The 115,071-nt window shown below is 72.3% G+C and carries 95 protein-coding genes and 2 pseudogenes (1 of these 97 cut by a window edge); 43 read left to right on the top strand and 54 right to left on the bottom strand.

The annotated features are described in order from the left end of the window. Window positions 1–1,069: the 3' portion of a serine hydrolase gene (locus tag OG556_RS36215; protein ID WP_331743963.1), read on the top strand. The gene continues 194 nt to the left of window position 1, outside the view; only the last 1,069 of its 1,263 coding nucleotides appear in the window; its start codon lies off the left edge, out of view; it ends in the stop codon at window positions 1,067–1,069. 63 nt (window positions 1,070–1,132) lie between these two features. On the opposite strand, the gene OG556_RS36210 is transcribed toward OG556_RS36215, so the two are convergent. After that, on the bottom strand, window positions 1,133–2,779 hold the full coding sequence (locus OG556_RS36210) for an FAD-dependent oxidoreductase (RefSeq protein WP_331743960.1): 1,647 nt from the start codon (window positions 2,777–2,779) through the stop codon (window positions 1,133–1,135). Window positions 2,780–2,838: 59 nt separating this feature from the next. Here OG556_RS36210 and OG556_RS36205 point away from each other — a divergent pair, with 59 nt between their 5' ends. Further along, window positions 2,839–3,495 (top strand): TetR/AcrR family transcriptional regulator, encoded by a 657-nt coding sequence (locus OG556_RS36205; protein ID WP_371523092.1) that lies wholly within the window; start codon window positions 2,839–2,841, stop codon window positions 3,493–3,495. Between the two features lie 134 nt (window positions 3,496–3,629). Here OG556_RS36205 and OG556_RS36200 read toward each other — a convergent pair whose 3' ends face one another. Continuing rightward, complete coding sequence (locus OG556_RS36200; RefSeq protein WP_331743954.1) at window positions 3,630–3,977, bottom strand: hypothetical protein; 348 nt, start codon at window positions 3,975–3,977, stop codon at window positions 3,630–3,632. A gap of 240 nt (window positions 3,978–4,217) precedes the next feature. On the opposite strand from OG556_RS36200, the gene OG556_RS36195 reads away from it, so the two are divergent. Both OG556_RS36195 and OG556_RS36190 read left to right on the top strand, forming a co-directional pair. Then, entirely contained in the window at window positions 4,218–4,673 is a 456-nt protein-coding gene (locus tag OG556_RS36195; protein ID WP_331743951.1) for a transposase family protein, read from the top strand. A gap of 239 nt (window positions 4,674–4,912) precedes the next feature. After that, complete coding sequence (locus OG556_RS36190; protein WP_331743948.1) at window positions 4,913–5,254, top strand: hypothetical protein; 342 nt, start codon at window positions 4,913–4,915, stop codon at window positions 5,252–5,254. Window positions 5,255–5,646: 392 nt separating this feature from the next. Here the strand turns inward: OG556_RS36190 and OG556_RS36185 are convergent, their stop codons facing one another. From OG556_RS36185 to OG556_RS36165, 5 genes are read right to left on the bottom strand one after another with little or no spacing between them, the layout of a single operon-like run. After that, window positions 5,647–6,684, bottom strand: coding sequence for an ABC transporter ATP-binding protein (locus OG556_RS36185; RefSeq protein ID WP_331743945.1), 1,038 nt, complete (start codon window positions 6,682–6,684; stop codon window positions 5,647–5,649). Next, on the bottom strand, window positions 6,681–7,784 hold the full coding sequence (locus tag OG556_RS36180) for an ABC transporter ATP-binding protein (protein WP_331743942.1): 1,104 nt from the start codon (window positions 7,782–7,784) through the stop codon (window positions 6,681–6,683). The genes OG556_RS36185 and OG556_RS36180 overlap by 4 nt, the downstream gene beginning before the upstream one ends. Then, window positions 7,781–8,662 carry an ABC transporter permease gene (locus OG556_RS36175; RefSeq protein WP_331743940.1) on the bottom strand — a complete coding sequence of 294 codons (882 nt, stop codon included), beginning with the start codon at window positions 8,660–8,662 and terminating at the stop codon, window positions 7,781–7,783. Before OG556_RS36175 ends, OG556_RS36180 begins: the two co-directional genes overlap by 4 nt. Next, complete coding sequence (locus OG556_RS36170) at window positions 8,649–9,617, bottom strand: ABC transporter permease (RefSeq protein WP_331743937.1); 969 nt, start codon at window positions 9,615–9,617, stop codon at window positions 8,649–8,651. The genes OG556_RS36175 and OG556_RS36170 overlap by 14 nt, the downstream gene beginning before the upstream one ends. Beyond that, a complete protein-coding gene (locus OG556_RS36165; protein ID WP_331743934.1) occupies window positions 9,614–11,164 on the bottom strand; it encodes an ABC transporter substrate-binding protein in 1,551 nt (516 codons plus the stop codon). Before OG556_RS36165 ends, OG556_RS36170 begins: the two co-directional genes overlap by 4 nt. Window positions 11,165–11,413: 249 nt before the next feature. Here OG556_RS36165 and OG556_RS36160 point away from each other — a divergent pair, with 249 nt between their 5' ends. From OG556_RS36160 to OG556_RS36125, 8 genes and pseudogenes are all read left to right on the top strand, one after another. Then, the gene (locus OG556_RS36160) at window positions 11,414–12,016 is read left to right on the top strand and encodes a TetR family transcriptional regulator (RefSeq protein WP_331743931.1); all 603 of its coding nucleotides are present in this window, start codon (window positions 11,414–11,416) and stop codon (window positions 12,014–12,016) included. A gap of 178 nt (window positions 12,017–12,194) precedes the next feature. Further along, window positions 12,195–12,986 (top strand): tyrosine-protein phosphatase, encoded by a 792-nt coding sequence (locus OG556_RS36155; protein ID WP_331743928.1) that lies wholly within the window; start codon window positions 12,195–12,197, stop codon window positions 12,984–12,986. Further along, window positions 12,980–14,773 carry a glycoside hydrolase family 3 N-terminal domain-containing protein gene (locus OG556_RS36150; protein WP_331743925.1) on the top strand — a complete coding sequence of 598 codons (1,794 nt, stop codon included), beginning with the start codon at window positions 12,980–12,982 and terminating at the stop codon, window positions 14,771–14,773. The genes OG556_RS36155 and OG556_RS36150 overlap by 7 nt, the downstream gene beginning before the upstream one ends. Before the next feature lie 192 nt (window positions 14,774–14,965). Next, complete coding sequence (locus OG556_RS36145; protein WP_331743922.1) at window positions 14,966–16,171, top strand: cytochrome P450; 1,206 nt, start codon at window positions 14,966–14,968, stop codon at window positions 16,169–16,171. Between the two features lie 295 nt (window positions 16,172–16,466). Then, a pseudogene (locus OG556_RS36140) lies at window positions 16,467–17,531 on the top strand (type III polyketide synthase); the annotation flags it as partial. 299 nt (window positions 17,532–17,830) lie between these two features. Next, window positions 17,831–19,516, top strand: coding sequence for a multicopper oxidase family protein (locus tag OG556_RS36135; protein ID WP_331743920.1), 1,686 nt, complete (start codon window positions 17,831–17,833; stop codon window positions 19,514–19,516). A 264-nt stretch (window positions 19,517–19,780) separates the two neighbouring features. Then, window positions 19,781–21,181, top strand: coding sequence for an alpha/beta fold hydrolase (locus OG556_RS36130; RefSeq protein ID WP_331743917.1), 1,401 nt, complete (start codon window positions 19,781–19,783; stop codon window positions 21,179–21,181). A 199-nt stretch (window positions 21,182–21,380) separates the two neighbouring features. Next, window positions 21,381–22,571 (top strand): alpha/beta hydrolase, encoded by a 1,191-nt coding sequence (locus tag OG556_RS36125; protein WP_331743914.1) that lies wholly within the window; start codon window positions 21,381–21,383, stop codon window positions 22,569–22,571. A 66-nt stretch (window positions 22,572–22,637) separates the two neighbouring features. On the opposite strand, the gene OG556_RS36120 is transcribed toward OG556_RS36125, so the two are convergent. The 3 genes from OG556_RS36120 to OG556_RS36110 all read right to left on the bottom strand — a co-directional run bounded on the left by OG556_RS36120 (window position 22,638) and on the right by OG556_RS36110 (window position 25,955). After that, on the bottom strand, window positions 22,638–23,873 hold the full coding sequence (locus OG556_RS36120) for an epoxide hydrolase (protein WP_331743911.1): 1,236 nt from the start codon (window positions 23,871–23,873) through the stop codon (window positions 22,638–22,640). 78 nt (window positions 23,874–23,951) lie between these two features. Beyond that, on the bottom strand, window positions 23,952–24,986 hold the full coding sequence (locus OG556_RS36115) for an SMI1/KNR4 family protein (protein WP_331743908.1): 1,035 nt from the start codon (window positions 24,984–24,986) through the stop codon (window positions 23,952–23,954). 90 nt (window positions 24,987–25,076) lie between these two features. Continuing rightward, on the bottom strand, window positions 25,077–25,955 hold the full coding sequence (locus OG556_RS36110) for an oxidoreductase (RefSeq protein WP_331743904.1): 879 nt from the start codon (window positions 25,953–25,955) through the stop codon (window positions 25,077–25,079). A gap of 459 nt (window positions 25,956–26,414) precedes the next feature. Here OG556_RS36110 and OG556_RS36105 point away from each other — a divergent pair, with 459 nt between their 5' ends. Beyond that, window positions 26,415–27,170 carry an SDR family oxidoreductase gene (locus OG556_RS36105; RefSeq protein ID WP_331743901.1) on the top strand — a complete coding sequence of 252 codons (756 nt, stop codon included), beginning with the start codon at window positions 26,415–26,417 and terminating at the stop codon, window positions 27,168–27,170. A 113-nt stretch (window positions 27,171–27,283) separates the two neighbouring features. Here the strand turns inward: OG556_RS36105 and OG556_RS36100 are convergent, their stop codons facing one another. The 3 genes from OG556_RS36100 to OG556_RS36090 form a co-directional block, all read right to left on the bottom strand. Next, window positions 27,284–28,147, bottom strand: a complete 864-nt coding sequence (locus OG556_RS36100) for a PIG-L family deacetylase (protein WP_331743898.1) — start codon at window positions 28,145–28,147, stop codon at window positions 27,284–27,286. A gap of 116 nt (window positions 28,148–28,263) precedes the next feature. Next, complete coding sequence (locus tag OG556_RS36095; protein WP_331743896.1) at window positions 28,264–29,106, bottom strand: hypothetical protein; 843 nt, start codon at window positions 29,104–29,106, stop codon at window positions 28,264–28,266. Between the two features lie 204 nt (window positions 29,107–29,310). After that, the gene (locus tag OG556_RS36090) at window positions 29,311–30,402 is read right to left on the bottom strand and encodes an Lrp/AsnC family transcriptional regulator (protein WP_331743893.1); all 1,092 of its coding nucleotides are present in this window, start codon (window positions 30,400–30,402) and stop codon (window positions 29,311–29,313) included. A 176-nt stretch (window positions 30,403–30,578) separates the two neighbouring features. On the opposite strand from OG556_RS36090, the gene OG556_RS36085 reads away from it, so the two are divergent. Next, window positions 30,579–31,763, top strand: a complete 1,185-nt coding sequence (locus tag OG556_RS36085) for a M20 family metallopeptidase (RefSeq protein ID WP_331743891.1) — start codon at window positions 30,579–30,581, stop codon at window positions 31,761–31,763. A 33-nt stretch (window positions 31,764–31,796) separates the two neighbouring features. Then, window positions 31,797–32,123: a nuclear transport factor 2 family protein gene (locus OG556_RS36080; protein WP_331743888.1), complete on the top strand. Its 327-nt coding sequence runs from the start codon at window positions 31,797–31,799 to the stop codon at window positions 32,121–32,123. Window positions 32,124–32,199: 76 nt separating this feature from the next. Here the strand turns inward: OG556_RS36080 and OG556_RS36075 are convergent, their stop codons facing one another. After that, on the bottom strand, window positions 32,200–32,886 hold the full coding sequence (locus tag OG556_RS36075; protein ID WP_331743885.1) for a hypothetical protein: 687 nt from the start codon (window positions 32,884–32,886) through the stop codon (window positions 32,200–32,202). Window positions 32,887–33,170: 284 nt separating this feature from the next. Here OG556_RS36075 and OG556_RS36070 point away from each other — a divergent pair, with 284 nt between their 5' ends. Beyond that, window positions 33,171–34,919, top strand: coding sequence for a GDSL-type esterase/lipase family protein (locus OG556_RS36070; RefSeq protein ID WP_331743882.1), 1,749 nt, complete (start codon window positions 33,171–33,173; stop codon window positions 34,917–34,919). 41 nt (window positions 34,920–34,960) lie between these two features. On the opposite strand, the gene OG556_RS36065 is transcribed toward OG556_RS36070, so the two are convergent. Next, a complete protein-coding gene (locus OG556_RS36065; protein WP_331743879.1) occupies window positions 34,961–35,884 on the bottom strand; it encodes a hypothetical protein in 924 nt (307 codons plus the stop codon). Between the two features lie 269 nt (window positions 35,885–36,153). Between OG556_RS36065 and OG556_RS36060 the strand changes: the two genes are divergently transcribed. Continuing rightward, window positions 36,154–36,579 carry a hypothetical protein gene (locus OG556_RS36060; protein WP_331743876.1) on the top strand — a complete coding sequence of 142 codons (426 nt, stop codon included), beginning with the start codon at window positions 36,154–36,156 and terminating at the stop codon, window positions 36,577–36,579. Between the two features lie 386 nt (window positions 36,580–36,965). Here the strand turns inward: OG556_RS36060 and OG556_RS36055 are convergent, their stop codons facing one another. From OG556_RS36055 to OG556_RS36045, 3 genes are all read right to left on the bottom strand, one after another. Continuing rightward, entirely contained in the window at window positions 36,966–38,318 is a 1,353-nt protein-coding gene (locus tag OG556_RS36055; protein WP_331743873.1) for a cytochrome P450, read from the bottom strand. Beyond that, window positions 38,318–39,313: a hypothetical protein gene (locus OG556_RS36050; protein WP_331743871.1), complete on the bottom strand. Its 996-nt coding sequence runs from the start codon at window positions 39,311–39,313 to the stop codon at window positions 38,318–38,320. The genes OG556_RS36055 and OG556_RS36050 overlap by 1 nt, the downstream gene beginning before the upstream one ends. A 301-nt stretch (window positions 39,314–39,614) precedes the next feature. Continuing rightward, the gene (locus tag OG556_RS36045) at window positions 39,615–40,250 is read right to left on the bottom strand and encodes a TetR/AcrR family transcriptional regulator (protein ID WP_331743868.1); all 636 of its coding nucleotides are present in this window, start codon (window positions 40,248–40,250) and stop codon (window positions 39,615–39,617) included. A 147-nt stretch (window positions 40,251–40,397) separates the two neighbouring features. Here OG556_RS36045 and OG556_RS36040 point away from each other — a divergent pair, with 147 nt between their 5' ends. After that, window positions 40,398–41,156, top strand: a complete 759-nt coding sequence (locus OG556_RS36040) for an SDR family oxidoreductase (RefSeq protein ID WP_331743865.1) — start codon at window positions 40,398–40,400, stop codon at window positions 41,154–41,156. A 66-nt stretch (window positions 41,157–41,222) separates the two neighbouring features. On the opposite strand, the gene OG556_RS36035 is transcribed toward OG556_RS36040, so the two are convergent. From OG556_RS36035 to OG556_RS36025, 3 genes are read right to left on the bottom strand one after another with little or no spacing between them, the layout of a single operon-like run. Then, window positions 41,223–41,753 carry a (2Fe-2S)-binding protein gene (locus OG556_RS36035; protein ID WP_331743863.1) on the bottom strand — a complete coding sequence of 177 codons (531 nt, stop codon included), beginning with the start codon at window positions 41,751–41,753 and terminating at the stop codon, window positions 41,223–41,225. Beyond that, a complete protein-coding gene (locus tag OG556_RS36030) occupies window positions 41,750–42,682 on the bottom strand; it encodes an FAD binding domain-containing protein (RefSeq protein ID WP_331743860.1) in 933 nt (310 codons plus the stop codon). Before OG556_RS36030 ends, OG556_RS36035 begins: the two co-directional genes overlap by 4 nt. Beyond that, entirely contained in the window at window positions 42,679–44,994 is a 2,316-nt protein-coding gene (locus OG556_RS36025) for a xanthine dehydrogenase family protein molybdopterin-binding subunit (RefSeq protein ID WP_331743857.1), read from the bottom strand. The genes OG556_RS36030 and OG556_RS36025 overlap by 4 nt, the downstream gene beginning before the upstream one ends. A 396-nt stretch (window positions 44,995–45,390) precedes the next feature. Between OG556_RS36025 and OG556_RS36020 the strand changes: the two genes are divergently transcribed. Next, window positions 45,391–46,056, top strand: coding sequence for a maleylpyruvate isomerase family mycothiol-dependent enzyme (locus OG556_RS36020; protein ID WP_331743855.1), 666 nt, complete (start codon window positions 45,391–45,393; stop codon window positions 46,054–46,056). A 78-nt stretch (window positions 46,057–46,134) separates the two neighbouring features. On the opposite strand, the pseudogene OG556_RS36015 reads toward OG556_RS36020, so the two are convergent. The 5 genes and pseudogenes from OG556_RS36015 to OG556_RS35995 all read right to left on the bottom strand — a co-directional run. After that, a pseudogene (locus OG556_RS36015) lies at window positions 46,135–46,464 on the bottom strand (zinc-ribbon domain-containing protein); the annotation flags it as partial. Window positions 46,465–46,590: 126 nt separating this feature from the next. After that, window positions 46,591–48,114, bottom strand: a complete 1,524-nt coding sequence (locus OG556_RS36010; protein ID WP_331743852.1) for a YncE family protein — start codon at window positions 48,112–48,114, stop codon at window positions 46,591–46,593. 982 nt (window positions 48,115–49,096) lie between these two features. Next, window positions 49,097–50,497 carry a HAMP domain-containing sensor histidine kinase gene (locus OG556_RS36005; protein ID WP_331743846.1) on the bottom strand — a complete coding sequence of 467 codons (1,401 nt, stop codon included), beginning with the start codon at window positions 50,495–50,497 and terminating at the stop codon, window positions 49,097–49,099. Then, on the bottom strand, window positions 50,494–51,180 hold the full coding sequence (locus OG556_RS36000; RefSeq protein WP_331743843.1) for a response regulator transcription factor: 687 nt from the start codon (window positions 51,178–51,180) through the stop codon (window positions 50,494–50,496). The genes OG556_RS36005 and OG556_RS36000 overlap by 4 nt, the downstream gene beginning before the upstream one ends. 156 nt (window positions 51,181–51,336) lie before the next feature. Continuing rightward, window positions 51,337–52,878 carry a Na+/H+ antiporter gene (locus OG556_RS35995; RefSeq protein ID WP_331743840.1) on the bottom strand — a complete coding sequence of 514 codons (1,542 nt, stop codon included), beginning with the start codon at window positions 52,876–52,878 and terminating at the stop codon, window positions 51,337–51,339. A gap of 362 nt (window positions 52,879–53,240) precedes the next feature. On the opposite strand from OG556_RS35995, the gene OG556_RS35990 reads away from it, so the two are divergent. From OG556_RS35990 to OG556_RS35980, 3 genes are all read left to right on the top strand, one after another. Beyond that, a complete protein-coding gene (locus OG556_RS35990) occupies window positions 53,241–54,458 on the top strand; it encodes a UDP-N-acetylglucosamine--N-acetylmuramyl-(pentapeptide) pyrophosphoryl-undecaprenol N-acetylglucosamine transferase (RefSeq protein WP_331743837.1) in 1,218 nt (405 codons plus the stop codon). Between the two features lie 30 nt (window positions 54,459–54,488). Further along, window positions 54,489–55,529, top strand: a complete 1,041-nt coding sequence (locus tag OG556_RS35985; RefSeq protein WP_331743834.1) for an SDR family NAD(P)-dependent oxidoreductase — start codon at window positions 54,489–54,491, stop codon at window positions 55,527–55,529. Between the two features lie 205 nt (window positions 55,530–55,734). Beyond that, window positions 55,735–56,526: a nucleotidyltransferase domain-containing protein gene (locus OG556_RS35980; protein WP_331745401.1), complete on the top strand. Its 792-nt coding sequence runs from the start codon at window positions 55,735–55,737 to the stop codon at window positions 56,524–56,526. A 25-nt stretch (window positions 56,527–56,551) separates the two neighbouring features. Here OG556_RS35980 and OG556_RS35975 read toward each other — a convergent pair whose 3' ends face one another. The 3 genes from OG556_RS35975 to OG556_RS35965 form a co-directional block, all read right to left on the bottom strand. Next, window positions 56,552–56,785: a hypothetical protein gene (locus OG556_RS35975; RefSeq protein ID WP_331743832.1), complete on the bottom strand. Its 234-nt coding sequence runs from the start codon at window positions 56,783–56,785 to the stop codon at window positions 56,552–56,554. A gap of 7 nt (window positions 56,786–56,792) precedes the next feature. Beyond that, window positions 56,793–57,173 carry a VOC family protein gene (locus OG556_RS35970; RefSeq protein ID WP_063352049.1) on the bottom strand — a complete coding sequence of 127 codons (381 nt, stop codon included), beginning with the start codon at window positions 57,171–57,173 and terminating at the stop codon, window positions 56,793–56,795. Window positions 57,174–57,373: 200 nt separating this feature from the next. Next, window positions 57,374–58,507: a DUF4185 domain-containing protein gene (locus OG556_RS35965; protein ID WP_331743827.1), complete on the bottom strand. Its 1,134-nt coding sequence runs from the start codon at window positions 58,505–58,507 to the stop codon at window positions 57,374–57,376. A gap of 381 nt (window positions 58,508–58,888) precedes the next feature. On the opposite strand from OG556_RS35965, the gene OG556_RS35960 reads away from it, so the two are divergent. Beyond that, complete coding sequence (locus OG556_RS35960; RefSeq protein ID WP_371523091.1) at window positions 58,889–59,521, top strand: peptidase inhibitor family I36 protein; 633 nt, start codon at window positions 58,889–58,891, stop codon at window positions 59,519–59,521. A gap of 284 nt (window positions 59,522–59,805) precedes the next feature. Here the strand turns inward: OG556_RS35960 and tnpA are convergent, their stop codons facing one another. Beyond that, complete coding sequence (gene tnpA, locus OG556_RS35955) at window positions 59,806–60,204, bottom strand: IS200/IS605 family transposase (RefSeq protein WP_331745398.1); 399 nt, start codon at window positions 60,202–60,204, stop codon at window positions 59,806–59,808. 80 nt (window positions 60,205–60,284) lie between these two features. On the opposite strand from tnpA, the gene OG556_RS35950 reads away from it, so the two are divergent. After that, window positions 60,285–61,484, top strand: coding sequence for a transposase (locus OG556_RS35950; protein WP_331743821.1), 1,200 nt, complete (start codon window positions 60,285–60,287; stop codon window positions 61,482–61,484). On the opposite strand, the gene OG556_RS35945 is transcribed toward OG556_RS35950, so the two are convergent. From OG556_RS35945 to OG556_RS35925, 5 genes are all read right to left on the bottom strand, one after another. Further along, window positions 61,443–62,309: a PIG-L family deacetylase gene (locus OG556_RS35945; RefSeq protein ID WP_331743818.1), complete on the bottom strand. Its 867-nt coding sequence runs from the start codon at window positions 62,307–62,309 to the stop codon at window positions 61,443–61,445. The two genes, OG556_RS35950 and OG556_RS35945, sit on opposite strands and share 42 nt — an antisense overlap. 210 nt (window positions 62,310–62,519) lie before the next feature. Beyond that, complete coding sequence (locus OG556_RS35940) at window positions 62,520–62,702, bottom strand: hypothetical protein (protein WP_331743815.1); 183 nt, start codon at window positions 62,700–62,702, stop codon at window positions 62,520–62,522. A gap of 167 nt (window positions 62,703–62,869) precedes the next feature. Next, a complete protein-coding gene (locus tag OG556_RS35935; protein WP_331743812.1) occupies window positions 62,870–64,153 on the bottom strand; it encodes a glycosyltransferase 87 family protein in 1,284 nt (427 codons plus the stop codon). A gap of 356 nt (window positions 64,154–64,509) precedes the next feature. After that, window positions 64,510–64,905, bottom strand: a complete 396-nt coding sequence (locus tag OG556_RS35930) for a hypothetical protein (protein WP_331743810.1) — start codon at window positions 64,903–64,905, stop codon at window positions 64,510–64,512. Between the two features lie 264 nt (window positions 64,906–65,169). Continuing rightward, the gene (locus OG556_RS35925) at window positions 65,170–66,483 is read right to left on the bottom strand and encodes a UDP-glucose/GDP-mannose dehydrogenase family protein (protein WP_331743807.1); all 1,314 of its coding nucleotides are present in this window, start codon (window positions 66,481–66,483) and stop codon (window positions 65,170–65,172) included. Window positions 66,484–66,815: 332 nt separating this feature from the next. Here OG556_RS35925 and OG556_RS35920 point away from each other — a divergent pair, with 332 nt between their 5' ends. Further along, entirely contained in the window at window positions 66,816–68,207 is a 1,392-nt protein-coding gene (locus OG556_RS35920; RefSeq protein WP_331743804.1) for a sporulation protein, read from the top strand. A gap of 23 nt (window positions 68,208–68,230) precedes the next feature. Here OG556_RS35920 and OG556_RS35915 read toward each other — a convergent pair whose 3' ends face one another. Beyond that, window positions 68,231–68,824 (bottom strand): helix-turn-helix domain-containing protein, encoded by a 594-nt coding sequence (locus tag OG556_RS35915; protein ID WP_331743801.1) that lies wholly within the window; start codon window positions 68,822–68,824, stop codon window positions 68,231–68,233. 125 nt (window positions 68,825–68,949) lie between these two features. Between OG556_RS35915 and OG556_RS35910 the strand changes: the two genes are divergently transcribed. Then, complete coding sequence (locus OG556_RS35910) at window positions 68,950–70,107, top strand: NAD(P)/FAD-dependent oxidoreductase (protein WP_331743799.1); 1,158 nt, start codon at window positions 68,950–68,952, stop codon at window positions 70,105–70,107. Between the two features lie 289 nt (window positions 70,108–70,396). Here the strand turns inward: OG556_RS35910 and OG556_RS35905 are convergent, their stop codons facing one another. The 4 genes from OG556_RS35905 to OG556_RS35890 all read right to left on the bottom strand — a co-directional run bounded on the left by OG556_RS35905 (window position 70,397) and on the right by OG556_RS35890 (window position 76,619). Further along, the gene (locus OG556_RS35905; RefSeq protein ID WP_331743796.1) at window positions 70,397–71,686 is read right to left on the bottom strand and encodes a cytochrome P450; all 1,290 of its coding nucleotides are present in this window, start codon (window positions 71,684–71,686) and stop codon (window positions 70,397–70,399) included. Between the two features lie 102 nt (window positions 71,687–71,788). Then, window positions 71,789–73,027, bottom strand: coding sequence for a cytochrome P450 (locus tag OG556_RS35900; protein WP_331743793.1), 1,239 nt, complete (start codon window positions 73,025–73,027; stop codon window positions 71,789–71,791). Next, entirely contained in the window at window positions 73,024–76,131 is a 3,108-nt protein-coding gene (locus OG556_RS35895; protein ID WP_331743790.1) for an amino acid adenylation domain-containing protein, read from the bottom strand. Before OG556_RS35895 ends, OG556_RS35900 begins: the two co-directional genes overlap by 4 nt. Window positions 76,132–76,175: 44 nt before the next feature. Continuing rightward, a complete protein-coding gene (locus OG556_RS35890; protein WP_331743787.1) occupies window positions 76,176–76,619 on the bottom strand; it encodes a pyridoxamine 5'-phosphate oxidase family protein in 444 nt (147 codons plus the stop codon). A gap of 355 nt (window positions 76,620–76,974) precedes the next feature. Between OG556_RS35890 and OG556_RS35885 the strand changes: the two genes are divergently transcribed. The 9 genes from OG556_RS35885 to OG556_RS35845 all read left to right on the top strand — a co-directional run bounded on the left by OG556_RS35885 (window position 76,975) and on the right by OG556_RS35845 (window position 86,716). Beyond that, complete coding sequence (locus tag OG556_RS35885; RefSeq protein WP_331743784.1) at window positions 76,975–78,030, top strand: ATP-binding cassette domain-containing protein; 1,056 nt, start codon at window positions 76,975–76,977, stop codon at window positions 78,028–78,030. A 44-nt stretch (window positions 78,031–78,074) separates the two neighbouring features. Continuing rightward, window positions 78,075–78,815: an SDR family oxidoreductase gene (locus tag OG556_RS35880; protein WP_331743781.1), complete on the top strand. Its 741-nt coding sequence runs from the start codon at window positions 78,075–78,077 to the stop codon at window positions 78,813–78,815. A 446-nt stretch (window positions 78,816–79,261) separates the two neighbouring features. Further along, window positions 79,262–80,098 (top strand): DUF4190 domain-containing protein, encoded by an 837-nt coding sequence (locus OG556_RS35875; RefSeq protein ID WP_371523090.1) that lies wholly within the window; start codon window positions 79,262–79,264, stop codon window positions 80,096–80,098. Between the two features lie 456 nt (window positions 80,099–80,554). Next, complete coding sequence (locus OG556_RS35870; protein WP_331743776.1) at window positions 80,555–81,487, top strand: alpha/beta fold hydrolase; 933 nt, start codon at window positions 80,555–80,557, stop codon at window positions 81,485–81,487. A 53-nt stretch (window positions 81,488–81,540) separates the two neighbouring features. After that, on the top strand, window positions 81,541–82,506 hold the full coding sequence (locus OG556_RS35865; RefSeq protein WP_371523089.1) for a 3-oxoacyl-ACP synthase III family protein: 966 nt from the start codon (window positions 81,541–81,543) through the stop codon (window positions 82,504–82,506). Continuing rightward, window positions 82,503–84,197, top strand: coding sequence for an AMP-binding protein (locus tag OG556_RS35860; protein WP_331743769.1), 1,695 nt, complete (start codon window positions 82,503–82,505; stop codon window positions 84,195–84,197). The genes OG556_RS35865 and OG556_RS35860 overlap by 4 nt, the downstream gene beginning before the upstream one ends. After that, a complete protein-coding gene (locus tag OG556_RS35855; RefSeq protein ID WP_331743766.1) occupies window positions 84,194–85,189 on the top strand; it encodes an NAD-dependent epimerase/dehydratase family protein in 996 nt (331 codons plus the stop codon). The genes OG556_RS35860 and OG556_RS35855 overlap by 4 nt, the downstream gene beginning before the upstream one ends. A 34-nt stretch (window positions 85,190–85,223) precedes the next feature. Continuing rightward, the gene (locus OG556_RS35850) at window positions 85,224–85,496 is read left to right on the top strand and encodes a phosphopantetheine-binding protein (protein WP_331743763.1); all 273 of its coding nucleotides are present in this window, start codon (window positions 85,224–85,226) and stop codon (window positions 85,494–85,496) included. Beyond that, entirely contained in the window at window positions 85,493–86,716 is a 1,224-nt protein-coding gene (locus OG556_RS35845) for a beta-ketoacyl-[acyl-carrier-protein] synthase family protein (protein ID WP_331743760.1), read from the top strand. Before OG556_RS35850 ends, OG556_RS35845 begins: the two co-directional genes overlap by 4 nt. Before the next feature lie 94 nt (window positions 86,717–86,810). Here the strand turns inward: OG556_RS35845 and OG556_RS35840 are convergent, their stop codons facing one another. Continuing rightward, the gene (locus OG556_RS35840) at window positions 86,811–87,371 is read right to left on the bottom strand and encodes a hypothetical protein (protein WP_331743757.1); all 561 of its coding nucleotides are present in this window, start codon (window positions 87,369–87,371) and stop codon (window positions 86,811–86,813) included. A gap of 223 nt (window positions 87,372–87,594) precedes the next feature. Here OG556_RS35840 and OG556_RS35835 point away from each other — a divergent pair, with 223 nt between their 5' ends. The 3 genes from OG556_RS35835 to OG556_RS35825 all read left to right on the top strand — a co-directional run bounded on the left by OG556_RS35835 (window position 87,595) and on the right by OG556_RS35825 (window position 89,950). After that, window positions 87,595–88,569, top strand: coding sequence for a hypothetical protein (locus OG556_RS35835; protein ID WP_331743754.1), 975 nt, complete (start codon window positions 87,595–87,597; stop codon window positions 88,567–88,569). An 81-nt stretch (window positions 88,570–88,650) separates the two neighbouring features. Further along, the gene (locus tag OG556_RS35830; RefSeq protein ID WP_331743751.1) at window positions 88,651–89,004 is read left to right on the top strand and encodes an antibiotic biosynthesis monooxygenase; all 354 of its coding nucleotides are present in this window, start codon (window positions 88,651–88,653) and stop codon (window positions 89,002–89,004) included. Between the two features lie 127 nt (window positions 89,005–89,131). Further along, window positions 89,132–89,950, top strand: coding sequence for a maleylpyruvate isomerase family mycothiol-dependent enzyme (locus OG556_RS35825; RefSeq protein ID WP_331743748.1), 819 nt, complete (start codon window positions 89,132–89,134; stop codon window positions 89,948–89,950). A gap of 90 nt (window positions 89,951–90,040) precedes the next feature. On the opposite strand, the gene OG556_RS35820 is transcribed toward OG556_RS35825, so the two are convergent. Beyond that, on the bottom strand, window positions 90,041–90,460 hold the full coding sequence (locus OG556_RS35820) for a hypothetical protein (RefSeq protein WP_331743745.1): 420 nt from the start codon (window positions 90,458–90,460) through the stop codon (window positions 90,041–90,043). 320 nt (window positions 90,461–90,780) lie between these two features. On the opposite strand from OG556_RS35820, the gene OG556_RS35815 reads away from it, so the two are divergent. Further along, on the top strand, window positions 90,781–91,842 hold the full coding sequence (locus OG556_RS35815) for a hypothetical protein (protein WP_331743742.1): 1,062 nt from the start codon (window positions 90,781–90,783) through the stop codon (window positions 91,840–91,842). Window positions 91,843–91,927: 85 nt separating this feature from the next. Here OG556_RS35815 and OG556_RS35810 read toward each other — a convergent pair whose 3' ends face one another. From OG556_RS35810 to OG556_RS35775, 8 genes are all read right to left on the bottom strand, one after another. Beyond that, complete coding sequence (locus tag OG556_RS35810; RefSeq protein WP_331743739.1) at window positions 91,928–92,365, bottom strand: CBS domain-containing protein; 438 nt, start codon at window positions 92,363–92,365, stop codon at window positions 91,928–91,930. Window positions 92,366–92,588: 223 nt separating this feature from the next. Continuing rightward, the gene (locus OG556_RS35805; protein WP_331743736.1) at window positions 92,589–96,920 is read right to left on the bottom strand and encodes a serine protease; all 4,332 of its coding nucleotides are present in this window, start codon (window positions 96,918–96,920) and stop codon (window positions 92,589–92,591) included. Beyond that, the gene (locus OG556_RS35800; RefSeq protein ID WP_331743734.1) at window positions 96,910–97,737 is read right to left on the bottom strand and encodes an IS982 family transposase; all 828 of its coding nucleotides are present in this window, start codon (window positions 97,735–97,737) and stop codon (window positions 96,910–96,912) included. The genes OG556_RS35805 and OG556_RS35800 overlap by 11 nt, the downstream gene beginning before the upstream one ends. A gap of 51 nt (window positions 97,738–97,788) precedes the next feature. Continuing rightward, a complete protein-coding gene (locus OG556_RS35795) occupies window positions 97,789–98,637 on the bottom strand; it encodes an IS5 family transposase (protein WP_331743597.1) in 849 nt (282 codons plus the stop codon). 202 nt (window positions 98,638–98,839) lie between these two features. Beyond that, complete coding sequence (locus OG556_RS35790) at window positions 98,840–99,211, bottom strand: CU044_2847 family protein (RefSeq protein ID WP_331743731.1); 372 nt, start codon at window positions 99,209–99,211, stop codon at window positions 98,840–98,842. A 250-nt stretch (window positions 99,212–99,461) separates the two neighbouring features. Next, the gene (locus tag OG556_RS35785) at window positions 99,462–100,631 is read right to left on the bottom strand and encodes a pyridoxal-phosphate dependent enzyme (RefSeq protein WP_331743728.1); all 1,170 of its coding nucleotides are present in this window, start codon (window positions 100,629–100,631) and stop codon (window positions 99,462–99,464) included. Window positions 100,632–101,022: 391 nt separating this feature from the next. Further along, on the bottom strand, window positions 101,023–102,759 hold the full coding sequence (locus OG556_RS35780) for an amidase (RefSeq protein ID WP_331743725.1): 1,737 nt from the start codon (window positions 102,757–102,759) through the stop codon (window positions 101,023–101,025). Window positions 102,760–102,912: 153 nt separating this feature from the next. Continuing rightward, window positions 102,913–104,409: an APC family permease gene (locus OG556_RS35775; protein ID WP_331743722.1), complete on the bottom strand. Its 1,497-nt coding sequence runs from the start codon at window positions 104,407–104,409 to the stop codon at window positions 102,913–102,915. Window positions 104,410–104,506: 97 nt separating this feature from the next. Here OG556_RS35775 and OG556_RS35770 point away from each other — a divergent pair, with 97 nt between their 5' ends. Further along, on the top strand, window positions 104,507–105,136 hold the full coding sequence (locus tag OG556_RS35770) for a TetR/AcrR family transcriptional regulator C-terminal domain-containing protein (protein WP_331743719.1): 630 nt from the start codon (window positions 104,507–104,509) through the stop codon (window positions 105,134–105,136). 199 nt (window positions 105,137–105,335) lie between these two features. Beyond that, on the top strand, window positions 105,336–107,660 hold the full coding sequence (locus OG556_RS35765) for a DUF11 domain-containing protein (protein WP_331743716.1): 2,325 nt from the start codon (window positions 105,336–105,338) through the stop codon (window positions 107,658–107,660). A 118-nt stretch (window positions 107,661–107,778) separates the two neighbouring features. On the opposite strand, the gene OG556_RS35760 is transcribed toward OG556_RS35765, so the two are convergent. Then, window positions 107,779–108,306, bottom strand: a complete 528-nt coding sequence (locus OG556_RS35760; RefSeq protein ID WP_331743714.1) for a GNAT family N-acetyltransferase — start codon at window positions 108,304–108,306, stop codon at window positions 107,779–107,781. 181 nt (window positions 108,307–108,487) lie between these two features. Here OG556_RS35760 and OG556_RS35755 point away from each other — a divergent pair, with 181 nt between their 5' ends. Further along, window positions 108,488–108,886: a metalloregulator ArsR/SmtB family transcription factor gene (locus tag OG556_RS35755; protein ID WP_331743712.1), complete on the top strand. Its 399-nt coding sequence runs from the start codon at window positions 108,488–108,490 to the stop codon at window positions 108,884–108,886. Continuing rightward, on the top strand, window positions 108,883–110,871 hold the full coding sequence (locus OG556_RS35750; RefSeq protein WP_331743710.1) for a cation-translocating P-type ATPase: 1,989 nt from the start codon (window positions 108,883–108,885) through the stop codon (window positions 110,869–110,871). The genes OG556_RS35755 and OG556_RS35750 overlap by 4 nt, the downstream gene beginning before the upstream one ends. Window positions 110,872–111,110: 239 nt before the next feature. On the opposite strand, the gene OG556_RS35745 is transcribed toward OG556_RS35750, so the two are convergent. From OG556_RS35745 to OG556_RS35735, 3 genes are read right to left on the bottom strand one after another with little or no spacing between them, the layout of a single operon-like run. Continuing rightward, window positions 111,111–112,475, bottom strand: a complete 1,365-nt coding sequence (locus tag OG556_RS35745) for a nitrate/sulfonate/bicarbonate ABC transporter ATP-binding protein (RefSeq protein WP_371523088.1) — start codon at window positions 112,473–112,475, stop codon at window positions 111,111–111,113. 30 nt (window positions 112,476–112,505) lie between these two features. Then, on the bottom strand, window positions 112,506–114,242 hold the full coding sequence (locus tag OG556_RS35740; RefSeq protein WP_331743708.1) for an ABC transporter permease subunit: 1,737 nt from the start codon (window positions 114,240–114,242) through the stop codon (window positions 112,506–112,508). After that, complete coding sequence (locus OG556_RS35735) at window positions 114,155–114,790, bottom strand: hypothetical protein (protein ID WP_331743705.1); 636 nt, start codon at window positions 114,788–114,790, stop codon at window positions 114,155–114,157. Before OG556_RS35735 ends, OG556_RS35740 begins: the two co-directional genes overlap by 88 nt. Between the last annotated feature and the right edge of the window lie 281 nt (window positions 114,791–115,071).

Below are 115,071 nucleotides of genomic sequence, written 5' to 3'. Positions count from 1 at the left end.
CACCCTGCGCAGGATCGTCGAGTCGGGTCAGGATCACGCGCAGGCGGCGGTCAGTGGCGGTGACGGCGACTACCTTCTGCGGGTGCGCGTGGATCCCTCGGGTCTGGTGAACGATGTGAGCCTCACTCCCGACGAGGCGCCGCTCTCGTCGTGGACCCAAGTCGACGACATGCTGGGCGACTTGGGCGCCCGCGTGTCGTTCGCCGCATCGCGGATCGGCCCGGACGGGCGCTGCGAGCTGGTGCACGGCGTACGCGCCGACACCCAGCGGCCGATCGGCTCGGCGTTCAAACTGTACGTGCTGGGCGCGCTCGCACAGGCCGTCAGCGAACAACGGGCCTCCTGGGACGAGTCGTTGGCCATCCGCGACGACTTCAAGAGCCTGCCCTCGGGCCGACTGCAGGACTGCCCGGCCGGCACCACCGTCACGATGGCCGAGTTCGCCGACTGCATGATCTCTCTCAGTGACAACACCGCAACCGACCACCTCATCCACCGGCTCGGCCGTGACGCGGTGGTGCACCAGATGGACCTGTTCGGCCACCAACAGCCCCGGGCGAACATTCCGTGTCTGACCACCAAGGCGTTCTTCCAGCTCAAGGCCAACCAGTACCCGGCCCGCGCGGACGAGTACCTGGCACTGCCCGAACACCACCGCTCCGCCGCGCTGCGGGAGCTCGAACGACTCCCCCTGCCCGAGGTTCGCGAGACCTGGCCCCAGCCGAGGAAGATCGACCAGATCGAATGGTTCGCCTCGCCGATCGACATCTGCAACGCCTACGCGGCGCTGTGGCGGTTCGACCAACCCGAGATCGGGCACGCACTCACCCTCAACGACGACGGACTGAACCTGGCCCCGTCCCGGTTCCCGACCGTCTGGTACAAGGGCGGCAGCGAACCCGGGGTCATCACGCTGAACTACCTCGCACGCACGAGCGACGACCGCACGCTGGTCACCAGCCTGATGGTCTCGGACGCCGGTACGGCCCCTGACAAGGCCGGCACGGCGCTGAAAGGCCAGGCCGTCATCCGAGGCGCGTTCGACTTGCTGACCGCAGAGGGCGTGTGAAGCAGGAGAACTGTTCCTTGTGTTCCGGTAGGTCCCTCGCCGGTCGTGAGATCAGCCCTGAGATCAGCCCTGGGCCGCGCCGAGCCACCTGCCGAGCGCTGCGTCGAGCGCCTCGCCGAGCCCGTCCGGGGCGGCCTCGCCGCTGCCACCCGCCCAGGCGACGAAGCCGTCCGGGCGGACCAGCAGGGCGGCCAGCTCGGGCTGTTCGGGGCAGTGGGAGGTCACGATCCGCAACCGGTCGCGGTGGCCGTCGGCGCGGGCGCGCAGCTCGGGGTCGTCGGTGAGGTCCAGCAGCAGTGCGCGGCCGTCGTGCAGGTGGTCGGCCAGTGTGCTGCCGTCGGCGAGGACGAGGTCCGGCGCGCTGCGGCCCACCAGCGGGTGTTCGCCGGGCAGGTCGTAGCGCTGCCACACACCGGAGAGCTGCTTGACGAAGTAGGTGGTCCCGGCCGTGGTGTCGGCCAGTTGGGCGACGACGTTGCGCAGCGCGCCGCTGCGCGGCTCGGGCCGCATCAGCGCGACCTGCGCCCTCGTCCAGTCCAGGACCCAGGCGCCGATCGGGTGCCGCTCGGCGGTGTAGCTGTCCAGCAGGCCCTCTGGCGCCCAGCCCTGCACGGTGGCGGCGAGCTTCCAGCCGAGGTTGATCGCGTCGCCGATGCCGAGGTTGAGTCCCTGGCCGCCGAACGGGGAGTGCACGTGCGCCGCGTCGCCGGCCAGCAGCACCCGGCCCGCGCGGTAGGTGCTCGCCTGGCGGGCGTTGTCCGTGAAGCGGGTCGCGCTGTGCACCTTGGTGATCGTCACGTCCACGCCGCTGACGTTGCGCAGGCTGGCCTGCAACTCCTCGGCGGTGACCGGCGACTGGCGGTCCGCGGGCGGACCGTCGAACTCCACGGTGAGGATCCGGCCCGGCACCGGCCCGTGCACGTACGTCCCGACCGTGGTCCGGTTCCAGCCGGTGTTCAGGGCCTCGGAGCCGGTCATCTCCACCATCGCCTGGTGACCGGTGATCTCCGGGGCCGTGCCGGGGAAGTCGAACCCGGCGAGCCGGCGTACCGTGCTGCGGCCGCCGTCGCACCCGACCAGCCAGCCGGTTCGGATCGGCGCACCGCCGTCGGTGTGCACGGTCACCCCGTGCTCGTCGGTGTCGAAGCCGGTCAACTCCACGCCCCGGCGCAGCTCGACGCCCAGCTCGGCCGCGCGCTCGCCGAGCACGTGCTCCAGGGCGGCCTGCGGGACGAGGGCGGCCTTGTCGACGGGGCCGCGGTCGGCGAAGTCGGGGTCGTCGGCGGGGTCGAAGCGGTCGAGGCTCAGCATGATCCCGGCGAAGTGCCCGGCGATCCGCAGCGGCGTCCGCGCGGGCGCCGCGCTGTCGGCGGGCGCTTTGCCGTTGGTGGGCACTTCGCCGTTGGTGGGCGGCCCGCCCGGGCGGCGCTGCCGGGTGAACTGGGCGAACTTCTCCATCGCCTGCGCGTGGATGTCTTCGAGCGCCGGCAGCAGCCCGCGCCGGTAGAAGGCCTCCACGCTGGGCGTGTTGATGGAGCCCGCTTTGACCGTCTGGTCCACCTCGGTGAGCCGTTCGATGACCAGCACCGAGGTTCCGGCGAGCCGGAGCTCGCAGGCCAGCATCAGCCCGACCGGCCCGCCGCCCGCCACCACCACGTCGTAGTCCGTGCCTGCGTTCGGGCCTACGTCGGTGCCTGCGTCTGTGCGCATGTCCGTGTTCATGACTTCACTGTAGTCACTAAAAATATGTGGTGGATATAATTTCGGCCATGGATGCAGCCAGGACCCCAGACGCCGGCGACGAACCGCAGTCCCGGAACCTCACGATGCGTCAGCGCAAGAAGGCGCAGACCCGGCAGCGGATCTCCGGCGTGGCCACCACCCTGTTCCTGGCGCGCGGGTTCGACCAGATCACCGTCGCGGAGGTGGCCGAGGCGGCGGAGGTCTCGACCATGACGGTCTTCAACTACTTCCCGCGCAAGGAGGACCTCCTCCTGGACCGGATCCCGGAGGCCGTCGAGCTGTTCACGAGTGCGGTGCGCGAGCGCCCGGCCGCCGAGACCCCACTCGCCGCGCTGCATCGCCTGATTCTCGAACTCATCGACGAGGGATACCCGTTGGCGGCGCTGCGGGATCGCTTCACGGCCTTCTGGCAGGTCGTGGTGGACTCCCCGTCGCTGCGGGCGCGGGCCCGCGAGGGCGTCGAGGAACTGGAGGACGCGCTGGCCGAGGTGATCGCGCAGACCTCGCCGGACCCGCAGCCCCGGCTGACCGCCGCGCTCGCCGTCGCCGCCTATCGCACCGGCTGCCTCTCCTCCGCGGGCCGGATGCTGGCGGGGGAGAGCGCGGCGGCGGTCGACCCCGATCACCGGGCCCTGCTGGACGAGGCCTTCGGTGCGCTCAGGCGGGTGCTGCCGCTGTCGTAGCGCCATCGCCGTCGTAACGCCGCCGTGAGCACGAACCCGGACGGCGGACGGTAGACGCCGGGCGGCCGACAGGCCGAAGTGGCCTGCGGTCGCCCGGCCACCTGGGGTCGGTATGGCTGCTTTCGGGTCTGCGGTCAGCTCTCGACCAGGAAGGAGCGCGGGTGCGAGTTGAACCTGACCGAACGGCCGGCCGACACGCTGAACAGCGACCCGCCGGTGCAGTCCTCGCCCCAGTAGAAGCGGACCGTGCTGTCCGTCGCGTTGTTCACGCCTGACAGGGGCCCGTGTGCCTCCCCCGGTACTTCGTAGCAGCCGGGGGCCGGGTCGAGGTACGGCACGCCCGGGCCGACGCCCGATCCGTCGGGGAAGATCACGTTGTAGAACGTCAGGGTGCCCGTGGCGGCCTGGGCGGAGGTGGGGACGGCCACGGCCAGCGTCCCTGCGGCGATGAGGGTACCGATCGTCGTGACGAGGCGTCGCATGATGGGACCTCCGGTACGCCGGGTCGCCAGGTGCGACCCGTGATCGCAGCCAACGGTAAGGCTGTGTACGCGAATCGTCACCGGCGTGAAGGGGTGCGAACGGCGCGCGAAGGCCGTGCCCCTGCCGGGTGAAAGCCCGACAGGGGCGCCGTCCCGTCGGGCCTCCGTGTTGCCGATGACCTGCCAGGGCTTCGGCGTAGTTGGCTGACACCCGGTTTGTGGTGATCTGCTGGCTGGTGGGTGCCCTGGAGGCAGGACGGGCACGGCTTCCAAGATCATGGAGTTCTCGACGCCCCGCGACCTGCCTGGAAGACCGTGCCTGCCGGCGCGGCATCCCCGATCCCGCCTGCCCTTGACCAGCTACGCGAGCAGTCCGACGCCGCTCCCGGGGAGGTCCCCGGCCTGCTGGCGCGACTGGCCCAGTTACCGAACCCACGCGATCCGCGCGGTGTGCGGTGCACGCTGGCCGTCGTCGTCACCCTGACGGCGTGCGCGGTACTGGCCGGGGCGACCTCGCTGCCGGCGGTCGGCGAGTGGGTCACGGACGCGCCGCCGCACCGACCGCAAGACCGGCAAGACCACCATCGCGACCATCTACGCAGTCACCGGCCTGACCGCCGAACAGGCCACTCCCGCCCAGCTCGCGCAACTGATCCGGAACCACTGGAAGATCGAGGCCCTGCGTCACGTCCGTGACACGACCTTCGCCGAGGACGCCTCCCAACTGCGGACCGGGAAAGCCCCCGCGCCATGGCGACCTGGCGCAACCTCGCTGTCGGAGCCCTACGGCTGAGCGGCGTCAGGAACATTGCGGCCGGCCTCCGCCGCAACGCGCGCGGCACACGCCGCCCCCTCGCGCTCCTCGGCCTTGCGTGATCAGCTCTGGGCCAAACCCGGTGACACGTGTGTGCCGTACAGGGAGACTGGCGACAGACATGTACGAGCAGTCGAAGGCCGAAGGGCAAAGAGTGGCACTGGCGAAGAAGGGGTCCCGCCGCATTGCCGTCGACGGCGTCGAGTACCGCTGGCGAGTGAGCAGGAAACCGTGCTGCGACTACGACGGCATCACCTTGGGTTACATGGTGGAGGACGCGGTCCGTCCCGGAACGACGCTCGTTGTGGAGACCGGTCGGCCGGCCGTGCTCGAACCGAACATGCTGCCGGCTGAGGTCATCCTGCCGCGCGAAGTCGCCGCAGGTATTCGGGCCGGGCGGTCGAACGGCTGGCAGCCCAGCTCCAACGGTTCGCCGTTCAAGCTGCACCTCTCCGCTGTCTGACCGGGACGTACCGAAAGAGGCGCGGTAGCGCGGGCGGGCAACCGGTCTCCCACGGGATCCGAGTGTGGCGGGGCCTGGCCACGTGCTACGACGAGACGCCCGACAACTACATGGTGAGGCTCCAGCCGCGCGGATCGCGTGGGTTCGGTCCCTGGGCCAGTCGCTCCAGCAGGCCGGGGACCTCCCCGGGAGCGGCGTCGGACTGCTCGCGTAGCTGGTCAAGGGCAGGCGGGATCGGGGATGCCGCGTCGGCAGGCACGGTCTTCCGACAGCGGGGCCGACCGGCCGGCCGGCGGGAGGCGGGACGCGGGCCTGTCCGTGGTCGGAACGGGACGGGCCCTGGGCCGGGAGTAGGGCTCCCGGCCCAGGGGGCCCGTGCTGCGCCCGGCTGGTCAGATGCCTGCGGCAGTGCCGACCAGCGGCCGGTGGCAGGCCACCGTGCGGCCTGGTGCCACCTCCCGCAGCTGCGGCTCCTCGGTGGCGCAGCGAGCGTCGGCCAGGGGGCAGCGGGTGCGGAAGCGGCAGCCGCTGGGCGGGGCGAGGGGGGAGGGCGGGTCGGTGGGGAGGAGGCCGGTGTCGCGCAGTGGGCGGCCGGGTTCGGGGACGGCGGCGAGCAGGGCGGCGGTGTAGGGGTGGGCCGGGGCGGCGAGGACGGCCTCGGTGGGGCCGCGTTCGCAGATGCGGCCGAGTTGGAGCACGGCCACGTCGTCGCTCACCGCGCGGACCACGCCGAGGTCGTGGGAGATGAAGAGGCCGGCCAGTCCGCGTTCCTCGGTGAGCCCGCGCAGCAGGTTGAGCACGGTGGCCTGGGCCGAGACGTCGAGGGCGGAGACCGCCTCGTCGGCGATCAGGACGCGCGGTCCGGCGGCCAGGGCCCGGGCGATGGCGACCCGTTGGGCCTGCCCGCCGGAGAGCTGGTGGGGGCGGCGGTCGCCGAACAGGGCGGGCGGCAGGCCGACGGCCGCCAGCTGCTCGGTGACGACCTGCTCGCGGTCGCGGGCCGGGTCGGGGTGGGCGTCGAGGGGTTCGGCGACCAGGTCGCGGACCCGGCGGTGCGGGTTGAGGGAGGAGAGCGGGTCCTGGAAGACCATCTGGAGGCGGGGCCGGACGGCCCGCAGGGCGCGGGGGGAGAGGGTGGCGAGGTCGGTGCCGTCGAGGGTGACGGTGCCGGTGGTGGGCGGGGGCAGCCGCAGCAGGGCCTTGGCGATGCTGCTCTTGCCGGAGCCGGACTCGCCGACCAGGGCGAGGGTGCGGCGCGGGTGGAGGGCCAGGTCGACGCCGCTGACGGCGTGTAGTGGGCCGGAGCGGGTGCGGTGGACGACGCTGAGGCCGGTGGCCTCCAGGACGGGCGTTCCGGGAGGGGCGGCGTCTGGGGAGACGACATCGGGGGAGACGGCTTCGGGGTCAGCGGCGTCAGGGGCGATGGTCATGCCGCGGGCTCCAGTTCGTCGGACGAGGGGGAGGGCGAGGGCGACGGCGCGTCAGGCGGCGCGGTGAGCGGGAAGTGGCAGGCGGCGGTGTGGCCGTCCGCAGTGGTGTGGGTGGGCGGCGCGGTCGTGGTGCAGAGGTCCGTCGCCAGTTCGCAGCGCGGGGCGAAGGGGCAGCCGGGGGTGGGCCGGGTGAGGTCGGGCGGCGAGCCGGGGATCGCGGGCAGGGTGCGGCGCAGCGGGCCGGTGACCCGGGGTACGGAGCGCAGCAGGGCCGCGGTGTAGGGGTGCCGGGGGTGGCGGGTGACGGCCTCGGTGGGGCCGGTCTCCACGATCCGGCCGCCGTACATGACGGCGATCCGGCGGGCCCGCCCGTACAGCAGGCCGATGTCGTGGGTGATCAGCAGGGTGGCGAGGCCGCGGCTGCGCCGGTGGTGGTCGAGCAGGTCGAGGACGGTGCGCTGGACGGTGACGTCGAGGGCGGTGGTGGGTTCGTCGGCGAGCAGCAGGGCGGGTTCGCCGGCCAGGGCGGCGGCGATGCCGACGCGCTGGCGCAGGCCGCCGGAGAGCTCGTGCGGGTGGGCGCGGGCCCGTCGGGCGGGGTCGGGGACGTCGACGGCGGCGAGCAACTCGGTGGCGGTGCGCAGCCGTTCGCGTCGGGAGAGTCGGCGCCGATTGGTGAGGGACTCGGTGACCTGGTCGGCGATCCGGACCACCGGGTTGAGCGAGGTCATCGGGTCCTGGTGGACCATGGCGATGCCGGTGCCGAGCAGTTCGGCGCGGCGGGTGCGGGAGGCGGCGAGCAGGTTCTCGCCGTTCAGCCGGATTTCGCCGGTGGCGACGGCCCTGGTGGTGCGGGACTCGACGCCGAGGACGGCGCGGGCGAGCACGGACTTGCCGGAGCCGGACTCGCCGACCACGCCGAGGCACTCGCCGGCCGCGATGGTGAGGCTGACGCCGTGCAGGACGTGCAGGGTGCGGCCGTCGGGGGTGTGCAGGACGGTGTCCAGCGAGCGGACGTCGAGCACCGGGACGCCGAGGTCGGGTTCGTCGAGGGCAGGAGAGTCGAGAGCGGGGGAGTCGAGGTCGGGGGCGGAGGTCATCCGCGCGCTCCCTTCGGGCCGGCGGGACCACCCGAACGCAGGTGCTCCCCGAGGTAGTTGAGGGCGAGGACGGTCAGGCAGAGCACGGCCGCGGGCGCCAGCGAGATCCACGGCGCGCTGCCGAGGGCCGTGCGCCCCTCGGCGATGATGCCGCCCCAGGAGGGCTCCGGCGGGCGCAGCCCGAAGCCGAGGAAGCTGAGCGAGCCCTCGGCGACGATGGCGACGGTGGTGGCGGTGAAGGCGAAGGTGAGGGCGACCGGCACGACGTGCGGGACGATCTCGCGGCGCAGGATGCGCAGCGGGGCGGTGCCGAGCATGCGGGCGGCCTGGACGAAGCCGCGTTCGCTGAGCGAGAGCACGACGGCGCGCACCACCCGGGTGAAGTGGGGGACGGTGAACAGCCCGATCAGCGTGCCGATCACGGTGAGGCTGGGGCCGCGCAGCGAGACCACGATCATCACCAGGATCAGGCTGGGCACGGACATCAGCAGGTCGGTCGCGAAGCCGATCGCCTTGTCGAGCGGGCCGCGGAACCAGCCGGCGGCGAGGCCGAGCGTTCCGCCGCCGAGCAGGCCGACCAGGATGGTGAGGGCGGCGACGGTGAAGGAGGCGCGGGCGCCGGCGACGGTGCGCTGCAGGACGTCCCGTCCGGCGCTGTCGGTGCCCAGCCAGTGGCCGGGGCCGGGGGCGGCGGCGGGGTGGGCGAAGTCGCCGTGCAGCGGGTCGAAGCCGGGCAGCAGGGGCAGCAGCAGCGCGGCGAGGGCGACGACGGCCAGCCAGGCCCCGGCGGCGAGCACGCCGGCGGGGGGCCGCCGGCGGCGGGTGGAGCGCGCCGGGACCGTCTCGACGGTTACGACGGTGGTCTCAGCGGTGCTCATGGGCGATCCTCGGGTCGATCGTGCGGTACAGCAGGTCGACCGCGAAGGTGGCCGCGACCACGCCGAGGGCGCTGACCACCACCACGGCCTGGACGACGGGGAAGTCCCGGCCGGAGATGGCCCCGGCGGCCAGGCTGCCGACGCCGGGCACCGCGAACAGCGACTCGACCAGCACCGAGCCGCCCAGCGAGGTGCCGATGCCGATGCCGACCAGGGTGACCAGCGGCAGGCTGGAGGGCCGCAGGGCGCGGCGCAGCAGCAGCCGGGTGGTGCCCATGCCGCGGCTGCGGGCGGCGGCGATGTACGGCTGGTCGAGGGTGTCGAGCAGTTGTCCGCGCAGGGTGCGGGTGAACACGGCGGCCTCGGTGAGGCCGAGGGTGAGGGCGGGCAGCACCAGGTGGCGCAGGTTCTCGGCCGGGTTCTCGGTGAACGGGGTCCAGCCGGTGGCGGGCAGGATGCGCAGCTGGACGGCGGCGAGCCAGATGAGCAGCAGGCCGAGGGCGAAGCCGGGGACGGCGAGCCAGCCGAAGGTGCCGGCGGTGGCGATCCGGTCGAAGGTGCCGCCGGGGCGCCAGGCGGAGAGCAGGGCGACGGGCACGGCCAGGGCGAGTGCCACCACCTGGGCGGCGAGGAAGAGTTCGAGGGTGACGGGGATGCGGTCGGCGAGTTCGGTGGTGACGGCGGCTCCGGTGGACAGCGAGTGGCCGAGGTCGCCGTGCAGGGCGTCGGCGATCCACTGCCAGGTGGCGGCGAACACGTTGCGGTCCAGGCCGAGCCCGGCCTCGTAGGCGGAGATCTGCTCGGGGGTGGCGGTGGGGCCGAGGGCGGCGACGGCGGGGGAGCCCGGCATCAGGTGGGGCAGGTACAGGGCGGCGACGGTGACCAGCAGCAGTACGGCCGCGGCGCGGCCGAGCCGCCCGCCGTGGCGCAGCGCGGTGCGGGTGCGGGGGGTCACCGCTTCACCCACAGGGGGGCGGGGGAGACGTTGAGGACGGTGCGCTTGGACAGGTCGGGCAGTCCGCCGACCTTGGCGCCGGCGAGGAAGCCGACGGTGTTCTCGGTGAGGAAGGCCATCGGCACCTCGCCGATGACCCGTCGGGCGGCCTGCTGGTAGGCGGCCGCACGCTGGGCGGGGTCGGTGGAGGAGCGGCCCTCGGCGATCGCCTTCGAGGTCTCCGGGTCGGACCAACCCATGAAGTTGTAGGGCGAGTTGGGCAGGTAGAGGCTGGTGAGCGCGGTGTCGGTGTCGCCGAACATGCTGGTGGGGAAGTCGATCACCTGGAACTTGCGCTGGAGCATCGCGGTGCCCAGGCCCGCGGCGTCGAGCGGCTTGATGGTCACCTTGATCCCGGCCTCGCCGAGCATCTGCTGGAGCACGGTGGCGCGCTGCTGGCCCTCGGGGCGGCTGTCGACGAGGTAGTCGAAGGCGAGGTCGGGGTGGCCGGCTTCGGCGAGCAGGGCCCGGGCCTTGGCCGCGTCGTGGGCCGGGTACTCGGGGGCGGTGCGGTACGGGGAGCGGGAGCCGATCGGGCCGTCCGAGACGGCGCCCTGGTCGAGGGAGACGACCTTCTCCACGGCCTCGCGGTCGATCGCGTACTGCACGGCCCGGCGGACCCGCACGTCGTCGAAGGGCGCCGACGTGGTGTTGAAGACCATGGTGGTGGTGGCGCCGGGCCCGGTGGCGCGGCGCAGCCCGTCGGCGGAGGCCTGCTTGAACTGGCTGGGCGTCTCGGTCCAGATCAGGTCGGTGTCGCCGGAGCGCAGCGACTGGTAGCGGCTGTCGGTGTCGGTGAGCACCCGGTAGACGAGCTTGTCGGCGTGGCCCTTGGTGCCCCAGTACGCGGGGTTGCGGGCGAGGGTGACGGAGACTCCGGGCTGCACGCTCTCCACGGTGTACGGGCCGGAGCCGACGGCGGGGGAGTCGCCGGCCGGGGCCTCGGAGACGTAGCCGAGGGAGCGGGTGAACAGGTTGGGGAAGGCGGCGTCGGGCGCCTTGAGGGTGAAGGTGAGGGTGGTCGGGCCGGAGACGGTGGTGGCGCCGATGGCGGCCGCGTCGATGGCGCAGGCGCACTTGCTCTCCGGCTTGGCGAGCCGGGTGACGTGGTCGGCGACGGCCTGGGCGTCCAGCGGCTTGCCGTCGCTGAACTTCACGCCCTCGTGCAGGTCGAGGGTCCAGACCGTGGCGTCCGCGTTGGGGGTGAAGGACTTGGCGAGGTAGGGCTGGACGGCGCCGTTGTCGCCGTTGACCATCAGCGGGTCGTACAGGGCGTTGGCGAGGACCATCATCGGCATCGAGGTCAGGGTGCCGTCGGCCGGGTCGAGCTTGGCGAACGGCCGGTCCAGGCCGATTTTGAGCGTGCCGCCGTCCACGGCCGGGCCGTCGTTCGCCGCGCCGGTGTTCCCGGCGCCGGCGCCGGAGACCGCGTCGTCGGAGGCGGAGCAGGCGGTGAGGGTGAGCGCGGTGGCGAGGGCCGCCGATGCCAGGAGGTAGTGCCGCTTCATGGTTCCTCGGTTCGGGGGAGGGAGGAGGGGGGAGTGGGGGGCAGCCAGAGGAAGTGCGGCCGCCGACGCCCCACACCATTCCGGAAGTGGCAGTACTGCCAAAAGGCAGTTGTGCAAATTCCAGATGACGGAACCCGGAAGAGTCGGCGCTCGCCTTGAGCGAGCCCGGTCGGCCGTGATTCTGTACAGACAGCCGCCCCCTCGGCGGCCCCATCCACACTCAACTCACCGAGAGGAAACGGAAGAACCATGCAGGGGACGGACACCGCGGCGGAGCAGGGCATGCGCGACCGCAAGAAGGCGCGCACCCGCGACAGCATCCGCACCGCGGCGCTCGACCTCTTCGAGGAGCAGGGCTTCGAGCGCACCACCGTGGACCAGATCTGCCGCCGCGCCGACATCGCCCACCGCACGTTCTTCCGCTACTACCCGGCGAAGGAGGCCCTGCTGTTCGGCTGGGACTTCGGCCAGGCCATCCTCGACGCCTTCGCCGCCGCCCCCGCCGAACTCCCGCTCTGGGCCGCGCTCGACCACGCGCTGACCGCCACCGGCGGCCGGCTGGAAGAGCCCGTCGAGCACACCGAGCGCCGCCGCCGGCTGCGCCGGAGCCTGATCGAGGTGAAGGGCTCCGTGCACAACTACGCCGTGGTCGTGATCGACGGCTTCACCGAACGCACCGTCACCATCGCGGCCGAGCGGCTCGGCGTCGACCCGGCCACCGACCTGCGTCCGACCGCGCTCGGCGCGCAGTTCGGCGGCATGGTGCGCCACCACGTCCTGATCGCGTCCGAGACCGGCACGGTGGCCGACTGGCACAAGGCCTACCGGGACGTGCTCGACACCGCCGGCTGACCCGAGCCGACAGCCCTACTCCCTCGTAGACCCCCAGACCCTGACACCCCGACACCACCGGGCGATGCCGCCGGCCGTCCGGACGGCACCGCACGCCCTCTTCAGCCCCCTCCCCCCCCCTCGCGCGGCCCGCCGCGCACCTTCACCACCTGCTCCGCACTTCCTGAAAGGCCCCCGCATGTCCCTGGTCAACTTCCGCGACCCCTCAGCGCTCGCCGACCCCGCGAGCCGGTGGATCCGTCCCGGCACCCTGTTCCGCTCCGCCCAGCCCTTCCCCGCCGCCGACGAGGCCGTCGTCGCCCAGCTGCGCGAGCACGGCATCACCACCGTCGTCGACCTCCGGGGCGCGTCCGAGAGCCGCCCCGAGGACTGGGCCGCCGCCGAGGCCGCCGGCATCGCCGTCGTCCCCGCCCGGGTCGAGCCGACCAACGACGAACTGGCGCGGGCCATGCGGGCCATGACCACCGCCGAGGACCTCGGCGCCTTCTACCTGCTGATGGCCGAGTCCGCGCCGCAGGGGCTGGCCGCCGCCGTCGAGGCCACCGTCCGCCCGGGCGCCGTGCTGGTGCACTGCGCGGCCGGCAAGGACCGCACCGGGCTGCTCACCGCGCTGCTGCTGGAACTGCTCGGGGTGCCCGCCGAGGAGATCGTCGCCGACTACGCCCGCACCAACGAGGCGATCGAGCAGATCTGGGCCGGCCTCGCCGACCGCAACCGCGCCGCCCTCAACGAGGTCGAGGCCGGCCGGATGGTCGTCCCCGCCCCGCTGCTGGAGGCCCCCGCCGGGGCGATGAGCACCTTCCTCGACCTGGTCCGCGCCGAGCACGGCGGCGCCGAGGGCTTCCTGACCGCCTGCGGGGTCCCCGCCGAGACCCTGGACGCCTTCCGCGCCAAGGCCGCCGCCCGTACCGAGGCCGGCACCGGCGCCCGTACGGCCGCGTCGAACACCGCCGAGGTGACGGCATGCTGACCCTGCTGCGGCACACCGACGGCACACCCTTCCGCGACCTCAACCACAACGGCACCATGGAGCCCTACGAGGACCCGCGGCTGCCCGTCGAGGAGCGGGTCGAGGACCTCCTCACCCGGATGACCTTGCAGGAGAAGGCCGCGCTGATGCTGCACGGCCGGATGCTCCCCGGCGACCAGGGCCCGTTCCCCTCCGGCGCCCGCCTGATCGCCGAGCGCGGCCTCACCCACTTCGCCATGATGGCCGTCCCCGACCCGCGCGCGATGGCCGAGTGGAACAACCACGTCCAGGACCTCGCCGCGGCCGGCCGGCTGGGCATCCCCGTCACCCTCTCCTCCGACCCCCGGCACGGCTTCACCGCCAACCCGGCCACCGCCCACACCGGCGGCGGCTTCAGCACCGGCCCCGAGCCGATCGGCCTCGCCGCCACCGACGACCCCGACCTGGTGCGCCGCTACGCCGACCTGATCCGCCGCGAGCTGTGCGCCGTCGGCATCCGGGTCGCCATCCACCCGATGGCCGACCTCGCCACCGAGCCCCGCTGGGCCCGGATCAGCGGCACCTTCGGCGAGGACCCGGAGCGTGCCTCGCGGATGATCACCGCCTACATCGAGGGCCTCCAGGGCGGGCCGATCGGCCCGGACAGCGTCGCCTGCATGACCAAGCACTTCCCCGGCGGCGGCCCGCAGGCCGGCGGCGAGGACTCGCACTTCGCCGCCGGACGCCGACTGGTCTACCCCGGCGGCGAGTTGGAGACCCACCTGCGCCCCTTCGAGGCGGCCTTCGCCGCGGGCACCGCGCAGATCATGCCCGCCTACGCGATCCCCTCCGGCAGCGGCCTCGCCGAGGTCGGCGCCAACTTCAACCGGGACGTCATCACCGGCCTGCTGCGCGGGCGCTACGGCTTCGACGGCGTGGTCTGCACCGACTTCAACGCCATCACCGGCATGGACGTCCCCGGAGTGGTCACGCTGCCCCCGCGGCACTGGGGCGTCGAGGAGCTGTCCGTCGCCGAGCAGGTCGTGCTCACCCTGGACGCGGGCGCCGACCAGCTCGGCGGCGAGACGGACCCGGAGCTGATCCTGGCCGCCGTCCGCTCCGGCGCGGTCACCGAGGCCCGGCTCGACGAGTCGGTCCGCCGCATCCTGCGCGACAAGTTCCGCCTCGGCCTCTTCGCCGACCCGTACGTCGACCCGGAGGCCGCCGCCGACCTGGTCGGCGCCCCGGAGGGCCGGGCGCTGGGCCGCGAGGTCCAGCGCCGCTCGGTCGTCCACCTGGCCGGCGAGCCGCGCACTGCCACCCGGCTGTACGTCGAGGGCATCGACCCCGCCGCCGCCGCCGGGTACGGCACCCTGGTCGAGGACCCGGAGCGGGCCGAGCTGGCCGTGATCCGCCTCGCCACCCCGTACGAGCGGCGCGAGGGGATGTTGGAGCAGCACTTCCACAGCGGCTCGCTGGAGTTCGAGCCGGCCGAGGTCGCCCGGCTCACCGCGCTGGCCGCCACCGTGCCCACGGTGTTCGCCGCCCAGCTGGAGCGGCCCGCCGTGCTCACCCCGCTCGCCCCGCACGCGGCGCTGCTGATCGGCGAGTTCGGCGCCGCGGACGAGGTCGTGCTGGACGCCGCGCTCGGCCGGGCCCCGATGACCGCGACGCTCCCGTTCGACCTGCCCCGCTCGGACGCCGCCGTCGCCGCCTCCCGCGAGGACGTGCCCTTCGACACCCGCGCCCCGCTCTTCCGGCACGGGCACCGGGCCACCGGGGAGAATCGGGCCGCCGGGGAGGGCTGAGTCACCAGGGGCCGGGGCCTGCCGCCGACCGGTGGCAGGCCCCGGCCGCGGGTGGAGCCGAGCCGCTGATCGGACCGGATGAATTACCGGCGCTCTCGCCCCTCCACCGGTGTGTGCGGCCGCGCGATCGGGTACCGGTGCATTTCGTCCCCTCCCCCATCCGGCCCGCGCGGCCCAGACCTGGAGGTCCGCATGTCCACCGACTCCAGCGCACGGAACTGCCCGTTCGACTTCGCCGAGACCCTGGAGTTCGACCCGACGCTCCGGCAGCTCATGAACGAGGCACCGGTCAGCCGCATCCGCCTGCCCTACGGCGAGGGGGAGGCCTGGCTCGTCACGGGGTACGACGACGTGCGCACGGTCACCACCGACCGGCGGTTCAGCCGCCACGCCATCGTCGGCCGGGACTTCCCGCGCATGACCCCCGAGCCGATCGTCCAGGCCGAGGCGATCAATGTCATGGACCCTCCCGCCAGCGCCCGCCTGCGCAGCCTGGTCTCCAAGGGCTTCACCCCCGACCACATCGAGCGGATGAGGGAGCGCACCCAGCACGTGGTGAACGAGCTGCTGGACCGCATGCGGGACCAGGGCCCCCCGGCCGACCTCATGGAGCACCTGGCCCACCCGCTCCCGCTGATCACGATCTGTGAGGTCCTGGAGATCCCCGAGGCCGACAGCGCCCAGCTGCGCGCCAACGCCCGGACGATGATGGACGTGAGCCTGGCCAACAAGCCCAACGCGGTACGGGCCAAGGCCGACCTGCGGGCGTACTTCGCCGAGCTGACCGCCGAACGGCGCAGGAACCCCGGCGACGACCTGATCAGCGTGCTGGCCACGGCCCGTGACGGCGACGAGGTCCTCGACGAGAAGGAACTCACCGTGATGGCCATGGTCCTGCTGATCACGGGCCAGGACACCACGACGTACGAGCTCGGCAACCTCTCGTACACCATCCTCAGCCGCCCCGACGTGCTCGCCGCCCTGCGCGAGCGGCCCGAGACGCTCTCCCGGACGCTCCAGGAGCTGCTGCGCTTCATCCCCTTCCGCAAGGGCGTCGGCATCCCTCGGGTGGCCCTCGAGGACGTGGAGCTGAGCGGGGTGACGATCCCGGCGGGGGACATCGTGCACGTCTCCTACCTGACGGCCAACCGGGACGGCCGCAGGTTCGACCGGCCCGACGAGCTGGACCTGGAGCGGACCAGCCCCTCCCACATGACCTTCGGCTGGGGCGCGCACCACTGCCTCGGCGCGCCACTGGCCGTCACCGAGCTCGAGGTCGCCCTCGGGACCCTGCTGGAGCGCTTCCCCAGGATCGCGCTGGCGAAGCCGGCCGCCGAGCTGGCGTGGAACACCACGTCCATCTGGCGCTATCCGCTGGCGCTGCCGGTCACCTGGTGACTGCCGGGAACACCGCGCATTCCGGCCCGCACACCCCGGGGTGTGCGGGCCGACATGCGGGACGGGCCCGCCTTCCGTAAATTTGGCTAGGTGGCCTGAACCAACTTTCGGCCAGCACGACCGTCCGTACCTCGATCGTCCGATCCTCGCTCGGTCGGCTCGTCGGCCGCTGAGTTGGGTCCCGCCCGGTGCGTCCCGCCGCCCGCGCCCTCCGCGCGTCCGGCTCGCAGCGGCTGCCGTCGAGTGGTGAAATCCCGCCCCGCCAGGGTCGCACCGGGAACACCGCTCGTCTGGAGGAAGTGCCGTGGCAGTTCTGTGCAAACCGGCGATAGACGTACCCGAGAACGTCATCACCAACGAGGAGACCATCGAGCTGGCGCGCAGGCTCCACCCCGACCATCCACAGCTCGAACTGGCGCTGCGTCTCATCAAGAACACCGGAGTGCGCAAGCGGCACCTGATCCAGCCCATCGAGGCGGTGCTGAAGCATCCGGGGTGGGACGAGCGCAGTGCCGTCTTCGCGGCGGAGTCGAAGGCCCGCGTGCCGGCGGTGGTGATCAGGGCCCTCGATCAGGCCCAAGTGGACGCGTCCCAGATCGACTTGATCGTCTATGTGTCGTGCACCGGTTTCATGATGCCGTCGCTCACGGCGTGGCTGATCAACAAGTTGGGCTTCCGGCCGCAGACCCGGCAGCTGCCGATCGCCCAACTGGGGTGCGCGGCCGGCGGCGCGGCGGTGAACCGGGCCCATGACTTCTGTTCGGCCTACCCGGGCGCCAACGTGCTGATCGTGGCCTGCGAGTTCTGCTCGCTGTGCTACCAGCCCACGGACCTGGGTGTGGGCTCGCTGCTGTCCAACGGCCTGTTCGGCGACGGGATCGCCGCCGCCGTGGTCCGGGGCGAGGGCGGGACCGGAATGCGGCTGGAACGCAACGGCTCGTACCTCATCCCGGACACCGAGGAGTGGATCTCCTACGCGGTCCGTCCCACCGGATTCCACTTCCAGCTCGACAAGAGGGTGCCGGGGACGATGGAGCCGCTCAGCCCGGCCCTGCGCGCCGTGGCGGAGCAGCACCACTGGGACGTGGGCACGCTGGACTTCTACATCGTCCACGCCGGCGGCCCACGGATCCTGGACGACCTCAGCCGCTTCCTGGGGGTGCCGCCCGAGGCGTTCCGCTTCAGTCGGGCCACCCTCACCCAGTACGGCAACATCGCCAGTGCGGTCGTGCTCGACGCCCTGGCCCGGATGTTCGACGAGAAGTCGGCCCTCGAAGGCCACCAGGGGCTGCTGGCCGGGTTCGGCCCGGGGATCACCGCCGAGATGTCCCTGGGCACCTGGGCGTCGCCCGAATCCTGAACGGCGGACGCGGGGCCGGGCACCTGATGCCCGGCCCCGCGTCCGCCGTTCAGGGGGTTGGGGGGCCGGGCGCTGGGTCAGGGCCCGGGCAGGTGCGGTCGCGCTGCGGAGCGCGCGAAGCTCGCCGATACTGAGCCAACGGGCAGTGACGGAACGTCGCGTCGACGCTACGGTCCGACACGCCCGGCCCGCGCCGTCGTGCGCGCGGCGGCCGCCGAGCAGGGCCGCCGGAAACCACGACCGGCGACCACTGGCCCGGCGGCGTACCGCCCGCCCGGCCCTGGACGGAGAGACCGGGAATGCTGAACCGACGAGACCTTTTGAAAGCCGCCGCGATAGGCGGCCCGGCGGTCCTCTTCCCCTGGGACCGCGCACCGGGCGGGGCCCGGGTCTCGTCCCCGGCGTTGACGGCCGCTCCGCCCACGCAAGCCGCTCCGGTCGCGCACGCCGCGCCGCCCAGGTCGGAGGCCAAGCGGTCGGCCGCCCGGATCACCCCCTTCGAGCACGCCATGCCGGTACCCCCCGTGCTGAACCCGGTGTCGCGGACGGACTCCTCGGACCTGTACCGGCTGCGGATGGCCGACACCCAGGCGGAGATCGTCAAGGGGCTGCTGACCACCGTCCGGACCTTCGGCGGCTGCTTCCCCGGTCCGACCATCCGGGCGGTCAGAGGGCGGGAGGTGGTGGTCCAGCAGACCAACGACCTGCGCGTGCACACCTCCGTCCACCTGCACGGCGGCCAGGTGCCCTCGCGCTACGACGGCCTGCCGATGGACCTCCTCCAGCCCGGCGAGACCCGCGAGTACCGCTACCCCAACGACCAGGTGGCCGCCTCGCTCTGGTACCACGACCACGCGCACGAGCTGGAGGCCGAGAACGTCTACCGCGGCCTGGCCGGCGCCTACCTGCTCAGCGACCCGTACGAGAGCGGCCTGCCGCTGCCGAGCGGCGAGTTCGACATCCCGCTGCTGATCCGGGACGCCCGGATCGAGACCGACGGCAGGCTGGTCTACACCGACCCGTACGCGTGCCCGCACATGCTCGTCAACGGCAAGGAACGGCCCTACTTCCAGGTGGCCGCGCGCAAGTACCGGCTGCGGGTCTTCAACGTCTCGCCCAACCGCCATGTGTCGCTGCGCCTCGCCGACGGCCAGCCGTTCACCCAGATCGCCTCGGACGGCGGACTGCTCGCCGCGCCGGTGACGGTGCGCGAGCTGACCCTGACCGGCGCGGAGCGCGCCGAGATCGTGGTCGACTTCGCCCGCTACCCGGTCGGCGGATCGGTGGTGCTGGAGAACACGGCCGCGCTGGAGAGCGAGCGGACCGAGGTGCTGCGCTTCGACATCACCCGGACGGCCGAGGACCGGAGCCGGATTCCGGACGTCCTGGCCACCCTGCCGCCGATCCCGAAGGCGACGGTGCACCGGGAGTTCGCGCTGACGACCTTCCCGGACGCCAGGATCAACGGGCGCAAGTACGACCCGAAGCGGACCGACGTGCGGACCAGCGTCGGCAGCAGCGAGATCTGGACGATCCGCAACCACCTCACCCGCCCGCCGGCCGGGGTCTTCCACGCCCCCCACTCCTTCCACACCCACCTGGTGCAGTTCCGCGTGCTGGACCGTGACGGGGTGCCGGTCGGCCCGGCCGAGGCCGGGCTGAAGGACACCATCACGGTCCACCCGGGGGAGAGCGTCCGGATCGCCATGACCTGGGGCCAGTACCCGGGCGAGTACGTCTACCACTGCCACCACATGGTGCACTCCTCGCACGGCCAGATGGGCCGGATCGACGTGCTGCCCGCGGGATCGAAGGACGCCGGCCGGGAGTCGGACGACGCCTTCGCCGACTCGTCCCGGCCCACCGGAGCGTCGCCGGCCGGATCCTCGGCGGTGGGAGCCGGCCGACGGCGGTGGCGACGGCGCAACCGGCACCACCATCACCACCACGCGGGCCACCACCGCCGGCACCGGGGCGTGCGGTGAACCCGGAACCGAACGGCGAGCCGGCCCGGACGAGGGGTCGAGCCCGGCGGACGGCTCCGGGCGGCGGTCTACGCTCGCCGTCCCGACGGTTGGCGACGTACCGATGCTGAACCGGCGGCGTCCCAGAGTCCGGGATACCGCCGGCCGCGGTTCCGTCCGCCTTCCAGGTCGAATCCGGCCCGGACGCTCGCCTTCGAAGTGCCGCGGGGCGCAGGCTGCTTCCGTGACCGCGTCAGCCCGGGCGCGGCGAGCGGAAGGACGAACATGACGAGCACGCGCGGCCGCATCGCCGCTCTGCTGGGCGCCGTCGCGGTGGCCGCCGGGACCACCCTGGCCAGCCCTGCGGCCGGCTTCGCCGCCACGGCCGGACCGGCCCGCGCCGGCGTCGGCGGGATCACCGGCCAGGCGCCCTGCCCGGACGCACCCGAGTTCACCTGCGGGACCCTCACCGTCCCGTTCGACCACAGCGGCGCCACCCCCGGCACCCTCGACCTCCAGGTCGCCGTCACCGGCAACACCACCGCCCCCAAGGGCGACCTGCTCTTCCTCACCGGCGGCCCCGGCCAGCCCGGCGTCCCGACGATCAAGCGCATGGCGGGCAAGCTGGCACCCGTCCTCAAGGACTACCGCCTGGTGATGTACGACCAGCGCGGCACCGGCCGGGGCGCGCTCCAGTGCCCGGGCCTCCAGGAGGACATGGGCTCCTCCGACCTCGCCGTGCCGCGCAAGCAGTCGATCGCCGACTGCGCCGCCGCCCTCGGCCCGAACTCCCGCCACTACAGCACCGCGGACACCGTCGCCGACATCGACCTGCTGCGCCGCGCCCTCGGCGACCGGCGCCTGACCCTGGACGGCGTCTCGTACGGCACCATCGTCGCCGAGCGGTACGCGCTCGCCCACCCGTCGCGCGTGGCCCGGCTGGTGCTCGACTCGGTGGCGCCGCAACAGGGTTTCGACCCCCTCGACCTGGCCGCGATGCCCGCGACCGCCCGGATCCTGCGGGCCGCCTGCCGGGCCACCGGCTGCACCACCGACCCGGCTGCCGACCTCGCGGCCACGGTTCGGCGCTACGGCAACGGGGCGCAGGTTCTGAGTGCGCTCACCGGCTACGAGTTCATCGACCCGGAGTACGGCGGGGTCCCGGAGATCCTGCACGAGGCCGCCGCCGGGCAGCCCGCGAAGCTCCAGGACTTCTTCGACCTGGTCCACCAGCAGGTCGACGCCGCCCCGGCGGAGGAGCTCAGCCAAGGGCTGCACTCCGCCGCCCTGTGCGCCGACTCGCGCTTCCCGTGGGGCAGCACCGACACCCCGGTCGCGGGCCGCGCGGCGGCGCTGGAGCGCACCCGGCAGCGGCTGACCGCCGAGCAGACCTGGCCGTACGACCCGGCGACCACGACCGGGCTCGGCAGCCTCCTGGTCTGCCTCGACTGGCCGCGCGAGCAGGTGCCGCCGGCGCCGTCGGCCCACCGCAAGCTGCCGGACGTGCCGGTGCTGCTGCTCGGCGGTGACCGGGACCTGGCCACGCCGTACGAAATGCTGTACGAACAGGCGAAGTTGGCGCACAATCCGGAGATCGTGATCGTGCCCGGGGCGGCGCACTCGGTGCAGAACCGGGCGGCGAACCCGGCCGGACGGCAGGCGGTGTACGACTTCCTGCTGAAGTAGCGGGAGCCGTCGGCGGGCCGTTCCGTTTCGCACGGGGGACGCAACGGCCCGCCGCCTCGGCCTGTCCGGCGTGGTGCGCCGGCCCGTCCGCCTCCTCCGCTGGGATGCCCGGCCCTCCTCCGCTGGGATGCCTCATCTCCTTCCCTCTCCTCCCCTGAGTGGATGTCAACTACTGTGCCTGCGAACTAGCGTGGCCGACATGACCAGAATCCGTCGGGCTGCCCTGGCCGCCGCGCTCACGCTCGTCCTGCCGCTGCCGATCATCGGAGCGGGTACGGCGTTCGCCGCGCCCGGGCCCTCCGTCGCAGCTTCCTCCACTGCCTCGGACAGGTCCGGCGTCCGCCTGGAGCTGCCTCGCCCGACGGGTCCGCACGCGATCGGACGCAGCACCCTGCACCTCGTCGACCAGCACCGCCGGGATCCCTGGGTGCCGGCCGCGGGTGCCCGGGAACTGATGGTGTCGACGTACTACCCGGCCCGGCCCGGGACCGGCGGTCCGGCCCCCTATATGACCACCGAGGAGGCCCGGCTGCTGCTGCATCAGGAGGCTCAGGGCGGCGCCGCCGCGGCCGAGGCGCTCGGCGCCACCCGCACCTTCGCGCACGCCGACGCCCGGCCGGAGCACGGCAGGTTCCCCCTGCTGGTGCTCTCGCCAGGCCTCGGGCTGCCGCGCGCCACCCTCACCGGCCTCGCCGAGGACCTGGCCAGTCGCGGGTACGTCGTCGCGCTGGTCGACCACACCTACGAGTCCACCGGAGTGACCTTCCCCGACGGACGGACCCGCACCTGCGCCGTCTGCGACCAGACCCCCACCCTCGAGGCTCTGGAGGCGATAGCCCGGAGCCGTGCCACGGATCTCTCCTTCGTCGTCGACCAGTTGACCGACCGCCATTCACCCTGGCGGTACGCCGGCATGATCGACCCGAAGCGGATCGGCATGGCCGGGCACTCCATCGGGGGTGACGCCGCCGCCGCGACCATGGCTGTTGACGACCGGGTACGAGCCGGGGTGAACATGGACGGAACCTTCCTCGCGCCGGTCCCCGCCACCGGCCTCCAGGGCCGTCCCTTCCTCATGTTCGGCACCCTGGCCCACCACAGCCCGGGCGGCGCGGACACCAGCTGGGACCGCGACTGGGCGCGCCTGGACGGGTGGAAGCGGTGGCTGACCATCGCCGGCTCCGACCACTCCAGCTTCACCGACCTGCCCGTCCTCGCCGCACAGCTGGGCGTGACCGGCCCCGCCGTGCCGATCCCGGCACTGCGCGCGGAGGAGATCACCCGCGCCTACGTCGGGGCCTTCTTCGACCTGCACCTGCGCGGCATCCCGCAGCCGCTGCTCGACGGCCCGTCACCGGCCGACCCGGAGGTCGCCTTCCAGCACCCCTGATCCCGCCGTCGACCCCGCGCGGGGCAGCGTTCGTCCGGCCTGCCGACGGGCGAGCCCGCAGGTTGTTCAGGGCCTGCGGTCGTGGAAGGTGCGGCGCAGGTCGCTGACCCAGGCGCCGGGGTTCTCCCAGGGGATGAAGTGGCCGCCGTGGTCGTGGGCGCCGACGTTGACGTGGTTGAACCAGTCGGCCTGCGGGCCGGCCTTGAACGCCCGGACGCGTTCGTCGGCGGTGTGGATGCCGGGCGGGTTCTCGTACGTGACGAGGGTGAGGCCGACCGGGGCCTGTACGACCGGGGTGCGGTCGTGGGTGGGGGTCCAGGGGTAGCGGTTGGCGTTGGCGTAGTAACGCATCGATGTGGCAATGGAGTTGTTCACCCAGTAGATCGTGGCGTGGGTGAGCAGGTCGTCCTTGGTGAAGACGGATTCGAGGTCTCCGCCGTTGTCGCTCCAGGCGTTCCAGCGCTCAAGCAGCCAGGCGAGCAGTCCGGCGGGCGAGTCGCTCAGCCCGTGGGCCAGGGTGGCGCCGTCGAGCGTGTGCACGGCGAGGTGGGACGCGAAGCGGTGGTCCAGCTCGACGGTGCGGGCGCGGACGTCGGCGGGCTGGTCGTCGGTGAGGGGCCGGTTCCGGGCGAAGTCCCAGGCGCGGGGGCCGGTGAAGAAGTCGAGCGGCAGCCCGGAGCCGATGTGGATGCCGTACAGCTCGTCGGCGTACTTGTGGCCGAGCTGGCTGGAGACGATCCCGCCGATGTCGCAGCCCCCGGCGGCGTACTTCTGGTATCCCAGGGTCTCGGTCATCAGGGTGTGCCAGAGGTCGGAGACCTTCCAGAAGTTGACGTCCGGAAAGCCGGTGAGCGGGCCGGGGAAGCCGAAGCCGGGCAGGGACGGCACGATGACGTCGAACGCGTCGGCGGGGTCGCCGCCGAACGCGGCCGGGTCGGCGAGCGGGTCGATCACCTTCGACCAGTGCCAGAACGTCCACGGCCAGCCGTGGGTGAGGATCAACGGGATCGGGCGGGGGCCGCGGCCGGGCTTGCGCATGAAGTGCACCGGGACGCCGGCGACGCTCACCTGGTAGTGCTCGTGGGCGTTGATGGCGGCCTCGGCCTTGCGCCAGTCGTAGCCGTCCCGCCAGTAGGCGACCAGTTCACGGAGGTAGCCGGCCGGGACGCCGTAGGACCAGTCCTCGTTCCCCTCGTCCAGCGGGGGGCGGGTGAGTGCGAGACGGGTGCGCAGGTCGTCGAGGACCTCGTCGGGCACGTGGATCGGGGTGGGTTTCAGGGGAAAGGCGTGCGGGGCGGTCATGGCGTGGTTCCTTTCCGGTCCGGGGAGGAGGAAGCGGTGCCGCCGCCGGACGGGCATCGAGCAGCCCGGCGAATACGGCTACCCGCCCTGCCCGGCCGCAGTGGCGAGTCCGTCGAGCAGCGTGGTGACGGCGGCGCCGGTCAACCGGTAGCCGTCGGCGGTCTCGACGATCTGACCCGAGGCGATACGGGAGTTCCACCAGTCGTCGAGGAAGCCGGGGGCGTATCCGCCGGTGCAGAAGCCGTACTGCTCGGGCTCGAGGCCGAAGACGATCATGAGCTCGTAGTCCGGCTGCGCGTAGGAAGGCTCGTCCTGCGCAGGCGTCCTGAGGTACCGCTCGAAGGAGTCGACCCGGTTGAGGCTGCTGAACAGCCAGAACAGGTAGTCGTACATCAGCGTGGAGCGCGCGTCGGCGTGCAGGGCGAAGAATCCCTTGTCGTGCACGAGGGCCTCGGCGAGCGCCCGCATGCGCCGGTCCGCGTCGGGCAGAACGTCCGCGACCGAGCGGAAGGCGCGCAGCAGGACGGGGGAGAAGCTGCCGTCGCGCACTGCGGCCAGGGCGTCGAGCCGGTCCTGCTCGGTGGTGTCGTAGACGGACTCGTCGACCAGGCCCGTGACGAACGCCTCGAAGTTTTCCGCGACCGAGGTGATCTCGAAGTCGGCCTCCTGGCTGACGTGCACCACGGTCGGCTCGCCGCGCCTGCCGCACGCGCGGTAGTCGAGGGCGAGCATGTCGTGGCCGGCCGAGGGGGTGTCGGCGAAGTAGACGCCGATGTCGGGGTATTCCCACCTGTCGATCCAGAACCGGCTGCCGAACTCGCCGCCGAGCGATCGCGGACGGGTCCGCCCGATACCCCGGATTCCGGTGATCTCGATGTAGTCGTCGGCCCAGGAGGTGGCTTCGGGCATTGGAAAGCAGGTTCGGGCCGGGGTGCCGCCGTTGTGCGCGGTCATCAGCGCGACGTAGGAGTCGGGCAGACGGTATCCGCTGAGCTCCTCCTCCAACGACGCGACCAACTCCGGTGAGGGCGGGGCCTCCTCCACGTACTGCTCCAGCGCGTACGCCGAGTCGTCCCAGAACCCGCTGACGTCGAAGCCCTCGAAGTGTCCCACTGCGCCCTCCCACACCTACGCGTCCGGCGATTGTACGTTCGACGCCCGGCCCACTTCGCCTTGTCGCCTCTCGGTGGTCGAGGTTGAGAACTACCGCGATCCCGCCGAGCCGATGGTGTCGAGTTCGGCGACGGCGTCGGCGGGCAGGACGAGGTCGGCCGCGGCGATGTTCTCGCGCAGGTGGGCGACGGAGGAGGTGCCGGGGATCAGGACGGTGGTGGCCGAGCGCTGCAACAGCCAGGCCAGTGCGACCTGTTGCGGGGAGGCATCGAGACGGGCCGCGACATCGTTGAGCGTCTGGGACTGGAGCGGGCTGAACCCGCCCAGGGGGAAGAACGAGGCGAAGGCGATGTTCTGGTCCGCGCAGCGGTCCACGAGTGTGTCGTCCTGCCGGTTGGCCAGGTTGTAGAGGTTCTGCACGGTGACGACCGGGGCGATGGCCTGCGCCTCGGTGAGCTGGGCGTCGGAGACGCCGCTGATGCCCAGGTGGCGGATCAGCCCCTGACGGCGCAGGTCGGCCAAGGCACCGAACTGCTCGGCGATGGGCGCATCGGAGATGTTGTCCACCGAGTCCAGGCGCAGGTTGACGACGTCCATGGCCTCCAGGCCGAGGTGCCGGAGGTTGTCGTGGACCTGGGCCTTGAGGTCCGCGGGTTCCTGCGTGGGGATCCAGTCGCCGGTCTCGTTGCGGCGGGCGCCGACCTTGGTGACGATGTGCAGTCCGGCCGGGTAGGGGTGCAGGGCTTCCTTGATGAGTTCGTTGACGACGAACGGCCCGTAGTAGTCGCTGGTGTCGATGTGGGTGATGCCCAGCTCGACGGCTTCGCGCAGGACCGCCAGGGCCTGGTCGCGGTCCCTGGGGGGACCGAAGACGCCGGGGCCGGCCAGCTGCATGGCGCCATAGCCCATCCGGCTGAGGGCGAGGTCGGGGGCCAGGGTGAGGGTGCCGCCGGGAGCGCTGGTGGTCATGTCGTTCCTTTCGCCGGTTCCGCTGGGGCCGGGGACGACGAATCGGATGCTCGCGGACAGCCCGGCGTGCCTCCTAACTCTGGGGGAGCGGGGGTGGGCGGCGCAGTACCCCGGTGTTCCTGGGCGTGGCAGGGGGTGGCGGAGCTCGGCAGGGCGTGGCAGGGCGTGGCGGGGACACCCATCCGTGGGAGGCGTGGGCCCGGCGGCCCGATGTCACCCGTGCGGGCGATCGCCGCTCGGCGCGCGTCGGCTGTGGCCGGCCGGCCTCCGGGGGAGGCGTCACTCCGTATGAGCTGCGCTTTCCCGGCACCGGCGCCGGAACGAGGGAAAGCGGGCGGTCCTGCCGAGCGGAGCGCGATGGGCGTCGGTGGGCTACGAAGGGACGGAAGGAGCGTCCGGGCCGGCGGGCCTGCCCGACTTCCCCTCCCCTTCCCCCCGGCTCCTGATGAGGAGAGTTCCATGCCCGGCCACACGCTCAAGGACAAGGTCGTCGTCATCGGAGGCGCCTCGAAGAACCTCGGCAGCCTCATCGCCAAGGAGTGCGCCCGGGACGGCGCCAGGATCGTTGTGCACTACAACAGCGATTCCTCCCGCGACAAGGCCGAGCAGACGGCCGCCGACGTGAAGAAGCTCGGCGGCGACGCCGTCGTCCACCAGGGCGACCTGAGCAGGGTCGCCGAGGTGGAGACGCTCTTCGACGCCGCGGTGAGCGCCTTCGGCAAGGTCGATTGCATGGTCAACACGGCCGGCATGGTCATCAAGAAGCCCATGACGGAGACCACGGAGGAAGAGTTCGACAGGATGTTCGCCGTCAACACCAAGGCGGCGTACTTCATGATGCGCGAGGCGGCCAAACGCCTGGAGGACGGCGGGAAGATCGTCACCATCGTGACCTCGCTGCTGGCCGCCTACACCGGCCTGTACTCCGTCTACGCGGGCAGCAAGTCACCCGTCGAGCACTTCACCCGCGCCCTGTCCAGGGAACTGTTCGGCCGCAACATCTCCGTCAACAACGTCGCGCCCGGCCCGATGGACACCTCGTTCTTCTACCCGGCCGAGACCGACGACTCCGTCGCCTACCACAAGTCGTCCTCCATGAACGGGGAGCTCACCAGCATCGAGGACATCGCCCCGCTGGTGAAGTTCCTGCTCACCGACGGCTGGTGGATCAACGGGCAGACCGTGTTCGCCAATGGCGGCTACACCACCCGCTGATCCGTCAGGACCCTCGCCGACTGCCCTCGAACGATGCAGGCCACGCCCTTCCGGGCGTGGCCTGCGTCGTTCGGTCCGAGGCCCCGGGCCTGCCCGGCGGCGCACCCTGCGGCTCAGCGCAGGCCGGTGAACAGGTCCTTCTCGGGCAGCGCCGCGCCGGTGGTGTCGTGGACCCGGACGAAGGTCTCCACGCCCATCAGTTCGGTGAACCGCTCGCGGCCCATCTTCAGGAAGAAGATGTTCTCGCCCTGGCTGGCGTGCGCGAGCAGCGCGTCGTACTTCTGCCCGCCGAAGGCGGTGGCGTCCACCCAGGTGGTGATCTCCTCGTCGGGCAGCCCGATCGGGGGCAGCTCCACGGCCTCCCCGGTGGGCTCCGGGTTGTCCCCGTCGCCCCCTTCGCCCCCGTCGTTCCCGTCGGCGCCGAACTCGCGCATGAGCTCGCCGAAGCGCTGCATCATCGAGAGCGGCGCCGTGGTCCAGTACACCTTGGGCGTCAGGGCGGCCTGGGTGAGGGCGGCCATGGTGATGCGGTTGGCCTGGATGTGGTCGGGGTGGCCGTAGAAGCCGTTCTCGTCGTAGGTCACGACGACGTCGGGCCGGTAGTGGAGCATCAGGTCGGCGAGCCGGGCGGCGCCGTCGGCGACGGGGGTGCTCCAGAACGATCCCGGGGCGTCGTTGGCGGGCCAGCCCATCATCCCCGAGTCGCCGTAGTTGAGCAGTTCGAGGTGGTCGACCCCGAGGATCCGGCAGCTGGCTTCGAGTTCCTGGCGGCGCAGTTCGGCGACGGCGGCGGGGTCGTGGCCCTCCTCGCCCGGCTTGGCGCCGCCGGGGCCGTCGCCGCAGGCGCCGTCGGTACAGGTGACGAGGACGGTGCGGATGCCCTCGGCGGCGTAGCGGGCGAGGACGCCGCCGGTCGAGGTGGCCTCGTCGTCGGGGTGGGCGTGCACTGCCATCAGCGTCAGGGGCCGGTCGGCCATGGGTGTCGTCCTCCGGTCGGTCGGGTGGTTCGTCTCCCAGTCTGCGGCAGCGCCTCGGGCGGCTCGGCCCCGGGGTGTGGTCGAGGCCTTCGGGCAGGTCGGCGGGGGTGGTGCCGTCAGCCTCCGGCGCAGCCGCCGTTGCGGCAGTCGCGCCAGGGGCCCCAGGCGCCGCCCGGGGCCTGCTCGGAGATCTCGGCGGACAAGGAGGGGCCGTTCCACATGTGGGCGACCGCCGTCAGCCTCCCGTCGGCCGACTCGGTGACGGAGGAGGGGGTGGCCACCGCCTCCGACAGCGGACCGGTGCCCAGGTTGGTCCAGGAGCCCCAGACGCCGGGGGTGTTCTGCTCGTTGACGTACAACTGCGGGCTGACCGAGCCCTGGTAGACCTCGAAGAAGGCCAGCGTGCCGTTCGCCCGTTGGAAGGCCACCGGCGCCCCGAAGAACCTCGGCACCAGCCCACCAGTGGGGCCGAAGGGCTCGGGCGCCGACCACGGCCCGTCCGGGCCCGCCTGGTGCATCCGTACCAGGACCGACGACTGGTACCCGATGGTGAACACCTCCAGGGCGCCGTCGGCGTCCGCGGCGGCGGTGAGCACCTGGTTCCGGGAGCTGAGGCTCATGTCGTTGACCTGGCTCCAGGCTCCGAACGTGCCGCCGGGGGCGGACTGCGTCTGGTACCAGATGGTCCCGCCGGTGCCGTCGGCGGTCGAGAAGACCGAGAACCGTGCCTGGGTGCGGTCGGGACGGGTGACCGTGGTGGACTGCCCCTCGGTGCCCGGGGGCGTGGTGGTGTCCCGGGGCCGGTCCGCCGTCGACGACACGGCCGCCGGTGCCTGTACCGGGGCCTGGGCCCGTGTCTGGGCCTGGGCCTGGGCGGACGGTGCGAGGAGGCCGACTGTGCCGATGAGTGCGGCGCAGACGGCCGCCGCCACGGTGCATCGCCGTGCGCTCTCGGGCATGGCTGGTCCCTGCCTTCCGATCGGTCTGCGGGGCCCGGCCGGGCAGTGACGCGGGCCGTCGGCCATCCTGCCCGCCGGGGCGACCGGTACGGGCGCCTACGCCCGGAAATGGCCGGAACACACGGGCGGGCCGCCGGGCCTGCGCGAGGCGGCCCGCAGCTCCTGGCGGCGGAGCGTTGAAGCAGGGGCTTACCTGAATGGTCGTCAGGAGACCGGGATCGGGTCCTGCCAGATGTCCAGCGGAACGGCGCGGACCGCGCGGCCGTCCGCGTCGAGGATCCGACCCATCCGCTTCACGGTGCGCAGCGACACGCGGCGCTCGGCCACCCGCAGGTCGGGGAACCTGCGGGCGAGAGCGGTTTCCAGCCGCTGGACGTCGGCGAGGGAGCGCTGCCAGACGGAGAGCAGGAGGTTGTGCGGGCCGGTGACGGACACGCACAGCCGGACCTCGGGGAGTCGGGCGAGCTGGGGGCCGACCTCGTCGAGCCGGTCCGGGGGCAGGTCGGCCCGGAAGGTCGCCAGGATCGGCCGGCCGGCGTCGCGGGCGGCGATCTCGCAGCGGAAGCGGATCGCGTCGGAGGCGGCCAGCCGGTCGAGGCGCCGGCGCAGCGTGGACGGGCTGAGCCCGGTGGCGGCGGCCAGCTCGGCTTGGCCGAGGCGGCCGTCGACGCCCAGCCTGAGGAGCAACTCCCGGTCTTCTTCGCGTACTTCAGCTCGTACGCCGGACGGCGTCCCGTAGCCTGCCGGGTGGTCGTCGTGCAGTTCCACGCGCTGGGCCGGGTCCAGCGAATCCAGTCGCCAGCGGATCCCCTCGGCGTAGAAGCCGGTCGCCAGGTGGACGCGGACGGCGTCGACCCCGGGGAGTCGGCCGAGCCGTTCGGCGGTGTACCGGGAGACCATCGCCAGGTCGGTGAAGGCCACGGTGACGGCGAGGTCGCAGCCCTGGGCGAGGTGTTCGATGCTCATCACGTGCGGGTCCTCGGCCAGTTCGTCGGCGATCTGCCGGAGCAGGCCGGGAGCGCAGTCGAGGTCGAGGTAGGCGACGCACCCGCGGTCCTCGGGGTGCGGCAGGCCGTAGGCGGTCACCCAGGCGATCCCGGCCCGGGAGAGCCGGTGCCAGCGGCGGGCGGCGGTGACCGGGCTGATCCCGAGGGTCTGGCCGAGCAGCGACCAGGGTGCGCGGGGCCGCAGCTGCAGCGCGTTCACCAGGGCGAGGTCCAGCTCGTCCACCGTCACCTCGGCGCCGGTCGCCTCGGTGTTGGTCGCCTTGGTGTCGGTCACATCGGTGTCGGTCACCTCGGCCCCGATCGCCGTCGGCTGCCGGTGGATTCGTTCATCGAAGGGCCTCCTGGTGGCGTGATCCTGCGAAATCGCGGGCAGATCCCGCCGCGAGACCCAGAATCACGGAACAAGATCGCTCTGCACAAGTTCCCGACAAGGTCCCGCCACGCGCGGGATCGACGGAGGTGCCCGTGTCCCTGCACGACGACGCTCTCGCCCTGGCCCCGGACCTGGTCCGGCTGCGCCACGACCTGCACCGGTTCCCCGAGTTGGGCCTGGCCCTGCCGCGCACCCAGGAACGGGTGCTGCGGGCCCTGGACGGACTGCCGCTGGAGGTGAGCCAGGGCTCCGCGCTGAGCTCGGTCACCGCGGTGCTGCGCGGCGGCCGACCGGGGCCGGCAGTGCTGCTGCGCGGAGACATGGACGGCCTGCCGGTCGCCGAGAAGGCCCCGCTGCCGTTCGCCGCCGACAACGGCGCCATGCACGCCTGCGGACACGACCTGCACACCACCATGCTCGCGGGTGCCGCACACCTGCTGGCCGCACGGCGGGAACAGCTCCACGGCGACGTGGTCTTCATGTTCCAGCCGGGCGAGGAGGGGTGGGACGGAGCCGGGGCCATGCTGGCCGAGGGCGTGCTCGACGCGGCAGGCAGGCGCCCGGTCGCCGCCTACGCCCTGCACGTGTCGTCGGTGATGCGGCACGGGGAGTTCAGCTCCCGGCGCGGGCCGATCATGGCCGCTTCCACCGCGCTGAACGTCACCGTCCACGGCGCGGGCGGCCACGGTTCGGTACCGCACCGGGCCAAGGACCCCATTCCGGCGGCCTGCGAGATGGTCACCGCCCTGCAGACCATGGTGACCCGCCGCTTCGACGTGTTCGATCCGGTGGTGGTCACCGTCGGGCTGATCCGGGCCGGCACCCAGCGCAACATCATCCCCGAGACCGCCTACTTCGAGGCGACCGTGCGCACCTTCTCCGCCGAGGCGCAGTCCAAGGCCGCCGACACCACGGTGGAGCTGGTCAGGGCCATCGCGGCCGCCCACGGCCTGCGGGCCGAGGTCGAGTTCCTTCCCCAGTACCCGGTGACCGTGACCGACGGGGCCGAGACCGACTTCCTGGCGGACACCGTCCGGGAGGCCTTCGGCGAGGAGCGCTTCCAGCCGATGCCGAACCCGATGACCGGGTCGGAGGACTTCTCCCGGGTCCTGGACGCCGTGCCGGGATCGCTCGTGTGGCTCGGCGCCGCCCCGAAGGGGACCGACCCCGACGACCTGCCGGTCAACCACTCGCCCTACGCGGAGTTCGACGACGCGGTGCTCCCCGACGGGGCCGCGCTCTACGCCGAACTCGCCACCCGCCGCCTCGCAGTCTGAACCCGTACCGCCAAGGAAGGAACGATCAAGCACATGACCGAACCGCGCGACGTGGTCGAGCAGCAGCTCGCCGCCTACAACAGCCACGACATCGACGCCTTCGTCGCCACCTACGCCGAGGACATCACGATCCACCGGGCCGACGGCACCCGACTCCAGGGCCGGCAGGCGCTGCGCGACAGGTACGCCGGACAGTTCGCCAAGGGCCGCTGCCGCGCCGAGATCGTGGGGCGGCTCAGCGAGGGCGACTGGGTGGTCGACCACGAAGTCGCCCACGGCCTGGCCGACGAGCCGGTCCGCGTCCTGGTGGCCTACCGGGTGCGCGAAGGCCTCATAGACCGCGTCGACTTCCTGGGCTGAACCGGCGCAACAGCGCAGGCCGCCGTCGTACGGCCGGTCCGTGCCCCACCGGTCCGCGCCGGCCGGTGAACGGCCGTCAGAGGCCGGGGACGGCGTCCTTCGCGACCGTGTGCCAGTTGGTGACGATCGGCTTGTCGACCGGCGTGGTGCCGACGGCGATGCTGACCGGGTTGGGGTCGGCGTTGCCGATGGCCACGATGACGTCGGTGAACTGGATCGACTGGTTGGTGTTGGTGGTCTTCGTCATGATGCCCGCGTACGCGACCTTGGCGCCGCTCAGGGTGATCGGTTCGCCGATGGACTGCTCGGCGTTGGCGGCCTCGATGCCGCGCGAGCCGAACGCGATGGTGGGGTGGGTCGCGGGGAGCGTGCAGGTGATGCCCGGCTTGGCCTTGGCCGCGATCAGCAGGTAGCCGCCGGCCTGGGATTCGGCCTTGGCGGTCAGGGCCAGGTCGTTGGCGCCGCAGGCCTGGCCGTAGCCGCTCTTGTCGGCGGCGGGGGAGGAGGCCGCGTCGGGCGACTTCGGCGTGGAGGACGACTTCGGGGTGGCGGGCGTCGTGGGCGCGGCGGCGGCCTTCGTCGGCGAGGCCCCGGCGGGTGCGGCCCCGGTGGGTGCGCTCGCGGCCCCGGTGGTCGCGGCGGCGGTGGCCGCGGGACTGGCGGCGGTGGAGCCCGTGTCGCTATTGTCCGGCCCGCAGGCCGTCGCGGTGGCGGCGAGCGCCGCGACGGCGGCGGCGGTGAGGGCGAGGCGGCGCGTGCGCATGAGGTCTCCCGATGTCGTTCGGCCGGTGAGGTTCACCGGGTGTGATCACCGTAGGCGAGGGTCGTTCACAGGCAGGTGCGGGAAGTATCCCGATCCTGTCCCAGAAGCCGATGGGCTTCGTCCGTCGGACAGTTGACGGCTCGCCCGCACAGGGCCGGAGTGTGCCGGCGGTTCCTTCGGCGGTGTCTGCCCGCTGGTCTGCCCCTGCGCCTCTGGGGCCGCACCGATCCTGCTCGGTACGGTGCTGTGACGAGAGGCCCGACCAGGAAGAAGGGGACGTACAGGTGGACTTGACCCCCGACAGGAGCGACCGGGCCTTACGGGGCTCCGCTCTCTTCGGCAGCCCGTGGGGCGGGCGCCTGCGCCGCCGGTTCGCGGTGTGCGCCGCGGCGCTCGCGCTCGCCGCCGCCTCCCTCACCCTCGCCGGGCCGGTGGCCGCGCCCGCGTACGCCGTCCCCGCGACGAACGGGGCGGTGGGCCAGTTGAACATGCGAGGCCAGAGCGACTGGACCGACGGCCAGCGGGAGTCGCACCGGCACACCGTCGTCATGGACATCCAGCCCCAGAAGAAGGTCACGGAATCCACACTGGGCGACGACGACCTGGAGAACCGTGATCCCCCCGGCCGTCAGGACATCGGCAACGTCCTCGTTGTCGGCGACTCGATCAGCAACGGGTACGAGGGCAACTACACCTGGCGGCAACGGCTCTGGGACTGGACCCGGGACGAGGGCGTGAAGGCCACCTTCGTCGGACCACTCACCGGGACTCACGTGGCGGACGAACCGCATGCCCCCGAACCGCCCCCGGCCGCCACGCCCCCGAGTGACCAGGAGCCCGACCCCGCCAGGTTCGCGGGCCTCTACGCCGCGGGCACGCCCGCGGAGTTCCTCGCCACCGGAGCACGCCACTACGCGATGTGGGGCCGCCGGCTGGGGCAGAGCACCAACACCATCACCTCGGTCATGAAGCAGCTCAAGGAGCACCAGGAACTCCCCGACGTCGTCCTGGTCGAACTCGGGTTCAACGACATCGGGTGGCTCGGCGCGGGCCCCGGCCTCGTCCCCACGATGAGGCAGTTCATCGACAACGTCCGGGCCGTCAACCCGAACGCACGCATCGTCGTGGGCAACGTCCCCCAGCGCACCACCCTGGGCAGCGCCAACCCGCAACTGCCGCAGCGCACCACCGACTACAACAACGCCCTGGCCGCGGCGCTGCCCACCTGGAGCACCGCCACCTCCCCGGTCGCGCTGGCCGACATCGACGCCGCCTACGGCTGCAACCCCGCCGCCACCACCTGCGAGTCGACGTACGACGGGCTGCACCCCAACGCCATGGGCGAGTACCGCATCGCCCGCGCCTTCGGCAGCACCTTGCACCGCGCGTTCGGCATCGGCGACGAGGAGCCCAGGGACCAGGTGGCCGTGCCGCCGTTCAGCATCGTCACCCCCGCCGACCTGCAGTTCGACGGCACCCAGCAAGGAGTGACCGTCACCTGGCCGAAGATCCTCGGCGCGCACTCCTACGACGTCGAGTGGCGCGACACCACCGGCGACCCCGACGCCGCCTGGCAGCCGGCCGGCCCCGTCCCCGCCAACCGGTTCGACCTCTCCTGGCAGTTCACCGGCCAGCCCTACGAAGGCCACACCTACCAGGTGCGCGTACGGGCCGTCGCCGGTGACACCGACGACCGGAAGTCCGGCTGGTCGCAGGCCGTCAGCGGCACCGCCCACCCCACCACCGCCGCGCCGCCCGAAACGGTCACCGTGACACCCGGCGCCGGCGCCGTCGACGTCACCTGGACCCCGGCCACGGGCCCCCACAGCGACACCATCACCCGCTACGCGCTGTGGGTGTACGACCAGGACACGCCTCTCGTGTGGCCCATCATCCGCGGCTACGACCCCTCCACCCACTCCGCCCGCGTGGAAGGGCTCACCCCCGGGCACCACTACGTCGCCTTCGTCTGCACCTGGAACGCGGCGGGGGAGGGGAAGCCCCGCATCCCCGACGCCGTGGTCGTCCGGTAGCCGCACACCGCACGGGAGGTGTCTTCGGGCGCCCTGCAGCCTCAGACACCGTCCTTGTGGCCGTTCGCCGCGAGCAGCTGCTCCATGCTCCTGTGGGCGGGGGCGGCCTCGGTGTTGCTGTCGTCGTGGAACAGCCTGAGGTACTGGACGAGGGCGCTCACGCACTTGTCCCGCCCGTCGTACTCCGCGTTGTCGACAAGTCGGCAGTCCTCCGAGACCTCCCTCATCTGCCCGCCGGGAGCGGTGTACACGGGGTGCCAGATCAGCTTCACGTCCGGGTTCAGCCGCTGGACCAGCCGCAGTTCCGGGACCTCCAGCCTGATCAGGATGCTCTCCGGAGCGTAGGCCCGGACGAAGATGTGCACGGGGCCGGTCGCGCGGGACACGAAGGCCTTGGACAGGACGCTCCACATCGGCCCCGTCAGCTTCCAGTCCGGGTGCAGCTCCAGGACGTTGAGCACGCCGCCGATCCGGGTCCGCCCCAGCGGCGTGTGGCCTTTCGCGTACGCGTAGTCGCTGGTCTCGATGCCGCCCGCCCACAGGGCCATGGTGGGCGTCTCGATCTCCAGGTGCTCGGCGATGAGCTTGACGAACTCCTGGTACCAGGAGTTCGACGCCCGGAGCTCGCGCTGCTCCTGGCGGTCCTTCGTCTTCGCCACGGCCTCGTCGTTCAGCGCGCCCTGCGAGTCGACCCCGCCGAGCAGCAGCTGCCAGGCGGCGTCGGCCTGGGGCTGCGGAATGCCCGCGGCCTCCGTCAGCTCCTGGTACGGCCCCCACTCGGGGTGCTCGGTGGGCCTCGTGGCGTAGTGCTCGTCCAGGCCGCCCTTCTGGCGCTGTACCTGGCGTGTCACCGCGGCGTTGCCCACCTGCCGCTGGAGCGCGGCCAGGCCCGTGAGGCGTGCCCCGTGCCCGGCGGCGGCTGGCGCCGCCGTCTGCCGCTCCACGGCTCTCCGTGTCTCGCGCACGCCCTCCCCGTCCTTCCGGCCGCCCCCCGCCGAGTCTAGGGGTGGCGGGGCGGCGGGACGAGGGCCGAAAGGGCAGACCCGGGGCCGTGCGCACCCCCTCCGCGCTGTCGGGGGCCGCCGGTGGCCGCCTGTGCCGCGCGCCTGGACGACGCCGGGCCGCGTCATAACCCGGTCGGGGCGGCGGCTGCTCCCGATAATCGGTGAGGCGCAACCGGGCGCCCACGCAGGGCGCAGCCCCCGGGCGGGGGAGTTCCAGAGGAGGTCAGTCCATGAGCAGGACGAAGAGGACCGGGACGACGACGCGGGGCGGCCGGGCCGCCGTGATCGGTGCGCTGGGCCTGGCCTCGGTGGCCCTGGCCGCCGGGCCGGCGTTCGCCAAGGGCGACGTGGAGGTCACGGCTCCGCACACGGCGCGGGTCGGCACGACCTTCACGGTCACGGGGCACGGGGACGACGACGGTGCCGCCTACCTCCAGGTGTGCCTGGAGGGCCGCAGCAGCGGTTCGACGTGGGCCCGGATCATCTGCGGCACCGTGGTCGAGACGGGCACCGAGGCGGAGGCCACCGCGCACGTCAAGGCCGCACACAGCGGCGTCCTGGAGTACCGCGCGGCGCTGTTCGGCCTGACCGGCCCGGACGACCGCCACCCCGTTCGCGAACGGACCTCCGAGCCGGTGACGGTGGAGGTCCGCTGAGTCCGGCGGCCGAGCGGCCACTTGGGCCGCACCTGGTCCAGGACCGCCCAACTGCTCCGCCCCGGCGCGGAAGCGGTCGAGGTGAAGTGCGGTCGCCGCTCGGGATTCGGCAGGCCGGAGGGCGCGGCTGCCGGGGGGCGGAACGATCCGGATCGTCAGCGGGTAGGTGAGTGCTCGTAGCCGTCGAGGATGGACGGATCCTGCAGCGCGGTCCGTAGTTCCTCGCGGTCGCCCGGATCGGTGCCGGCTCGGGCACGCAGGTCCAGCAGGTGCTCCTGGTGCGCGGGAGGCGGCGACTGCGAGTGTGTGGGCCAGCAGGAGGGGGCGAGCCGGCTCGATGCCCTCGCGGCGGCGTTCTCGTGCTCCCGTGTTGCGCGACCCCCTGCTCATCGCGGTTCGGCGATGAGCAGCGGGCCGCGCGGGCGGATGGTGGCGGCGGTGGCGCTCTCCCGGAGGGGGGTGGCGGTGGCGGGCCTGAGCCGCAGGCGGGCGAGGACGGCTGCGGCGACGACGAGCATCTCGGTCCAGGCGAAGGACTCGCCGACGCACTTGTGCCGGCCCGCGCCGAAGGGGATGAACAACCTGGGCGGGGTGCGGTCCGCGGGGTGGCGCCAGCGGTCGGGGTCGAATCTCAACGGGTCGGGGTGGAGCTTCGGGGAGCGGTGCAGCGCGGTCGGGCTGAAGAGGATCTCCGTCCCCGGGGGCAGGAGGACGCCGCCGTACCGGAGCGGTGCCACTGCCCGGCGCATCAGGATCCAGTTGGGGGTGTGGAGGCGGAGGGTCTCGCTGAGCGCGTGCCCCGTGCGTTCCAGGCGCGGTAGGTCGCCAGGGGACACGGCGCCGTCGGTGGCGACGGCGCGCACCTCCTCGCTCAGCTCGTTCTGCAGATCCTGGTGCCGGGCGAGTTCGTGGAAGAACCAGGAGAGCGTGGTGCCGGTCGTCTCGGTGCCGGCCAGGAGCAGCGAGACCGCCTCGTCCCGGACCTGGGCCGGTGCCATGGCGAGGCCGGTCTCCTTGTCGCGGGTGGTCAGCAGCAGGGACAGCAGCGTGCCGTCCGGGGTCTGCTGCGGGGCGGCGGCCTGGGCGATGATCTCGTCCACGACGGTGCGCAGGTCCCGGACGGCCGTGTCGAAGCGCCGGTTGGCCGGTACGGGCAGCTTTTCCAGCAGCGGTGACGGGTAGAGGGCTCGCTGGACGAATCCGGTGAGGACCACGGGCACGGCCCGGTCGATCCGGGCCTTCTGGGCGTGGCTCAGGCGGGTGGCGAACAGTGCCTCGACCACGATGTCCCGGGCGAGTCGGTGCATCCGAGGCTCGATCGGCGCGGCTTGCCCGGGTTCCCAGCGGGTCACCGCCGCCGCTGCCACGCGTGCGGTCAGGGCGGCGTACCGGTGGATGCTGTCGCGATGGAAGGCCGGTTGGACCAGGCGTCGCTGGCGGAGGTGGAACGCGCCCTCGGCGGTGAACAGGCCGTTGCCCAGCAGGCCGCGGGCCTTGTCGAAGACGAAGCCCTTCTCGGTCTTCGCGGCGTCCCGAACGAGCAGTTGGTGGACCAGCTCGGGATCGGTGAGGACGTGGACCGGCCTGCGCCACAGGTGGATCCGCACCACCGGGCCGTGGTCGGCGAGCGACTGGAGGAAGGGCACGGGGCGGGTGAGCAGCGGGAGCAGGTGCCCGAGCAGCGGCAGGTGGCCCGGCGCGCACGGCGCGGTGCCGGGCGGGGTGTCCTCCTCGCGCATCAGTGCCCCGCCGCGGGGGCCGGCACGTCGAACCGGGAGGTGTGGCGGGACCAGTCGATGTGTCCGCGCAGCCACAGTCCGAGGCTGCGGGCGTACGTCGAGGCCGCGTCGCTGCCGTCCGTGTGGATGGTTCGGCTCAGCTCGATGAACGCGCGCATCTCGGCGTCACGCATGGCGACGGCCGACCGTCGGGCTTCGGCCGGAGAGCACTGGTGGTGGCGGGCGAGGACCTCGACCAGGTTGTGGCGGCCCTGGCCGCCCGCGGTCTCCTTGGCGTGGGAGTACAGGTCGTTGTCCCAACTCACCAGGTTCGCCGTGAGGTCCCTGAGCCTGCGCAGCGAAGGCCCGTCCGCCTCCGCGGCCGGGACTTCGTAGCCGGCGGCGATGTCGACCAGGGCGAGGCAGGTGTACGTCGCCCCGGCGTGCCTGCGCATGGCGGCGTACTCGGACGGGCCCGGTACGGTGCCCGCCTCGCGGTTGGCGGCCTCCCACACCTGGGCGGAGAGGTAGTCGCGGACCGTGCACTCCCACCGGAACAGCTGTGACGGCGAGGCCTGTGCGGCGACCCGGTCCCGGATCTCCCGCAGGGCCACCGCGTAGGCGCCGGCCGGTCCGGGCACCTCGTCGCCGGGCGGCTCGGGGTCGATCACCCGGGCGAGGAGAGCGGTCGTGCGGGCCAACGGCCCGGGGCGGTCGCCGCGTTCGCGGTCCTCGCAGTACCCGTCGTCGAAGGCGAAGAGCCACACGTACCAGTCGGACAGCAGGCGCAGCATCTCGGCGGGGACTTCCGGGTTGGTCCGGGCGGCCAGGTGGCCGCTGCGCTGGCGTCCGATCCGGTCGGACTGCCGGAGCCGCCCGTCCAGCAGCCGGTGGCGCGCCAACCAGTCCAGGCTCTGCCGGTCGGCCTGTTCGGCGTGGGGGTTCGTCAGGGAGGGGAAGGGGCACCACAAGGCGTCCGGGGTGCCGTGTGGTTGCCCGTCGCGGAGATCGGTCATCGTCGTGCCGGCCTTCGTCTGGTGTGGGGTCGCGGCCGGCCTCCGTGCCCCGCGACGATCGCGTGGGGTCGTCCGGCCTGCCTGGGAGGCCGAAACTAGCCCGGCGCGGGGCGGAGGGATGGACTGCGCGCGCATCCGTCCTTGCCTCCCGGCGCACGGCCGGCCGTCTCGCCTCCTCAACAGCGGTGATGTGCTGACCGCTTGAGCTCGCCATCGTTTGCCGACGGCGACGGCCCGCACGGTCGCACCTCCGCGGGCCCCTCCAGCACTGGGGCGGCGGTGTGCGAATTCCGGTTTCGGATCAGGCTGGTCGATCGGAGGCGTAGCGGGCGAGCATGGTCTCCACCGCCTGCTCGACGGCGTAGCGGATGTCAGAGGCCGCGGGGCTCCAGTCGGTCAGCAGCATGCGGGGCCACAGGACGTAGTTGGCGATCATCCCGAGGAACTGGTTGGCAGCGCTCTCGGCGTCCGGGACGTCGGCGTTGCCGGCCTCGTGCTCCGACTCCAGGTAGTGCTGGACCGAGGTGAAGTAGGGCAGCTTGCCGAGCTGGAACTGCATCCGCCCCAGTTCGGGGAAGCGGGGCAGCTCGGCGATGACGATGCGGAACAGGGCTGTCATGCCGGGCCGGCCGATCAGGTCGGCGTAGCGGTGGCCGATGGAGGTCAGGCCGGAACGCAGGTCTCCGGCCTGAGGTCGTGCGACGGCGCCTGCGGCGTCACGCTGCCAGGACTCGGTGACGATGGCCTCGAAGAGGGCTGCCTTGGTGGGGAACTGCTTGAACAGGGTGGACTTCGAGACTGCCGCACCTTCGGCAATGCGGGCGAGGGAAGTGCCGTCGTAGCCGCGGTTCAGGAAGAGGTCCGTGGCCGCGGAGATGATCGCGTCGCGCTTCTGCTGGGCGAGACGGCGGTGATGTGCGGAGAGCTCTGCTGCCATGGGTGCAGTATGCCCTAGCTCCGAGGCGAGTCACTTGACTCGCCTCTTTTGGTGCGCCTACGCTGCGATGGAGAGGCGAGTCAACCGACTCGCCTCTGATGGCGGTGCCCGATGTCCCCCTGGTGCCGTGCGATGAGGGAGCAGCCGATGACAGCCGACAGGATCGCTTTGGTGACCGGTGCGAACCGTGGTCTGGGCCGGAGCACGGCTCTTGCGCTGGCGGCGCGCGGGGTGCGGGTCGTGGTCACCCATCGCGGTGATGCGGCCGGGGCCGAGGAGACGGCGCGGCAAGTGCACGCTGCGGGCGGGACTGCCGCTGTCGCGCGTCTCGACATCAGCGACGTCTTCTCCTTCGGAGCCTTCACTTCCGAGCTGAGCGGACTGCTCGAGCGCTGGGGGGCTTCGCGGCTCGATGTCGTGGTCAACAACGCGGGGGTGGGCGTCTTCGGCCCGCTGGAAGCTGTCACGGCCGACGACTTCGACACGGTGTTCGGCACGAACGTGCGGGGCACGTTCTTCCTCATCCAGTCGCTCCTGCCGCTGCTGGCGCAGGGCGCCCACGTCATCAACGTCTCGTCGTCGTTGACTCGCCACACCAGTCCCGCGACCTCGGTCTACTCCGCCTCGAAGGCCGCCGTCGAGGCGCTGAGCCGCACTCTGGCCGCAGAACTCGGCCCCCGCGGCATCCGGGTCAACTCCATTGCCCCGGGGCCGACCGCCACCGACTTCAACGGCGGTGCCATGCGGGATGACGCCGAGATGCGCCAGGGTCTCGCCGGGCAGACCGCGCTCGGCCGCGTCGGCGAACCCGAGGAGATCGGCGACGCCATCGCCACGCTGGCGTCCGAGGGCCTGCGCTGGGTGACCGCCCAGCGCATCGAGGTCTCCGGCGGCTCCTTCCTCTGACCAACCGGGCGAGCCTGTGCCGGGCCGCGGGCAACGCCTCGGCCGGTACCGCTGGGCGATCGTCTTCTACGGGCGGTGGTGAGCGGACGGTTGCTGCCGCGCATCCGGCATGTCGTCCGGGCGCGGCGTGTTCTGCTCGCGGGCGGCCCGCAGGATCGCGCGGCGGATGGGTTCGTAGCCGGTGCACCGGCAGAGGTTGGAGCCGACGAGGGCGTCGACCTTCTCGGGGGAGTCCGCGAGATCGGGGTCGGCCGCCAGGGCGCCGGCGGCGACCATGAGGAACCCCGGGGTGCAGAAGCCGCACTGCAGGGCGTGTTCGGCGGAGAACGCCCGCTGGAGGGGGTGGGGATCGCCGCCCGGCCCGGCGAGGCCCTCCACGGTGCCCACCGAACTCCCGTCGCACTGCACGGCGAACACGAGGCAGGAGCGGACCGCCTCGCCGTCCACCAGCACCGTGCACGCCCCGCAGACGCCGTGCTCGCACCCCAGGTGGGTGCCGGTCAGCCGGCAGTCCTCCCGCAGCACGTCGGCGAGGATCCGGCGGGGCTCCACGTCGAGGCGGTGCGTCTCGCCGTTGACGGTCAGGGTGATCCTCATGCGCGGTCTCCGTCCGGCTCGGCGCGGCGGGATCGCAGGTCCCGTGCCGCCTGGTGCAGCGTCCTGGCGACCAGCACCGCGACGGCCTGCCGCTTGTACTCGACGTCGGCGTACGGCTCCGGCACGGGTGCGGCGTCCTGCTGCGCCGCGATCCCGCCGGCCCGGACGAACGGGTGCCCGTCGGGCAGCCGGTGTCCGTCGGTGGCTGCCCAGGCCTCGGCGCCGATCAGCGCCTGCTCGGCAGCGCGGGCCCGCACCGGCCGGTCGGCGCAGTTGGCCAGCCCGATCCGGGCCTCGGAGACCACCCCGTCCCGCACCGTCAGGGCGGCGGCGACCGCGACCTGGGCGAAGCAGAAGTGCGTACGGCGGTGCTCGGTGAAGCCGACCCCGGTGTCCTCGCCGAGCAGCGGGAAGGCCACCGAGGTCAGCAGTTCGTCCGGTCGGCGCGCGGTCAGGTGCGCCCCCTGGAAGTAGTCCCGGGCCGCGACCGTGCGCGTGCCCCGCGGGCCGGACAGCTCGACGTCGGCGTCCAGGGCGGCGCCCACGGCGCACCACTCGGAGGCGGGGTGCGCCCAGGCGAAGCTGCCCGCCATCGTGCCGCGCGAGCGGATGGGAGGGTGGGCGATGTGGACCGCCGCGCGGGCGAACAGCGCACCGAGCGGGCCGGGGACGGCCCGTGCCGATTCGAACGCGCGGTGTCGTACCAGGGCGCCGATCCGCAGCGTGCCGCCGTCCGGGTCGATCCGGTCGAGTCCCGGGAGCCGGTTGATGTCCACCACCAGCCCGGGGCGCACACGGTGCAGCCGCATGTCGAGGATCAGGCTCTGCCCGCCGGCGAGCACCTGGGCCGTCCCGTCCGCGGAGCCGAGCGCCTCGACGGCCTCGGCCACCGTGCGCGGTACGACGTAGTCGAAGGCGGCCGGCTTCACCGGGCCGCCTCCGCAAGCTTCGGGGCACGGGCCGCCCGCCAGACCGCGTCCGGGGTGAGCGGCATCTGCAACAGGTCGGGGTCGGCGATCCGCAGGGCGTCGGCCACGGCGTTGACGACCGCGGCCGGAGTGCCGATGCAGCCCGACTCGCCCGCGCCCTTGGCACCCAGTGGCGTGCCCGTGCCCGGGGTGCAGGTGTCCCTGACCTCGATGGACGGCACTTCGGTGAAGGTCGGCAGCAGGTAGTCCAGCAGCCCGGTGGCCAACAGCGGTGCGCCGTCGTCCCGGTAGGGGATCCCCTCGTACAGGGCCTGGCCGATGCCCTGCACCGCCGACCCGAAGGCCTGCCCGCGCACGATCACCGGATCGAGCTGCACGCCGCAGTCGTCCACGGCCACCACCCGCAGCAGCCGCACGGTGCCCAGCTCGGGATCGACCTCGGCCACCACCGCGTGGGCGCCGAAGGGGAAGGCCATGCCCGCCTCGAGCCGGTCGTCCACCCGCAGCGGCCCGGTCGCCCGCACCAGTTCGGCCAGTCCGATCGCCGGTGAGCCGCCACGGGCGAGGCGCGCGGCGCCGTCGGACCAGTCCACGGCTTCGGCGGGAACGCCCCACAGCCGCGCGGCCCGCTCCCGTGCCTCGTCGAGCAGCAACTGCGCGGCGTGTTGCAGCATCGCGCCGGCGACCTGGGCGGAGCGGCTGCCGAAGGAGCCCATTCCCTCGGGCTGCTCGTCGGTGTCCCCCTCGACCAGCCGGACCAGGCTCGCGTCCACGCCCAGGGCCTCGGCCACCAGCGCGGGGAAGACCGTCTCGTGCCCCTGGCCGGCGGAGGCCGCGCCGCACCGGACGAGGACCGCGCCGTCCGCCGTGGCCTCGACGCCGCCGAACTCGTGGAGCCCGCCCGGCTCCCCGCCGGAGCGTTCCACGTAGCAGGACAGGCCGATGCCCAGCGGCAGGGCGGCAGGGTCCGTTCGGCGCCGGGCCTGCTCGGCCTGCCACCCGCCGTAGTCCAGGGTCTCCAGCGCCAGGTCAAGCGCGGCGGCGTAGTTCCCGCTGTCGTAGCACCGGCCGGTGGGCGTCCGGTACGGGAACCGGTGCGGCGGGATGAAGTTGCGCCGCCGCAACTCGGCCGGGTCCATGGCGAGTTCACGAGCCAGCAGGTCCATGGCCCGCTCCAGCGCGATCGCCGCCTCCGGCCGTCCGGCACCGCGGTACGGGTACGTCACCATCGTGTTGGTCAGCACCGAGCGGACGGTCGCGTGCACCTGCGGGGTCGCGTACGGGCCGGTGGCCATCAAGGCGGTCTGCATCGGCAGCCCGGCCCCGAGGTGGGGGTAGGCGCCCACGTCGGCGTCGACCTCCAACTCGTAGGCGAGCAGCCGTCCTTCGGCGTCGGCGGCGAGCCGCACCCGCTGGTCCTGCCCCCGGCCCCGGGGCGCTGCCGTCATCGACTCCAGCCGGTCCTCGATCCACCGCACCGGCCGGCCCAGCCGCACCGCCAGGTGGGCGACCACGACGAACTCCGGCCACGCCGCGCTCTTCGACCCGAACGCCCCGCCGGTGTCCGGGACCACCACCCGCACCCGGTCGACCGGCCACCCCAGCAGCGCCGCCAACTCGCGCCGCAGCCGGTGCGGCATCTGGTGCCCCGACCAGACCGTCAGCCGGTCCCCTTCGGGCACGGCGAGGATCGTCCGGCACTCCATCGGGGACGGCAGCAGGAGCTGCTGGCGGTAGCGGCCCTCCACCACCACCGAGGCCCGCCGCCACACCGACTCGTCGATCGGCCGACCGGCCTCCCCACGGAAGACGGTGTTGCTCAGACCGTCGAACAACCGGACCGAGTCCGCCGCCGCCGCGCCCGCGGCGACCACCGCGGGCAGCGGGTCGACCCGGACGGACACCGCCGCCGCCCCGTCCTCGGCCCGGTAACGGTCCTCACCCAGCACCACCGCCACCGCCTCGCCCACGTACCGCACCCGGTCCCTCGCCAGCGCCGGCCACTCCCGGCCCGCCACGGCCTCCTCCGAGGACAGCCCGGCCAACAACGTGTACGGCACCGACGGAAGCCCCTGAAAGCCGGAGGCCGTCGTTCCGGGCGGGCCCGGCTCCGACAGATCCGCGCCGGACCAGGCCCCCACCACCCCCGGCACCTCCCGGGCGGCAGCGCAGTCCACCCCGCGCAGCACACCGTGGGCCACGCCGCTGCGCACGAACGCCGCGTCCAGGCACCCGGGCGCCTCGATGTCGGCGACGAAGCGGCCCCGGCCGGTGAGCAGCCGTTCGTCCTCGCGCCTGGACCAATGCTCCACGCCTGCACCTCCGCGACTCGTACCGCTCACAGGGGAGTTGGCCGCCGCGCCCCGGTGTGCGGGCGCCAACGGCCGTACCCGCTCGGGCGAACATGGGGAGCCCCACCGTACGGGCCGCCCACCCTGGTGCGCGGGCAACACGCGGGCCGGTCCCTACCCGCATCCGGTCGACGGGAACCCCACGGCCCTGCCCACGGGCGCGTTCGGTTCCGGGGCCGTGTCCACGGCGGGCGACTCCGAGGGCCGGCGGGGCGAAGTCGCCACCCCCGGATTCAAAGCCCCGCGCCTTGTACGGCGGTGATGGGCGGATGCACGGTGGCTCCACGCGTGCGAAGCTTCGCTTCGCCGATGCCCGGTTCGGCGCCCGTCCGACTACCGCACAGGAGCAGTGCCCGCATGCCACCGTCGACACCGAACGACAGTCCTCGACCCGCGACGGGCACCTGGGCGCAGGTCCACGCCGAACGGGCAGCCTTGGCCGCCGACCTGGCGGGACTGGACGAGGGGCAGTGGGCCACCCGCTCCCTCTGCGACCGGTTCACCGTCCGCGAGGTGCTCGCGCACATGACCGCCGGGGCGAGCCTCGGCCCGGTGCGGTGGATGGCGGGTGTGATCCGCTGTCGCTTCGACTTCGACCGGCAGGTCGCCCTGCGGCTGGCCGAGCACATGGGCGCCGCTCCGGCCGAGACGCTCGCGCGGTTCCGCCAGGTGATCACCAGCACGACCAAGCCGCCCCTGCCGAGAGTGGCGATGCTCGGGGAGACCGTCGTGCACGCGGAGGACATCCGCCGACCGCTCGGTATCGAGCGCGACTACCCGGTGGACGTCCTGACCGCCCTGGCCGCCTACTACCAGGGCTCCGACCTGCCCGTCCTCTCCAAGAAGCGTGCCGCCGGCCTGCGGCTGGCGGCCACCGACGGCCCCTTCGTCGCCGGTGACGGCCCACGGGTGTCCGGCACCACCCTGGCCCTGGTCATGGCGATGGCCGGCCGCGCGTCCTACTGCGACCAGCTCGACGGCGAAGGGGCCGTCGTCCTGCGCGAGCGCCAGGCGATGGCCTGAGGACGCACCTTCTGCCGGCACGGCGTGTTCCGGGAAGTGAAACGCGAGCGAGTCGAGGATCGTGCGGCATTCGGGGCAGCGCAGGCGCTGCCCCTTGTCCCGCCGCTCCGGAGTGTCCTGCCACTCGTGGCCGCAGCCGGGGTCCTGCCGCCACACCGTTCTGCGTGACCTGGGGGAGAGCTCGGCCGGGCTGATGCGGCCGTTGCGGGTCGGGTGCCACCGGGAAGCGATCTCCGGACCGATCCTGAACGGGGCGGGTCCGACAGCGACGGCTTCCAGGGACTCCAGGGCTTCCAGCCGGGAGGTGCGGTTCTCCTGGCTCCGGCAGGAGGGGCAGCCCGAGTGCAGGTAGGTGTACGGGGATATTCGCGGGTGGTGCCCCTGCGGACAACGGAGGGGTCGTTGCAACAGTGCTGGTCGCAGCCATCAACGAATGGCTGCGACCAGCACTTTCGAACGGAGGTGGTTACGTCCCGGCCGCGGTCAGTGACCGGGCCGGGCGATCTCCGCCTTCGTCTTCTGCCTCCTCGCCGGCTACGGGATGATGACGCCTGCGTTGGCGGTGGAGGGCAGCAGGCCGGCGGTGCCGGCGAAGGCGGCGGTGTAGCCGTCGTTGGCGAGGATCAGCGGGAAGGTGATCGCCTCGGAAAGCTGGGCGGTGCCTTCGGCGTTGGTGATGGCGGTGCCCAGGGCCCGGTTGCCGGTGCTGAAGGTGATGGTCTGGCCGGGCACCGGCAGTCCGGTGACGAGGTCGACCAGGGTGGCGTTGAGGAACGGGTAGAACACGTGCGGCGGGAACAGCTTGGCCAGCGCCGGGGTCGCGGTCAGCGAGGTGGCGTCGGCCACGTAGGTGAAGCCGTTGACCAGGCTGGCGGTGCCACTGGGGGTGGCGACGGTGACGGTGGCCGGTCCGGCCGCCCCGGGCGGGGTGGTGGCGGTGATCTGCGTGCCTGCGGCATTGACGATGACGTTGGTGGCGGGGTTGCCGCCGATGGTGACGCTGGCGCCGGTCAGGTTGGTACCGGTGATGGTCACCACGGTGCCGCCGGCGGTGGATCCGTGGTTGGGACTGATGCCGCTCAGCGTGGGCGCGCCCTGAAAGACGCTGACGCTGTTCGACCCGAAGTTGGCGACATAGACCTTGCCGTTGGGGGCGACCGCCACGTCGATCGGCTCGGTGCCGACGGGGATGGCGGCGCCCACCACGGTGTTGGTGCTGGTGTCGATCACCGTCACGTTGTTGGCCCCGAGGTTGGCCGTGTAGACGATGCCGTTGGGGGCGGCCGCGATTCCCCAAGGGCTGGAGCCGACGGGGATGCTGGGGACCAGGACGGTGTTGGTGGTGGTGTCGATGACCGTCACGTTGCTGGATGCGATGTTGGCGACGTAGGCGTTGCCGTTGGGGGCGATCGCGATGAAGTTCGGCTGGGTGCCGACGGGGATGGCGGCGCCCACCACGGTGTTGGTGGCGGTGTCGATCACCGTGACGTTGTTCGACCCTCGGTTGGCGACATAGGCGTTGCCGTTGGGGGCGACGGCCATTCCGACCGGGTTGGAGCCGACGGCGATGGGCCCGCCCGTAACGGTGTTGGTGGTGGTGTTGATCAGGGACACGCTGTTCGCGAAGAACTGGCTGACATAGACGTTGCCGCTGGGAACGACCACCGCCGCGGCCGGACCGCCGGACAGCGGGATCGGGGCGCCCACGAGGGTGTTGGTGGCGGTGTTCAGCACCGACACGTTGGCCGAGCCGTTGTTGGGGATGTAGGCGTTGCCGTTGGGGGCGACCGTCAGCCAGCTCGGGGTGGTGCCGCCTTCGGGGATGCTCGCGATGGTGACGGTGTCGGTGCTGGTGTCGATCAGCGTCACAGTGTTCGAGCCGCTGTTGGTGACGTAGAGGTCACCGCTGGGGGTGAACGCCAGCCCGACAGGGCTGGTGCCGACAGCGATCGTAGGGTCTTCGGGGCCTGCCGCCGCCACCTGGCCGGTGGCGGCGTGGCCGACAGTGCTGGGGATCGGCAGCAGTTCCTGCGCTGCTATCTGAACGTCCGTACTCATGCGGACCCCTTCGGTGGGGGCTGCCCTCGTCCCGTCGAGCCGGCGTGTAGAAATCGTCCAGGACCGCAGATCCCGCCCTGGGGCACATCGACGACTGACCGCACACTGGGCATAGCCACGGGCCGCTCACCCTGAGGAGGGATAGGCAGCCCGGCGGTTGAATTAACCCTTTCATCCCCGCAACGCCGTTGGGTGAAACGCCACTTCGTACCGAAAGCGCGGCATTCTCGCAGAAACCATCGGCCCGATCCTCGCCTTGACCGTCACCGCTGCGAGTCGGCCCGAGAATGTCCGTTCGAGTTCATTTGTGACCGAACTTCACCGGGCACTGGAGGTGGCCTATGGCGAACTTCTCGCCCAGTGAGGGCTTTCTGCGAACCTTTGTCGGATTTCAGCTTGAGTTGGGGGCAGATAGCGCCACTGGCAGCCGGTGCGGGCCTGGTAAAGGATCGCCCAGGTAGGCCCTGCCCTCGCCCATGCCCACAGCAGGCCGCATCCCCGATGGACGTCAACCCGCGTAAGCATAAGGTGAGTTCGAAACAACGGATGAAACAATCAGACTTTCACAGGACTCCCTCTCGGCGGCAACCACTGAACTCCGGCGCGGTCATGAGCCGGGACACAGTAGTTGGAATCAGTAGGACCAGGCGAGCCGGCGTCTTCTGATCAGCGGGGGGTTGGAGGTCTGTCGTGCGCGGTTCGGGTTGGTCTGGCACCGGCAACCGAACGCGATGTCCCCCAGCCGTTCGGTGGCGAGGCGGCTGCAGTACCTGCACCGGACGTGGTGGGAGTCGTCGGAGTAGGACGGATCGGTCAGCGCTGCCAGGTGGTCGCAGCCGTGCTTCTCCGCGTGTTCCCTCGCCTCCGACACGGGAACCGGCGTCAGGTCCGCGTACGCGCCGTCGCGCCGTCGTTTGCCGCCAACCGGCAGCGTGGTGACGGGTGGGTGCTCGGACGGCGGGTCGGAAGCGTGTCGTCCCGTTCAGCCCGGCAGCCGCAGACGGAACAGCGCCCCGCCGCCGGGGGCGGCCTCGGCGGTGAGGGTGGCGCCGTGCGCGTGGGCGATCTGACGCGCCATGGCGAGCCCGAGGCCGGAGCCGGGCAGGGCGCGGGCGGCGGAGGCCCGGTAGAAGCGGTCGAAGACGTACGGCAGGTCCTCGGGTGAGATGCCGGGGCCGTGGTCGCGGACGGTCAGTTCCAGTCCGGCGGTGAGCCGGACCTCGACGGTGGCGCCCGGCGGGCTGAACTTGGCCGCGTTGTCGAGGAGGTTGGAGACCAGCCGGGCCAGCCGGGCGGGCACGCCGGGGACGGTGCGCTCGGCGGAGCCATGGCCCGCGGCGCCGTCCGCGTCGTTGTCCAGGGCGAAGGAGATCGCCGGCCAGTGGCCGCGCGCGGTGTCGACGCAGTGCTCGACGAGCCGGCCGACCGCGACCTGTTCCAGCAGCGGCTGCGGCTCCTCGTCGCGGGCCAGCTCGATGAGGTCGTTCACCATCCCGGTCACCTCGCGCAGCTGGCGGTGCAGCGCGGCCGCCGCCCGCTCCCGCTGGCCCTCGGTCAACCGGTCGGCGCGGGCCAGCAGTTCGGCGTTGGTGCGCAGCGCCGTCAGCGGGGTGCGCAGCTCGTGCGAGGCGTCGGCGACGAGCCGGCGCTGGGCGGCCACGGACTGCTCCAGTTCGCCCAGCATGGTGTTGAAACTGCCTGCCAGCCTGGTCAGTTCGTCCTCCCGGCGCCCGGGCGGCAGCTCGATCCGCAGCCCCGCGTCCCGGGTGTCGGCGATCCGCTCGGCGGTGCGGGTCAGCCGGGCGACCGGGGCGAGGGCGGTGCGGGCCACGGCGCGCCCGAGTACGGCGGCCAGCAGCAGGCCCGCCGCCGCGACGGCCGCCATCAGCGCGCCGGCCTGCCGCACCCCCTCCTGGACGCTGTCGGCGCGCAGCGCGACCTGGACGGCCTGCCGGGTGCCCGGCGGCGCCGCGATCATCGGGGTGGTGAGCATCCGGGCCGGGTGGCCGCCGATGGTGAGGTCGGTGAAGTAGCCGGCCCGCTGCCGGTTCGCGACCTGGCGGGTGTCCGGTGTGACGGGCAGCAGGTACTGCTCGTTCGGCGCCTTGCCGGGGTCGGCGGAGACGATCTGCGCGCACGCCGGGGCGGCCAGGAAGTTGCACTCGCCGTAGACGACCTGCGGCCCCTGGTCGCGGTGCTGCTGCTGCACCAGGGTCGCCTGCTGGGTGAGGTGCTGGTCGAGCTGGTGGTTGAGCTCGTAGCGGACGATGCTGAACGCGGCCGCGCTGATCCCGAGCGCCACCACGGCGACCGCGGCCGTGCAGGCGAGGGCCAGCCGGGTGCGCAGCGGGCGCCGGCGCCGCCAGCGCGCGTGCGCCCTCAAGCCCGGTCCAGCCGGTAGCCGACCCCGTGCACCGTGTGCACCAGCCGGGGTTCGCCGCCGGCCTCCAGCTTGCGGCGCAGGTAACCGACGTAGACGGCGAGGGAGTTGGAGTCGGGGCCGAAGTCGGCGCCCCACACCCGCTCCATGATCACCTCGCGCGGGAGCACCTGGCCGGGGTGGCGCAGCAGCACCTCCAGCAGCGCGAACTCGGTGCGCGAGAACTCCACCGGCCGCCCGGCCCTGCTCCCGGTCCGGGTGGCCGGGTCGACCTCCAGGTCGGCGAAGCGGTAGCCGGGCTCCTCGGCGGCCGGGGCGCTGCGCCGCAGCAGGGCGCGCAGCCGGGCGGTCAGCTCGTCCAGGGCGAACGGCTTGATCAGGTAGTCGTCGGCCCCCGCGTCGAGGCCGTCGACGCGGTCGCTCACCGAGTCGCGCGCGGTCAGCACCAGGATCGGGAGCCGGTCGCCCAGGGCCCGCAGCCGGCGGCAGACGGCCAGCCCGTCGAGGACGGGCATCATCAGGTCGAGGACCATCGCGTCGGGCTGCCAGCCGGCCACCTCGCTCAGCGCCGCCAGCCCGTCGGCGGCGCCGCGCACCTGGTAGCCCTCGACGGCCAGCCCGTCCTCGACGGCGGCCCGTACCTCCGGATCGTCGTCGACGACCAGCACTCTCTGCCCGTTGCTCATGCGACAACCCTCTCAGAACGAATCTGAGAAGCCTCTTAGCTCGTCCTCGCGGCGGGGGCGGGGCGCTGCTGGCCGGGGTCACCTCTGTGCCGCTGCTGGGCCCTGTCACGGCCGGTCAGGGGCGCCTGAAACCCCGGCCGGGACGAGCGGGCAGGCTCAGCCGAGTGCGGCTTCCTCCCGGTCGAGGTCGTGCTGGAGCGTCCGTCGGGTGGTGTCGCTGATTCGGTGCTCGTCGTAGAGGCGGTGCAGTTCGGCGTTCTGAACGGAGATCACCACGTGCCGCAGTTCGCGGTATGTGGCGTCCACCGTGCTGCCGTCCGGGCCGTAGACACTGTGGTCGAGGCGGGCGCTCAGCGCGCGTCGGACCCGGTCGATCACGGCCTCGGGCATGGCCTCCAGAGTGGCGAGTTCCTCGATGTGGGCGAGTGCGGCGTGGTTGAGGGTGTCGCGGGCCTCGGCCTCCTCGCGGGCGGTGTGCTCCGGCTCCAGGGCCAGGCCGGAGCGGTTGACCACGGCCGCCAGGCTCAGGCCCTGGACGACCAGGGTGAACACCACGACCGCTGTGGTCAGCACCAGCACCAGCGGGCGGCCGGCCAGCGCGGTGCCGTTGCTCGCGACGAGCGGGATCGACAGGGCTGCGGCCAGCGGCATCACGCCGCGGGTGCCGGCCCAGGTCACCACCCCGGCGACCCGCCAGGACATCCGGCCCCGGGAGGGCTTGACCGCGTGGGTCAGCGGCAGCGTGGACAGCACGCGGACGGCGATGAGCACGGAGGTCAGGGCGAGGGCCTGCAGTGGCCACCAGCCGCTGCCCTTGGGCAGGTCCCGGACCAGCGCGGGCAGTTCCAGGCCGACGATGCTGAAGACGACGCTCTCCAGGATGAACACGGCCACCGCGTAGACGGCGTGCAGTTGGAGGCGGATGTGGGCGTCGGTGAGGCGGTGTCCGGTACGGCCGAGCAGCACGCCGGCGACCACGACCGACGTGATGCCGGAGGTGTGCGCGGCCTCAGCCACCACGTACGCCGTGTACGGGGTGATCAGAGCTATCACGGTCTCCAGCACCGGGTCGGTGGTGCGGCGGCGGATCAGCCACACCAGGCCCGCGACCGCCGCGCCGATCAGGCTTCCGCCGCCTCCCAGCAGCAGGAACTCCCCGCCGGCCGCAGGCAGGCTCACCGCACCGCCTGCCGCGACGGCGATGCCGACGGCCACCTTGAACAGCACCAGCGAGGTGGCGTCGTTGAACAGGCTCTCCGCCTGCACCAACACCTGGACCCGCCCTGGCAGCGCGAGTCGGCGGCCGAGCGCGGTGACCGCCACCGGGTCGGTACTGGCCAGCACGGCACCCAGGACGAAGGCCATCGCGGGCGGCAGCCCGGTCACCGCGACCGCCACGAAGCCGACCGCCGCCGCCGACGCGAAAACCAGGCCGAAGGCAAGGACCGTCACGGGCTTCCACACCGCGCGCAGGTCACGCAACGAGAGTCCCTCGGCGGAGGCGTACAGCAGCGGGGGCAGCACGACCAGCGCAATCGTCTGCGGAGGGACGTGCAGCGCGGGCACACCGGGTATCAGCGCCACCCCGAGACCTGCCAAGACCAGCAGAGAGGGAGCGGGCACACGCCAGCGGCGGGCGAAGGTGGACACGGCGGTGGCCAGGACTACCAGGAAGAGGACGATCCCCACGGCACGCATCTACGAAAAGACCCCATCACAGAAAACGGGGTCGCCGCCGCCCGATCGCTGCAGTCGTTCCCCGCGCCGACCAGGCTTCCCGGCACACCGTAAGTGATTTTATCGGGACTTCAGGAGTGCTTGGCAGGGGCGGAGGCAGGGCGCACGGTGCGACCCCTGGTAGGCGCTCTCGACCGAAGAGGCGCACGACGAGACTTCCCTGCGCGGAACTCCTCGCCGTACGACGTCCGTCGGCACCCAGAACACCTGCCGACCTGCCGATCCGTGGTCAGCGCACCCTTCACGATCGGCTTCAACACGCCGATCCAACAGGGAACGAGACTCTGAGAAGTCTCTTAGGCCGCCTCAGCAAGCTCGACGGCATGCGGACAGAACACGGCAACCACGGCACCCACGCCAACCACGATCCGGCCCGCCCCCTGTCGGTGGTGATCGGCGCCGGCGGCACCGGCGGACACATCTACCCGGGCCTCGCACTGGCCGAGGCGCTGCGCAGAGCCGACCCGCGGGCCGTGATCTCCTTCGTCGGTACCGAACGCGGGCTGGAGACCACCCTCATCCCGCAGGCCGGCTACCGGCTGCACACCGTCGACATGATCCCCTTCGACGCCTCCCTCGGCGCGCGCCGCTACCTGCTGCCCGCGGCGCTGCTGCGCTCCGGCCGGGACTGCCGGGAGATCCTGCGGGCCCAGGGCGCGCAGGTCGCGGTCGGCATGGGCGGCTACCCGAGCGCGCCGGTGATCGTCGGCGCCAGGATGGCCGGTCTGCCGAGCGTGGTGCACGAGTCGAACGCGGTGCCCGGGCGGGCCAACCGCTTCGCCGCCCGGCTCACCCCGCACATCGCGCTCGCCTTCGACCGCACCCGCGAGCACCTGCCCGCCGGCCGCTCGGCGCAGACCGTCGGGATGCCGCTGGTCGGCGCCGTCGCCCAGCTCGACCGGGCGGCGCTGCGCGCCGAGGCCCGTCGGCACTTCGCCGTCCCGGACGGCGTCCGGCTGCTGGTCTTCAACGGCGGCAGCCTCGGCGCCGCCCGGCTCACCGCGGCGGCCGTCGAACTGGCCGGACGCTGGCGTCACCGCACCGACCGTCGGCTGCTGATCAAGACCGGCCCGGCCGCGCTGGCACAGGTCCGGGCGGCGCTGGACGGCAACCCGGTGGCGCACGCCGTCGCCTACCTGGACCGGATGGACTTCGCCTACGCGGCCGCCGACCTCATGGTGTGCCGGGCCGGCGCGGCCACCGTCGCCGAACTCTCCAGCCTCCGGATGCCCGCCGTGCTGGTGCCCTACCCGCACGCGCCGCACGACCACCAGACCCACAACGCACGCGTCCTCTCCGACGCGGGCGCCGGCCTGCTGCTGCCGGACGGCGAGTGCACCGGCGAACGGCTGGCCGCCCTGGTGGAACCGCTGCTCGCCGACCCGGCCCGGCTCGCCGCGATGGCGCAGGCCGCCGACCCGGGCGACCACGCGCGCGCCGCCGACCTGCTGGCCGCCAAGGTGCTCCGCGTCATCGGCCGGACCCCGGCGCCTGCGCCGCCCGCCGTCCCCGCTCCCGTCCCCGCCCCGTACGACCGCTGACCACCCGCCCCGAACCACCGGAGGACCACCATGAACCACCGCACCGCCCCGACCACCGCCCCGAACACCCCTGCCGCCCACCAGGACTGGACCGGCCGGACCGTCCTGGTCACCGGCGCCGAAGGCTTCATCGGCAGCACCCTCGTCGACCTGCTGGTCGCCCGCGGCGCCCGCGTCCGGGCCCTGGTCCACTACAAGCCGTACGCCGAGCGCGGATACCTCGCCCACTACCTGGCCGACCCCGACAGCCCCGTCGAGATGCTCGCCGGCGACGTCCGCGACGCCGGCCGGGTCCTGGACGCCGTCGCCGGCTGCGACACCGTCTTCCACCTCGCCGCGCTCATCGGCATCCCCTACAGCTACCAGGCCCCCGAGGCCTACGTGCAGACCAACGTCGTCGGCACCCAGAACGTCGCCGCCGCCTGCCTGCGGCACGGCGCCCGCCTCGTGCACACCTCCACCAGCGAGGTGTACGGGACCGCGATCACCGCACCCATCGACGAGCACCACCCGCTCCAACCGCAGTCCCCCTACTCCGCTTCGAAGATCGGCGCGGACATGATGGCACTCTCCTACTGGCACGCCTTCGAACTGCCGGTCGCCGTCGTCCGCCCGTTCAACACCTACGGCCCGCGCCAGTCCGCCCGCGCCGTCATCCCCACCATCCTGGCCCAACTCCACTCCGGCGCACGGGAGATCAGGCTCGGCTCGACCACCCCCACCCGGGACTTCACCTACGCCACCGACACCGCGGAAGGCTTCCTGGCCATCGCCCGCGCCGACCGCACGCTCGGCGAGACCGTCAACCTCGGCACCGGCAGCGAGGTGTCCATCGGCGACCTGGCCAAGGCCCTGATCGTCGCCTCCGGCCGGGACGCCGACATCGTCGTCGACCCGACCCGGCTGCGCCCCGGAGGCAGCGAGGTCGAACGGCTGCTCTCCGACAACCGCAAGGCGCGCGACCTGGCCGGCTGGCAGCCCCAGGTCGGCCTGGACGAGGGCCTGCGCCACACCTCCGACTGGGTCGCCGAACACCTGCACCTCCTCGCCCCGGACCGCTACCAGGTCTGACTCCGCCCCCTCGCGGCCAACCGCCCCATCAGGAAGGGGACTTGGCGCCGGAGCCCACCCGTCGGCTCCGGCGCCAGGACCCCGATCCGGTCCGACGGGCGCATCCGTCCCCGAAGCCCCCGCATCCGGTGAGCACCGGCGGAAACGGCTGGCCCGACACGTCGGTGACTGCCAGACTCGACCCGTGCGAGCGATCATCGAGGAGATGGCCAACCGCCTGGCCGAGGTGCCGGGCGTCGTCGGAGTCATGCTCGGCGGCAGCCGGGCCCGCGGAGAGCACCGGCCGGATTCGGACTGGGACCTCGGCGTCTACTACCGTGGCGGGCTCGATCTCGCCGCGTTGCGCGCGCTGGCCGGCCCCGGGGTGGAGGTGGCCGGCCCGGGCGGCTGGGGCCCGTGGGTGAACGGCGGCGCGTGGCTGCACGTCGACGGCGTGGCGGTGGACTGGATCCTGCGGGACGTGGACCGGGTCGAGCAGGTGTGGGCGGACTGCCGCGAGGGCCGGTACGAAGTCGGCGTGCAGGCGGGACATCCCCTCGGCTTCTGGTCGCCCTGCTACGCGGGCGAGGTGGCGCTCGGCCAGGTCCTGGCCGACCCCGCCCGCGAGCTGACGACCATTCGGCAGGAGGCCGCGACCTACCCCGAGCCGTTGCGAGAGGCCTTGACGGCGGGAGCCTGGGAGGCGGAATTCCTGGTCGGCGCCGCAGCGAAGGGCGCGGCACGGGCGGACACGCTGTACGTCGCGCTCTGCCTCTCCCGGGCCGTCGGCGTGCTGGTGCAAGCGATGTTCGCCGACGACCGGCGCTGGTGCCTCAACGAGAAGGGCGCACTGGCCGTCGCCGAGACACTTCCGAGCGCGCCAACCGGCTTCGGCCCACGAGTCCGCCACCTGCTGGGGGCGCCCGGAGAGAGCGCCGAACCGCTGACGGCCACCGTGGCCGAGGCACGGCTGCTGGTCGAGGAGACCCTCGCCGCGCTCCGGAGCCACACGGAGTAGCAGCACACACCTTGATCCGGGCGTCTTACTGCTGGCGGCCCGTCAGCTCGCCCAGCTGCGGGAAGTGGCGCTTCAACGGATCGACGTCCGTCCGCACCGGCGCCGGGGTCGTCGCGGCGGCGGTCGGGCGGCCGTCCTCACCCTGCCTGGCGGCGACGCTCTCCGGCACGGACGCACAGCCCGAGGCGAGCAGCGCCGCGGCAGGAATCACCAGCAGAATCCGGGCGCCGCCCGCTCGCTGCTCCACCTTCATCTTCACCGGCGCATCAGAGCGGGTCGATGCGGGCCTTGAGCAGACAGAACTCATTGCCCTCGGGGTCGGTCAGGACGTGCCACTGCTCCTGCCCGGTCTGGCCGATGTCGGCCGGGCGCGCGCCGAGCGCCAGAAGGCGTTCGAGCTCGGCGTCCTGATCGCGGTCGGTGGCGTTCACGTCGATGTGCAGCCGGGACTTGCCCGCCTCCGGCTCGTCCCGGCGGCTGAGGAAGATCGTCGGCTGCGCACCGCCGAACCCTTCGCGCGGCCCGATCTCCATCGAGCCGTCGTCCTCGCGACCGAGCACGACGAAGTCCAGGACCTCGCACCAGAACCGCGCCAGCACCTCGGGGTCGCGGCAACCGAGCACGAGCTCACCGATACGACACGCCATGACGAATACCTGCTCTCAGCCGGGGAACCGCCGGGGAGACCGCACGCGAACCGCACGGGCCTCCGGTAGCGAAAACAACCCCGCGACCGTACCGGAGGAGGCGAGCACGGGCGACATGATTTCCGGGTCGGCGCGGGCCCGCGCCGAGCCGACGCCGAGCCGACGCGAGGCGCCGGTATCGGCCCGAAGCCGGTACGCGCTCAGGACAGCATGTTGATCCGGTACTGCATGATCCGGTAGTTCGTCGGGTCGTACCACTGGCTGACGACGATGTGGAAGTTGCCGAACGTCGAGCCGGGGATGACGAAACCGCCGTACGGGCTGGCGACCAGGTTGGCGATCTCCTGGCCCGGTGCGCAGGGGAGGATCATGGCCTGCTCCAGCGTCGTGGTCAGGTCCGAGGTCGGAAGGGCGAAGACCATCGCCCTGATCGACAGTGCGTCCATGTTCAGCCACGTGAGGACGTACTTGCCGTCCATGGCGCGGAAGCACATCTCGCCCCACTTGCGGGTGCCGAAGACGGTTGTCGGGGCTGGCGCGTCCCACCGCCAGCCGCCGTCGGCGTAGCCCCACGGCTCGTAGGCGTCCGGATTGCCGAGGCTCTCCTTTCGTACCCGGTGCAGCAGCATCCCCGATTCCACGTCGCGGTTGAAGACCGTGGACAGGACGTAGCAGTAGCCGTCGTCGGCCACGGCGTACGTCTTCTGCTGGAACTGGCCGCCGTACAGATCTCCCGGCCACTGGCACAGGTACTGCCAGGTCTCACCGTTGTCGGTGGAGCGCCAGAAGTCGGTGTGGTGGGTGTCGTAGATGACGCCGCGCATGAGGTGCATGTACATCACGCCGTCGACGATGAACACGTCGGACGGGATCGCCGTCGTGGCCTTGTCGCCGACCGGGTTGTGCGGCTCGTCGACCAGGCTGTTGGCGTGGCTGCCGCCGACGCTGCCGTCGATGCGCAGGTTGTTCAGGTCGGCGCTGCTGGAGCGCAGACCGACCGGGGCGCGCCAGTCGGCGGCGCCCACCTGGGCGCCGTCGAAGGTGTCGCCGCAGACGAAGAGCATGGTGCCGTCCGGACACAGCACCGGGATGCCGAGGTCGGTCCACGGCGAGGCGAACGGCCCGGTCTCGACCGGTCCGCTGAGGTTCTTCACCTTGGTCGCGACCGTCGGGCTCGGAGGGTCGTTCGGACCGCCGGCGACCGCCGCGGGGGCGCCCGAGCCGATGGCGCCCGCCCCCACGGCGACGCCGATGCCGATCTTGAGGAGCTTCCGGCGGGAGGGCCCGCCTGCCGTCGCGTCGTTCCCGCCCGATGAGCCCGATGAGAGTGTCATTTCTGTCGATGGCCTTTCCGAGTCGACGAATTCCCGTGGCCCCGAACGGATCGCGCACCTCGGCGGCGACGGGTCGCCACCGGGGCTACGGCGCGCCGTAGCCCCGCCGTCGATCGGTGGGCGCACCTTCACCCAAATTGGCTATGTCACACGGAAGTTCCGCATCCGGACGCGACCAGTCGAGGTGAGGTGAGGCCGAACGTTCGCAGTTGAGCGGCCCACCGGCCACCGGCTGCCCGTGACCGAACCCGGACGGGCGCGGCGAGCAACAGGTGCACTCCCAGGCGCAGGTTTCGATCGATCAGCGCGTGCGTGCCGTTTCGCGCCCCCTGATTGAGGCGCGAGCATCACATATCGTATGCGTATCGCTACCGTTGGAATATGACGCACTCTCGAGTCCGCAGTCTCCTCGTTCGTGGGGTCGTGGCCTTCGTGCTCCTGGCTGCGCCCCTCGGGGCGCAGGCCGCAGCCGCGCCCAGCACGGGCGAGGACGCGCGGCCCGCCATCAGAAACCTGGCCCGTGGTGACCGCGACCTGCTGCAGCAGGCGGTGGCGGCCCAACTCGCCGCGAGCAAGGACGGTAAGCAGACCGCCGCCAACGAGATCACCTACCCGGACGGGGCGGTGGTGGTCCTGCCGCTGCCCGGGGAGTCACAGGCTCCGCCGTGGAGCGGGGACCACCACCGCCGGTCCGCCAGGGGCGCGGACTGGAAGAAGTGCCCGGCCCCGACCAGCGAACCCTCCTACTACTGCTTCTACGCCGACAAGAACTGGGGCGGCAGGAGGCTGCAGTTCAACCTCTTCCACGAGGACAAGCCGGTGTACTTCGCCGACTACGGGTTCCGCGACCAGACCAGCAGCTGGGTCAACACCGCGCGCGGCCTGGAGGTGATCGTGGACAACGACCCGGGCGACGGCCAGTGGCAGATGCTCTGGAAGGAGCCGCCGGAGTCCCTGTCCTCGTCGGTCGGCTACGACGACATGGCCGACCGTTTCTGGGCCGTCCGTCAGTAGCCCTGCCGCGCGCCGGCCGAGCTCGTGACCCCGACCGGCCACTCGGCTACGCCACCCGCCCCGGCTTGTAGTTCGAGGGGAGGGTGTAGACGAACTCCCGCGGGTCGGCAAGCGACTGTTCCAGCCAGACGGGGCACGCTGTGGTAGTCGAGGGTGTAGAGGTTCCGCTTGGGGTCCCATCACCTGATCTTCGCAGGGAATCCCGGCCTTCAGGCCGGGAGGGAATGCGATCCCTGACACGGAGGCGCGGAGCGCCGTAGGCCCCTGCGCTTCCGTGGTGACGGTCAGGTGGGCCGCTTCTGGTTCTCGACGTAGTCCTTGACCATGCGCAGCGGTACGCCGCCGCAGCACCCGACGAAGTGCGAGGGGGCCCAGAACACGGACCTCATGCCGATGCGGTTGATGCGCCCGGAGTACTCGGCGCGCGGGTAGCGGGAGCTGACGCCCTTGAGACTGTTGACCGGCTTTGAGACGGAGACCTTCGGCGGGTAGTGCATCAGCAGGTGGACGTGATCGCCCTCGCCGTTGAACTCGCGTAGCTCCGCGCCGAAGCTCTCGCACACGTCGTGCATGATCGCTTTGCACCGGGTCGGTATCTCGTCGGTGAGGATGTCCCGCCGGTACCTGGTGACGGATACCAGGTGCGCGTGCAGGTTGTGGACAACGTGGTTTCCCCGCCGTATACCGGGATCCGGTTACCGGCGTGGTGACATGGGCCAAGGATAGGATGACCAACCGTCAGCATCGAAAGGGGGTGGGTCGGATGATCCGTGCGTACAAGTTCCTCATGCGGCCCACCGTGGGCCAGGCGCAAGCGCTCGGAGAGATGCTGCGCGATCACTGCTCGCTCTACAACGGAGCGCTTCAGGAGCGCCGCGACGCGTACCGGCACGTCTCCAGGACCTCGATCAGGTACGGGCAGCAGTCCGCACAGCTCAAGGACATACGGGCGTTCGACCCGCAGCGCCAGGGACGCTGGTCGTTCTCCAGCCAGCAGGCCACGCTCCGCCGTCTGGACAGGGCGTTCGCCGCGTTCTTCCGACGCGTGAAAGCCGGCCGGACGCCGGGATACCCCCGGTTCCGTGGAGTGAACCGGTTCGACACGGTGGAGTTCCCCAAGGACGGGGACGGCTGCCGCTGGGACTCCACCCCGCACGACCCCGTGACCCGCGTCCGTCTGCAAGGCGTCGGACACGTCAAGGTCAACCGGCACCGCCCGGTGGCCGGCAGGGTCAGGACCGTCTCGGTCAAGCGTGAGGGCAACCGCTGGTACGTGATCCTGACCGCCGAGCAGGGCGACTGCGAGCCGCTGCCCCCGACCGGCAGCGTGGTCGGCATCGACCTCGGGATAGCCAACTTCCTCGCCGACTCCGGCGGCGGGTTCGTTCCCAACCCGCGTCACGCCCGTGCCGCCGCCGCGAAGCTCGAAGCCTCACAGCAGGCCCTGTCCCGGTGCGAGCGAGGCAGCAACCGGCGGGAAAAGACCATCCGGAGGATCGGGGACCTGCACCGCAAGGTGCGCCGCCAACGGCTCGACCACGCCCACAAAGCCGCCCTCGGGCTGGTCCGTGAGCACGACTTCATCGCGCACGAGGACCTCAGGATCCGCGACATGCTCGCGGCCCCCGCGCCGAAGCCCGACCCCGACCAACCGGGCGTCTTCCTGCCCAACGGTGCCGCGGCCAAGGCCGGACTCAACCGCTCGATCTCGGATGCCGGCTGGGGGGTGTTCCTGACGATCCTGCACGCCAAGGCTGAGAGCGCCGGACGGGAAGTCATCGCCGTGGACCCCCGCAACACCTCCCGCGAGTGCCCTGAATGCGGGCACACCGCGAAGGAGAACCGGCCCACTCAGGACAAGTTCCACTGCGTCGCCTGCGGCCACCGCGCGCACGCCGACACGGTAGGAGCCATCAACGTTCTACGGGCCGGGCTGGTCCGTCGCGACGCCTGCCAGGGCTAACGAGAAGCCCCGACGTTTACGCCGGGGAGGAGTCACGTGGGCGTCCGGGATGTTGAGGACGTAGGAGGCGCCGCGGTTGCGGTCGGCGGGGTTGGGATACTGCTGGTAGGTGTAGATGTGGTTGAACCGGACGTCGGTGAGCTCGCCGTTCTTCATCAACCAGTAGGCGGCGTCGCTGCACGCCTTGTGCGTGGCATTCCCGTCGAGCCAGCCCGCGGCGAACTTGTGCGAGGCGCCCGGGTACTGCTTGGCGAGCGAGCGGACCTTGGCGATGACCTTCTGCACGAAGCCGTCGAAGTCGCCGTCCGCCTCGTCGGAGAGGTCGAAGTTGATGACCTTGTCGACGCCCAGGGCCTTGGCGGAGAGCTTGAACTCGGCCGTACGGCCGACGACGACCTCGGGGGTCGGCCAGGCCTCGTCCCAGCCGAGGGAGTGGTAGTGCCCGGGGGCGGAGCAGTTGTTGCCCAGGCTCTTGCATGCGCCCTGATTCATGTACTCGGCGAGCCCGCCGTTCTCGCCCCGGGTCACCAGCACGAGATAGACCGGTCGCCCGGCGGCCTTGTGCTCCAGGATCGAACCGGCGAGCCCGATCGCCTCGTCGTCCTGGTGCGGCGAGTAGAAGATCGCGGGAGCCGTCGCCGCGTGGGCGTCAGGCGCGGCCAGTGCGCTGTCGAGTACCAGTCTCGTGGCCGCGAGTCCGGCGGCGGTCAGGATATGACGCCACGGCCGGCCGGCTGTCGGCCATTCGAGAGGTCGTACGGGTGTGCGGCCGACGAGGCTGGACTTTCTCCGTTCTGCTCCGGAGGAGGCGCCTCCTCGGTGCACGTCCTAATGAGAAACACGGCGCAGGGTTTCTGTCGGGTTCAGCCGATTCTCGACGAACGAATGGCCTGATGAGGACGCGGGCTTCTCCGGCACAACCGCTGACCAGCACCTACCGGACGGTGTCCACGACCGGCCTGTGCGGGAACTTCAACGGACGGCCGCCCCGCCGCGTAGATCACCGCCGGCGCATCACGCCACGATGTCGATCGGTTACCGAACACGTTCCGAGGCGGGAGGGGAGATCGTGCCCGCGGTGACCGGCTCCGGCGTGACCGTGATGTAGGTCGGGGCCGGAGCGGTCTCCCGGGCGCGGGCCGTGTACCAGCCGGCGCCGAACGCGAGGATTCCGATCAGGAGGCCTGCGAGGACCATGGTGACGTACTGCTGCTTCATGACCCCAAGGGTAGAGCGCCCGTGGTCAACTCCCGTGCCGCCACGGCATGATGGCCCCCTCTCGCGTCAACCGAGCTTGACGCGAGAGGGGGCCATCATGTCGCGGGAGCCCCCGCCGGGGAGGAAGGCCACCGCCCGAGGGCGCGTGACCGGTCGCTGCGGCGGACCTACGCGGTCAGCGCCGCCGACTCCGGGGCCGGTTCGAGGCCGCCCGGAGTCCACGAGCGCCGGAACTCCCCGATGGCGGCCCGGAGTACGGCCATCAGCGCCAGCAGCATCAGCACGCCGTGGGCCGGCATCGACAGGTACGGCGACACGCCGGGGGCGATGAACTTGAGGTAACTGCCGAAGGACGACAGCTGGACCAGGACCGGCACGTACCAGAGCCGCCCGGGCAGTTGGAAGGCGATGATCACGCTGATCACGTCCGCCACGTAGAAGTAGCGCTCGTGCATGGACGGCAGCAGGAACGGCACCGCGATCGCGAAGACGGCGGCCAGCAGCAGGAGCCCCGTGTCCGTGAGCTTCGGCCGTTCCTCCCGTACTGCCGGTCCGTTCTCCAGCGCCGCCGCCCCGCCGGCGCGGCGGATGGCCCAGACCGCCAGCCCGATCAGCACCAGCACCAGCGCGCCCGCGACCAGCACACCTGCGTGCCGTACGCCGTCCTGCTCCTCGAACGGCACCGAGACGAACTGGTAGACCGACGGCGCGTTGAGCGTGAGGTCCTTGTACGTGTCCGGCTGCCGGGCGTACACCGTCAGCAGCTGCCACGGGTCGGAGCCGAGCAGCATGGCGGGGATGTCGAGCGCCACGTACACCGCCGGAATGGCCAGCAGGCTTCGCCACGGGATCCGTCGCGCCAGCACCAGGACGAGCAGGAGCGGGAACAGGAAGACCGCCTGGAGCTTGAACGCCAGCGCGATCCCGAAGAACGAGCAGGCCCACCAGGGCCGGTCGCGCAGGATGTGGTAGACGCCGCCGACCAGGAAGGTCGTGAAGATCGCGTCGGCCTGGCCCCACCAGCCGCTGTTGGTCACGACCGTGGGGAGGAAGAGGACGATCACCGCCGCGCCGAGGGCCCGCCAGGGCCGCTGCGGCGACCGCAGGGAGACGATGCGGAACGTGTAGTACGCCAGCGCCAGGTCGAACAGGATCGAGATGCACTTGATGCCCGTCAGCGCGGCCACCGGAAGGTAGGTGAGCGCGGCCATCAGGTACAGGTAGGGGACGTTGTAGTCCGAGAAGCCGGTGCCGCTGAGAGCGTGGAACCCGCCGTTGTTCGCGATGTACTGGTACCAGGGCCCGAGGAAGTAGTAGAAGTCCGTCGACTCGTTGTCCAGCATCAGGATGCGGACCGAGAGCGCGGCCATCACCGCCGCCATCGCGGTCAGAATCAGGACCGTGGGGTCGGCCGTGCTCTGACGCGGCTCCTCGGCGGTTATCTCGGACATCGGTCTCCATTCGGGTCGGCGGTGCGGTGGGCCGGCCGGGGTGCGTGCCGTGGGTCGGACGGCGAGGCCGGTACCGCGCCCCCCGCGGGGGGAGCCCCGTCCGCAGGGCGGCAGCCGGACCCGAAAGCCCTCCGTGCCCCCACCCCTTGGTCCACCCCCGTGGCCCGTTCCCGCGGGCCGGCCCCGACGGTGGCATCCGGCGGGTGGCGCGCGAACGGGCGGATCCGCCCCCGGCCGATCATAGGCGCCCGGGTCCACGGGCACTCTCGTGGCCCCGGACCGTCAGGGCACGGAGAAGATCAGACCCGGGTGGCCCGGACGACACCGGCCCGCAACGCCCGCGGCCGCCGATCGTCCTACCGCTGCTCCGCAGAAGTCGCTGGAGGGGTGTTGGGTCGGGCCGCGTATTCGTCCGTGAGGATGCTGCAGGTGCACCAGTCGCCTGTGCACGGGGCGCCGGCCTCGGCGCCGTAGGGGCCGAGGCCGGCCATGAGGCGGAGTACCTCCGTGCGCTCCGGCGCGGAGAGAACGGGGAGCGTCGCAGAGTTCGGCAACTGCTGCCAGACGGCCGGATCATCGACCACGTCACCGATGACCTGTGCGTCGATGAACAGGGTGTAGAGGGGATGCTCAGGAAAGTCGTTGAGTCGCAGGACCCACCAGTGCCCTTCGACCCGGGCCGCGTAGGAGAAGACACCTGTGCCGGTGCCGCACCACGCGGCCCCTGGGGGCAGCGCAGGGAGAGGAATCATGCCCGCGTCCTCCGGTCTGCTGCGTCAGACGGGAGCGGACCGGCGGGGTCGCCCGGGTGCGCAGCGCAGGCGCAGCCGAGGGCGTCTACCGATTCCGCTGGGTTCTTCGGCACGGGCCCATCCTGCCGGGTGCGGCGTCGGGCCGCCAGGGTCGTCGGCTGTGAGTGATGGCCAACGGGTGGGGCAGTGCTCGATCGGCAGGTTCGCGAGAGTCGGACGGGACCGACGTGGCTGCCGGGGCTCCGTGCGAGCCATCCGTACGGGTCAGGGGCGGCCGAGGGCGCGGAATGTCCAGCCGGCCGCGCGCCAGCGAGCGGCGTCGAGGGTGCCGCGGGCGTCGATGACCTGGGGGACGGCGATGTGCCGGGCGAGGTCGGCCGGGTCGGCGTCGGAGTACTGGGGCCAGTCGGTCAGGTGCAGCAGCAGTTCGGCGCCGGTGACGGCTTGGGTGGGGTCGTCGGCGTAGTCGAGCCGGGGGTAGGCCCTGCGGGCGTTGTCCACGGCGGCGGGGTCGTGGACGGTGACCTCGGCGCCGGCCCGCCGGAGGGCATCGGCGACGGCCAGGGCCGGGGAGTCGCGGATGTCGTCGGTGTGGGCCTTGAAGGCGGCGCCCCAGACCGCGATCCGCTTGCCGGTCACGGTGTTGCCGAGGGCTTCACGGGCGAGGTCGACGGTGTGCTCGCGCCGACGCCGGTTGATCGCCGCGACCTGACGGAGCAGGCCGGTGTCGGCGCCGAGCTCTTCGGCGCGGTAGGTGAACCCGGCCAGGTCCTTGGGCAGGCAGCCGCCGCCGAACCCGAGGCCGGGCCGCATGCCCTCGGCGCCGATCCGGTGGTCGTAGCCCAGGGCGAGGACGATCTGCCGGACGTCGGCGCCGGTCAGCTCGCAGAGCTCGGCCATCGCGTTGATGAAGGAGATCTTGGTGGCGAGGAAGGCGTTCGCGGCGCCCTTGATCAGTTCGGCCGTCGCGATGCCGGTGACGATCAGCGGGGAGCCGGCGGCCAGGACGTCGGCGTAGACCTGCCGGAAGACGGCCTCGCTGCCGGTGTCACCGTCCTCGACGCCGAGCACGATCCGGGTCGGCTCCAGGGTGTCCAGGAGGGCGAACGACTCGCGCAGGAACTCCGGCGACCAGGCCAGGCCGACGTTCACCCCGGCGCGGAGGCGCTCGTCCAGGGTCTGCCGCAACTCCCTGACCGTGCCGACCGGGACGGTCGATTTGCCGATGATCACCGCGCCGTCGCCGAGCCCGGGGGCCAGGCGCCGCACGGCGGTGTGGAGGTGGGTGAGGTCGTAGGCGCCGCTGCCGTCCCGCTGCGGGGTGCCGACGCCCAGGAAGTGGACGTCGGCGAAGTCGGCGGCCTCCGTGTAGGAGGAGGTGAAGCGGAGCCGTCCGGTGGCGGTGTGCTCGGCGAGCAGGTCGTCCAGGCCGCGCTCGGTGAACGGGGCCTGGCCCTTGTTCAGCGCGTCGACCTTGTCGGTGTCGGTGTCCATGCCGAGGACCTGGTGGCCGAGCTCGGCCATCGCGGCTGCGTGGGTCGCGCCGAGGTAGCCGCAGCCGATCACGGTGAGCTTCACGAACGTGTCCTTCCGAAGGGGCGGGCGGCGTCCGCGCCGCCCGGTCCTGCGATTCCGCGCATCCGGTTGTCACCCCTGAGCGTGAATCGGTGGTGGCCCCGCCGGGAAGAGGTTTCCCAGGCCCCGGCGGAGGCCCGGAGCACCAGGCAACCGCCTGGCGGCCGGTGCGGAAAGGGCTCGCAAGGGGGCTCACAAATCGTGCATCCGATTCACCGTGAGCGACGGATGCCCTACCCTCGGCGATCGGACTTCGGGTGCCGGACACGCGACTTCTCGTGCCCGGCCGGTACGACTTCTCCGCGCCCGTGCGGGGACCGATTGAGGGGGGCGCCGTGGCGTCGACCACCCGCCGGACCAAACCGCCGAACGACGCTCTGGCCCGGATGATCGACAAGTGCGAGGGCACCAGCCACAAATCGCTGGCCCACCGGGTGAACCAGCTTGCCCACGAAGCCGGGCTGACCACGACCTATACGCACACGTCCGTTGCGAACTGGACGGCGCGCGGCATGGTGCCGGACTGGCCCGTGCCGAAGCTGCTGGCCCGGGTGATCGGCGAGCGGCTGGGCCGGCCCGTGGAACTCGGCGAGATCGGTATGGCCGATGTCGGGACACCGGACGCCGCGATGGGGTGGGATTTCCCGAGGGACCCCGCCGAGGCCGTGCGCACGGCCACTTCGTTCTGGAGCAGCGTGAACCGCCGAGACTTCCTCACCGGTGCGGGCTTCGCCGTCTCCGCGTTCACCACCCCGGTCACCCGCTGGCTGGTCACCCCCGCCGACGACACCGCCGCCCACCGCGGCCGCGGCCGGGTCGGTGCCGCCGACCTCGCCGAACTGCGGGACGCCGCCGACGACGCCCGGCGCTGGGACTCCAAGTACGGCGGCGGGAACTGGAAGGCCAACTCCGTCACCGCCTGCCTCCGGGAACGCGCGGTCCCGCTCCTGAACGGCTCCTTCAATGATGAGGTCGGCCGCCAACTGTTCTCCGCGACAGCCGAGTTGTCCCGCCTGGCGGGCTGGACGGCCTTCGACGTCGGCCAACACGGCGTCGCTCAACGGCACTTCATCCAGGCCCTCCGCCTGGCCCGGGCCGGCGGCGACGTCCAGCTCGGCTGCTATGTCCTGACCACGATGGCCATGCAGACCCTGCTGAGGGGATTCGCCGGCGAGGCCATCGACATGGCCCAGGGCGCCTTCGAGCGGGCCAAGGGCCGGGCAGCTCCCAGGGTGCTCGCGTTCACCAGGCTCATCGAGGCCCGGGCCCACGCCCGGGACGGCGACGCCCGGGCCGCCTCCGCCGCGCTCGCCGCCTCCGAGAGCCTGCTCGACCAGGCCCATGACGGGGCCGAGGAGCCGGCGTGGATCGACTTCTACCACCACGCCCGGCTCTCGGCCGACGCCGCCGAGATCTTCCGCGACCTGAAGAACCCCGAGGCCGCCCTCGCGTGGAACGCGCAGGCCGCCGCCATGCCGCCCGGGGTGTTCACCCGCTCGGTCGGGATGCGGCTGGCCATCGTCGGAACCGCCCACCTCCAGGGCAAGGAGCTGGACCAGGGCCTCGCGCTCGGCCACCAGGCCGTCGACATCCTCGCCCGTGTCCAGTCCAGCCGGGCCAAGGACTACGTCCGCGAGTTCAACACAGCGCTCACCCCTTGGCGCCGCGAGCCGCAGGTCGTCGAGTTCCTCCGGCGGACCGGCAAGGAACTCAGCGTCGCGGCATAGGGCGAGAGGCGGCGCCGGCCGGGTCAGGTGCCCGGGTGGGAGGCTGACCAGCCGTGTTCGAGCAGGGCGAAGGCCTCGTCGGCGGCTCGGCGCGGGTCGGCGTGCTGCAGGATGAGGCTGCGGCTCTCAAGGGCGAAACGGGCGAGGGCGGCGCAACTGACGTCCTCCTCGGGGGCGTTGACGGCCTCGGCGATGGCTCGGGCCAGGGCGGTTTCGTGGCGCGTCCACATGCGGTGGGCGTAGTCGCGCAGTGCGGGGGTCTCCTGGACCATGCGCGTGAAGTCGGCGAACCGGGGGTCCGCGGTGTGGACGGCGAACTGGGTCTGCGCCAGCAGGAGGTGCTCGCGCAGCGCTTGCGGGATCGACGTGCCGGGGGTGCGTTCGCGGACGGCGGCGACGAGTGTTGCCTCGATGTCGTCCTCCTGGTCGAAGACCAGGGCTTCCTTGCCGGAGAAGTGCTTGAACAGGGTGGTCACCGAGACGTCGGCGGCGTCGGCGACGTCCTTGACGCCGACCTGGTCGTAGCCGCGTTCGAGGAAGAGGTCGAGTGCGGCGTCGGCCAGGGACTGGCGGGTCTGGGCCTTCTTGCGCTCGCGGCGCCCGGTCGGTTCGGTCACGTGCCCACCATATCGGCATAGTGCATCCGCTGCAAAAGTTTAGTCATTGCGCTTATTTAGCGAGTGTGCTTTCTTGGTGGTGTCGGGCCTTCCCGTGGCCCACCCACCTCCCGAGGGGTACTCCCATGAACTCCGCCCGCACTTCCAGTGATCCCCGCACTTCCCGTGGTCCCCGCATCGCGATCGTCGGCGCCGGTCTCGGCGGCCTCACCTGCGCCCGGGTCCTCCAGCAGCACGGCCGCTCCGTCACCGTCTTCGAGCGCGAGGCATCCGCCGACGCCCGCCCGCAGGGCGGCACCCTCGACCTGCACGCCGACAGCGGCCAGGCCGCCCTGCGCGCGGCGGGTCTCCTCGACCGGTTCCACGCCCTCGCCCGCCCCGAAGGAGATGCGTGGCGCGTGCTCGACTTCGCCACCGCCGCGCTCGTGGCGCAGCAGGGGCCTTCCGCCGACGGCGGCCGGCCGGAGATCGACCGCGGCCAACTGCGCGGCCTGCTCCTGGACTCGATCGCCGAGGGCACGGTGCGATGGGACCGCGCCGTCAGCGAGGTCACCCCGCTGGCGGACGGCACCTGCCGGCTGCGATTCGGTGACGGTACCGTCGAGGACTTCGACCTGGTGGTCGGCGCCGACGGCGCCTGGTCGCGGGTCCGCCCGGCCCTGTCGCCCGCTGCACCCCGCTACACCGGTGTCACCTTCGTCGAGACCGGATTCGACCACTGCGACACCCGCCACCCCGACCTCGCGCGGCTGGTCGGCGACGGATCGATGCTGGTGAAGGGCGCCGGCAGGTCCCTGGTCGCCCAGCGCAACAGCAACGGCCACATCCGCGCCTACATCGCGCTGCGCGTGCCGGAGGACTGGCACACGGCCGCCGGTGTCGACCTCGGCGACCAGCGGGCCGTGCGGGCGCACCTGCTGAGGGCGTTCGACGGCTGGGACGAGAGCCTGCGCTACGTCCTGCGCAACGGCGACAGCGGGTTCGTCAGCCGGCCCCTGTTCGTCCTGCCCGCCCCGCACACCTGGCAGCGCGTCCCCGGCGTCACGCTGCTCGGCGACGCCGCTCACCTGATGCCCCCGGTCGGACTGGGTGCCAATCTCGCCATGCTCGACGGCGCCGAGCTCGCCCACGCCCTCGCCACCGAACCCGGCGTCGACGACGCCGTCCGCGCCTACGAGAGCGTCATGCTGCCGCGCTCGATCGAGGCCGCGACGGGCAGCGCGCAGGGACTCGACCACCTCGTTCCCGCGACGGCCCCTGAACCGACTCCACCCGCGCTCTGACTGTCTTCGCTCAGGGGCCTGATGTGGAGTCGTCCGGGGCGGGTCGAGCGACTGTCGGCTTCCACGGGCTGTCCGATCCCTTCAGTCGCTGCGTGTTTGCGCAGGTCAGAGCGATGGCAGGGACTGAAGCGACTGAGGTTGGGAATTGGGTGCACGGTGTCGCTCGGTCGCCCGCGGCGGCATCCCGAAGGTCTGCTCGTTCCACATGACGCCGCCGTACTCGCGGGGCCCGTTCTGCTGCTTCACCCCCAGCCAGGGACGGCGGTGAGCGCGACGCCCGGCGGCGTCCTCACGGCGGCGGGGGCCGGTGGCTTCGCGGTCGTTCCGGTGGATCGCCGGCCCCTTGAGCGGCAGCGGTGGTGACGTGCCAGCTGACGGGGAGGGTGAGCGGTGACTTGCTCGGGGATTCGTCGTCCCAGGTGGGTTCCTGTCCTTCGGCGAGGCGCAGTCGGGGGAAGCGGTCGAGCAGGGCTTCCAGTCCCACGGTCATCTGGGCCCGGGCGAGGTGCGCGCCGATGCAGTTGTGCGCACCCCGGCCGAAGGCGAGGTGCGGGTTCTCCGCCCGGCACAGGTCGAGCCGGTCGGCGTCGGTGAACACCCGCTCGTCGCGGTTGGCCGAGGCGAGGACGGGCAGGACGGCGTCGCCCGCGCGGATCCTGCGGTCGTGCAACTCGATGTCCTCGACGGCCTGGAGGACCACGACGCCGTTCATGACCGGTACGTAGCGCAGGAGTTCCTCCACCGCGCCGGGTAGGAGGCCACGGTCGTCGCGGAGCCGGGCGTACCGGTCGGGCGCGGTCAGCAGGGCCACCACGGCGTCGGCCAGGAACATGGTGCTCGTGCGGTAGCCGGCGACCAGCATCGAGAGCCCGAAGGTCACCACGCTCTCCCCGTTCAGGGTGCCGTTCCCGCACGCGTGGACCAGCCCGGTGAGGACGTCGTCGGCGGGCTCGCGCCGCTTGCGGTCGAGCAGTGACGCGATGTACTCGCGCAGTTCGGAGGTGACCTGGCGGCCCTCGTCCAGGGTGACCATCGCCCCGAGGGCGGCGTCCGCCCTGGGCAGGAAGTACTCGCGGTCCTCGTAGGGGATGCCCACCAGCTCGCACATGGCCAGCAGCGGGAAGGGCTCCAGGAAGCCGCCGACCAGGTCGCCGGGCTGCCCGGCGGCCGTGAAGTCGTCCAGCAGCCCGTCGGCCGACCGGCGCAGTCGCGGCAGCCGGCGCCGGACGGAACGGACGCTGAACGGCTCGGCCAGAGCGCGGCGCAGGGCCTCGTGGCGGGGGCCGTTCAGTTCCATCATCGTGATCAGGCCCGGCTCGTCGTCGGCGGCCCGGTCGGGTCGGGGAGGCCAGTCGTTGATGGTCGGCCGGATCAGCCGGGGGTCCGCGATCAGGTCCCGGACGTCCTCGTAGCGGGTGGCGTACCAGGCGGTGGCGCCGATCGGCAGCCGGACCTGCGCGAGCGGGCACTCCCGGCGCAGCCACCCGTACTGCGTGGGCGGGCCCATGGTGCCCGGCGGCGGCAGGGGCAGGTCGATGGCGGGCGGGTCGGCGGCGGGTTGCGGCGGTGAGCTGCTCACTGGCGGTGCTCCCTGGTCGGGTACGAGCTGATCGCGTGCGACGTGGCCGAGTGCGACGTGATCGCGTACGAGGTGGCCGCGTGCGACGTGCCCGGTCGGGTCTCACCAGCTGACCGGGAGGGTCAGCGGTGACTTGGTCACGGATTCGTCGTCCCAGGCGGGTTCCTGTCCTTCGGCGAGGCGCAGCCGCGGGAAGCGGTCGAGCAACGCCTCGACTCCCGCGGACAGTTCGGCGCGGGCCAGGTGGGCGCCGAGGCAGTTGTGGGCTCCTCGTCCGAAGGCGAGGTGGCCCCCGCGGCCCGTGGTCGCGCCGGCCCGTTCCAGGTCGAGCCGGTCGGCGTCGGCGAAGACCCGCTCGTCGCGGTTGGCGGAGGCCGGTACGGGGATGACGGCGTCGCCCTCGCGGATCGTCCGCCCGTGCAGTTCGATGTCCTCGGTCGCCAGGAGGATCACGGTGCCGTTCATCACCGGCATGTAGCGCAGGAACTCCTCCACCGCGCCGGGCATCAGCTCCCGGTCGTCGCGCAGGCGGGCCCACAGGCCCGGCCGGTCGAGCAGGGTGTGCACGGTGTCGGCCAGGAAGAAGCTGCTGATGCCGAAGCCGACGGTGAGCATGGACAGCCCGAAGGCCATCACGTCGTCGTGGGTCAGCTCGCCGTCGTCGCACCGGCGGACCAGCCGGGTCAGGACGTCGTCGCCGGGCCGGTCCCGCTTCCGGGCGATCAGTGCGGCGACGTACTCGCGCAGCAGGTCGGTGACCCGGCGCCCCTCCTGGGAGGTCACCATGCCGCCGAGGGCCGCGTCCAGCACCGGGAGGAACCAGTCTCGGTCCTCGAAGGGGATGCCGACCAGGTCGCAGAGCACGAGCAGGGGGAAGGGGTCGGTGAAGCCGGCGACGAGGTCGCCGGGCGGGCCGTCGTCCTCGAACGCCCGCAGCAGTCGCCCGGCGAGCTCGCGGATGCGCGGCAGGTGCTCGCGCACGGCCCGGGAGCTGAACGGCTCGGCCAGCGCCCGGCGCAGGGCCGTGTGCCGGGGGCCGTCGAGTTCGGCGATCGTGACCAGGGGCGGCCCGTCGTCCGCGGGTTGCCCGGGACGTGGCGGCCAGTCGTTGATGGTCGGTCTGATCAGCCGGGGGTCCGCGAAGAGCATCCGGACGTCCTCGTGCCGGGTGGCGTACCAGGCGGTCGCGTCCATCGGCAGCCTGACCCTGGCCAGGGGGCAGGTCTCGCGCAGCCGCGCGGACTCCTCGGGCGGCCCCATGGTGCCCGGCGGCGGGAGCGGGAAGTCCAGGGCGTCCGGCTCGGCGCCGGCCCCCCGCGCACCGGGCGGCGGTGTGTTCATGCCCGCGCCCCTTCCGGGTGACGGGGGCGGTGGCCGGGGCCGGGGCGTTCGATGTAACCGGTGGTGTAGAAGTACTCCAGGTAGCGGTCCAGCAGCTCCGCGTCGACGGGAGGGCAGTGCAGGCCCGAGGCGGCCAGGTCGTGTTCGACGTTGGCCCGCCCGACGGTCGGGAAGGTGCCCTCGAAGTACATCTCCTTGACGGACATGTCGGCCCGCTTGCAGCGGTCCACGCACAGCGAGACGAACGGGGCCGTGGGGCTCGTGGGGTGCTGTGCGACGTGGCGGACGAGCTCGCCCACCCACTCCTCGTAGGGGAGCCGGGAGATCCGGTGGCCGGCGCTGTCCATCCGGTCGAGCATGTCGCACAGGCTCGCGGCGCGGGGGTTGGTCAGGTGGTAGGTCCGGCGGGTGGCGCGGTGGGTGGTGGCGATGTGCACCAGGGCGTCGGAGAGGAAGTCCACCGGGACGAAGTCCAGCGGCAGCCGGATGTCGGGGGCGAGCCCGGTCTCGCTGATGGTCCTGAACAGCGAGCAGATCGCGGTGTCGGTGTTGCACGCGCCGGTGTGCCGGTCGCCGGTGATCTCGTACGGACGGTAGACCGCCACCGGCAGGCCCTGGTCCTGGTCCGCGGCGTCGCGCAGCACCTCCTCGGCGACCCACTTGCTCTCGGCGTAGCCCATGGTGAGCCCGTCGGCGTGGTCGAGCGGCAGGTCCTCGTCGACGTGCCGTACGCCGGCGGTTCCGAAGCCGGCGAGCACCGCGATGGTGGAGAGGAAGTGCACCGGCACCCGGCGCCCGGCCGCCAGTCGGACGAGCTCCCTGGTGCCTTCCACGTTGGTGCGGCGCAGCGCGTCGTACGGATAGATGAAGTTGACCTGCGCGGCCGAGTGGATCACCAGGTCGACGGTGCCGGCGAGTTCGTCGGCGCGGCCCGGTTCCAGTCCGAGGCCGGGCTCAGCGAGGTCGGCGGGCAGGCACACGATGCGGTCGGCGGCTTCGGGGGTGGCGAGGCCGAAGCGGGCGAGGTTGCGCATCACCTTCTGCCGGGCGTGGGCGGGGGCCCGGCTTCGTACCGGGCAGCACACCCGGGCGTCGGTGCGGCGCAGCAGCGCGTTCAGGAGGAAGGCGCCGACGAAGCCGGAGGCGCCGGTGAGCAGCACCTCGGCGGGGTGGTGCCAGTCCGGCTCCGGCCCGCGCGGTGGCGGGAGGGTGAAGCCCAGCCGTGCCTCGGCGCGGAAGTCCACCGGGCCCGCGTCGGCGTTCACCCTGCCGTGCGGGCCCTGGAGGGCGGCGACGGCGGCGGTGAAGTCCTCCAGGGTCGGGGAGCGCAGCAGGCTGTGGACGAGGGTGCGGCCGTGCCGGGCGTCGAGGTCGAAGGCGGCCAGCGTACGGGTGACGGCCTCGGCTGCCAGCAGGGAGTCGCCGCCGATGTCGAAGAAGTTGTCGCCCGGCGCCGGGTGCACGCCCAGCACCACCTGCCAGATCCGGGCCACCGTGTCCTGCGGGCCGGCGGCGGTGCCGTTCACTGCCGTCGGGACGGCAGCCTGCTCGGTCGCCGCCAGCCCGTGCAGCCGGGCGCGGTCGACCTTGCCCCCGGCCGTCACGGGGAACCGCGCGAGTTCGACCAGCCGCGCGGGCACCGCGGGTGCGGGCAGCCAGGCGGCGAGGCCGCTGCGGATGCGGTCCAGGGTCAGTGCCTGGCCGGGGCGGGCCGGGGTCACGTACCCGATCAGGGCGTCGCCCTCGCGTTCGACGACGGCCTCGCCCACCGCGTCGTCCGCGCGCAGCCGCGCCTCCACCTCGTCCGGTTCGATGCGGTGTCCGCGCAGTTTGATCTGCCGGTCGACCCGGGCCCGGTACTCCAGTACGCCGTCCGGGTGCCGGACCACGCGGTCACCGGTGCGGTAGAGGCGCGTACCGGGCCCGACGAGGTCGTCGACGAAGCGCTCGGCGGTCAGCCCGGGGTCGCCGAGGTACCCCAGGGCGAGCCCGTCCCCGCCGACGAGGAGCTCGCCTTCCTCGCCGGTGTCGGCGAGCGTGCCGTCCGGGCGCAGCACGTGGCAGGTGGAGTGCTCCAGGGGGAGGCCGATCGGCACGGCCGTCGCCTCGGGGGGCAGGTCGTGCAGCGCGTGTGCGGTGGACACCACGCTGTTCTCGGTCGGGCCGTAGAAGTTGACCACGGTGGTGTCCGGGCAGGCCGCCAGTATCGCGCGGGCCAGTTCCGCGTCCATCGCCTCGCCTCCGGCCGAGGCGAACCGCAGGGACCGCAGGGCCGAGGGCCTGGTGCGCGCGATGTGGTGGAACACCCCGGTGGTCAGGTAGGCGATGCTGACCCGCTCGGAGAGCAGCAGCGATTCCAGGGCGGTCGGCGAGAGCAGTTCCTCCTGGTCGGCGATCACGACGCAGGCGCCGGCGAGCAGCGCGGGCCAGATCTCGATCGTGGAGGCGTCGGAGGAGAGGCCGTAGGCGTGCAGGACCCGTTCACCGGGCCGCGGCCGCTGGCGGACCAGGTCGGAGGCGGCGAGTCGGACGATTCCGCGGTGCGGGATCGCCACGGGTTTGGGGCGGCCGGTCGAGCCGGAGGTGAACATCACGTAGGCGCAGTCCGCGGGGAGCACCCGGGGCCGCGGCACCGCGGCCGGGGTGGTCGGGGTGGTCGGGGCCGGGCCGCCCAGGTCGATGCGGGAGCGCACGCGCCGGATGCGGCGGGAGCTGCCGGGCAGCGTGACGACGGCGTGCACCCCCGCGTCCTCGGCCATCGCCTGAAGACGCGCGGGTGGCGAGGCGTCGTCGAGCGGGACGTAGGCCGCACCGGCCTTGAGGATGCCGAGGAACGCGACCAGCGCCTCCGGGGAGCGGGCCCCGCACACCCCGACGGTGTCGCCGTGCCGCACGCCGGAGTCGTGCAGCCGGGCCGCCACCGCGTCGGAGCGGAGCTTGAGTTCGCCGTAGCTGATGCCGCGGCCGTGCTGGACGGAGGCGACGGCCCGCGGGCGGTGCACCGCCCGGGCGTCGAACAGCTCGTGGAGGCAGCGATCGCGTGGGTACGGCACCGCCGCGGCGTGCTCGGCCGTCTCCTGATGCGTCGTCGTTCGGGTGTTCATCGGGACGTCACGCTCTCTGCCGCACACGGACCGCGCGCGGGTGGCTACGGTTCGAACTCCTTGGCGAAGGCGGCGAAGTCGGCGGTCCGCCATCGCTCGGGCCTCATGCGGATGAGGACGTCGTCGGCCAGCTGCCCCCGGTTGGCGTCCAGGTACGCCGCCGCCGTGTCCGCGTCCAGGTATCGGCGGGCCAGCTCCTCGCGTGCGGCCGGCGGCAGCGGGTCCTCGACGGCCACCACCGGCCCCTCCACGCTGACGTAGCGGTAGGGCGCCGACTCGACCTGCGCGCAGAGGCTGAACCGGCCCGCGCTGCGGATGAGCCGGGCCTTCAGCGTCGTGCGCCCGGTCTGGATCGTCACCAGCCCGCCGGGCCGGTAGGAGTACCAGAGCGGGACGAGCAGCGGTCCGCCGCCGTCGCGCGCGTCGTCCACCCCCAGGATTCCCACGTGCGTGGCGGCGAGGAACGCCTCCCGGGCTTCGACCGACATCCTGAGATCCACTGGTACCGCCTCGATTCGGCAGGAGACGCATCCGGTATCGATCCGCGCGAGGGGGCGGGGGCCTCCGGGCGGCCGGCGCGTGACCGCCGCAGGTCGGTGCGGGTCCTCGGTCCTTCTCGTCCGGTGCGCACGGCCTTCGGGAACCCGGTGGGGCGGTCGGGGCGGGGCCGGGGCCGGGCTCTCTCCTCCACGTTTCCACCACACCCGGGTGGCTCGCATCCCGGCGGCCGCGCACGCGGTGCCCCCGCTGCCCCGCCGAGGAGCACGACGGGCGCTGCGGGGGGATCCTGCCAGTGCCGGCCGCCAGGCGGTTCCCGGCCGGTTCCAGGAGGAGGAGGGGTACATGAGGGCGGCCATCCGGGCCGAGGGCCTGGTGAAGGACTTCGGCGACGTACGGGCCCTGGACGGGGTCGACCTGGACGTGCCGGAGGGGACGGTGCTGGGCCTGCTCGGCCCCAACGGCTCCGGCAAGAGCACCACGGTGCGGGTGCTCACCACCCTGGTGCGGCCCGACGCGGGCAGCGCCCACGTGGCGGGGGTGGACGTGCTCAAGCACCCCGGCCGGGTCCGCAGCCTGCTGGGCCTGTGCGGCCAGTACGCGGCGGTCGACGAGTACCTCACCGGCCGGGAGAACCTCCAGATGGTCGGCGAGCTCTACCAGATGCGGAGCAGGGACGCCAAGGCGCGCGCCCGGGAGCTGCTGGAGTGGTTCGACCTCGCCGAGGCGGCCGACCGGCCGGCCAGGACCTACTCCGGTGGCATGCGCCGCCGGCTCGACCTGGCGGCCGCGCTGGTGGTGCGGCCGCCGGTGATGTTCCTCGACGAGCCCACCACCGGTCTGGACCCGCGCAACCGGCTGGCGCTGTGGGAGGTCGTCGAGATGCTGGCGGCGGAGGGCACCACGTTGCTGCTCACCACCCAGTACCTGGAGGAGGCCGATCGGCTGGCGCACGACATCGTCGTGGTCGACCACGGCCGGGTGATCGCCCGCGGATCCGCCGACGACCTCAAGACCAGGACCGGCGGCGAGCGGGTGGAGGTGGTGGTCCACGACCGCGAGCAGATCGGTGCCGCCGTCGCGGCGCTCACCCCGTACGGCGGGGGCCCGCTCAGCGTGGAGCAGCACACCCGGCGCATCCTCGTGCCGGTGGGCGGGGGCGCCCGGGTGCTCGCCGACGTCATCCGCGAGCTGGACGGGCTGGGCGTCCTCATCGACGACATCGGCCTGCGCAGGCCCACCCTCGACGACGTCTTCCTCTTCCTCACCGGCCACGCGGCCGAGGACAACGAGCCGGGAAGGCCGCCTCGGACGGCTTCCGGGGCCGGGCGGCGCCGGTGGACACGGGACGCCCGCGGGAATTCCCGGCGGGGGCTTCGGCGCTCCCACGGGAAGCAGTGACTCCAGTGATGGTCGAAGCAGTGCTGGTCAAGGGAGTGGAAACCATGGGACAGCTGGATGGGAAGGTCGCCCTGGTGACCGGGGGCTCGGCCGGGATCGGTCTCGCCGTCGTCCGTCGGTTCGCCGCCGAAGGTGCCACCGTCTATCTCACCGGCCGGCGCAAGGCCGAGCTGGACGAGGCCGTGGAAGCCGTCGGCGAACGGGCCGTCGGCGTCCAGAGCGACGTGTCGAACCTCGACGACCTCGACCGGCTCTTCGCGACGATCGAGGCACGCAGCGGACGGCTGGACGTCGTGGTGGCCAATGCGGGCGTCGGCGAGTTCGCCCCGCTCGGGAAGATCACCGAGGAGCACTACGACAGGGTCTTCGACATCAACGTCAGGGGTGTGGTCTTCACCGTCCAGAAGGCGCTGCCCTTGTTGCCGGACGGCGCCTCGGTGATCGTGCTCTCCTCCACCAACGCGTCGACGGGCGTCCGGGCGATGAGCGTCTACAGCGCCACCAAGGCCGCCGACCGCAACCTCGTCCGCACGTGGGCCGCCGAGCTCGCGGGCCGCGGCATCCGGGTCAACGCCATCAGCCCCGGCCCGATCGAGACTCCCGCCATCCGCGGTCTGAGCGCGCAGGAGGCGCCCGGGGTGGACGAGCTCATCGCCAGGATTCCGCTGGGCCGGATCGGACGCCCCGACGAGGTCGCCGCCGCGGCCCTCTTCCTCGCCTCGGACCAGAGCTCCTTCACCACCGGAGCCGAACTCTTCGTCGACGGCGGCCTCAACCAGGTCTGACCGTCCAGGTGAGGTCGAGGGTTTGGGCGGCGCCGGGGGCGGGTTCGGCGGTCGGTTCGCCGTTCCCCGGGTGTCGACGTGCGGGTCCGGCCCGGGGCGGTGACCGCTTCGCGGAAATCGGGTCGCTGTCGTCGGGGGGATCAGGAGATCCTTTGGCGTCTAGGCTGAACAGCCGCTGATCATCTCAAGTGCTCGAAGGATTGCGCATGACCGTTCCCGCCCCGCCCGACAGACCGCAGTCCGCCGAGGGGCCGGCCGACACCAACGCGTGGGCGGCGCCGAGCCTGAGTCAAGGTCAAGGTGAGGGTGAGGGTCCGGGTCAGGGTGAGGCCCCGGCGCCCGCCGCCACCGCTACCGCCACCGCTGTCGCGCCTCCTGCCGCTGCCCCCGGCGCGCCCCCTGTCACGGCCCCGGGCGTCCCGTACTGGCCGCCGTACGCGTACCCGATGCCGGCGCCGCAGCCCCGCAATGGCCTGGGCACCGCGGCCATGGTGCTCGGGATCGTCGGTGGCGTCCTCAGCCTGGCCGTCATCTTCTTCTGGCTGTCCTGGCTCCCGGCCCTGCTCGCCGTAATCTTCGGCGTCATCGGGCTGGGCTACGTCCGCAAGGGCCTGGCGACCAACCGGGCGATGGCGCTCGCGGGCGTGATCCTGGGCGTCTCCGGTCTGCTGGTCTCGGTCGGCGCCGGGGTGTTCGTCGTGACGCGGGTGCAGGCGGCCAACGAGGAGCGGCGGGCGGAGGAGAACGCCGCGCGCGCTCGCGCCGACGCCGCGACCCAGGCCGACAACGAGCGGGCGGCGAGGGAACGGGAGCGGATCGAGGCCGAGCGGAGGAGGGCCGAGGCCGAGCAGGAGACGACGGCCGCGGACGAGCGGGCCCGGCGTCTGTCGTTCGGTCAGCCCTACACCTACGCGGACGGCCTGAAGGTCACGATGGCCGCGCCGACGCCGTACGTTCCGAGTGACAGCGGGTCGGACACCCCCAAGAACGCCAAGATCATCCAGGTGAGGATCACCGTCGTCAACACCGGGTCGGAGAACGTCTCGCTCAGCGGTTCGGGGCTGCCCACCATCAGGGACGCCAAGGGCAACCTCGTCTTCACGCTGATCGACGGAAGCGGACGGATGAAGATCCTCAAGGGCTCGCTGGCCCCCGGCGAGGAGGCCACCGGTCTGACGGCGTACGCCCTGCCGGGCAGCGCGGCCGACCGGTTCTCCGTCCAGTTCGACTACGGTCTCGGGCGGCTGCGCAAGGACGTCATCTGGTCCGGCTCCCCGAGCTGACCCGGGGCCGCTCCCAGCAGGGACCGGGGCGCGGCACGTGCCGCGCCCCGGCGTCGGGGGAGTCTCAGGGCTTGAGTCGGCCCCCGGGGTGAGGGGGCCGGTGACGGTGGCGCCGGGCGGGACGGCGCTGTCGAGGGTGGCCGTGCCGTACGTCCTCCTTTGTTTATGTGCACGAACTGTTGGTGCCGGAATCGCCGCCGGATGACTGCCGTGCGATTCGGGCGGGGCCGGATTCGCCTTCGCGGTGCGATATCGATCCGCCTGTCGCCGTGCACCCGGGATTTCCTGCGAAGTCGCCTTTTTGCTACCACAGATCGTGAACGATCTTTGCCGTCGGGCACTCGGGGGACGGCGGCGTGTACTTGCCGGGTCTTCCGTCGGCGCCGGGTTACGTTCTGCGGCAGACCTTTTCGGTGTCGGCCCGCCGGGCCGCCCAGCGGATAAGGGGAGACCCCAGTGCTGCCCAGTCCATCCCTCCCGCCCGGCGGCCGACGCACCCCGGCCGCGGACCGCCTGCCCGGTTTTCCGGGTGCGGAGCACTGGCGGCGCGAGGAGAGGTCCGGACTGCACTACGTCGACCACGGATCCGGCGACGTCGTGCTCATGCTGCATGGCAATCCGACGTGGGGATATCTGTGGCGGCGTCTGATCACCGGGCTGGCCGGGGATTTCCGCTGCGTCGTGCCGGACCAGCTGGGCATGGGGCTCTCCCAGCGCACGGCCGGTGCCGCTCCGATTCCGCTCGCTCAGCGGCTGGAGCACCTCGACGCGCTGGCGGCCCACCTGATCGAGCAGCACCGGGCGCCGTCGGCGGGCTGGACCCTGGCGGTGCACGACTGGGGAGGGCCGATCGGCCTGGCCTGGGCGAGGCGGCACCCCGGGCTGGTCACGAAGCTGGTCGTGCTGAACAGCGTGGGTTTCCGCTGGCCCGAGGGCTACCGGCTGCCGCGCTCGCTGGCTCTGCTGCGCGACGTCCGGCCGCTCGGCGAGGCGGCGCACCGGTTGAACGTCTTCCCCAGGGCGGCGCTGCGGGCCGGGGTGGTCCGGCCGCTGCCCGCCGAAGTCCGCTCCGCCTACCTGCGGCCGTACCGCAGCGCGTGGCAGCGCCGCGCGGTGCGGGACTTCCTGCGGCAGATCCCGCGCAGCGGCGCGGACCCCGCCTGGTCCCTGGTCGATCCCGGTGGGGACAGCGCCGACCTCGCCGCGCTGCCGGTGTTCATCGGCTGGGGCCTGCGCGACCCGGTGTTCACCCCGCTCGTCCTGCGGGAGTGGCGGCGCAGACTCCCGCACGCCGAGGTGCACGCCTTCGCCGACGCGGGCCACTTCGTCCTGGAGGACGCCGGCGAGTCCCTGATCAGGCCACTTCGGCGCTTCCTGTCCACGCGATGACGAACCGTCACGGAAAGGTGCCCATGCCCTCGCCCCACAGCAGGATCGGTCTCGTGCGGGTCCATGTCCCCGAGGCCCGCCAGAGTTCCCGCGAGATCGAGGAGGAGCTGCGCCGGCAGAGCCCCGGGGCCGCCCTGCCGGCGGGACTGCTGGAGCACATGTTCGGGCTGCGCGAGCGCTGCGTGGCGGCGCCGGGGGACCTGCCCTCGGACCTGGCGGCCCGGGCGGGTGCCGCCGTCCTGGAGGACGCCGGCCTCCCGCCCGAGGCGATCGACCTGCTCGTGTACACCGGGATCACCAAGGACCTCGACGAGCCGGCGACCGCGAACGTGGTGGCCGCCAAACTCGGTGTCACGGCACCGGTCTTCGACCTGATGAACGCCTGCAACGGCGTGCTCAGCGCGCTGGAGAGCGCGGACGCACTGATCAGGCTCGGCTCCTACCAGCGGGTGCTGGTGGTCGCCGGGGAAGCGTCCAGCCGGCTCACCCGCTGGCGTGTCCCGGACCGTGGCCGGCTCGCATCGGCGATGGCCAGCCTCACGCTGGGCGACATGGGGGCGGCCGTGCTGGTGGAGGCGAGCGAACGGCCCGGCATCCTCGGCAGCCGGTTCTTCGCCAACCCCGCCGCGTGGCCGAGCGCGGTACTGCGCAGCCCGTACGCCACCGGCCGGATGCACGAGTTGGAGGTCGACGACGCCGCGTTGACGGCCTCCTTCGCAGGGCTGCGGGAGCAGACCGTCAAGGCCGCCGAAGAACTGATCGGTGACGTGGCCGACTGTGCGCTGTTCTGCGTCCACCAGCCCTCGGCGGCCATGACCCGCATCCTCTGTTCGACCACCGGTATCCCCGAGGAGGCCGTGATCCCCACCTTCCCCGACTACGGCAACGTCGCCACCGCCACCATCCCGCTGCAGCTGGTCCTCGCGCAGGAGCAGCGCCGGTTGCGCGAGGGCGATCTGGTGGGGATCGTCGGCCTGGCCAGCGGTACCAGTGTCGGCGTCATGGCACTGCGGTGGTGAGCGCCGTCCCCGGGGTGACCAGGGAACAGGACGCCTGGCCGGAGACCCTCGCCGCCCAGCTGACCGGCTGGGCCGACCTGCAACCGGACCGCACCGCGCTCGCCTGGCCCGCTCCGCGCGGGCGTTGGCACACCGTCGACTTCGCGACGCTGGAGGCCGCCTGCCGGGTGTGCACCCGCGAACTGGACGAGGCGGGCGTCCGCGCCGGGCAGAAGGCCGTGGTGATGGCCCGCGACCCGTACGACCTGGTGACCACCGTGTACGGGCTGCTCGCCCTCGGCGCGGTGCCGGTGCTGATCGACCCGGCGCTGCCCCGACCGGCGCTGCGGGCCTGTCTGGACGAGACGCGGCCCGAGGTGTTCATCGGCGACCCGCTCGCCCAGCTGGCCCGGCTGCTGCTCGGCTGGGCCCGCCCGCACATCACCGTCTCGCTGCTCACCGGCCGCGCGCGGCGAGCGTGGCGCGAGCGTCGGCCGGAGCCGCAGGTGAAGGCGGAGCGGCCGGAGCCGTCGTGGCCGAGCCCGCCGCCCGCGGCCTCGCTCGCGCTGATCGCCTTCACCTCCGGCTCCACCGGAGTGCCCAAGGGCGTGGAGTACGACCACCGGCAGCTGGCCGCCCAGGTCCGTTCCATCGCCGGGCTGCTGGGGCTGGGCCCGGGCGAGGTGCTGCTCGCCGGGTTCCTGCCCTTCGCCCTGTTCGGGCCCGCCACCGGCGCCACCACCGTCGTCCCGGCCATCGACCACCTCAGGCCGGCCCGCACCCGGGGCGCCGACCTGGCGCGCGCCGTCACCGAACACTTCACCTCGGTGGTGTGCGCTTCCCCGGCGGTGCTGAGGGCCCTGGCGGGGGAGTGCGAGCACGGCCGCCTGTCGCTCGCCCCGGTGCGGCTGGCCTGTTCCTTCGGCGCCCCGCCGTCCGAACGGCTGGTGCGTGCGCTGCGCCGGGCGCTGCCGGAGGAGGCGACGCTGCTCAGCGCGTACGGCGCCACCGAGTGCCTGCCGGTCAGCGTGATCGACAGCACCGAACTGGCCGCCGCGCACGCCGAGCCGCTGCACGCCCACCGCGGGGTCTGCCTGGGCCGCCCGGTGCCCGGCATCACGGCCCACGTCCTGGTGCCGGTCGGCCCCGTGTCGTACAACCGGCCTGTGCCGCAAGGGGGTTACGGGGAGATCACGGTCGGTGGCCCGCAGGTCAGCCTGGCCTACCACGCCCGCCCGGGAGCGAACGCGGCCGCCAAGGTCGGCTCCGGCGAGGACGTGCTGCACCGCACCGGCGATCTCGGCTGGCTCGACGGGAGCGGCCGGCTGTGGTTCCTCGGGCGCTCCGCGCACCGGGTGCACGGAGCCGGGTTCGTGCTCGACACCGCGGTGGTCGAGCGGATCACCGACGCGGTGCCCGGCATCGGCCGCACCGCGCTGATCGGCCTCGGGCCCGCGGGCCGTCAACGGCCGGTGCTCTGCGTGGAGTTGGCGCCCTCGGCGGCCAGCTCCGCGACGGCCGTCCTCCAGGGGCTTCGGCACGCCCTGTCGGCGGTGCCGGGCGGCCACCGGATCGCCACCGTCCTGCTCCACCGCCGGCTGCCCACCGACCCGAGGCACAACTCGCGCGTCGACCGCGACCGCCTCGCCCGCTGGGCCCGCCGCCGGCTGCGTCGACGACGCCCGGGCGGCGTGCCGGGAGGCGGGCGATGAGGGTCCTGGTCACCGGGGGCAGCGGCTTCCTCGGTCTGGAGCTGTGCCGCCGCCTCACCGGGCGCGGCGACGCGGCGGTCTCGCTGAACCGCCGCTGGAGTCCGGAGCTGGAGCGGCTCGGGGTCCGTCAGCACCTGGGCGACATCGCCGACCCGGATACGGTCCGGCGAGCCCTCGCCGGGTGCGAGGCGGTGATCCACAACGCGGCCCTGGCCGGGGTCCGGGGGCCCGAGCAGCCGTACCGCGCGGTCAACGTCGACGGCACCCGGCACGTCCTGACCGCCTGCCGCGCCCTCGGCATCCGCCAACTGGTCTATACCTCCACCGCGAGCGTGGCCTTCACCCCCGAGGGCGTCATGGGAGCGGACGAGTCCCTGCCCGGGCCCCGGCGCCACTCGGCCGCCTACCCCCGCACCAAGGCCGAGGCCGAGGCGGCCGTCCTCGCCGCCAACGGCCCGGACCTGGCCACCACGGTGCTGCGCCCCCATCTGATCTGGGGGCCCGGCGACCCGCACTTCCTGCCCGCCCTGCTGCGGGCGACCGAAGGCGGGCGACTGCTGATGCCGGGCCGCGGCACCAACCTCGTCGACACCTGCCACCTCGCCACCGCGGCCCACGCCCACCTGCTCGCGCTGGACCGGCTGCGACCGGGCCACCCGGCGGCCGGGCAGGCCTATTTCATCGCCCAGGGCGAACCGCGGTCCCTGCGCGAGGTGGTGACCAGGCTCCTGGCCACGGCCGGACGCCACGCGAGCTGGCGCCCGGTGCCCTACCCCGTCGCCCTGGCCGCCGCCGTCCTGGCGGACGCCACCACGACGGTGCTCCGCCGCCACACCGACCACGGCCTCAGCCGGTTCCTGCTCCACCAGCTCACCCGGCCGCACTGGTTCGACCTCACGGCGGCCCGGCGCGACCTCGGCTTCGAGCCGCCCACCACCTTCGACCAGGCCATGGCCGAGCTGACCCGCCACCACCGCTCCACCAGCGGCTGAGCCCGCCCCCTCACTCCGGAAAGGAACCACCGCTATGGACACGACGCTCTCCGTGGACGACGTCTGCGACACCGCCCAGACCCTGCTCGTCGAGCGGTTCGGCGTATCCGCCGACACCGCCGGCCCCGACGCCACGTTCGAGGAGATGGACGTCGACTCGCTCGCACTGGCCGAGTTCGCCTTCGTGCTCCAGGACGAGTTCGGCATCCTGATCAGCCAGGAGGACGCCGGCCGGCAGAGCACGCTCAGCGACGTCGCCCGGATCGTCCAGGCCCGACTCGGCGACGTCACCGAACCCGTCGCGTGAACCGCCCCGAGATCGCCGTCACCGGCCTGGGGCTCGTCACCCCGGCCGGGCTCGGCACCGAGGAGACCTGGCGGCGGGTCTGCGCCGGAACCCCCACCGCGGCACCGGACCCCGAGCTGGACGGCGCCCCGGTGACGTTCTCCTGCCGCATCCCCGCCATGGACCTGGACACCGTGGTCGGGGTCAGGAAGGCCTGGCGGATCGGACGGTTCGGCAAGCTCGCGCTGCTCGCGGCCCGGGAGGCCGTCCAGGACGCGGGCCTGGTCGCCGACGGGTGGGACGGCGCCCGGGTCGCCGTCGTGTTCGGCGTGGGCTTCGGAGGCGCGCCGCACTGGGAGGACCAGCTGCGCCGACTCCACCAGCGCGGGCCGGCCCACGTCTCGCCGACACTCATCCCGATGGTCATCGGCAACATGGCCGTCGGCGAGGTGGCCCAGGAGTTCGGCGCGCGCGGCCCCACCCTCGCCTGCGCCACCGCCTGCGCCTCCGGTGCCACGGCGCTGGCCGTCGCCCACGACCTGCTGGTCGCCGGGTCCTGCGACCTCGCCCTGGCCGGCGGCACCGAAGCCGCCCTCAGCCCGCTGGTGGCGACCGGCTTCCACCGGATGGGCACCCTGTCGGCGCGCGGGCACGACGTACCGGGCGCCTCCCGGCCGTTCGCCGCGGACCGGGACGGCTTCGTCCTGGCCGAGGGCGCCGCCGTGCTCGTCCTGGAGCGCGCCGCGGACGCGAAGGCGCGCGGCGCCCGGGCGCGCGCCGTGCTCGCCGGACACGGCGCCAGCAACGACGCCCACCACCCGACCGCGCCGCCCCAGGGCGCCGCCGGTGCGGAACAGGCGCTGCGCACGGCGCTGCGCAGTGCGGGCCTGGGCACCGGCGACATCGGCCACGTCAACGCCCACGGCACCTCCACCCCGCTCAACGACGCCGCCGAGGCCGGCCTCATCGCCCGCACCCTGCCGCACCGGCCCAGCGTCACCGCCCCCAAGGGCGTGCTCGGCCACAGCCTCGGCGCGGCCGGCGCGATCGAGGCGGCGCTCACCGTGCTGACCGTCGAGCACGGGCTGGTGCCGCCGGTCGCCAACCTCACCCCCGACCTCGCCGAGTTCGACATCGACTGCGTCACCGGGACGGCGCGCCGGCAGCGCATCGACGCGGCGCTCAGCCACTCCTTCGGCTTCGGAGGCCACAACGTCGTCCTCGCCCTGCGCCGGAGCTGACCTCCGGGCGGGTGCGGCCCGGGGCGCCCGGCTCGAACGGCGAGCCCCCGGGCGTCGGACGGTGCCCGGGGGCGCGTGAGCGCGTGTTGTGCGCTCAGAGGGAGGCGAGGCCGAAGTCCACCTCGTGGTTCCCGGTCAGGGCCGTCACCCCGGTGTCACAGGAGCCGGTGATGCCGGACAGGTCGAAGCTGCCCTGGTAGCTGTTGAGGGGCAGGAGGGTGCTGGTCACGTCCGTGATGCCGGTCTCGTCGTTGGTCACCTCGCTGCCGCCCGAGTTGCCCTTCTCCCCGCCCCTGAAGGAGACGGTGGTGCGGCCGAGGGCCACGTTGTCGGCGTCGTACCAGGTGAAGGTCGCCGCTCCGGAGAAGGGGTGGTAGGACAGGCAGGAGAACGTTCCGGTGCCGACCGAGGAGATCGTGCCGTGGTCCACGTTCGAGTTGGTTCCGGCGGCGCTGTAACAGTCGTTGAGAGTGCCTTCGACCGTGTACGAGTTCGATACCGCGGCGTCGGTCACCGGGTTCTTGAACGTCAGCGTCACCGGCCCGGTGCAGGTCAGGTTGTCCAGTACCTCCGTCGCCTGCGCGGACCCGGCCGCCCCCGGGATCGCCACGGCCAGCAACCCGCCCGCGGCCGCCGCCACCATCAGACGCCTCATCGTGTGCCCTTCTTCCTGTTCATCGGTGTCGTGCCTCGGCGCCAAGGATCGTCGGTACTCGATCGACCGGCATTCGTGTGCCGTCGGCGCTGTCCGTGTCTCACCCGGACAGCGGGACGGGGCGGCCGGGCGGCCGGTGCGGGTGCCCCACCGCGGCCGGGCCGGGTCACCCGATCCCCCCTCCGGCGTCGCGGGAGAACCGTGACCACAGCACTGTTTGAGCATGAGCTACGACGATCGGGTGACGGCCGGAGCCCGTGTGAGGCCTGCCCGCCCCCGGAGGGTGCGCGCCGCCCTCGGTTCCGGCTGCCTCGCGGGGGCGCTGGTCCTGCCCGCCGGCCTCACCGCACCCGCCCGGGACGCGACCACCCGGACCTTCACCGCCGATGCCACGTTCACCGTCCCGGACGGTGTCACCGGCATCACCGTCACCCTCGTCGCGGCGGGTTCCGGGGGAGGCGGCGGGGGCGGGGGAGGTGGCACCGGCCTCTTCAAGAGCGGCGGCGGGGGAGGGGCGGGAGGCGGCGGCGGGGGAGGTGCCCGGGTCACCTGTACCCTGGCCGTCACCCCCGGCGACGTGCTGACCCTCACCGTCGGCACCGGCGGAGCCGGTGGAGCGGGAGGCGCCAGCGGTGAGGAGGCCGACCCGGGCGTCGACGGCGGCGACGGGGGCGCCGGCGGCCGGTCCACCCTCACCGGCGGCGGAGCCGTCCTGGCACTCGTGGACGGCGGGTCACGGCCCGGTGGCGGTGGCACGGGCAGCGTGCTCGGCGGCGCCCGGGGCGAGGGAGGCCACGGCGGAGGGGCCACCCCCGCCTGCGAGGGCGGCGGGCCCAGTGGCACCGGCGGATCCGACGGTGACCCCGGCGCCGCCGGTGAGGAAGGGGCCGACGTGACACCGGCGACCGTCGGCGTCACCGTCCCCGGCAGCACGGGAGGCGAAGGTGGCGAAGGCGGTGCAGCGGGGGCTCCGGTGCCGGCCACCTGCCCCGCGGGCACCGGCGACGGCGGGGACGGCGGAGACGGCGGCGACGGCCAGGACTACGTCGGCAACTTCGACGACCCCCAGACCCCCGGTGAGGACGGCACCGAGGGCACCGCGGGCGGCGACGGCTGCATCACGCTCACCTTCCAGACCTCGGCCGGATCCGCCGGCCACGACACCGGGCTCGCCTTCGCCCCCGCCTCCGGGAGCTGACACCGGGACGAGGACGCCAGGCGCGTCAGCCGTTCAGGAAAGAGCTGGATCATTCGGCGCGTCCCGTCTTACGGTGGCGCCATGAGTGATCACTCCGAAGCGCCTGTCGTGCCCATAGAGGCCTATGAACCCCCCTACTACCTGGCCGTCTTCACGGCAGTGCGGACCCAGAACCAGAACGGTTACAGCGAGACCAACGCACGCATGGAGGACCTGGTGAAGGACATCCCCGGGTACCTGGGGATGGACCACGCCCAGACCCCCGGCGGCCTGGGCATCACCGTGGGGTACTTCCGCGACGCCGACGCCCTCACGGAGTGGCGGACCAACGTCGAGCACCGCGCGGCGCAGCAGCGCGGGCAGGCCGAGTGGTACCAGAACTACACGCTGCACGTGGCGAAGGTGGAGCGCAGCCACGGCTTCAGCCGACCGTAGGGTCCGCAGGGCCAGGTAGCGGGCCGACCGGCTCCCGTCGTCCAGGCGGGCCGCGATGGTCGGGGGCGGGACCGGACCGTGTCGCGGGTCTGGACAGCGGTGCGGGGGTCGGCCAGTCTTCACCACCATGACCCTCCCGCTCCCCGAGCACGTCCCCGGTGCCGCGCGCACCGCGCTCTTCGAAGCCGTCACGGCCGTCGGCGACGAGGCCGTCGCCCTGCTCGCCGGCGGCCGCGGCGACACCCCGATACCCGGCGCCGAGTGGACGGTCGGCGAGGCCGCCGCCCACCTGGCGATGGCCAACGAGCTGATGGCCGCACTGGCCGCCGGCGAGGAACGGCCGTACGGGGACGGCACTGCGGGTTCGCTGGCCGCCGCGAACGAGGCCGCGCTGGCCAGGCGGCCGGAGCGGGACCTGACCGTGCTCGCCGGGGAGATCGCCCGGCAGGCACGGGAGTTCACGGCGGCGGCCGGCGCCCGTGCCGGCACCGAGCCGGTGCTGACCCCGCTCGGCCCGATGGACCTGGACACCCTCGGCGCCTACCTGCTGACCCACATGCTGGGCCACCTCTACGACATCGCCGTCGTGCTCGGGCGGCCGCACCCGCTCGACCGGCACCGCGTCGAGCTGACGATGCCCTTCCTGCGGACGGCGATGCCCCGGGTGGTGGACGCGCGCGCCTCGGCCGGTCACAGCGCCTGCTACCGGCTGCGGGTGCGTGGCCTGGGCGGCTTCGCGGTGACCTTCACGGACGGTGCCGCCGTGGTGAGCCAGGAGCCGCCGCGCCGCCCGGACTGCACGATCCTCACCGGCCCGGTGGCGTTCTTCCTCATCGCGCTGGGCCGCTACACCGCCACCGGCGCCCTCGCCCGGGGCAAGGTGCTCGCCTGGGGACGCCGGCCGTGGCTGGCCCCGGGCTTCCCCCGGCTGTTCGCGGCCCCCTGAACACGGCGCCGCGCCGGGGCCTGTCCGTCGTTCGTAGCGGTGGTCCGTCGACACCGTCGACGGACCACCGCCGCGATCACGGCTGGGCGGTCACACCGTGATCGGGTTGCCGCAGAAGGTCCACCACGTGGGAGGGGACCAGCTGTACTGCTGGAGGCCGCAGATCACGATGCTGGAGACCTTCGGCTTGAACTTGTCCGCGACGGCCTTGCCCCGCTCCGCCTCCAGCACCCCTGTCTCGGGTCCGTTCCAGCTCGTCGTGACGTGGACGATGCCCTTGGAGAAGTGGCCCTGATCGGTGAAGATCCAGACCCAGCCCTCCGAGCAATTGTCCACCTGGACCTGGACGTTGTCGTAGTGGTAGGTCTTGGTGCAACCGGCCGTGGCGGAGGTGCTCGCCATGGCCGGGGAGGCCGACACGGCGGTCAGAGCGGCCACGGCGAGGCCCAGGACGCCCGCCGTCTTCGTCAGCTTGCCCGACTTGCTCGACTTGCCCGACAGTTTCTTCAAGGTGACAACTCCCGTGGTGTGGTCCCGACATGTCTGCTCGTCGGGTGGCCCCACTGTGTCGTCACACTCACGCGTGCCGCATCGGTCAACTGACTGCCCGGTACTCCGGTACGACCCTGCTGTTCGACCTCGGGTGACGGCAGTCGGTGGGAGCGGGGCCGGGCCGCGGGTCGGCTCGGTGGGTGGCACGGGTGCGTACCCCGGCTCTCGTGTGCCCTTTGGAGCAGAGATCGGTGCCCGATCGTCCGTTGCGCTGCGCGACGACAGCCCGGCCGGATATGTCAGAGGGAACACCTGTCGCACCTCCGAAGGGGTTCCCCATGCACGCGAAAGACCCCGGCAGGCCGTCGGAGCCGCAGCGGCGCCGCGACCTGCCGCGCAAGGCCGCTCCGGCGGCCGACGGGCTGGGGCCGGGCCTCGGGGGCGGGTCTCCGCAGACGGTCCTCGCCCTGCAACGCGGCATCGGCAACGCCGCGGTCTCGCGGGTGATCGAGCGGTCCAGGCACCAGCACGGTGCGGGGTGCGGTCACCCGCAGGCCACCGTCGGGCCGGCTGCCCGCCCCGGTGAGCCGGTCGTGCAGCGCGCCATCACCTACGCCAAGGCCGACTGGTCACGGCAGCACCTCTCACCGGACCGTTTCGCGGAACTGCTCCAGCAGGCGTCCGGCGAGCAGGAGGGGGGCGGATTCAGCGTCCCCTACCGGGAGTTGTTCAAGGCCCTGGAGGAGTCCGCCATCACCATCGAGATCGACGAGCAGACGGACATCAGGGGTGCGCGAGCGTTGTTCGCGCTCAGCAACGAGGGAGAGGGCGGCGCGCTGCGGATCACCCCGCCCAAGGACAACGCCTCACCGCTCGAACTGCGGGAGTTCGCCGCGACCGTGACCCACGAGATGCAGCACGCGCTCGACTCGGTCACCGGTCGCTTCAAGTCCCAGGAGAAGCCGCAGACGATGTCGCAGCGGAAGATCTCCACCGAGTTGCGCGCGTTCGGCGAAGAGGCGGCCGCAGCGCTCAAACTCGCCATGGGCGACGGCTACAGCAAGAGCCAGGGGAAGCTTTCCGCGATCCTGGAGGCGATCCCCGAGGACCGGCTCACGCCCGAGCGCAGTCGACTCGCCTGGGAGTTCCACATGATGGACAGTTACCGTTCCGCCCGCCTGAATCCCCTCGACGCCTTCCGGCCGAAGATCCCGATCCCCAACAGCGTGCTCCTGGAACGCGTGGCGGGCTACCTGTCCTCCTACGGGCTGGTCGACGAAACCCCGACCAGCTCCGAAGCACTCAAGTGGCTGAAGCGGAAGGACAACTCGGTGGTGGTGGAGAAGGGCCTGGTGGAGGGGATCGTCCTGTTCCACAACCACCGCCCGCAGCCGGAGTGAGGCGGCGGGCGGTCGGGGTCTGAACGGTGGATCTCGTCCACCGCGCGGGCCGGATGGATTTCCCGGGCGGGGGCTGACCTCACGGTCAGCGCCGCGACCCGGCCGAGGCGTAGACGTGACCGGCGAATTCGGCGACCTGATCGTCCGGCAGGTTCCGGGCGAGGTCGGCCTCGCTGATCATCCCGACCATCCGCTTGTTCTCGATCACCGGGAGCCGGCGGATGCGATGGCTCTCCATCTCGTGGAGCACGTCCTGGATGTCGGCGTCGGCGTCGATCCATCGCGGGGTGCCCTCGATGATGTCCACGGCCTTGCACTCGCTGGGGTCGAGGCCTTGGGCGACGCACTTGAGGACGATGTCGCGGTCGGTGACGATTCCGCACAGTCGTTCGCTGTTGGACTCGTCGCCGACGGGGAGCGCGCCCACGTCCAGCTCGCGCATCAGCTTCGCCGCGTGCTGGAGAGTGTCACTCTTGGTAATCCAGTGGGCACCGGGGTGCATGATGTCTTTGGCCGTCGTCATGGTCTTCTCCTGATCGTTGTAGGTCGCGGTTTCTCGATGCCTCGGGCCTCTCGCATCGTCTCGCCGGATACCGGCTTGCGCCAATCGGGGCACAGCGGTCGGCCGGCAGCAGCCCGCGGCACGCCCGAGAACGCCGGCTACCGTCCGGAGCCGTTGCTGGTGGAAGCCCGGATCTGTGCGTTCACCGCGCAGATCCGGGTCGAGTCCGGCGCCGTCCGCAGCTTCAGGGCTTGGGCGGAAGGCAGAGGGGGCGGTCGGGTACCCGGACGGGCAGGGTGCGTCGTTCGTCGGCGGTGAAGGAGCGGTAGCCGATGATGCGGCACAGGCTCCGCTGCCAGGCGTCGGGGTCGAGGACGATCCGGTGGACGTAGTCGTTCTCGGTGCGGATGAGGAGGGTCTTCCCGTCGGTGGTGGCGTCCAGGAACGTGAGCGGCTCCTGCAGACTGTTGTCGGTCACGTTGCGGAAGTCGTAGGAGTCGACGGAAGGCCGGCCGCCGACCTGGTAGATGCGGACGGCGTTGTTGGCCGCGACCATGAAACGGCCCTGGGCGTCGACGAATCGGGTGATGGCCGAGTTCTGGCCCGGTGTGCTGGTGGTGGGGAGGGGGCCGATCTCCCTCTGCAGGGGGTCGAGCCGCCACAGTTCGATGACGCTGTTCCGGCGGAGCACGGCCAGGTAGCGGCCGCTCTCGTCGAACCGGGCCGCGATCAGGTCGGTGATGCCCGGGTTCAGCGACGTGACGGTGTGGCCGGTGCCGATGTCGACGACACGGATCACGGGGTCGTCGTGCACGACCACGGTCAGCTTTCCCTCCTGCCAGTACGGGCCGACGTACATCTGCGGCGTGCCGGGCTTGTCGGCCCGGGGGTGGAACGCGGCCGCGTCGAACTGCGCCGACCGGACGCCGGTCCTGGCCTCCCACTGCTGGATCCGGGTGCCGGAGACCGTCACCAGGCGGTCGGCCCCGTCGAAGAAGTAGCTGAAGTCCTCGGCTGCCGCGTCGCCCTGGGGTGGTGGTCCCACTGTGACGCGGGCGACCGCTCGTAGCGTGGAGGCGTCACGGACGGAGACGGTGTTCGGGCCGTCCCGGAGCGCGATGAGCGTGTCGTCCCGGTTGGACATGAGGCGGTCGCCTGTGCCCTTCCATGCGGGCTGTGGCAGGGCTGTTCTGGTCAGGAGCCTTCCGGGGGTGAGTCCGGGCTCGCGGAGTTCGAGGTCGGTGCCGCCCGTCAGGCGGAGGGTGAGCTTTCTGCCGTCCCGGCTGAGGTGGACGGTGTCGGCCGCAGCCCTGTCCTCCTCGCCCGCGGGGATCTCGGTGTAGGAGATGGAGCTCCGTCCCTGACCGGCGAGGTACTCCTTCCCGCCGCTGGAGAGGAGAACGGACGCGTGCTCGTACAGGCGGCCCGGTTCGTCCACCAACGCGACGGCATTTCCCCGGTCGAGGTCCAGGACCGTCAGTTTGGCGGCTTCGTTGATCACGATCCGGTGGCCGTCGGCGCTCGCCGCGATCAGTTCGCTCGCCGGGGCGATCGTCTCCGTGGTTTCGTACGGTTTCCCCACCACGGATCCGTCGGACACCCGGATCAGTCGCACGGTGGTCTTGGTGCCACTGCCCTGTCCGGGGTCTTGGGTCTGGACGACGGCGACGGTGGTCCGGTCCCCGGAGGGCAGGACCCCTTGGTGGTCAGCAGGCGCCACCACGGTCCGCGCGGCACCGCCGGCCATGTCCACGGAGGCCAGTCCGGTACCACCGTTGCTGGTCCTCACCAGCAGGGAGTGCCCGTCGGAGCCGAACCACAGCCCGCTTCCGATGTCCCGAGGTGCGGGAACGCGGCCGGCGATCGTCCCCGCCTCCAGATCCCACCAGACCAGGCTGTCGCGGGTCGGAACCGCGATGTAGCGCCCGTCGGGTGACATCGCGGTCGCGTCGGCAGGAGCCGCGGAGATCTGCATGGCCCCGTCCACCCGGGGCAGCTGGTGCACCTGGCCGATGGGCGTGGTGCTCTCCTTGTCGACGTCGAACCAGCCTCCCGTCCCGTCGTCGGTCACGAATCCGGCCCGGCGCCCGTCCGGGGAGACCCTCAGGTAGAAGGCGTACCCGGCCGGGACCGGCCAGCTGTGGACGGTGCCGTCCCGGCCGCGGACGAACAGGACGACGTGGGCCATGGCGTCGCGGGAGAGGACGACGTCACCGTCCCGGCTGGTGCTGAACGTCCCGCCGGTGCCGGACATGCCCGAGAACAGGGAGTCCGCGCCGGCCCGGAGGAGGTACTGCCGCATCAGCTGGTTCCGGGCCTCCGGCGTGGGCTTCGTCCGGTACGCGGCGAGGGCCATCATCACGGACCGTACCGGGTCGTAGGCCATGTCGTCCTGGGAGGCCTGGACGAGGGCGCGGGAGTCGGAGTCGGCCTGGCGCTCCGCGGCATCGCGGCGGGCCGTGGCGAACAGGACGCCCAGGGCGAGGGAGACGGTGATCACCCCGATGAGGGCGGTCCGGAAGGTGCGGCGCCGGCGGCCGCGGGCCCGCTGGTGCCGCCTGGCGAGTTCGAGGTAGGTGCGTTCGGCCTCGGACAGCTCGGCGCCGCGCTCGCGCTGCCAGGTGCGGGCGGTGGCGAGGGTGGGCCCGGTGGGGAGCAGGTCGGCGGGTTGACCGGCGTGGTCCCAGCGCTGGCGGTCGTGCCGGACGGACTCCCGCCACTCCAGGAACGCCCGGTCCTCGCCGACCCAGTCGCGCAGCCGGGACCAGGCGGTGATCAGGGCCTCGTGGGCCAGTTCGACGGTCTCGACGCCCTCGGCACTGTGGTCGATGACCAGGAGCCGGGTGCCGGCCAGACGTTGGGCGATGTGCCATTCGTCCTCGGCGAGCTCCTGGCGGGGAACGGTCCGGCGGGTGGCACCGGGCGCGCCGAGGGGGACGCGGACGAGGCGGGTGAAGAGCCTGCGGGCGGCCGGCTCGTCCCGGGCGGAGACATGTCTGTCCCAGGCCTGCTCGGCGTACTCTCCGAGGGCTCCGCTGACGTGACCGATCTCCTCGTACGCGCGGTGGCTGAGGACCCCGGTCGCCTGGCGCTTCCACAGCAGGTCGAGGGTGAAGCCGAGGAGCGGCAGGGCACCCGCCTCACCGCCCGCATCGGTCAGGATGCGGTCGACCAGGTGGGCCTCGTAGCGAACCGACGGAATCGCCGCCACCGGTGCGGTGACGATCTCCCGGAGCTGCTCACCGGTCATCGGCCCCAGCGCGTAGACCTGCCGGCTGCAGGCCCGGCCGAGGCTCGGATGTGCCAGCGCGGTCTCCAGGTAGTCGGCCCGGAGCGTGGTGAGCACGTGCACGGCCTGGGGGAGCGACGGGCCGAACAGCACGGCCGCCAGCTCGTCGACGGCCGTTGGGTCGGTTCCGGTGAGCATCTCCTCGAACTGGTCGACCACGACGATCAGTTGATCGGTGCCGAGGCGGGACAGCAGGAGAGCCGTGAGATCTCCGAGCCCCTGGGCGCGCAGCAGGCCGGTGAGCGCCGGAAGGCGTTCGAGGCGTTCCAGTTCGGTCAGATCCGGTTCCAGCAGCGGGGAGAGCGCGGCGGCGAGCGCGGACAGCGGGGTGGCGCCGGCGTTGGGCCGGATCACCACGGCGGTCATGCCCTGGGAGTGCAGGCGGGGTATGACGCCGGCCATCGCGAGGGAGGACTTGCCCGAACCGGAGGGGCCGACGAGGGTGGTCCACCGTTCCCGGGCGACCAGGGCGGTGACTTCGGCCGTCTCCGCCCGACGGCCGTGGAAGACCTGGGCGTCGGATTCCTGCAGCGGACGCAGACTCCGGAACGGTGACGGCGGCAGCGCCAGTTCGCGAAGCTGCGGCCATACGGAGGCGAGGCCCTCGGCGGGGATGAGGTAGCCGGATGGGGGGTCGCCGGTCTCCGCGACCGCCATCATGCCGACGACACCGTCGAGCTGTTCGTCCCACACCGGGCCGCCGCTGAACCCCGGGGAGACCCGGTAGCCGTTGGCGGCCAGGTCGGCCTGGATCCACCCGTTGGCCTGGCGGGCCCGCAGGACGCCGGAGTGCCAGACACCGCCCGGGCGGCCGCTCGGCAGGCCGTTCGCCCGCACGGTGTGTCCCCAGACGTCGGAGGACTCCACGACGCGGATCGGCCGGGCGCCCGGAAGCGGAGCGGACAGGTGCAGCACGGCCACGTCCCCGGCGCCGTGCGGGTGGGCGGGCGCCCACCGCTCAACGGTCGTGGGCACGCGCGTACCGCCTGTGCCGTCAGCTGCGGCGGGCGGGGCGGCGGGCGGGTCGCTGAGCAGCGGGAGGTCGACCTCGACGCGGGCGTCGGCGTCCGGCTCGGCTCCCGGAGGGAGGCCCAGCGCGGCGGACACCACGTGCGCACACGTCAGTATCCGATCGGCGGTCACCAGGAAGCCGAGGCCGACCGGGACGCCTCGACGGTCATGGACGCGTACGACGGCAGACGCCAGTGCGTCGGGCCCGGTCCCGTCGATTGCGTCGGCGCGGGACGTGGACACTAGATGAATGAGTCCGATGTCCTCAGTGGTCATAGGCGATGAGTGAGCGCTTGAGCGCGGCGCCGGTGTTCCAGTTGTGCCAGATCGCGGCGGCGAGGGCGAGCAGGCGTTGACCGGTGCGGGCGAAGACGCCAGCCTCGGTTCGTGCGCCGTGCTGTTCGAGACTGAGCTGGCCCTTGAGGGTGTCGATGACCGCCTCGATCCACTGGCGGACGCGGGCGAGCCTGCCGAATCGGGCAGGCTCGCCCTTGCGGTCGGGCCGGACCAGGTGCGCGCCGAGCTCGTCGGTGACGAAGGCCTCGAACGCGGCTCCGGCGAAGCCTTTGTCGCCGAGGATCACCTGGCCCCGGCGCACGAGGTGTCGGTCACGGCCGAGCATGGCCTCCATGACCTCGCGCTCGCCGAGTTTCGGGTTGGCCAGGCACCAGCTGACCGGCATGCCCTCGGCCGTGGTCAACAGGTAGAGCCGCAGACCCCAGAAGAAGCGGGAGTGACTGGCGCAGTAGCCGTACCCGGCGGTGCCGGCCAGGGCCGAGCGCTTGACCGTCTCACGGGAGGCCGCGCAGGGCAGCGGCGTGGAGTCGATCAGCCGCAGGTCGTCGTGCCAGGTCGGCACCTGCCGGGCCAGTGCGCCGACGACCTGCGGGATGAGCGGGCCGGCCGCGTTCAGACGCTTGTTGTAGCCGGACTGCCCCGGCAGGTACGGGAACAGGTGCCGCAGCTGGCCACTCGCGAAGCGGTGCCAGTGCCTCGCCGACGGGAAGCCGAGCAGTACCTGCGCCACGGCCAGGCACAGCAGTTCCGCATCCGAGAGCCTCGGAGGTCGCCCGATCCGGTGACGAGGGGCCATGTGATCGTCGATGAACACGTACAGTGCCGTCAGAGGGTGTTCGATACCGATTTAGGCTGCCGCGAGAGGTTTCGGGCGGAGGTATTGCCCGATTTTGTCGGGGCTGGCGGTCAGGCGGTTGGTCATGGAGTTGACCATGGCCCAGTGGATCATCGAGCGTGACCGGTCCGGCAGTTCCTCGTAGTCGCGGTGGAGCCGCCGGTACCGGGACATGATCCCGAATGTCTGCTCGACCCGCCAGCGGATCGGCTGGACGACGAAGCCCTTCTGCTCCTTGTCGCGGGCGACCACCTCGACGTCGATGGACAGGTCGGCACCGTGCCTGACGACGGCGTTGTTGTAGCCGGCGTCCACCCACACTTTGGTCACGGTGGGCCACTGGGCGGCGAGGGCGTCCAGGACCTGCTTACCGCCCGCGGAGTCCTGTACGCCCGCAGCGGTGACGATCAGGACCAGGATCAGGCCAAGGGTGTCGGTGGCGATGTGGCGCTTGCGGCCCTTGACCCGTTTCCCGCCGTCGTAGCCCTGGCTGTCGGCCGGGGCGTTCGGTGAGGCCTTCACGGACTGGGAGTCGATGACCGCGGCGCTCGGCAGGATCCGGCGGCCCTTCTTCGCCCGCAGCTGGTCACGCAGCGTGTCGTGGATCCGCTCGGTGGTGCCGTCGCGTTCCCACTCCTTGAAGTAGCCGTAGACGGTGGTGTGGGGCGGGAAGTCGTGCGGCAGGTAGCGCCAGGCGATACCGGTGCGTGCGACGTAGAGGATCGCGTTCACCACCTCACGCAGCGCTGTCGTGGGCTCACGCCCTTCGGCGCGGGTGCGTCGCCACTCCACCAGTACTGGCTCGATGAGCTCCCACTGATCGTCCTTCAGGTCCGATGGATACCTGCGTCGTTCCGTCACGTTTGATGAATATCGCGGACACGGACCCGGCCGCCACGAGATCCTGAAAACGAGTCCGTGCCGCAAGAACCAAAGCCGGACAGTTGGGGGGAATCCCCTATCGAACACCCTCTCAGAAGGGTATCCAGGTTCGTCTTCACAAACCAACCAACGGGCACCCTTCGTCATGGTCGCGGCCAACCCAACAATCGGACTCATTCATCTAGGACGGGTCCGAGGCCGCCGGAGGCGCCGATGCCTCGGTGGTCTGCCGGTTCCAGGTGAGCGAGACCTTGAAGTTGGCCTCTGCGGCGGTGCTGGAGATCACCACGTCGGCCTCGGCCGACAAGGACAGACCGAACTCGATGCTGATCTCGTCCGGGGCGTGGGCCAGGTCCCGGAACCCCTCGACGAAGTTCTGTGCGACCGGACGCACGCCGGCCAGCATGTCCCCGAGCGAGCGGGTCGCCCGGGCCACCACCTGTCCGGGCCGGGCGACCTGGACCAGTCCTTCCCCGACCTGCTCGATCTCCACCCGGACCACGTCCTGTCCGTCGCTCACCGAGCCGACGGGCAGTTCCACGAAGTACGCCATGATCCCCCCGGATCTGGTCAAAGTCCCCGAACAGGGCACCGCTTGTGAGGTGTCGCCTGCTCACCGTAAAGGCCTACCGGCCTCCGCGTCCCGGAATCATGACTGTCAGTCAACTCGGGATTCTCGTCGGCGGTCCGCGCGGTGGTCCCGCTGGTGCCGGGAGCCGGCACCGATCGCGACAGGAGTCCGCGAGCGGGCCCCGGAACGGCTCCACCGCCGTTCCGGGGCCCGCTCGTCGGCGCGTGGGACGTCACATGTTCCACACGGCCGTCGCGGGGCGGGGCGTGGGGGGAACGGAGGTGGGCGGGGCCCAGACGCCGTTCTCGAAGAAGTCCTTGATGGTGGTGTACCAGGGCTTGTAGACGATCTTCTGATCCGCCAGCCAGGCGTCGTTGTAGTACTCGTTCGTGTAGCGGTCGCCCGGGTCGCACATCACGGTGGCGACGCTTCCGAGGTGGGTGCCCTCGTTCATGCCGAGCAGGATCCGGATCGCGGCGAACACACCGGTTCCGGTCGAGGGCCCGGCGTGGATGCCCAACTCCGTCCGGTCGGAGAGGTAGCGCATGGTGGCGACCGACGCCGCGTCGGCGACGCGGATCATGCGGTTGACCGTGGTCGGCACGAACGACGCCTCGACCCTGGGCCGGCCGATGCCCTCGATGTGCGAGCCCTGGTCGGTCACCGTGGGGTCCTGCCAGTACCAGCCGTCGAAGTACGCGGAGTGCTCCGGGTCGGGCACGCACACCCGGAGCTTCCTGGCGGTGTACCGGGCGTACCGGGCCACCGAGGTCGTCGTGCCGCCGGTGCCCGCGCCCATGGCGAACCAGTCCAGGTCCGGCAGGCCCTTCAGCAGCTCCGCCGCGAGACTGTGGTCGCCACGCCAGTCGTAGGCCCGCTCCGCGTACGTGAACTGGTCCATGAAGTGGCCGCCATAGCGCTTCGCCACCCGGCGGGCGTACTCGACGATGTCGCCCGCCACCGGGACCACGGTGCCGCCGTACTGCTCGATCGTCTTCAGCTTCTCCGGGGCCGTGCTCTTCGGCACGACCGCGTAGAAGTCGATGCCGAGCCTTTGGCAGTACCACGCCTCGGAGATAGCCGTCGAGCCGCTGGACGCCTCCACCACGGGGCGGCCCTTCACCAGCCAACCGCTGGCCAGGGCGTGGGTGAGCAGCGCCGCCGCGAGCCGGTGCTTGTGGCTACCGGACGGCTGGTCGGCCTCACGCTTGATGTACAGCTTCAACCCGTTGAGCTGCGGGGGCAGCGGAATCTCGTTCACCGCCGTCTCCTTGGGCGCGAGTTCGCCGCGGATGCGCTGGATGCAGGCGTTCACCCACTCCCGGTCGTCCGGGTAGACGTCCGACTCGTCGTCCCCCTCCACCGCCAGGACCCTCTCGTCCACGCGTTCCAGCACACTCATCAGCAGTCTCCGTCCAGCTCATCGAGCTCCACCCGCCCACGCGGGGCGGCATCCGCCCCAGCATGGGAGGCGCGACGGCCCCTTGTGGGAACGCGGTGCTTGCGACACGCACTATTCGTCGCGACAGCGCAACGCGCCCGGTCCGCCCGCGAGCTGGAGGAGCAGCTCCGGCAACTCTGTGGCGGCGCAGCGGAGTCTGCAAAGAGGAACGGTCACTGGTATGAGCTCTTTAGGGTGGGGGCGGACGTTTCGCTGCGTGCGGTGCGGAGTTCGGCAAGTGCGCAAAAGGCCGGAAAGGCCGCCTCCACCTTCTGGTGGAAGCGGCCTCTTCCTCGTGTGAAGTCGCGGGGAGGCGTTGTGGACCCGCGATCCCTTTGTCCCTGGCGGTCCGTCAGCCGACCGGAAGGCGCGGGGTGCGCGGCGGTTCCGTGCGGCGCTGCCCGGTCGTCTCGAAGGCGGCGGCGAGCTGGAGCAGGGTGTTGTCGTCGTAGGAGCGGCCGGCGAAGGTCAGCCCGACGGGCATGCCGGTGTCCGCCATGGTGCCCATGGGTACGGTGACCGTCGGGATGCCGAGGTGGCGGGGGACGAGGTTGCCGTTGGCGACCCAGACGCCGTTGCGCCAGCCGAGGTCGGCGGAGGCCTCGTTCACGTCCATGTCCGCAGGACCGACGTCGGCGACGGCGGGGAAGACCACGGCGTGCAGGCCGAGTTCGTCCATCCACGCCTCCAGGTCGATCCGGCGGGTCTCCTCGAGCCCGCGCAGTCCCTGCTCGAGGTGCGGGATCTCGGTGATCGACGCGTAGGGGCGGTCGCGCACCAGCCGCGGGTAGTCGGCGATCACGTCGTCGAAGCCGGCGTAGCGGTCCGGCAGTTCGCCGGGGTGCTTGGGCCAGATGAGTGCGCTGTCGACGTCGGCGAGGGTCGCCAGTGCGGGGTCCGCGTTGGCGGCCAGGAAGTCGTCCCAGGCCCAGGCGGAGAGGTCGAGGATCTCGTGGGTGAGGAAGTCGCGGCTGACGAGGCCTCGGGTGAGGAGGGAGGGCGCGCCGGGGCGGTCGGACTCGTAGTTGGTCACCACGGGGAAGTCGACCTCGACGACCTCGGCGCCGGCGGCCTCCAGGTCGCGGCGGGCGGCCTGCCACAGGGCGATCACCGAGGCGCGCGTGTCGATCGGCTGCCCGGTCTGGCCGCCGATGCCGCCGTCGGGGTTGGTGCCGGCGTCGGGGTCGGCGTTGATGTACATCCGGGGGACGCCGACGCGCCGGCCGGCGAGCGTTGCGCGTGCCGCTGCCTCGTCCGCGGGGGCCAGCGCCGGGTAGGAGGCCGGACGGACCTGGGACGGCGCGGGCAGCGGGATCCAGGGCTGTGCGCGCCACAGGTCGCCGCGGGTGTCCGGGTCGTCGGCGACGATGACGTCGAGCAGTTCGAACAGGTCGGCCATGGTGCGGGTGTGGGGGACGACGACGTCCATGGTCGGTACGAGCGGCCAGTTGCCGCGCACCGAGATCACGCCGCGGCTGGGCGTGTAGGCGCACAGCGCGTTGTTGGAGGCGGGGGCCCGGCCCGAGGACCAGGTCTCCTCGCCGAGGCCGAAGGCGCCGAACGAGGCGGCCGTGGCGGTGCCGGAGCCGTTGGAGGAGCCGGAGCCGTAGGCGCTGGTCAGCCAGTCGGCGCTGTACGGGCTCTCCGCGCGGCCGTACACGCCGCGCTGCATGCCGCCGTTGGCCATCGGCGGCATGTTGGTCAGGCCGATGAGCACGGCCCCGCCGGCGCGCAGGCGCTCGATGGCGAAGGCGTCGCGCTGGGCGACGAGGTGCTCGAAGGCCGGTGAGCCGGCGGCGGCGGTGAGGCCCTCGGCGAGGTAGCTGTCCTTGGCGGTGTAGGGGATGCCGTCGAGGGGACCGAGGGTCTCGCCGCGCGCGCGGCGGGCGTCGGAGGCCTCGGCCTCGGCGCGGGCGTGCGGGTTCATCACGACCATCGCGTTGAGCGCGGTGGCGGTGCCGGGCCGGTCGTAGGCGTCGATCCGGGCGAGGTAGGCGTCGAGCAGGCCGACCGCGGTGGTCTCGCCCTTCTCCAACGCCGCGCGCAGGTCGGCGATATCTGTCTCGACGACGTCGAGTGCGCGTGTCATGCGGGTGCCTCCAGGGTTTTCGGTTGAACGGTCCGAGGCGTTCGGCCTCGAAGGTGCGGCGCTGGGCCGCTGGTGGGACTTGACCCCGCCCGGGGGGGGTGGGATGCAGCTTCGCACGCGTCGGCCGAGCGGTGCCGGCCGGGTCGACGCCGGCTACAGGACGGCGGGGGCGAGTTCGTCGGTGCGCGGGTGTTCCTGGTCGGTGTCGGCCATGCGGCGGTCGGGGCGGCGTGCGAGCAGGTAGGCGAGGCCGGCGAGGGTGACGGTGCCGACGCCGAGCAGTGCCGCCCAGATCTGGTACCAGGGTGCTCCGGCCGGGGCGAGGATGGTGCGCGGCCAGCATATGTTGACCAGTTCGAAGCCGGTCCACAGCACCGCGAGGACGTTGAGCGGGGTGCCGAGACGTCCGTAGTCGACCGCTCCGGCGGGCTTCCAGGTGCCGCGCAGGCGGGCGATGAGGGCGACGAGGGCGAGCAGGAAGAACGGCACGAAGATGGCGGCGCTGCCGAAGGTGATCAGGCTGCCGATGGCCGAGGTGTTCAGGCCGAGCACCAGTGCGGCGCAGCTGACCACCGTGGCGGCGACGAGGCCGCCGATCGGTGCCTTGTGCCGGTTGACCTTGCGGACGTGGCGGGAGAACGGGAAGACGTCGTCGCGGGCCAGGGAGTAGAGGCCGCGGGCGGCGCCGCCCTGGGAGGCCATCAGGCAGGCGGTGAAGCTGATCAGGACGACGAGGACGAAGGGCTTCTCGGCCCAGCCGCCGAAGGCGTGGGTGACGGCGCTGGTGACCGGGTCGAGGTCCTTGACCGCGACGACGGCGGCGGGGTCGGGGTGGGCGAGCTCGACGGAGACCGCGTTGAGGATGACGACGAGTCCGACGCTGAGCAGCGACCACCACATCGCCCTGGGGACCTGTCGAGCGGCGTCCTTGGTCTCCTCGGCGGTCGACACACAGGCGTCGAAGCCCATGAAGGCCCAGCCGGCGACGGCCACGGCGGCGAGCAGGGCACCGGTGTCGCTGATGCCCAGCCCCTTCGGCGCGTTCAGGAAGTCGGTGAGCAGGGAGAAGCCGTGCTGCCGGAAGACCAACAGCAGGGTGAGACCGACCAGGACGGAGGCGACGGCTTCGGCGGCGATGCCCAGGCTGACGAACCAGCGCAGGAAGTTGATGCCGTAGGCGTTGACCAGGGTGCAGCAGAGTATGAAGCCGGCCGAGACGAGGACCTGTTCGGCGGGCGTCGGGACGGTGCCGAAGAGCGCGAAGAGCCAGGGCGAGGCGAGGTAGGCGACGGTGGTGTTGCCGAACATCACGGCGAACTGCCACATCCAGCCGCTCAGCCAGGCGACGGCCGGTCTGGCCAGGCGTCTGCCCCACTGGTAGGCGCCGCCGGCCAGCGGCCACTGCGAGGCGAGCTCGGAGTAGACGGCGACGACCAGGCACTGCCCGAGCAGGCACAGCGGCAGCGCCCAGACCCAGGCCCCGCCCGCGACACTCATGCCGACCTGTACGGCGGCGTACAGCCCCACGACCGGGGAGACGACGGCGAAGCCCATGGAGATGTTTCCGAGCACGGTCAGGCTGCGCCGCAGCTCCTGCTGGTAGCCGAGCGCGGCCAGCCGGTCGGCATCGGTGGGGGTGTTCTCGGCCACGGGCTGCGCCCTCCAGATAAAACTAACTTTGTTAGCAACTGCTGTTGGTCTGGCACGATAGCCCCCGGACACGGAGAGCGGAAGAGGGGAATTTTCGGTGGGCCGACCTACCAAGGCATTGCTGACCCGCGAGCGGATCGCGCTCGCCGCGCTCCAGGTGGTGGACGAGGACGGCCCCGACGGCCTGACCATGCGGGCGCTGGCGGAGCGGCTCGGGGTCAAGGCGGCCTCGCTCTACAACCACATCCAGAGCAAGGACGCGCTGGTCGACACGGTCTCCGAGCTGGTCAACGACGAGATCGACCACACACCGCTGGGCGATCCCGACTGGCGGGCCGGCCTCGCGGCGTACGCGCGCGGCTACCGCGCGGTCTTCCTGAGGCACCCGAACACCATCGCCCTGCTCGCCCGCCGCCGCGTCGAAGCCGCCAGCGCGCTGCGCGGCTACGACGCACTGCTCGCCCTCCTCGGCCGGGCCGGCCTCGGCCCCGCGGACGCGGCGGAGGTCGCCGCGGCACTGGACTACCTGGTGCTCGGCTCCGCGATGGAGACCTTCACGGCCGGCTTCACCCGGGCACCGGCCGCATACCGGCCGGAGTACCCGGCGCTCGCGGACGCCCTGGACGGCTCCTTCGCCCGCGGCGGCGGTGCCACGGGCCTCGACGACCGCGGGTTCGAGCTGGGGCTCGGCCTGCTGCTCGACGGCGTGGAGCGTCGGACACCGTAGGGCCGGGGCGGGTCGTCGCTCCCCCCGGGAGGGGAGTGGGGCCCCCGATCGCCGGGCAAGCCCGAGCGGCCACATCTCGGGCGTTCCGGCCACCGGTGCTGCGCCGGGCAGGTGAAGAAACCACCCGTCGGGCTTGGCTTCGGGCCGGCGCAGGTACGTGGTCCTGCTGTCCGTGCCGTCTCCCGACATCGAGGTTCCCGTGCCATCTGTCCGACGGTTGCGGCCGCGTCCGCCGCACGTCCTGTCCGCGCTGCTGGCGGTGGTGCTCGGTGCGGGCGCCGCCGCGCTGACCGTTCCGGCCCCGGCCGCCTCCGCGGGGGCACCGTGGCCCGGTCACGCCCGGTCGGCTGCGAAACCGGCGACCGGAGCAGCCAAGGCGGCCGAGCCCAAGCCACGGGGAGCCGGCACGCAGCGTCCGATCGGGCCGGACCCGGTGGTCGACCTGCTGGCGCACGGCAACCTCACGATGGCCTCCAACTCGGTGCTGACCTGCGACGACAGCGACGGCACGGTCTGCTCGGACACCGAGGGCTCGAACAACGGGCGGACCAAGTTCATCAAGGTCGACCCGAACGCCCCGGGCCCCAACGCCGCCTCCGCGCAACTGCTGCTCCCGGCCGGGGCGAACGTCCTCTCCGCCCGCCTGTACTGGCAGTTCAACCCGACCGGGACCAGCACCAACGGCACCTCCGGGGACATCGACAAGGGCAACCAGGTCTTCTGGAAGGTCCCGGGCGCGAGCGGCTACCAGCAGGTGACCGCCGACACCTACGACTGGTTCGACCAGAAGGTCGGCGGGAACCCGCCCGAGCCGCTGCTGGCCGGCGGGGCGGTCAAGGACGTGACCGCCGAGGTCAGGGCGGCCGGCCCCGGCAGCTACACCGTCGCCGACATCCAGGCGTGCAGCGGACGCTCCTCCGCGCAGAACTACGGTGGAAACAACGTGGGTTGCTGGGGCGGCTGGTCACTCGTCGTCGCGTACGAGGACCGGGCCGAGCCGCTGCGCTACCTCCAGGTCTGGGACGGCTACCAGCTGCTGCGCGACCCGGACAACTCGACCACGCTGACGCTCGGCGGCATCCGCACCCCCGCCACCACGGCCCCGCGCGCCACCATGGGGATCACCGTCGGCGACGGCGACGCGCCGATCGCCGGGGACACCCTGGCCGTCGGCTCCACGCCGGAGAACCTGACCCTCCTGCCGATGCCCGGCCCCAACGGGGTCGGCACCGACAACGCGTTCACCAGCCGGATCGACCACGTCGCCGCGGACGGCACCGGGACCAACATCACCACCCGCGACCCCGACCCGATCAACAACTACGGCTACGACGCCCGGATGATCGACGTGACCGGCAAGATCCCGGCCGGCAGCGAGCAGGCCCTGGTCCGGATCAGCGGCGCCGGCGACGCCCTGGAACCGCAGGCGGCCTGGCTCGCCCTCGACGCCCTCGAACCCGACCTGCGGATCACCAAGGCCAACACCCCGCCCGGCAGCCCCGACGGCAACCCGCCCGGCCTGGTCGGCCCCGGCGAGACCATCACCTACACCTTCGCGGTGACCAACCGCCGCCAGGACGGCAGCAGCACGGACCTCGACACCGCGACCGACGTCACCGTGACCGACCCGATCCCGGTCGGCACCACCTTCGTCCCCGCCTCCAACCCCGCCTGCCGGGCCGGCGGACAGACCGTCACCTGCACCGTCCCCGACCTGCCCCCGGGCGCCGAGGCCGACGTCGCCTTCCAGGTCACCGTCGACGCCTCGGCCGCCGTCGGCACCCACCTCGACGACACCGCCACCCTCCACTTCCAGGGCAGCCAGACCCAGCGGGCCCAGGAGCGCACCAGCAACACCGTCCGCAACACCGTCGCCGCCGTACCCGCCTACACCATCACCAAGACCGCCGACCCCGGCACGGCCAAGCCCGGCGACACCGTCCACTACCGGATCCAGGTCACCAACACCAGCCAGACCGACGCCCCCGGGGTCACCCTCACCGACGACCTGTCGGGCGTGCTGAACTCCGCCGCGTACAACAACGACGCCACTGCCGACCGCGGGCAGGTCCAGTCCGCCGGGACCACGCTGACCTGGAGCGGGGACCTGCCCGTCGGGGCCACCGCGACCATCGACTACTCCGTCACCGTGCGCTCCCCGCTGGCCGCCGACGCGGTCCTGCGCAACACCGTCTCCTCCGACACCTTCGGGAACAACTGCCGCCCCGGCTCCACCGACGCGCACTGCCGCGCCGAGGTACCGGTGACCGTGCCGAGTCCGAGCCCGAGCCCCAGCCCGAGCCCCAGCCCGAGCCCGACGTCCTCGCCGAGCCCCGGCCCGACCGCGAGCCCCAGCCCGGCGCCCAGCCCGAGCCCGACCCACACCCCTCCGCCCGGACACGGCGGCCAACTCCCTGAGACCGGAAGCAACATGGGCCGGGTCCTGCCCTTCATCGGCTTCTCCGCGCTCGGCACCGTCGCGGCGGGCGCGCTCCTGCTGCTGAGGAGCCGCCGCACCCACTGAGCCCCGTAGCCGCACGACCCCACGACCCACGGCCGCACCCACGCTCCCCGCGTGGGTGCGGCCTCGTACTGCCGGACGGCGCCGGACCGTCGAGGCGGTTGCTGCCCCGGCGGATCGCTCAGCTGTGGGTGGTGCCGGGTGCGGCCTCGCGGGTCATACGGAGGTTGGGCAGCCTTCCCTGCCAGAGCTCTCGCTCGCCCGTGATCTCGAATCCGTGGCGCTGGTAGAAGCGGACCGCGCTGTCGTTGTAGTCGGTGGCCCACAGGCATATGGGTGCGGCTGCGGCCCAGGTGAGGAACTCGGTCATCATGCGGCCACCGAGTCCCTGGCCCTGGACGTGTTCCAGCAGATACATCGGTCCGAGGGTGACCACCTCGCCGCGGCGCCCGCAGAGAACGCCGACGATCTCGGTTCCAGAGCGTACGACACGGCAGAACAGCACGTCCGGTTGCCGGTTCGCTGCCTCGATGAACTCCCGCCACTGGTCGATGCCTTCCGCGGTGGCCGACGAGCCGCGATGCTCACGGATCCAGTCCTCGTCGATCCCCGCCTCCGGGTTGGGGTATGTCTGGAGCCAGGCCCTCAGCAGCAGCGGCCCCAGCTGCGCGGAGTCGGCCGGGTGAGCAGCTTCGATCACGTAGGTCATGGCAACGATCCTCACCGGTCGTCCGCCCCTTCGGGCCGCCCCGTCAGATGTCAGCCGACCGACGGTGCCGCAGGGGCGATGCCCGAAAGGTTCGCGGGTCCCGGGTCGACGGCCCGCCTCAGGTGCGTTCGCCTGCACTGTCCAGGACGATGGCATCGTCTCATATAGCTATCATCGTCCCATGACGATGAATAGTGCAGGGGTCGGGCCCGCGGCCACCACCTCGTGCAGGGCGCCCTCGGCAGCGGTGGCCCTGTTCCGCTCCCTCGGCGACCCGGCCCGCCTCGCGATCCTGATGCGCCTGGCCGGGGGCGAGGCCAAGGTCGTGGACCTGGTCGGCTGCGTGGGCCTGGCCCAGTCCACCGTGTCGGCGCACCTGGCGTGCCTGCGGGACTGCGGCCTGGTCGACTCCCGCCCCCAGGGCCGGGCCTCCCTGTACTTCCTGGCCCGTCCGGAACTGCTGGACCTGCTGGCCTCGGCCGAGCAGCTGCTCGCCGCGACCGGCGAGGCCGTCGACCTCTGCCCCACCTACGGCACCCCGGCGGCGCCCGCCCCGGACAGCACCGGAGGCGACCGATGAGCGATGCCTGCGGCTGCGGCGACGACAGGAAGACCGCGGAGGGCGCGGAGGAGCGCGCACCGGAGAAGCTGTGGGAGGTCGGTGAGCTGCGGGCCGCCACCGTGGCCGGCGTCCTGCTGCTGGCCGGCCTGACCGCCGGCTGGTCCGGCGCGTCCGACACCGTGGTGACCGCGCTGAACGCGCTCGCCCTCGTCGTCGGCACCTGGAGCTTCCTACCCTCCACGCTGCGCCGCCTGGCCAAGGGCAGGGTCGGGGTCGGCACGCTGATGACGATCGCCGCCGTCGGCGCGGTCGTCCTCGGCGAGGTCGGCGAGGCCGCCATGCTGGCCTTCCTCTACTCCATCAGCGAGGGCCTGGAGGAGTACTCCCTGGCCCGCACCCGTCGGGGCCTGCGCGCCCTGCTGAACCTGGTGCCCGAACGGGCGACCGTGCTGCGCGAGGGCACCGAACAGACCATCGCTCCGGCCGAGCTGCGCATCGGCGACACGATGGTGGTCAGGCCCGGCGAGCGGATCGCCACCGACGGCACCATCCGCACCGGCCGCACCGCCCTGGACGTCTCCGCGATCACCGGCGAGTCCGTCCCCGTCGAAGCAGGGCCGGGCAGCGAGGTGTACGCGGGCGCGATCAACGGCACCGGCGCGCTGGAGGTCGAGGTCACCAGCACGGCCGAGGACAACTCGCTGGCCCGGATCGTCAGGATCGTGGAGGCCGAGCAGGCCCGCAAGGGCGCCGGCCAGCGCCTCGCCGACAAGATCGCCAAGCCTTTGGTGCCCGGCATCATGGCCGCCGCCGCCCTCATCGCCCTCACCGGCTCCCTGCTGGGCGACCCGGCCACCTGGATCGAGCGGGCCCTCGTCGTCCTGGTCGCCGCCTCCCCGTGCGCACTCGCCATCTCCGTACCCGTCACCGTGGTCGCCGCCGTCGGCGCGGCCAGCAAGCTCGGCGTCCTCGTCAAGGGCGGAGCCGCCCTCGAAGCCCTCGGCGCCGTACGCACCGTCGCCCTCGACAAGACCGGCACCCTCACCCACAACCGGCCCACCGTCGTCCACGTCGCCACCCTGGACGGCCACAGCCGCGACACCGTCCTCGCCGTGGCCGCCGCGCTGGAGGCCCGCAGCGAACACCCCCTGGCCAAGGCCATCCTGGCCGCCGCCCCCGAGGTGCCCACCGCCACCGACGTCGAGGCGGTCACCGGCGCCGGCCTCACCGGACACCTGGACGGCCGCCCCGTCCGGCTCAGGCGCCCCGGCTGGATCGAGCCCGGCCCGCTGTCCGAAGACGTCACCGCGATGCAGAACACCGGCGCCACCGCCGTCCTCGTCGAGGACGACGCAACGGTGATCGGCGCGATCGCCGTACGCGACGAACTGCGCCCCGAGGCCCACGAGGTCATCGACCGCCTCCACGCCCGCGGCCTGACCGTGGTGATGCTCACCGGCGACAACGAACGCACCGCCCAGGCCCTCGCCGCCGAGGCCGGCATCGACACCGTGCACGCCGACCTGCGCCCCGAGGACAAAGCCCGCATCATCGGCGAACTGCGTCGGCAGCAGCCGACCGCGATGGTCGGCGACGGCGTCAACGACGCCCCCGCCCTGGCCACCGCCGACCTCGGCATCGCCATGGGAGCGATGGGCACCGACGTCGCCATCGAGACCGCCGACGTCGCACTCATGGGCGAGGACCTGCGCCACCTGCCCCAGGCCCTGGACCACGCCCGCCGCGCACGGCGGATCATGCTCCAGAACGTCGGACTGTCCCTGGCGGTCATCCTCGGCCTGATGCCGCTCGCCCTCCTCGGCATCCTCGGCCTCGCCGCCGTCGTCGCGATCCACGAGCTCGCCGAGATCGTCATCATCGGCAACGGCGTGCGGGCCGGACGCACCAAGCCGGCCATCTCGCGTCTCTCCCCGGAGCCGGGCGCCGGCGACCTGCACCGGCACCTGGAGGAGGGCGACACGAAGCAGCAGGCCCTGGCCTGACCACACGTCAGTGGCGCGTCAAGGACCCGACGCCTCCGCCCACAGCCTGGAGGGCTTCCCGATGGAGACGGTACGGCCGCTGCTGCTGGGCCCGCACTACGCTCTGCGCCGCGTGGGTGTTCGTCACCCGCGGCCACGACGCCGGGCTGGATCGCGCGCCACCTGAGCCTTCCCGCCGACGTGGTCCGCCTGCTCGCCGACGAGGCGGCCCCCCGGAAGGACTGAGGCACGCACCCCGCCTACAGGGCGTCCTGCGCGCCGGGGTCCAGAGTGAGTTCGCCGTCGCCGGAGTCGTAGTCGAACAGCTCGGCGTAGCGGCCCCAGTCGATGGCGATGTCCAGTTGGCGGCGCGCGTCCTCGGCGGAGAAACCGCGCCGCAGCAGGTCGAGGAACAATCCTTCGCGCAGGGTGTGACCGTCGGTGGCGGCCAGGGCCTGGACGATGGCCCGCACGAGCGGGGCGCGGCTGGCGGCGTGGTGGGCGAAGAGCTGCTTGCTGGTGAGGATGTCGGCGGCGGCGAACTCGCGGCCGGCGTCGGTGACGCGGATGCGGGGGCCCTCGGTGCGCGCGAGGTCGAGCAGTTCGGCGGCGTCGACCAGGGGCAGGAGGTCGTCGATCTCGAAGTTGAGTTCGTCGGCGATCTCCGCCAGGCCGTCCTCGCCGCCGCGGGCGACGAGGATTTCCAGCAGGCCCGCCAGCCCGCCGACGCTGACCTCCGGCAGCGGCGCGCTGGTCGGGGTCGGGGCGGGCCGCTCGGCACCACCGGTCGTCGTGGGCTCCACCGCGGCGACGGCAGCATCCTCCCGGCCGGTGAGAATGCCGTAGACGGTGTCGACGATGGATTCGAAGTGCGGGTCCTGGCGGTTGCGGGGGCGGGGCAGGTCGACGCGCAGTTCGGCCTGGATGCGGCCGGGGTTGGCGGCCAGCACGAGGATGCGGTCGGCCAGCAGGACGGCCTCCTCGATGTTGTGGGTGACGATCAGGATCGACTTGACCGGCGCCTCATGCCCTTCCCACAGGCCGACCAGTTCGTTGCGCAGGTTCTCGGCAGTCAGCACGTCCAGGGCGGAGAACGGCTCGTCCATCAGCAGCGCGTCCGGTTCGACGACCAGGGCGCGGGCGAAGCCGACGCGCTGGCGCATGCCACCGGACAGCTCCTTGGGGTAGGCGGACTCGAAGCCGTCCAGACCGATCAGGTCGATCGCCTTCAGTGCCCGCTCGCGCCGCTCCTGTTCACCGACGCCCTGGGCGTGCAGGCCCAGTTCGACGTTCTGCTGCACGGTGAGCCAGGGCAGCAGCGCGAAGGACTGGAAGACCATCGACACACCCGGGTTGGCACCGGTCAGCGGCTCGCCCCGGTAGGCGACGGTGCCCGAGGACGGGGCGATCAGCCCGGCGATGCACCGCAGCAGGGTCGACTTGCCAGAGCCGGACTTGCCCAGCAGCGCGACGATCTCGCCCTCCGCCAGGTGGAAGCCGATGTCGTCCAGGACCGGCAGCTCCCGGCCATCGGGGGTGGTGAACGTCTTGGTCACCCGCTCGGCCCACACGATCGTGGCGCCGGTCGGGCGGGGGCCGGGGGTGCGCGGGTGGTCGGTGGTCACGGGTCCTGCCTCGCTCGCTGGTACGAAAGGTCAGAGGGAGTAGCGGGTCTCGGCGATGCGGTAGAGGCGGCGCCAGAACAGCCGGTTGAGGGCGACGACGTACAGGCTCATCACCACGATGCCGACCAGGATCTTCGGGAAGTCCCCGGTGGCGGTGGCCTCGGTGATGTAGGAGCCGAGGCCGGTGGCGGTCAGCGTGTGGGAGCCGTAGGTCACGACCTCCGCGACGATGGAGGCGTTCCACGCCCCGCCGGCCGCCGTGATCCCGCCGGTGACGTAGGAGGGGAAGATCGCGGGCAGGATGAAGGTGCGCCACTTCAGCCTCCCGCCGACGTGGAAGGTGGTCATCGCCTCGCGCAGGTCGGTGGGGATGGCCGAGGCGCCGGCGATCACGTTGAACAGGATGTACCACTGCGCGCCCAGCGCCATCAGCAGGATCGCACCGACGTTCAGCGAGATGCCCAGCGCGACGAACGCGGCGGTGGCGAACGGGAAGACGAAGTTCGCCGGGAAGCTCGCCAGGACCTGCACAACTGGCTGGGCGAAGCGGGTCACCCGCGGGTTCATGCCGATCCACACGCCGATCGGCACCCACACCACCGTCGCGAACGCGATCAGGATGACCACCCGGCTGAAGGTCGCCGCTCCCAGGGCCAGCGCGTGTCCGAACTCCGCGAGCCCCACCGTGGATCTGACGTAGGCGAACGCCTTCCACGCCCCGAAGAGCACCAGCACGCTGACCGCACCGGCGAAGAACACGTCCCCCGTCCGCTCGCGCGCCGCCGACCCGCCGATCGGGTGCTCGGCCAGCCCGAACGGCCGGCTCGCCCGGTCCAGCACGCGGCCGATCGGCACCAACGGGCGCCCGAGCCGTTCGGGGACGCTCGAACGGCGCAACAGGTCGAGCATCAGACTGCGGGGGCGCTCGGCGGCCTCCGACTCCTCCACCCGGAACCGCTCCGACCAGGCGACCATGGGCCGCCAGAACAGCACGTTCACGCCCATCACCATGACCACCATCACGGCGATCGCGATGCCGACCTGGCCCAGGTCGCCGGCGGCGATGGCGGCCGCGGCGTAGGACCCCATGCCGGGCAGCGCGTAGCGGTGGTTGAGGACGCTGATGGTCTCGGAGGCGGCGAGGAAGAACCAGGCGCCGCCGAAGCTCATCATGCCGTTCCACACCAGCGGGATCATCCCGGAGGGCACGTCGAGCTGCCAGAACCGCTGCCACTTCGTCAGCCGCATCACCCGCGCGGCCTCGTCCAGCTCCTTGGGCTGGGAGACGAGGGAGTAGTAGAAGGCGAAGGTCATGTTCCAGGCCATCGCGGTGAAGATCGCGAAGATCGAGGCGCACTCCAGGCCCAGGATCGAGCCGGGGAACAGGGCGATGAACGCGGTCACCGTCACCGACAGGAAGCCCAGCACCGGCACGGACTGCAGGATGTCCAGCACCGGCAGCAGCACTTTGTCCGCCCGCCGGAGCCGTGCCGCGGCGGTGGCGTACACGAAGGTGAACACCACCGACGCCACCAGCGCCGCGAACATCCGCACCAGCGAGCGCACCGCGTAGTACGGCAGGTTCGTCGGGTCCGTCGACACCGTGTCAGGAGCCGTGCTGGGCAGGAACGGCGCGTTCAGCGACGGGGCGAGCCGCAGCAGGCCGTACAGGAAAGCGATCAGTGCCACGACCACCAGCACGTCCACCCACCGGAATGCCGGCCGCCGCCACACCCCCCGCGAGGGGAACCCGCCCGGACCCGCCACCTGGCCTCCCGTGTCACCGTCGGCTCGCTGCCTCGGCCAGGAAACCATGCTCGGGAAACTCCGGACGGGTCCCCGCCGAGCGACACGCGAACACGCACCGACAGGAGATCCAGAGCAGCCGAGGGGCCGGGCGCCCGGTCCACGTCCTCGACCGCGCGGAAGAAGTACCGGCTGCCGTGCTCGTCGCTGCCCCATAGCAGCAGAACGCCCGATTGGACGTCGGACTCGTCCACCTCCCAGCAGCCCTCGGCGATCTCGCCGTACCAGCTTGGACGCTCGGGTTGGGGTCCCCAGTGGCGCTCCAGCTCGGCCGGTGTGGTGTCCATCGGCCGGTCGATCGTCAGGTAGCCGTCCACCGAGCCGGGGCCGTACAGGTCGAGGAACGCCTTGAAGTCGGCGGGCAGCCGGAAGCCGAGGTACCGCTCGCTGGCCTCCCAGATGGCGGGTGTGGCCCGGCCCCAGCACGAGGGTTCCCCGAGCAGCGTGCGTAGTTGCTCCAGTGCGGTTCGGTCCTCCGGGCGGGGGCGGGAGGTTGCTGGTGTCAGCACTGCCACAGGAACACGGCTTGTGCGCAGGGCTCGGTGGTGCCCGCGTACGTCATCAGGGTCGGCGTCACAGGTGGCGACTGTACGACAGGCCGCTGACACCTTCTCGGCGTCCCGTCATGCCGGCGGCAGATGCTGCACGCCGGGCTCAGTGCCACCGGGACCGGCGTCGTTTCTCCGCGCCCGGCGCGAGCAAGCCGGACAGCTGAAACGGCCGCGGAGCCGGACGGTTCAGGGGTCATCCACGACCGCAGCGGGGCGACGTGAAAATGTGCTCGCGATCC

Origin of the sequence: Kitasatospora sp. NBC_01300 (assembly GCF_041435235.1) — a bacterium.
Lineage (GTDB): Bacteria > Actinomycetota > Actinomycetes > Streptomycetales > Streptomycetaceae > Kitasatospora.
Note: the sequence above shows the minus strand (reverse complement) of the source record. Positions and strands in the feature narration are given on the sequence as shown.

Bases quoted from the DNA above. Each gene is read 5' to 3' on its own strand.
- OG556_RS36210 (WP_331743960.1), bottom strand. From the start codon at position 2,779: ATGCGCACAGACGCAGGCACCGACGTAGGCCCGAACGCAGGCACGGAC.
- OG556_RS36205 (WP_371523092.1), top strand. From the start codon at position 2,839: ATGGATGCAGCCAGGACCCCAGACGCCGGCGACGAACCGCAGTCCCGG.
- OG556_RS36200 (WP_331743954.1), bottom strand. From the start codon at position 3,977: ATGCGACGCCTCGTCACGACGATCGGTACCCTCATCGCCGCAGGGACG.
- OG556_RS36190 (WP_331743948.1), top strand. From the start codon at position 4,913: ATGTACGAGCAGTCGAAGGCCGAAGGGCAAAGAGTGGCACTGGCGAAG.
- OG556_RS36185 (WP_331743945.1), bottom strand. From the start codon at position 6,684: ATGACCATCGCCCCTGACGCCGCTGACCCCGAAGCCGTCTCCCCCGAT.
- OG556_RS36180 (WP_331743942.1), bottom strand. From the start codon at position 7,784: ATGACCTCCGCCCCCGACCTCGACTCCCCCGCTCTCGACTCTCCTGCC.
- OG556_RS36175 (WP_331743940.1), bottom strand. From the start codon at position 8,662: ATGAGCACCGCTGAGACCACCGTCGTAACCGTCGAGACGGTCCCGGCG.
- OG556_RS36165 (WP_331743934.1), bottom strand. From the start codon at position 11,164: ATGAAGCGGCACTACCTCCTGGCATCGGCGGCCCTCGCCACCGCGCTC.
- OG556_RS36160 (WP_331743931.1), top strand. From the start codon at position 11,414: ATGCAGGGGACGGACACCGCGGCGGAGCAGGGCATGCGCGACCGCAAG.
- OG556_RS36155 (WP_331743928.1), top strand. From the start codon at position 12,195: ATGTCCCTGGTCAACTTCCGCGACCCCTCAGCGCTCGCCGACCCCGCG.
- OG556_RS36150 (WP_331743925.1), top strand. From the start codon at position 12,980: ATGCTGACCCTGCTGCGGCACACCGACGGCACACCCTTCCGCGACCTC.
- OG556_RS36145 (WP_331743922.1), top strand. From the start codon at position 14,966: ATGTCCACCGACTCCAGCGCACGGAACTGCCCGTTCGACTTCGCCGAG.
- OG556_RS36135 (WP_331743920.1), top strand. From the start codon at position 17,831: ATGCTGAACCGACGAGACCTTTTGAAAGCCGCCGCGATAGGCGGCCCG.
- OG556_RS36130 (WP_331743917.1), top strand. From the start codon at position 19,781: ATGACGAGCACGCGCGGCCGCATCGCCGCTCTGCTGGGCGCCGTCGCG.
- OG556_RS36125 (WP_331743914.1), top strand. From the start codon at position 21,381: ATGACCAGAATCCGTCGGGCTGCCCTGGCCGCCGCGCTCACGCTCGTC.
- OG556_RS36120 (WP_331743911.1), bottom strand. From the start codon at position 23,873: ATGACCGCCCCGCACGCCTTTCCCCTGAAACCCACCCCGATCCACGTG.
- OG556_RS36110 (WP_331743904.1), bottom strand. From the start codon at position 25,955: ATGACCACCAGCGCTCCCGGCGGCACCCTCACCCTGGCCCCCGACCTC.
- OG556_RS36105 (WP_331743901.1), top strand. From the start codon at position 26,415: ATGCCCGGCCACACGCTCAAGGACAAGGTCGTCGTCATCGGAGGCGCC.
- OG556_RS36100 (WP_331743898.1), bottom strand. From the start codon at position 28,147: ATGGCCGACCGGCCCCTGACGCTGATGGCAGTGCACGCCCACCCCGAC.
- OG556_RS36095 (WP_331743896.1), bottom strand. From the start codon at position 29,106: ATGCCCGAGAGCGCACGGCGATGCACCGTGGCGGCGGCCGTCTGCGCC.
- OG556_RS36080 (WP_331743888.1), top strand. From the start codon at position 31,797: ATGACCGAACCGCGCGACGTGGTCGAGCAGCAGCTCGCCGCCTACAAC.
- OG556_RS36075 (WP_331743885.1), bottom strand. From the start codon at position 32,886: ATGCGCACGCGCCGCCTCGCCCTCACCGCCGCCGCCGTCGCGGCGCTC.
- OG556_RS36060 (WP_331743876.1), top strand. From the start codon at position 36,154: ATGAGCAGGACGAAGAGGACCGGGACGACGACGCGGGGCGGCCGGGCC.
- OG556_RS36055 (WP_331743873.1), bottom strand. From the start codon at position 38,318: ATGCGCGAGGAGGACACCCCGCCCGGCACCGCGCCGTGCGCGCCGGGC.
- OG556_RS36050 (WP_331743871.1), bottom strand. From the start codon at position 39,313: ATGACCGATCTCCGCGACGGGCAACCACACGGCACCCCGGACGCCTTG.
- OG556_RS36045 (WP_331743868.1), bottom strand. From the start codon at position 40,250: ATGGCAGCAGAGCTCTCCGCACATCACCGCCGTCTCGCCCAGCAGAAG.
- OG556_RS36040 (WP_331743865.1), top strand. From the start codon at position 40,398: ATGACAGCCGACAGGATCGCTTTGGTGACCGGTGCGAACCGTGGTCTG.
- OG556_RS36035 (WP_331743863.1), bottom strand. From the start codon at position 41,753: ATGAGGATCACCCTGACCGTCAACGGCGAGACGCACCGCCTCGACGTG.
- OG556_RS36020 (WP_331743855.1), top strand. From the start codon at position 45,391: ATGCCACCGTCGACACCGAACGACAGTCCTCGACCCGCGACGGGCACC.
- OG556_RS36010 (WP_331743852.1), bottom strand. From the start codon at position 48,114: ATGAGTACGGACGTTCAGATAGCAGCGCAGGAACTGCTGCCGATCCCC.
- OG556_RS36000 (WP_331743843.1), bottom strand. From the start codon at position 51,180: ATGAGCAACGGGCAGAGAGTGCTGGTCGTCGACGACGATCCGGAGGTA.
- OG556_RS35995 (WP_331743840.1), bottom strand. From the start codon at position 52,878: ATGCGTGCCGTGGGGATCGTCCTCTTCCTGGTAGTCCTGGCCACCGCC.
- OG556_RS35990 (WP_331743837.1), top strand. From the start codon at position 53,241: ATGCGGACAGAACACGGCAACCACGGCACCCACGCCAACCACGATCCG.
- OG556_RS35985 (WP_331743834.1), top strand. From the start codon at position 54,489: ATGAACCACCGCACCGCCCCGACCACCGCCCCGAACACCCCTGCCGCC.
- OG556_RS35980 (WP_331745401.1), top strand. From the start codon at position 55,735: ATGGCCAACCGCCTGGCCGAGGTGCCGGGCGTCGTCGGAGTCATGCTC.
- OG556_RS35970 (WP_063352049.1), bottom strand. From the start codon at position 57,173: ATGGCGTGTCGTATCGGTGAGCTCGTGCTCGGTTGCCGCGACCCCGAG.
- OG556_RS35965 (WP_331743827.1), bottom strand. From the start codon at position 58,507: ATGACACTCTCATCGGGCTCATCGGGCGGGAACGACGCGACGGCAGGC.
- OG556_RS35960 (WP_371523091.1), top strand. From the start codon at position 58,889: ATGACGCACTCTCGAGTCCGCAGTCTCCTCGTTCGTGGGGTCGTGGCC.
- OG556_RS35950 (WP_331743821.1), top strand. From the start codon at position 60,285: ATGATCCGTGCGTACAAGTTCCTCATGCGGCCCACCGTGGGCCAGGCG.
- OG556_RS35940 (WP_331743815.1), bottom strand. From the start codon at position 62,702: ATGAAGCAGCAGTACGTCACCATGGTCCTCGCAGGCCTCCTGATCGGA.
- OG556_RS35935 (WP_331743812.1), bottom strand. From the start codon at position 64,153: ATGTCCGAGATAACCGCCGAGGAGCCGCGTCAGAGCACGGCCGACCCC.
- OG556_RS35930 (WP_331743810.1), bottom strand. From the start codon at position 64,905: ATGATTCCTCTCCCTGCGCTGCCCCCAGGGGCCGCGTGGTGCGGCACC.
- OG556_RS35910 (WP_331743799.1), top strand. From the start codon at position 68,950: ATGAACTCCGCCCGCACTTCCAGTGATCCCCGCACTTCCCGTGGTCCC.
- OG556_RS35900 (WP_331743793.1), bottom strand. From the start codon at position 73,027: ATGAACACACCGCCGCCCGGTGCGCGGGGGGCCGGCGCCGAGCCGGAC.
- OG556_RS35895 (WP_331743790.1), bottom strand. From the start codon at position 76,131: ATGAACACCCGAACGACGACGCATCAGGAGACGGCCGAGCACGCCGCG.
- OG556_RS35890 (WP_331743787.1), bottom strand. From the start codon at position 76,619: ATGTCGGTCGAAGCCCGGGAGGCGTTCCTCGCCGCCACGCACGTGGGA.
- OG556_RS35885 (WP_331743784.1), top strand. From the start codon at position 76,975: ATGAGGGCGGCCATCCGGGCCGAGGGCCTGGTGAAGGACTTCGGCGAC.
- OG556_RS35880 (WP_331743781.1), top strand. From the start codon at position 78,075: ATGGGACAGCTGGATGGGAAGGTCGCCCTGGTGACCGGGGGCTCGGCC.
- OG556_RS35875 (WP_371523090.1), top strand. From the start codon at position 79,262: ATGCCGGCGCCGCAGCCCCGCAATGGCCTGGGCACCGCGGCCATGGTG.
- OG556_RS35855 (WP_331743766.1), top strand. From the start codon at position 84,194: ATGAGGGTCCTGGTCACCGGGGGCAGCGGCTTCCTCGGTCTGGAGCTG.
- OG556_RS35850 (WP_331743763.1), top strand. From the start codon at position 85,224: ATGGACACGACGCTCTCCGTGGACGACGTCTGCGACACCGCCCAGACC.
- OG556_RS35840 (WP_331743757.1), bottom strand. From the start codon at position 87,371: ATGAGGCGTCTGATGGTGGCGGCGGCCGCGGGCGGGTTGCTGGCCGTG.
- OG556_RS35835 (WP_331743754.1), top strand. From the start codon at position 87,595: ATGAGCTACGACGATCGGGTGACGGCCGGAGCCCGTGTGAGGCCTGCC.
- OG556_RS35830 (WP_331743751.1), top strand. From the start codon at position 88,651: ATGAGTGATCACTCCGAAGCGCCTGTCGTGCCCATAGAGGCCTATGAA.
- OG556_RS35825 (WP_331743748.1), top strand. From the start codon at position 89,132: ATGACCCTCCCGCTCCCCGAGCACGTCCCCGGTGCCGCGCGCACCGCG.
- OG556_RS35815 (WP_331743742.1), top strand. From the start codon at position 90,781: ATGCACGCGAAAGACCCCGGCAGGCCGTCGGAGCCGCAGCGGCGCCGC.
- OG556_RS35810 (WP_331743739.1), bottom strand. From the start codon at position 92,365: ATGACGACGGCCAAAGACATCATGCACCCCGGTGCCCACTGGATTACC.
- OG556_RS35805 (WP_331743736.1), bottom strand. From the start codon at position 96,920: ATGACCACTGAGGACATCGGACTCATTCATCTAGTGTCCACGTCCCGC.
- OG556_RS35800 (WP_331743734.1), bottom strand. From the start codon at position 97,737: ATGGCCCCTCGTCACCGGATCGGGCGACCTCCGAGGCTCTCGGATGCG.
- OG556_RS35790 (WP_331743731.1), bottom strand. From the start codon at position 99,211: ATGGCGTACTTCGTGGAACTGCCCGTCGGCTCGGTGAGCGACGGACAG.
- OG556_RS35785 (WP_331743728.1), bottom strand. From the start codon at position 100,631: ATGAGTGTGCTGGAACGCGTGGACGAGAGGGTCCTGGCGGTGGAGGGG.
- OG556_RS35780 (WP_331743725.1), bottom strand. From the start codon at position 102,759: ATGACACGCGCACTCGACGTCGTCGAGACAGATATCGCCGACCTGCGC.
- OG556_RS35760 (WP_331743714.1), bottom strand. From the start codon at position 108,306: ATGACCTACGTGATCGAAGCTGCTCACCCGGCCGACTCCGCGCAGCTG.
- OG556_RS35755 (WP_331743712.1), top strand. From the start codon at position 108,488: ATGACGATGAATAGTGCAGGGGTCGGGCCCGCGGCCACCACCTCGTGC.
- OG556_RS35750 (WP_331743710.1), top strand. From the start codon at position 108,883: ATGAGCGATGCCTGCGGCTGCGGCGACGACAGGAAGACCGCGGAGGGC.